This window comes from Streptomyces sp. NPDC090022, from assembly GCF_044748145.1.
In the GTDB taxonomy this organism is placed as follows: Bacteria; Actinomycetota; Actinomycetes; order Streptomycetales; family Streptomycetaceae; genus Streptomyces.
The window spans coordinates 166851-280075 of the sequence record NZ_JBIVFN010000002.1 but is presented as its reverse complement, the minus strand read 5'-3'; the positions used below and the strand labels follow the sequence as shown (position 1 = coordinate 280075).

General features: G+C 71.9%; 107 protein-coding genes, 3 tRNA genes and 1 pseudogene (1 of these 111 only partly in view). 51 read left to right on the top strand and 60 right to left on the bottom strand.

Going from position 1 to position 113225, the window contains the following annotated elements; genetic code table 11:
• Window positions 1-623: 623 nt before the first annotated feature.
• A complete protein-coding gene (locus tag ACIPXB_RS05775) occupies window positions 624-1403 on the top strand; it encodes a helix-turn-helix domain-containing protein (RefSeq protein ID WP_401444988.1) in 780 nt (259 codons plus the stop codon).
• A 313-nt stretch (window positions 1404-1716) separates the two neighbouring features.
• Here ACIPXB_RS05775 and ACIPXB_RS05770 read toward each other — a convergent pair whose 3' ends face one another.
• The 4 genes from ACIPXB_RS05770 to ACIPXB_RS05755 form a co-directional block, all read right to left on the bottom strand.
• Window positions 1717-3282 carry a recombinase family protein gene (locus tag ACIPXB_RS05770; RefSeq protein ID WP_401444985.1) on the bottom strand — a complete coding sequence of 522 codons (1566 nt, stop codon included), beginning with the start codon at window positions 3280-3282 and terminating at the stop codon, window positions 1717-1719.
• A 77-nt stretch (window positions 3283-3359) separates the two neighbouring features.
• Window positions 3360-4196, bottom strand: a complete 837-nt coding sequence (locus ACIPXB_RS05765) for a class II glutamine amidotransferase (protein WP_401444983.1) — start codon at window positions 4194-4196, stop codon at window positions 3360-3362.
• A gap of 66 nt (window positions 4197-4262) precedes the next feature.
• Window positions 4263-5084 carry a hypothetical protein gene (locus ACIPXB_RS05760; RefSeq protein ID WP_401444981.1) on the bottom strand — a complete coding sequence of 274 codons (822 nt, stop codon included), beginning with the start codon at window positions 5082-5084 and terminating at the stop codon, window positions 4263-4265.
• 73 nt (window positions 5085-5157) lie between these two features.
• On the bottom strand, window positions 5158-5946 hold the full coding sequence (locus ACIPXB_RS05755) for a carbon-nitrogen family hydrolase (protein ID WP_401444979.1): 789 nt from the start codon (window positions 5944-5946) through the stop codon (window positions 5158-5160).
• 139 nt (window positions 5947-6085) lie between these two features.
• Here ACIPXB_RS05755 and ACIPXB_RS05750 point away from each other — a divergent pair, with 139 nt between their 5' ends.
• Window positions 6086-6910: a maleylpyruvate isomerase family mycothiol-dependent enzyme gene (locus ACIPXB_RS05750; protein WP_401444977.1), complete on the top strand. Its 825-nt coding sequence runs from the start codon at window positions 6086-6088 to the stop codon at window positions 6908-6910.
• A gap of 124 nt (window positions 6911-7034) precedes the next feature.
• Here ACIPXB_RS05750 and ACIPXB_RS05745 read toward each other — a convergent pair whose 3' ends face one another.
• Together ACIPXB_RS05745 and ACIPXB_RS05740 are read right to left on the bottom strand one after the other, a co-directional pair.
• Window positions 7035-8393, bottom strand: a complete 1359-nt coding sequence (locus ACIPXB_RS05745; protein WP_401444975.1) for a nitrate/nitrite transporter — start codon at window positions 8391-8393, stop codon at window positions 7035-7037.
• Window positions 8390-9031: a GntR family transcriptional regulator gene (locus ACIPXB_RS05740; RefSeq protein ID WP_401444973.1), complete on the bottom strand. Its 642-nt coding sequence runs from the start codon at window positions 9029-9031 to the stop codon at window positions 8390-8392. The genes ACIPXB_RS05745 and ACIPXB_RS05740 overlap by 4 nt, the downstream gene beginning before the upstream one ends.
• 184 nt (window positions 9032-9215) lie before the next feature.
• Between ACIPXB_RS05740 and ACIPXB_RS05735 the strand changes: the two genes are divergently transcribed.
• Window positions 9216-10406 (top strand): DUF418 domain-containing protein, encoded by a 1191-nt coding sequence (locus tag ACIPXB_RS05735; RefSeq protein WP_401444970.1) that lies wholly within the window; start codon window positions 9216-9218, stop codon window positions 10404-10406.
• A gap of 22 nt (window positions 10407-10428) precedes the next feature.
• On the opposite strand, the gene ACIPXB_RS05730 is transcribed toward ACIPXB_RS05735, so the two are convergent.
• From ACIPXB_RS05730 to ACIPXB_RS05715, 4 genes are all read right to left on the bottom strand, one after another.
• Window positions 10429-10737: a hypothetical protein gene (locus ACIPXB_RS05730; RefSeq protein WP_401444968.1), complete on the bottom strand. Its 309-nt coding sequence runs from the start codon at window positions 10735-10737 to the stop codon at window positions 10429-10431.
• Window positions 10738-10756: 19 nt separating this feature from the next.
• The gene (locus ACIPXB_RS05725) at window positions 10757-12661 is read right to left on the bottom strand and encodes a C1 family peptidase (RefSeq protein ID WP_401444966.1); all 1905 of its coding nucleotides are present in this window, start codon (window positions 12659-12661) and stop codon (window positions 10757-10759) included.
• Between the two features lie 159 nt (window positions 12662-12820).
• Window positions 12821-13702, bottom strand: a complete 882-nt coding sequence (locus ACIPXB_RS05720; RefSeq protein WP_401444964.1) for a hypothetical protein — start codon at window positions 13700-13702, stop codon at window positions 12821-12823.
• A 199-nt stretch (window positions 13703-13901) separates the two neighbouring features.
• Window positions 13902-14804 (bottom strand): DUF5753 domain-containing protein, encoded by a 903-nt coding sequence (locus ACIPXB_RS05715; protein ID WP_401444962.1) that lies wholly within the window; start codon window positions 14802-14804, stop codon window positions 13902-13904.
• A gap of 162 nt (window positions 14805-14966) precedes the next feature.
• Between ACIPXB_RS05715 and ACIPXB_RS05710 the strand changes: the two genes are divergently transcribed.
• Window positions 14967-15419 (top strand): ATP-binding protein, encoded by a 453-nt coding sequence (locus ACIPXB_RS05710; protein WP_401444960.1) that lies wholly within the window; start codon window positions 14967-14969, stop codon window positions 15417-15419.
• Window positions 15420-15536: 117 nt separating this feature from the next.
• Here ACIPXB_RS05710 and ACIPXB_RS05705 read toward each other — a convergent pair whose 3' ends face one another.
• The 5 genes from ACIPXB_RS05705 to pdhA (ACIPXB_RS05685) form a co-directional block, all read right to left on the bottom strand.
• The gene (locus tag ACIPXB_RS05705) at window positions 15537-16310 is read right to left on the bottom strand and encodes a hypothetical protein (RefSeq protein WP_401444958.1); all 774 of its coding nucleotides are present in this window, start codon (window positions 16308-16310) and stop codon (window positions 15537-15539) included.
• Window positions 16311-16402: 92 nt separating this feature from the next.
• Complete coding sequence (locus tag ACIPXB_RS05700) at window positions 16403-17356, bottom strand: GNAT family N-acetyltransferase (protein WP_401444956.1); 954 nt, start codon at window positions 17354-17356, stop codon at window positions 16403-16405.
• A gap of 118 nt (window positions 17357-17474) precedes the next feature.
• Window positions 17475-18968: a dihydrolipoamide acetyltransferase family protein gene (locus ACIPXB_RS05695; RefSeq protein ID WP_401445823.1), complete on the bottom strand. Its 1494-nt coding sequence runs from the start codon at window positions 18966-18968 to the stop codon at window positions 17475-17477.
• A gap of 31 nt (window positions 18969-18999) precedes the next feature.
• Window positions 19000-19980 (bottom strand): alpha-ketoacid dehydrogenase subunit beta, encoded by a 981-nt coding sequence (locus ACIPXB_RS05690; protein ID WP_401444954.1) that lies wholly within the window; start codon window positions 19978-19980, stop codon window positions 19000-19002.
• Complete coding sequence (gene pdhA / locus ACIPXB_RS05685; RefSeq protein WP_401444952.1) at window positions 19980-21176, bottom strand: pyruvate dehydrogenase (acetyl-transferring) E1 component subunit alpha; 1197 nt, start codon at window positions 21174-21176, stop codon at window positions 19980-19982. Before pdhA (ACIPXB_RS05685) ends, ACIPXB_RS05690 begins: the two co-directional genes overlap by 1 nt.
• A gap of 335 nt (window positions 21177-21511) precedes the next feature.
• Between pdhA (ACIPXB_RS05685) and ACIPXB_RS05680 the strand changes: the two genes are divergently transcribed.
• Window positions 21512-22174: a response regulator gene (locus ACIPXB_RS05680; RefSeq protein ID WP_401444951.1), complete on the top strand. Its 663-nt coding sequence runs from the start codon at window positions 21512-21514 to the stop codon at window positions 22172-22174.
• Window positions 22175-22276: 102 nt separating this feature from the next.
• Window positions 22277-22705 carry a pyridoxamine 5'-phosphate oxidase family protein gene (locus tag ACIPXB_RS05675; RefSeq protein WP_401444949.1) on the top strand — a complete coding sequence of 143 codons (429 nt, stop codon included), beginning with the start codon at window positions 22277-22279 and terminating at the stop codon, window positions 22703-22705.
• 93 nt (window positions 22706-22798) lie between these two features.
• Here ACIPXB_RS05675 and ACIPXB_RS05670 read toward each other — a convergent pair whose 3' ends face one another.
• Window positions 22799-24370: a protein kinase gene (locus tag ACIPXB_RS05670; protein WP_401444946.1), complete on the bottom strand. Its 1572-nt coding sequence runs from the start codon at window positions 24368-24370 to the stop codon at window positions 22799-22801.
• A gap of 227 nt (window positions 24371-24597) precedes the next feature.
• Here ACIPXB_RS05670 and ACIPXB_RS05665 point away from each other — a divergent pair, with 227 nt between their 5' ends.
• The 10 genes from ACIPXB_RS05665 (at window position 24598) to ACIPXB_RS05620 (ending at window position 36510) form a co-directional block, all read left to right on the top strand.
• Entirely contained in the window at window positions 24598-26304 is a 1707-nt protein-coding gene (locus ACIPXB_RS05665) for a protein kinase (RefSeq protein WP_401444944.1), read from the top strand.
• A gap of 176 nt (window positions 26305-26480) precedes the next feature.
• Window positions 26481-27026, top strand: a complete 546-nt coding sequence (locus ACIPXB_RS05660; RefSeq protein WP_401444942.1) for a hypothetical protein — start codon at window positions 26481-26483, stop codon at window positions 27024-27026.
• Between the two features lie 144 nt (window positions 27027-27170).
• Window positions 27171-27842: a PadR family transcriptional regulator gene (locus tag ACIPXB_RS05655; protein WP_401444939.1), complete on the top strand. Its 672-nt coding sequence runs from the start codon at window positions 27171-27173 to the stop codon at window positions 27840-27842.
• A gap of 26 nt (window positions 27843-27868) precedes the next feature.
• The gene (locus ACIPXB_RS05650; protein WP_401444937.1) at window positions 27869-28612 is read left to right on the top strand and encodes an ABC transporter ATP-binding protein; all 744 of its coding nucleotides are present in this window, start codon (window positions 27869-27871) and stop codon (window positions 28610-28612) included.
• A complete protein-coding gene (locus ACIPXB_RS05645; RefSeq protein WP_401444934.1) occupies window positions 28609-31452 on the top strand; it encodes an FtsX-like permease family protein in 2844 nt (947 codons plus the stop codon). The genes ACIPXB_RS05650 and ACIPXB_RS05645 overlap by 4 nt, the downstream gene beginning before the upstream one ends.
• 85 nt (window positions 31453-31537) lie before the next feature.
• A complete protein-coding gene (locus ACIPXB_RS05640; protein WP_401444932.1) occupies window positions 31538-32074 on the top strand; it encodes a bacterial proteasome activator family protein in 537 nt (178 codons plus the stop codon).
• A gap of 152 nt (window positions 32075-32226) precedes the next feature.
• Window positions 32227-33147 carry an NTP transferase domain-containing protein gene (locus ACIPXB_RS05635; RefSeq protein ID WP_401444929.1) on the top strand — a complete coding sequence of 307 codons (921 nt, stop codon included), beginning with the start codon at window positions 32227-32229 and terminating at the stop codon, window positions 33145-33147.
• On the top strand, window positions 33144-34421 hold the full coding sequence (locus tag ACIPXB_RS05630; RefSeq protein WP_401444927.1) for a molybdopterin molybdotransferase MoeA: 1278 nt from the start codon (window positions 33144-33146) through the stop codon (window positions 34419-34421). The genes ACIPXB_RS05635 and ACIPXB_RS05630 overlap by 4 nt, the downstream gene beginning before the upstream one ends.
• Window positions 34409-35509: a potassium channel family protein gene (locus tag ACIPXB_RS05625; RefSeq protein WP_401444926.1), complete on the top strand. Its 1101-nt coding sequence runs from the start codon at window positions 34409-34411 to the stop codon at window positions 35507-35509. The genes ACIPXB_RS05630 and ACIPXB_RS05625 overlap by 13 nt, the downstream gene beginning before the upstream one ends.
• A 23-nt stretch (window positions 35510-35532) precedes the next feature.
• Window positions 35533-36510 (top strand): NAD(P)H-quinone oxidoreductase, encoded by a 978-nt coding sequence (locus ACIPXB_RS05620; RefSeq protein ID WP_401444923.1) that lies wholly within the window; start codon window positions 35533-35535, stop codon window positions 36508-36510.
• An 82-nt stretch (window positions 36511-36592) separates the two neighbouring features.
• Here the strand turns inward: ACIPXB_RS05620 and ACIPXB_RS05615 are convergent, their stop codons facing one another.
• Window positions 36593-37150, bottom strand: a complete 558-nt coding sequence (locus ACIPXB_RS05615) for a TetR/AcrR family transcriptional regulator (RefSeq protein WP_401444920.1) — start codon at window positions 37148-37150, stop codon at window positions 36593-36595.
• Window positions 37151-37229: 79 nt separating this feature from the next.
• Here ACIPXB_RS05615 and ACIPXB_RS05610 point away from each other — a divergent pair, with 79 nt between their 5' ends.
• Window positions 37230-38402 (top strand): FAD-dependent monooxygenase, encoded by a 1173-nt coding sequence (locus ACIPXB_RS05610; RefSeq protein ID WP_401444917.1) that lies wholly within the window; start codon window positions 37230-37232, stop codon window positions 38400-38402.
• Here ACIPXB_RS05610 and ACIPXB_RS05605 read toward each other — a convergent pair.
• From ACIPXB_RS05605 to pdhA (ACIPXB_RS05595), 3 genes are read right to left on the bottom strand one after another with little or no spacing between them, the layout of a single operon-like run.
• Entirely contained in the window at window positions 38351-39664 is a 1314-nt protein-coding gene (locus ACIPXB_RS05605; RefSeq protein ID WP_401444915.1) for a dihydrolipoamide acetyltransferase family protein, read from the bottom strand. The two genes, ACIPXB_RS05610 and ACIPXB_RS05605, sit on opposite strands and share 52 nt — an antisense overlap.
• On the bottom strand, window positions 39664-40662 hold the full coding sequence (locus ACIPXB_RS05600) for an alpha-ketoacid dehydrogenase subunit beta (protein ID WP_401444913.1): 999 nt from the start codon (window positions 40660-40662) through the stop codon (window positions 39664-39666). Before ACIPXB_RS05600 ends, ACIPXB_RS05605 begins: the two co-directional genes overlap by 1 nt.
• Window positions 40659-41807, bottom strand: coding sequence for a pyruvate dehydrogenase (acetyl-transferring) E1 component subunit alpha (gene pdhA / locus ACIPXB_RS05595; RefSeq protein WP_401444911.1), 1149 nt, complete (start codon window positions 41805-41807; stop codon window positions 40659-40661). The genes ACIPXB_RS05600 and pdhA (ACIPXB_RS05595) overlap by 4 nt, the downstream gene beginning before the upstream one ends.
• 208 nt (window positions 41808-42015) lie before the next feature.
• Here pdhA (ACIPXB_RS05595) and ACIPXB_RS05590 point away from each other — a divergent pair, with 208 nt between their 5' ends.
• On the top strand, window positions 42016-42603 hold the full coding sequence (locus ACIPXB_RS05590) for an Lrp/AsnC family transcriptional regulator (protein ID WP_401444909.1): 588 nt from the start codon (window positions 42016-42018) through the stop codon (window positions 42601-42603).
• 60 nt (window positions 42604-42663) lie between these two features.
• Here ACIPXB_RS05590 and ACIPXB_RS05585 read toward each other — a convergent pair whose 3' ends face one another.
• The gene (locus ACIPXB_RS05585) at window positions 42664-43254 is read right to left on the bottom strand and encodes a TetR/AcrR family transcriptional regulator (RefSeq protein ID WP_401444906.1); all 591 of its coding nucleotides are present in this window, start codon (window positions 43252-43254) and stop codon (window positions 42664-42666) included.
• Window positions 43251-44807: a 3-hydroxyacyl-CoA dehydrogenase gene (locus ACIPXB_RS05580; protein WP_401444904.1), complete on the bottom strand. Its 1557-nt coding sequence runs from the start codon at window positions 44805-44807 to the stop codon at window positions 43251-43253. Before ACIPXB_RS05580 ends, ACIPXB_RS05585 begins: the two co-directional genes overlap by 4 nt.
• A gap of 123 nt (window positions 44808-44930) precedes the next feature.
• Here ACIPXB_RS05580 and paaN point away from each other — a divergent pair, with 123 nt between their 5' ends.
• The gene (gene paaN, locus ACIPXB_RS05575; protein WP_401444901.1) at window positions 44931-46616 is read left to right on the top strand and encodes a phenylacetic acid degradation protein PaaN; all 1686 of its coding nucleotides are present in this window, start codon (window positions 44931-44933) and stop codon (window positions 46614-46616) included.
• Window positions 46617-46623: 7 nt separating this feature from the next.
• Here the strand turns inward: paaN and ACIPXB_RS05570 are convergent, their stop codons facing one another.
• Genes ACIPXB_RS05570 through ACIPXB_RS05560 form a run of 3 tightly spaced genes read right to left on the bottom strand, consistent with a single transcriptional unit; the run spans window position 46624 to window position 49227 of the window.
• The gene (locus ACIPXB_RS05570) at window positions 46624-47388 is read right to left on the bottom strand and encodes a TrmH family RNA methyltransferase (RefSeq protein WP_401444898.1); all 765 of its coding nucleotides are present in this window, start codon (window positions 47386-47388) and stop codon (window positions 46624-46626) included.
• Between the two features lie 10 nt (window positions 47389-47398).
• Window positions 47399-48592: an HTTM domain-containing protein gene (locus tag ACIPXB_RS05565; protein ID WP_401444896.1), complete on the bottom strand. Its 1194-nt coding sequence runs from the start codon at window positions 48590-48592 to the stop codon at window positions 47399-47401.
• The gene (locus ACIPXB_RS05560; protein WP_401444894.1) at window positions 48577-49227 is read right to left on the bottom strand and encodes a DUF5819 family protein; all 651 of its coding nucleotides are present in this window, start codon (window positions 49225-49227) and stop codon (window positions 48577-48579) included. The genes ACIPXB_RS05565 and ACIPXB_RS05560 overlap by 16 nt, the downstream gene beginning before the upstream one ends.
• A 130-nt stretch (window positions 49228-49357) precedes the next feature.
• On the opposite strand from ACIPXB_RS05560, the gene paaA reads away from it, so the two are divergent.
• From paaA to ACIPXB_RS05530, 6 genes are all read left to right on the top strand, one after another.
• Window positions 49358-50362, top strand: coding sequence for a 1,2-phenylacetyl-CoA epoxidase subunit PaaA (gene paaA / locus ACIPXB_RS05555; RefSeq protein ID WP_401444892.1), 1005 nt, complete (start codon window positions 49358-49360; stop codon window positions 50360-50362).
• Window positions 50359-50643, top strand: a complete 285-nt coding sequence (paaB, locus tag ACIPXB_RS05550) for a 1,2-phenylacetyl-CoA epoxidase subunit PaaB (protein WP_125813338.1) — start codon at window positions 50359-50361, stop codon at window positions 50641-50643. Before paaA ends, paaB begins: the two co-directional genes overlap by 4 nt.
• The gene (gene paaC, locus ACIPXB_RS05545; RefSeq protein WP_401444889.1) at window positions 50640-51359 is read left to right on the top strand and encodes a 1,2-phenylacetyl-CoA epoxidase subunit PaaC; all 720 of its coding nucleotides are present in this window, start codon (window positions 50640-50642) and stop codon (window positions 51357-51359) included. Before paaB ends, paaC begins: the two co-directional genes overlap by 4 nt.
• A complete protein-coding gene (gene paaD / locus ACIPXB_RS05540) occupies window positions 51353-51847 on the top strand; it encodes a 1,2-phenylacetyl-CoA epoxidase subunit PaaD (protein ID WP_401444886.1) in 495 nt (164 codons plus the stop codon). Before paaC ends, paaD begins: the two co-directional genes overlap by 7 nt.
• Window positions 51848-52948: a 2Fe-2S iron-sulfur cluster-binding protein gene (locus ACIPXB_RS05535; protein WP_401444883.1), complete on the top strand. Its 1101-nt coding sequence runs from the start codon at window positions 51848-51850 to the stop codon at window positions 52946-52948.
• 114 nt (window positions 52949-53062) lie between these two features.
• Window positions 53063-54277: an acyl-CoA dehydrogenase family protein gene (locus tag ACIPXB_RS05530; protein WP_401444881.1), complete on the top strand. Its 1215-nt coding sequence runs from the start codon at window positions 53063-53065 to the stop codon at window positions 54275-54277.
• Window positions 54278-54308: 31 nt separating this feature from the next.
• Here ACIPXB_RS05530 and ACIPXB_RS05525 read toward each other — a convergent pair whose 3' ends face one another.
• The 6 genes from ACIPXB_RS05525 to ACIPXB_RS05500 form a co-directional block, all read right to left on the bottom strand.
• Entirely contained in the window at window positions 54309-54653 is a 345-nt protein-coding gene (locus ACIPXB_RS05525) for a rhodanese-like domain-containing protein (RefSeq protein WP_401444879.1), read from the bottom strand.
• A gap of 40 nt (window positions 54654-54693) precedes the next feature.
• Window positions 54694-55572 carry a J domain-containing protein gene (locus ACIPXB_RS05520; RefSeq protein WP_401444876.1) on the bottom strand — a complete coding sequence of 293 codons (879 nt, stop codon included), beginning with the start codon at window positions 55570-55572 and terminating at the stop codon, window positions 54694-54696.
• Between the two features lie 51 nt (window positions 55573-55623).
• On the bottom strand, window positions 55624-57015 hold the full coding sequence (locus ACIPXB_RS05515) for a DUF2252 domain-containing protein (RefSeq protein ID WP_401444874.1): 1392 nt from the start codon (window positions 57013-57015) through the stop codon (window positions 55624-55626).
• Window positions 57016-57169: 154 nt separating this feature from the next.
• Window positions 57170-57829 carry a response regulator gene (locus ACIPXB_RS05510; protein ID WP_401444872.1) on the bottom strand — a complete coding sequence of 220 codons (660 nt, stop codon included), beginning with the start codon at window positions 57827-57829 and terminating at the stop codon, window positions 57170-57172.
• A 46-nt stretch (window positions 57830-57875) separates the two neighbouring features.
• Window positions 57876-59573 carry a sensor histidine kinase gene (locus tag ACIPXB_RS05505; protein WP_401444870.1) on the bottom strand — a complete coding sequence of 566 codons (1698 nt, stop codon included), beginning with the start codon at window positions 59571-59573 and terminating at the stop codon, window positions 57876-57878.
• 128 nt (window positions 59574-59701) lie between these two features.
• A tRNA-Leu gene (locus ACIPXB_RS05500) sits at window positions 59702-59784 on the bottom strand.
• Between the two features lie 291 nt (window positions 59785-60075).
• On the opposite strand from ACIPXB_RS05500, the gene ACIPXB_RS05495 reads away from it, so the two are divergent.
• The 6 genes from ACIPXB_RS05495 to pknB all read left to right on the top strand — a co-directional run bounded on the left by ACIPXB_RS05495 (window position 60076) and on the right by pknB (window position 68177).
• The gene (locus ACIPXB_RS05495; RefSeq protein ID WP_401444868.1) at window positions 60076-60900 is read left to right on the top strand and encodes an FhaA domain-containing protein; all 825 of its coding nucleotides are present in this window, start codon (window positions 60076-60078) and stop codon (window positions 60898-60900) included.
• A 10-nt stretch (window positions 60901-60910) separates the two neighbouring features.
• Window positions 60911-61414, top strand: coding sequence for an FHA domain-containing protein (locus tag ACIPXB_RS05490; RefSeq protein WP_401444866.1), 504 nt, complete (start codon window positions 60911-60913; stop codon window positions 61412-61414).
• A 144-nt stretch (window positions 61415-61558) separates the two neighbouring features.
• Window positions 61559-63034, top strand: coding sequence for a PP2C family protein-serine/threonine phosphatase (locus ACIPXB_RS05485; protein ID WP_401444864.1), 1476 nt, complete (start codon window positions 61559-61561; stop codon window positions 63032-63034).
• 43 nt (window positions 63035-63077) lie between these two features.
• On the top strand, window positions 63078-64502 hold the full coding sequence (locus ACIPXB_RS05480) for an FtsW/RodA/SpoVE family cell cycle protein (protein ID WP_401444861.1): 1425 nt from the start codon (window positions 63078-63080) through the stop codon (window positions 64500-64502).
• A complete protein-coding gene (locus tag ACIPXB_RS05475; protein WP_401444859.1) occupies window positions 64499-65968 on the top strand; it encodes a peptidoglycan D,D-transpeptidase FtsI family protein in 1470 nt (489 codons plus the stop codon). Before ACIPXB_RS05480 ends, ACIPXB_RS05475 begins: the two co-directional genes overlap by 4 nt.
• 160 nt (window positions 65969-66128) lie before the next feature.
• Window positions 66129-68177: a Stk1 family PASTA domain-containing Ser/Thr kinase gene (gene pknB, locus ACIPXB_RS05470; RefSeq protein ID WP_401444855.1), complete on the top strand. Its 2049-nt coding sequence runs from the start codon at window positions 66129-66131 to the stop codon at window positions 68175-68177.
• Between the two features lie 120 nt (window positions 68178-68297).
• Here the strand turns inward: pknB and ACIPXB_RS05465 are convergent, their stop codons facing one another.
• The 6 genes and pseudogenes from ACIPXB_RS05465 to ACIPXB_RS05440 all read right to left on the bottom strand — a co-directional run bounded on the left by ACIPXB_RS05465 (window position 68298) and on the right by ACIPXB_RS05440 (window position 72148).
• Window positions 68298-69011 (bottom strand): class E sortase, encoded by a 714-nt coding sequence (locus ACIPXB_RS05465; protein ID WP_401444853.1) that lies wholly within the window; start codon window positions 69009-69011, stop codon window positions 68298-68300.
• Between the two features lie 7 nt (window positions 69012-69018).
• Window positions 69019-69810 (bottom strand): annotated as a pseudogene (locus ACIPXB_RS05460) (class E sortase); the annotation flags it as partial.
• Entirely contained in the window at window positions 69792-70430 is a 639-nt protein-coding gene (locus ACIPXB_RS05455; RefSeq protein WP_401444851.1) for an aminodeoxychorismate/anthranilate synthase component II, read from the bottom strand. The gene ACIPXB_RS05455 and the pseudogene ACIPXB_RS05460, both read right to left, overlap by 19 nt.
• Window positions 70427-70603 carry a hypothetical protein gene (locus ACIPXB_RS05450; protein WP_401444849.1) on the bottom strand — a complete coding sequence of 59 codons (177 nt, stop codon included), beginning with the start codon at window positions 70601-70603 and terminating at the stop codon, window positions 70427-70429. The genes ACIPXB_RS05455 and ACIPXB_RS05450 overlap by 4 nt, the downstream gene beginning before the upstream one ends.
• 32 nt (window positions 70604-70635) lie before the next feature.
• A complete protein-coding gene (locus ACIPXB_RS05445) occupies window positions 70636-71403 on the bottom strand; it encodes a class E sortase (protein ID WP_401444847.1) in 768 nt (255 codons plus the stop codon).
• The gene (locus ACIPXB_RS05440) at window positions 71372-72148 is read right to left on the bottom strand and encodes a DUF881 domain-containing protein (RefSeq protein ID WP_401444845.1); all 777 of its coding nucleotides are present in this window, start codon (window positions 72146-72148) and stop codon (window positions 71372-71374) included. The genes ACIPXB_RS05445 and ACIPXB_RS05440 overlap by 32 nt, the downstream gene beginning before the upstream one ends.
• 91 nt (window positions 72149-72239) lie before the next feature.
• Here ACIPXB_RS05440 and crgA point away from each other — a divergent pair, with 91 nt between their 5' ends.
• Window positions 72240-72494, top strand: coding sequence for a cell division protein CrgA (gene crgA / locus ACIPXB_RS05435; RefSeq protein ID WP_401444843.1), 255 nt, complete (start codon window positions 72240-72242; stop codon window positions 72492-72494).
• A 103-nt stretch (window positions 72495-72597) separates the two neighbouring features.
• Here crgA and ACIPXB_RS05430 read toward each other — a convergent pair whose 3' ends face one another.
• Together ACIPXB_RS05430 and ACIPXB_RS05425 are read right to left on the bottom strand one after the other, a co-directional pair.
• Window positions 72598-73440, bottom strand: coding sequence for a rhomboid family intramembrane serine protease (locus ACIPXB_RS05430; RefSeq protein ID WP_401444841.1), 843 nt, complete (start codon window positions 73438-73440; stop codon window positions 72598-72600).
• A gap of 75 nt (window positions 73441-73515) precedes the next feature.
• Window positions 73516-74043 carry a peptidylprolyl isomerase gene (locus tag ACIPXB_RS05425; protein WP_401444840.1) on the bottom strand — a complete coding sequence of 176 codons (528 nt, stop codon included), beginning with the start codon at window positions 74041-74043 and terminating at the stop codon, window positions 73516-73518.
• 186 nt (window positions 74044-74229) lie between these two features.
• Here ACIPXB_RS05425 and ACIPXB_RS05420 point away from each other — a divergent pair, with 186 nt between their 5' ends.
• Window positions 74230-74925 carry a DUF5324 family protein gene (locus ACIPXB_RS05420; RefSeq protein WP_401444837.1) on the top strand — a complete coding sequence of 232 codons (696 nt, stop codon included), beginning with the start codon at window positions 74230-74232 and terminating at the stop codon, window positions 74923-74925.
• A gap of 80 nt (window positions 74926-75005) precedes the next feature.
• On the opposite strand, the gene ACIPXB_RS05415 is transcribed toward ACIPXB_RS05420, so the two are convergent.
• Window positions 75006-75575 carry a LysM peptidoglycan-binding domain-containing protein gene (locus tag ACIPXB_RS05415; protein ID WP_401444835.1) on the bottom strand — a complete coding sequence of 190 codons (570 nt, stop codon included), beginning with the start codon at window positions 75573-75575 and terminating at the stop codon, window positions 75006-75008.
• 151 nt (window positions 75576-75726) lie between these two features.
• On the opposite strand from ACIPXB_RS05415, the gene ACIPXB_RS05410 reads away from it, so the two are divergent.
• Window positions 75727-76203, top strand: a complete 477-nt coding sequence (locus ACIPXB_RS05410) for a DUF7008 domain-containing protein (protein ID WP_401444833.1) — start codon at window positions 75727-75729, stop codon at window positions 76201-76203.
• A gap of 74 nt (window positions 76204-76277) precedes the next feature.
• On the opposite strand, the gene ACIPXB_RS05405 is transcribed toward ACIPXB_RS05410, so the two are convergent.
• Complete coding sequence (locus ACIPXB_RS05405) at window positions 76278-76544, bottom strand: GntR family transcriptional regulator (RefSeq protein ID WP_401444831.1); 267 nt, start codon at window positions 76542-76544, stop codon at window positions 76278-76280.
• A gap of 177 nt (window positions 76545-76721) precedes the next feature.
• Between ACIPXB_RS05405 and ACIPXB_RS05400 the strand changes: the two genes are divergently transcribed.
• The 6 genes from ACIPXB_RS05400 (at window position 76722) to ACIPXB_RS05375 (ending at window position 80939) form a co-directional block, all read left to right on the top strand.
• Window positions 76722-77084, top strand: a complete 363-nt coding sequence (locus ACIPXB_RS05400) for a hypothetical protein (protein ID WP_401444829.1) — start codon at window positions 76722-76724, stop codon at window positions 77082-77084.
• Entirely contained in the window at window positions 77084-77479 is a 396-nt protein-coding gene (locus tag ACIPXB_RS05395) for a hypothetical protein (protein WP_401444827.1), read from the top strand. The genes ACIPXB_RS05400 and ACIPXB_RS05395 overlap by 1 nt, the downstream gene beginning before the upstream one ends.
• A gap of 47 nt (window positions 77480-77526) precedes the next feature.
• Complete coding sequence (locus ACIPXB_RS05390; protein ID WP_401444825.1) at window positions 77527-77874, top strand: hypothetical protein; 348 nt, start codon at window positions 77527-77529, stop codon at window positions 77872-77874.
• Window positions 77871-78197, top strand: coding sequence for a hypothetical protein (locus ACIPXB_RS05385; protein WP_345175309.1), 327 nt, complete (start codon window positions 77871-77873; stop codon window positions 78195-78197). The genes ACIPXB_RS05390 and ACIPXB_RS05385 overlap by 4 nt, the downstream gene beginning before the upstream one ends.
• Before the next feature lie 136 nt (window positions 78198-78333).
• Complete coding sequence (locus tag ACIPXB_RS05380; RefSeq protein ID WP_401444823.1) at window positions 78334-78486, top strand: hypothetical protein; 153 nt, start codon at window positions 78334-78336, stop codon at window positions 78484-78486.
• Window positions 78487-78539: 53 nt separating this feature from the next.
• A complete protein-coding gene (locus tag ACIPXB_RS05375; RefSeq protein WP_401444821.1) occupies window positions 78540-80939 on the top strand; it encodes a 2OG-Fe(II) oxygenase in 2400 nt (799 codons plus the stop codon).
• 154 nt (window positions 80940-81093) lie between these two features.
• On the opposite strand, the gene ACIPXB_RS05370 is transcribed toward ACIPXB_RS05375, so the two are convergent.
• A tRNA-Ala gene (locus ACIPXB_RS05370) sits at window positions 81094-81166 on the bottom strand.
• A 161-nt stretch (window positions 81167-81327) separates the two neighbouring features.
• On the opposite strand from ACIPXB_RS05370, the gene ACIPXB_RS05365 reads away from it, so the two are divergent.
• Window positions 81328-81876 (top strand): helix-turn-helix domain-containing protein, encoded by a 549-nt coding sequence (locus tag ACIPXB_RS05365; RefSeq protein WP_401444818.1) that lies wholly within the window; start codon window positions 81328-81330, stop codon window positions 81874-81876.
• Between the two features lie 39 nt (window positions 81877-81915).
• Window positions 81916-83256 (top strand): protein kinase, encoded by a 1341-nt coding sequence (locus ACIPXB_RS05360; protein ID WP_401444817.1) that lies wholly within the window; start codon window positions 81916-81918, stop codon window positions 83254-83256.
• Here the strand turns inward: ACIPXB_RS05360 and ACIPXB_RS05355 are convergent.
• The 11 genes from ACIPXB_RS05355 to dnaA form a co-directional block, all read right to left on the bottom strand.
• Window positions 83243-84520, bottom strand: a complete 1278-nt coding sequence (locus ACIPXB_RS05355; RefSeq protein WP_401444815.1) for a hypothetical protein — start codon at window positions 84518-84520, stop codon at window positions 83243-83245. The two genes, ACIPXB_RS05360 and ACIPXB_RS05355, sit on opposite strands and share 14 nt — an antisense overlap.
• Window positions 84521-84663: 143 nt before the next feature.
• Window positions 84664-84798: a DLW-39 family protein gene (locus ACIPXB_RS05350; RefSeq protein WP_208809277.1), complete on the bottom strand. Its 135-nt coding sequence runs from the start codon at window positions 84796-84798 to the stop codon at window positions 84664-84666.
• Window positions 84799-84955: 157 nt separating this feature from the next.
• A tRNA-Ile gene (locus ACIPXB_RS05345) sits at window positions 84956-85029 on the bottom strand.
• Window positions 85030-85121: 92 nt separating this feature from the next.
• Entirely contained in the window at window positions 85122-85736 is a 615-nt protein-coding gene (locus tag ACIPXB_RS05340) for a DUF3566 domain-containing protein (protein ID WP_401444813.1), read from the bottom strand.
• Window positions 85737-85738: 2 nt separating this feature from the next.
• Window positions 85739-88342, bottom strand: a complete 2604-nt coding sequence (gyrA, locus tag ACIPXB_RS05335) for a DNA gyrase subunit A (protein WP_401444810.1) — start codon at window positions 88340-88342, stop codon at window positions 85739-85741.
• Between the two features lie 41 nt (window positions 88343-88383).
• The gene (gene gyrB, locus ACIPXB_RS05330) at window positions 88384-90405 is read right to left on the bottom strand and encodes a DNA topoisomerase (ATP-hydrolyzing) subunit B (RefSeq protein ID WP_401445821.1); all 2022 of its coding nucleotides are present in this window, start codon (window positions 90403-90405) and stop codon (window positions 88384-88386) included.
• A gap of 448 nt (window positions 90406-90853) precedes the next feature.
• On the bottom strand, window positions 90854-91399 hold the full coding sequence (locus tag ACIPXB_RS05325) for a DUF721 domain-containing protein (protein WP_401444808.1): 546 nt from the start codon (window positions 91397-91399) through the stop codon (window positions 90854-90856).
• Complete coding sequence (gene recF / locus ACIPXB_RS05320; RefSeq protein ID WP_401444804.1) at window positions 91396-92532, bottom strand: DNA replication/repair protein RecF; 1137 nt, start codon at window positions 92530-92532, stop codon at window positions 91396-91398. Before recF ends, ACIPXB_RS05325 begins: the two co-directional genes overlap by 4 nt.
• 43 nt (window positions 92533-92575) lie before the next feature.
• Complete coding sequence (gene gnd / locus ACIPXB_RS05315; RefSeq protein WP_401445819.1) at window positions 92576-93481, bottom strand: phosphogluconate dehydrogenase (NAD(+)-dependent, decarboxylating); 906 nt, start codon at window positions 93479-93481, stop codon at window positions 92576-92578.
• A gap of 77 nt (window positions 93482-93558) precedes the next feature.
• A complete protein-coding gene (gene dnaN, locus ACIPXB_RS05310) occupies window positions 93559-94689 on the bottom strand; it encodes a DNA polymerase III subunit beta (protein WP_401445816.1) in 1131 nt (376 codons plus the stop codon).
• 874 nt (window positions 94690-95563) lie between these two features.
• Complete coding sequence (gene dnaA, locus ACIPXB_RS05305) at window positions 95564-97282, bottom strand: chromosomal replication initiator protein DnaA (RefSeq protein ID WP_401444801.1); 1719 nt, start codon at window positions 97280-97282, stop codon at window positions 95564-95566.
• 397 nt (window positions 97283-97679) lie between these two features.
• Between dnaA and rpmH the strand changes: the two genes are divergently transcribed.
• The 9 genes from rpmH to ACIPXB_RS05260 all read left to right on the top strand — a co-directional run bounded on the left by rpmH (window position 97680) and on the right by ACIPXB_RS05260 (window position 104043).
• On the top strand, window positions 97680-97817 hold the full coding sequence (gene rpmH, locus ACIPXB_RS05300) for a 50S ribosomal protein L34 (protein ID WP_125638610.1): 138 nt from the start codon (window positions 97680-97682) through the stop codon (window positions 97815-97817).
• Between the two features lie 19 nt (window positions 97818-97836).
• A complete protein-coding gene (gene rnpA / locus ACIPXB_RS05295; protein ID WP_401444798.1) occupies window positions 97837-98211 on the top strand; it encodes a ribonuclease P protein component in 375 nt (124 codons plus the stop codon).
• Window positions 98208-98489, top strand: a complete 282-nt coding sequence (gene yidD / locus ACIPXB_RS05290; RefSeq protein ID WP_076043740.1) for a membrane protein insertion efficiency factor YidD — start codon at window positions 98208-98210, stop codon at window positions 98487-98489. Before rnpA ends, yidD begins: the two co-directional genes overlap by 4 nt.
• Window positions 98490-98492: 3 nt before the next feature.
• Entirely contained in the window at window positions 98493-99596 is a 1104-nt protein-coding gene (gene yidC / locus ACIPXB_RS05285) for a membrane protein insertase YidC (protein WP_401444796.1), read from the top strand.
• Window positions 99597-99611: 15 nt separating this feature from the next.
• Window positions 99612-100124 (top strand): protein jag, encoded by a 513-nt coding sequence (locus ACIPXB_RS05280; RefSeq protein WP_401444794.1) that lies wholly within the window; start codon window positions 99612-99614, stop codon window positions 100122-100124.
• Between the two features lie 84 nt (window positions 100125-100208).
• Window positions 100209-100952, top strand: coding sequence for a 16S rRNA (guanine(527)-N(7))-methyltransferase RsmG (gene rsmG, locus ACIPXB_RS05275; RefSeq protein WP_401444791.1), 744 nt, complete (start codon window positions 100209-100211; stop codon window positions 100950-100952).
• A gap of 229 nt (window positions 100953-101181) precedes the next feature.
• Entirely contained in the window at window positions 101182-102264 is a 1083-nt protein-coding gene (locus ACIPXB_RS05270; protein ID WP_401444788.1) for an AAA family ATPase, read from the top strand.
• On the top strand, window positions 102261-103346 hold the full coding sequence (locus tag ACIPXB_RS05265; RefSeq protein ID WP_401444786.1) for a ParB/RepB/Spo0J family partition protein: 1086 nt from the start codon (window positions 102261-102263) through the stop codon (window positions 103344-103346). Before ACIPXB_RS05270 ends, ACIPXB_RS05265 begins: the two co-directional genes overlap by 4 nt.
• 79 nt (window positions 103347-103425) lie before the next feature.
• Entirely contained in the window at window positions 103426-104043 is a 618-nt protein-coding gene (locus ACIPXB_RS05260; protein ID WP_401444783.1) for a GNAT family N-acetyltransferase, read from the top strand.
• A gap of 115 nt (window positions 104044-104158) precedes the next feature.
• On the opposite strand, the gene trxA is transcribed toward ACIPXB_RS05260, so the two are convergent.
• From trxA to ACIPXB_RS05225, 7 genes are all read right to left on the bottom strand, one after another.
• A complete protein-coding gene (trxA, locus tag ACIPXB_RS05255) occupies window positions 104159-104500 on the bottom strand; it encodes a thioredoxin (RefSeq protein WP_401444780.1) in 342 nt (113 codons plus the stop codon).
• Window positions 104501-104558: 58 nt separating this feature from the next.
• Window positions 104559-105518 (bottom strand): thioredoxin-disulfide reductase, encoded by a 960-nt coding sequence (trxB, locus tag ACIPXB_RS05250; RefSeq protein ID WP_401444778.1) that lies wholly within the window; start codon window positions 105516-105518, stop codon window positions 104559-104561.
• 127 nt (window positions 105519-105645) lie between these two features.
• The gene (locus tag ACIPXB_RS05245) at window positions 105646-106551 is read right to left on the bottom strand and encodes a hypothetical protein (RefSeq protein ID WP_401444776.1); all 906 of its coding nucleotides are present in this window, start codon (window positions 106549-106551) and stop codon (window positions 105646-105648) included.
• Complete coding sequence (gene sigM, locus ACIPXB_RS05240) at window positions 106548-107237, bottom strand: RNA polymerase sigma factor SigM (protein WP_401444773.1); 690 nt, start codon at window positions 107235-107237, stop codon at window positions 106548-106550. The genes ACIPXB_RS05245 and sigM overlap by 4 nt, the downstream gene beginning before the upstream one ends.
• Before the next feature lie 21 nt (window positions 107238-107258).
• Window positions 107259-108986 carry a protein kinase family protein gene (locus ACIPXB_RS05235; protein WP_401444772.1) on the bottom strand — a complete coding sequence of 576 codons (1728 nt, stop codon included), beginning with the start codon at window positions 108984-108986 and terminating at the stop codon, window positions 107259-107261.
• 117 nt (window positions 108987-109103) lie between these two features.
• A complete protein-coding gene (gene murJ / locus ACIPXB_RS05230; protein WP_401444770.1) occupies window positions 109104-111275 on the bottom strand; it encodes a murein biosynthesis integral membrane protein MurJ in 2172 nt (723 codons plus the stop codon).
• A gap of 46 nt (window positions 111276-111321) precedes the next feature.
• Window positions 111322-113225: the 3' portion of a DUF6049 family protein gene (locus ACIPXB_RS05225; protein WP_401444768.1), read on the bottom strand. It continues 364 nt past the right edge of the window; the window shows 1904 of its 2268 coding nt (coding positions 365-2268); its start codon lies off the right edge, out of view — the gene reads right to left on this strand; it ends in the stop codon at window positions 111322-111324.

Here is a 113225-nt window from a genome sequence, read left to right as displayed (position 1 = left end):
CTGGGTCCCGTTGAACCATGTGGTCTCGCCCTTGGCGTTGGTCTTCCGCCGCTGGGGCTTGTTCTGCGAGTAGGTGTCCCACCAGGTCCACGCGAAGGCTGGGCGTGGCCCTCTCCGTGGTGTTCGCGGCGACGGCGAGGAAGGCCGCCACCTGGTTGACGCCGCGCTGGCCCTGGTCGTCGGTCATCTCCGGCCAGGAGTCCTCGCGGACCATGGTGATGAGGTCGGCCCTCAGCTCCGGGGTGATGAGGTCGTACACGGTCTTCGTCGTGTCGGTGATCGTCACGTCTGTGCCTTCCTGGTCTGTGAGGAACATCGGCGGCACTTGCAGGGGGGCCAGGCGGCGGAGGCCATGGGGGTCAACGGCTTCTCGGCGCTGCTGCTGGGGTAGATCACCTCAGAGCCGAATGTCTGGCCGGAGTCGCGAGACACCCGCACGATCATGGTCATCGTTGGCCTTCCGCTTGCCGGGTCCGGTTGGTGAAGCGATGTTCCCGCCGCCGGTCGGTCGGAACGACGACGCTTCGGGCGTCGCCTGGGCGTCACTCAGTGGGGTGTCAATGACGCCCTCCAGGGCGTCAAACCGGTGTCATTGCATGGCTGTTCGGTCTAGCTTTGACGTCATGACGACGACCGCCGTGGTGCCGAATGATGTGCTGCGGGCCGTGCGTATTGGCCTGCGCTTAAGCCAAGACGACTTTGCCAAGGCGCTCCGCCGGGCAGGTGCGGAACTGGGGGAGCCGAACGAGGCTTCCAAGCGGCTGGTGCAGCGCTGGGAGTCCGGCACGAGCAAGACGCCTCGGGGCGTGTACGCCAGGGCCTTAGAACGGGTCACTGGGCGTCCGGTCGAGGCACTGGGGTTCGCCCTGCCGGTGCCGATGGCACGAGTCCACTCAGACGGAAAGGGAGGGCATGACATGGAGACCGGCACAACCGGTGTCGCGTCTGCCTCTGTAGGCGCGCAGCCCACCGCGCAGACGGGTGAGGAGACGTTTTCGGGAGTGTGGCTCAGCCGCTATGAGTTCTTCTCTTCGAGCCGGGGCGACTCGTACGAGGGTAAGCACTACGTAGTGATCGTCCAGCGTGGGAACCGGCTGACCGTTCAGAGTCTGCCTGGGGCGAGCAGCAACCCGGACAGCCCGCTCACGCTGGATCTGACCGTTGATCGCAACGTGGTCACGGGTACGTGGGTCGAGCAGACTGCCGCAGACGGCTACTACAACGGGGCCCGCTACCACGGGGCCATCCAACTCCTGGTCGAGCCGACCGGGCGGCGTATGGCCGGGAAGTGGGTCGGCTTCGGCAAGGACTTCGACGTGAATACCGGCCCCTGGGAACTGCGGCTGGTGGACCGGTCCACGAGCAAGGCGACGCTGGAGAGGTACAGCCAGCCGCCGGAGTGACATCCGACGGGGCACCTGATGGGCCGAAGACCCCACGGGTGGGGCCTTCGGCGGGATTTGCAGGGCGTTAACTGTGCCGCTCTCGCGCCTTCGGCGATCGATATGCGCTGGTCAGAGCCACGGTGGGCCCGAAAAACGGAGTCACACCCAGCGTGCGCCTTCCGAGCTGGGGCCGGGGTCGGGATGGCGACCACGGCGCAACTTCGCACCGACGCTCGGGCCGCCCCAGTGACGAAGTGACGGAATGACGTTTAGTTCTATTCCATCCATAGAGACTCAGAACATCTCTTAAAGAGGTAATGGACTTCGACCGTCATTCCGTCACTTCGTCACCCGCCGACTCCTCCCCCGCACCGTCTCTCGTCGCCCAGACGATCCGGCAGCGCTCGTCACCGTCGAACCTCACGCCCACCCTGCCTCGCCGGACTTCCACTCGATCGATTGCGAGGCCAAGGCGTCCACGTCTTCCGGCCGCATCATCGGCTTCCCAAGCTTCACGAAGCAGACCCGCATCCAGGAGAGGAGAGAGGTCCACGGAAGGAGTCGGCATCCGCAGTAGATCTGCGCGCAGTCCCTCGATCCGGGTACGAAGTCGTCCGGCAAGCCGGTTGTACCGGTCGATCGCGTCTGCGCCGGTGAACTCGCCACGGACGTACCTGGCCTCCTCCAGGTCCGCCAGACGGGCTCCCTCCTCCGCGATCTCCGCCTCGATCGCGTCCCGCTTCGCGAAGACCTCCGGGTCCTCCCTCTGCACCCAGCGATCGGCGATCACGGCGAGCAGCGGGTCCCGGGGCTCCAGGGACGGCAGGCGTGACAGGAACGCCCGGGTCACGTAGTCGTCGATGCTCTCCACCCGAGCCGATACGCCGGAGCATCCTCGCCCCATCCGGTGGCTGGAGCACTGGTACGACGTGCCGGCCTTGCTCATCCGGGCCCCGCAGAGCCCACAACGCGCTATCCCGGTGAGCAGAGACTTCCCCTGCTTGTGACCGTGCCGCTTCCCCGCCAGGGGGAACGTGCGCGCTTCGAGCTGGCGGAGGATGAGTTCGCGCTCCCCGAGCGTGATGATGCCCTCGCCGATGCTCACGGTTTCGAGGGTCTCCGGGTCCTGGTAGGGGGAGACCCGGTTCATGTACTTGCGTGTCCCGTCTGGCTGCTCCTCGTACTCGGTCTGCGGCATGAGACCGGCGAAGGCCGGTGAGCGGAGGAGTTGCATGATGCTGGACGAGTTCCACTCGCCTCCACGGGCGGACTCCACCCCGTGCTCGTTCAGCAGCCGGGCGATGTGGACGAGGGCCTTCCCGGACAGTGCTTCGTCGGCGATCAGGCGGGCGTAGACGGCGGTCTCGGGGTCGTGGACGAGCTTCTTCGCCTCCGGGTCGACCAGCAGCCCGTAAGGCGGCTGTCCGCCGATCCACTGGCCGCGCTGGCGTAGGTACCGCTTCGCGTTGCCGACGCGCATCCCGAGGTTGCGGGACTCGTTACGCGCCAGTTCCGCCAGCATCGCGATGGTGACCCGGGCGCTGTCGTTCTTCGTGTCGAGGCCGTCCATGACGGAGACCAGCCGACCGCCGACCCGGCCTATGTCGTCCAGCGCCTTGCCGACCTCTCCGATGCCCTTGCGGGACAGACGGTCGAGCTTCCAGACGATCAGGACGCCCACGACGCCGGCCGTGGCTGCTGTGATCGCCGCGTCGAAACCCTTGCGGCTGACGTTCTTGTAGCCGGAACGTCCACGGTCGATGTGGACCTTGCGGACTGTCAGTCCGTTGCGCTCCGCCCAAGCCCGGCAGTCGGCTTCCTGGCGGTCGATCGCGGTCTTGCCCTCCCTGTCCAGGGACAGACGCAAGTACAGGTCAGCAGTGGTGTGTTGGTGCACGTCTCTACGCTAGCGAGGAGTGCGCACATTGGTTCAGGACATACAGAAGTCCGGGATCACAATGTGCCCGCGCAGCGTCACGCCGCCTGGGGGACGAAGGGGAGGAGTTCGTCGTGGCCCGGCTGGACGATGCCGTACGTGCTCTCCGGGACCTCGTTCCAGGCGCCCGGGAGGTCGCCCAGGGGTTCCGAGACCACCAGGCGGGTCTCGTCGGAGACCTCCTGGAGGAAGGCCACGTCGGGGTGGAGGTTGCGCAGGGTGTCGACGCGGCTGCTGTAGAACAGGGACCGCGACGTGCCCTGGCTGGAGTAGCGGAAGCCCCACAGGCGTACGCCGTCGCTGATCGCGAGCGTCATCTGGAGCGGGAACTCCACCCCGTGCGCCCGGCCCGCGGCCTCCACCACGCCCGCCATCCTCGCCACCGCCGCCGGCGGGTCGTCCTCCAGGCCGAAGGTGAGCGCGAGGTGGAACATCACCTCCGAGTCCGTCGTCCCCTCGACGTGCGGGTAGAGCTCGGGGTCGATGAGCAGGACCAGCTCGCGCCGGAAGAGGTGGAAGCCGGCGATGGCGCCGTTGTGCATGAACAGCCAGCGGCCGTACCGGAAGGGGTGACAGTTCGTCTGCTGCACCGCCGAACCGGTCGACGCCCGGATGTGGGCGAAGAACAGCGGGGAGCGCACGTGGTCGGCGATCTCCCGCAGGTTGCGGTTGTTCCAGGCGGGGCCGATCTCCTTGAGGATCGCCGGCGTGTCCGAGGGGTGCTCCGGATACCAGCCGATGCCGAATCCGTCACCGTTCGTCGTCTCCACACCCAGCTTGGAGTGCAGACTCTGGTCGATCAGCGAGTGGGCCGGTCTGTAGAGGATCGTCTCGAGCAGCAGCGGGGTTCCCGAGTAAGCGAGCCATCGGCACATGGGCGATCACCTCGAGGGGCGCGTCGCTCGGCCGCGACGCACGGGCACGGCCCTCCCAGTGTGACCCTACGGCGCCCCGCCCGCCACGTGGGACGGGAAGGCGCTCAGGGAGCGCTTGAAGGCCGCCACGAAGTCCTCCCGCAGGGCTTCCGGGAGCAGGTCCAGGGAGAGGTACGGGTTGAGGTCCTCCAGCTCGACCAGGAGCAGTTCCCCCGAGGGCGCCCGGCACGCGTCCACGCGCTGGATGCCGTACGGGAGGGTGTTCCAGTCGATGAAGGTCCGGGCGAAGGCGAGGTCGGCCGGGGTCGGGGTGTAGGGGGTGAGCTCCCAGCGGCGGGCCGGGTCCGGGGCGTACAGCGCGTACTGGAAGTCCCGGTCGACGAAGTAGAAGGAGACCTCGTACGCGAAGTCGACGCGCGGCTGGATCAGGATCTCGCCGGCGGGCCCCGTGGGGCGGTCGGTGAAGGTGAGGCCGATGGAGTCGGCGCCCTGCTTCGGCTTGACGACGTACGTCGCACTGGCCGGCAGGAGGTGCAGGCCGGCGGGGTCGTCGACGGTCGGTATGACGGGCAGCCCGGCGGCGGTGAGGTCCACCAGGTACTGCTTGCCCGCCATGTCCGCCCGGCCCGTGAGCGGGTTGTACACGGGGGTGCCGCGCTCCAGGGCGGCGGCGCGGAAGGCGTCATGGGCCCGCTGGTGGTGGAGCACGGGGCCGCTGTTGCGGACGACGACGGCGTCGAAGGCGTCCATCAGCGCGACCGTGTCCAGGGGGTGGCACAGGGCCAGGTCGAAGTCCTCGCGCAGCCGCGAGGTGAGGAATATGTCCTCGTCGCAGTACCGGCGGCCGCGGGCCGGGTACGCCAGGTCGGTCACGTAGAGCAGACGCATGCCCGCAACCTATCGCGGGCAGCGATCGGCGCCTGAAACACCTCGTACGGGACGAAAAGGGGCGAGCGGGCGGTCAGCCGTGGCGGAGGCCCAGCATGCGGTCCTTCAGGGCCGGGAACTGCTCGCGCGTCTCGGCCACCTTCGCCGGGTCGAGTTCCACCGTCAGGACCTCCTCGCCCACGCCCGCCTCGGCCAGGACCTCGCCCCAGGGGTCCACCACCAGGCTGTGGCCGGCCTGCTCCACGCCCGCGTGGGTGCCCGCCGTGCAGCAGGCCAGGACGTACGCCTGGTCCTCGACGGCGCGCGCCCGGCTGAGCAGGGTCCAGTGCTCGCGGCGGCGGGCGGGCCAGCCCGCCGCGATCACCAGGGTGGTGGCGCCGACGTCGACCAGACCGCGGAAGAGCTCCGGGAAGCGCAGGTCGTAGCAGGTGGCCAGGCCGAGCGTCTGCTCGGGCAGCTCGACCGTCGTCAGGGAGTCGCCCGCGGCCATCATCACCGCCTCGCCCTGGTCGAAGCCGAACCGGTGGACCTTGCGGTAGGTGGCCGCGAGCTCGCCCTCGGGGGAGAGCACCAGGGCGGTGTTGTAGAGCGAGCCGTCGCCCGCGCGCTCCACGATCGAGCCGGCGTGCAGCCAGACGCCCGCGTCGCGCGCCGCCTTGGCCATCACCTCGCGCGTGGGGCCGTCCAGCGGCTCGGCCTCGGTCTCGAACAGCTCGTACGCGAACGCGCCCACCGGCCACAGCTCGGGCAGCACGACGAGGTCGCTGCCGCGCTGCTCGCGGACGAGCTCCGCGACGCGCGAACGGCGGGAAACCACCGATTCGCCGTCGTGGACAGCGATTTGGATGAGGGAGGCGCGCACGGTACCACCGTCCTGGCGTTCAAGCCGTCAACTCGGGCCTACGATCGTCACACGAAAGCACTGCCGGGGTGCTCATCGGCAGCGTAGCTTTGGAAATCAAGTCCACAACGCGCCACTGAACTGCACGCGAGGGGTCCCGTTGACCGTCCATCCCAGCCTTCAGCCCTATGCCGATGCGTGGACCCACTCCATCGAGGCGATATCCGAACTGGTCCTGCCGCTGACGGAGGGCGAGTGGAACCGGGCGACGCCGTGCCCCGGCTGGTCGGTCCGTGACGTGGTGTCCCACATCATCGGCATCGAGTGCGAAATGCTGGGGGACCCGCGCCCGATCCACACCCTGCCCCGCGATCTGCGGCACGTGGTGGACGAGTTCACCCGGTACATGGAGGTGCAGGTCGACGTCCGCCGGCACCACACCGCCCCCGAGATGACCTCCGAGCTGGAGTACACCGTCATCCGCCGGGCGCGGCAGCTGCGCAACGAGAAGCGCGACCCGTCGACCACCGTACGGGGCCCGCTGGGGGACCAGGTCACGCTGGAACAGGCGCTGCGGCTGCGCGCGTTCGACGTCTGGATCCACGAGCAGGACCTGCGCACCGCGCTGGGCGCGCCGGGCAACCTGGACTCACCCGGCGCGCACGTGGCCCGCGACATCCTGCTGGCGGGGCTGCCGAAGGTGGTCGCCAAGAAGGCGGGGGCGCCGGCGAACTCGGCGATCGTGCTCGACGTCCACGGCCCGCTGGAGTTCATGCGGACGGTCCGGGTGGACGCCGAGGGCCGTGGCACCCTCGACTCGACTCCGTCCCTGGGCCCGGCGGTGACCCTGGTGATGGACTGGGAGACGTACGTCCGCCTGGCGGCCGGCCGGGTCCGCCCGCACGCGGTCGCCGACCGTGTCAAGACCGAGGGCGACCCGGAGCTCGCGGACGCCATCCTGGGTGCGTTCTCGGTCACCCCGTGAACCGGGGCGGGCGCGTGGTGCGCGGGATGCCGAGGGTTTCTGCACGCCCGGCACAGCCGGGGGCGGCGGGCCGTTCGTAGGCTCGTGCGTACCGCGGTACCGGCGCGGCGCGGCGCCGGTACGGTCACGTCCGCGCGGCACGGGAAGGGACGGGGGTCCGTCCCGTCCCGCGGACGGCCGCGCCGGCCCGTTCGCGTTCGCGTTCGCGGCGCAGCGCGCGGCCGCGCAGCCGCAGGATCTGGGTGACGCCGAGGACTTCGAGGACGAAGACCGACGAGAACGCGATCCGGTAGTCGTCGCCGGTGGCGTCGAGCAGGACGCCCACCGCCAGCAGCGTCGTCATCGAGGCGAGGAAGCCGCCCATGTTGGTGATCCCGGAGGCGGTGCCCTGCCGGGACGGCGGGTTCGCGGGGCGCGCGAAGTCGAAGCCGATCATCGAGGCGGGCCCGCAGGTGCCCAGGACCACGCACAGGGTGACGAGCAGCCACATCGGGGCGCGGGCGCCCGGGTGGGCCAGGACCGCCGCCCACAGCAGGGCGGTCGCGCCCACCGTGCCCAGCGCGAGCGGGATCCGCGCGGCGGCGTACCGGCCCACGATCTGGCCGTAGAGCAGCCCGAAGCCCATGTTCGCGGCGACCACCAGCGTCAGCAGCCCGCCGGCCGTGCTCCGCGCCAGCCCCTGGTCCTCGACCAGGAACGGCATGCCCCACAGCAGCAGGAAGACCATCGCGGGGAACTGCGTCGTGAAGTGCACCCACAGCCCGAGCCGGGTCCCCGGCTCCCGCCAGGACCGCGCGATCTGCGTACGGACGAAGGCGAGGCCCCCGCGCGCCGCGGGCGGCGGCGCCTGCCCCTCGGGGTGGTCGCGCAGGAACAGCGTCAGCGGGACCAGGACGACCAGGCCCGCCACCGCGCTGCCCGCGAACGCCGCGACCCAGCCGACCTCGTGCAGGACCGGCGCGAGGACCAGCGTGGAGACCAGGTTGCCCGCCATGCCCGCGAGCCCGGCCAGCTGCGCCATCAGGGGCTGGCGCCGGATCGGGAACCAGCGGGTGCCCAGCCGCAGCACCGAGATGAACGTCATCGCGTCGCCGCAGCCCAGCAGCGCCCGCGCGGCCAGTGCCATGCCGTACGAGGGGGACAGCGCGAAGCCGATCTGGCCGGCCGTGAAGAGGACCGCGCCGAGGGTCAGGACCTTCTTCGTGCCGAGCCGGTCGACCATCAGGCCCACCGGGACCTGCATGCCGGCGTAGACGAGCAGTTGCAGCAGCGAGAACGTGCTCAGGGCGGCCGCGTTGACGTGGAAGCGGTCGGCCGCGTCGAGGCCGGCCACGCCCAGGCTGGTGCGGAAGATGACGGCGACGAAGTACACGGCGACGCCGATGCCCCAGACGGCGATCGCCACGCGCCCGCCGGGCGGTTCGGGGGCCGCGGAGTCGGCAGGGGCAGTGGGGGCGGGAGGGCCGGCGGGGTCGCCGCTCACCGGGCGTCCCCGCGGACCAGGCTCTGGACCCGGCCCAGGTGCGCCCGGACCCGGGCGGCCGCCCCGTCGCCGTCGCCGGCCCGCAGCGCCGCCAGGATCTCGCGGTGCTCGACGAGGTTCTGCGCGAGCCGGTCCGGGTGGGCGTGCATGACCGCGACGCCCATCCGCAGCTGCCGGTCGCGCAGCTGGTCGTACAGGCGGGAGAGGATCTGGTTGCCGGCGTGCCGGACGATCTCGGCGTGGAAGCAGCGGTCCTCGGCGGCGAAGGCCGCCAGGTCGCCGCGGTCCGCGTAGCGCTCCTGCGCCCGCAGGCTCTCCTCCAGCCGCCCGATCAGCGCGGGCGGCGCCGGGACGGCCCGGCGCACGGTGAAGTCCTCGACCAGCAGCCGGGTCTCGACGACGTCCGCGATCTCCTGCGCCGAGACGGGCAGGACCAGCGCGCCCTTCTTGGGGTAGAGCCGGATCAGCCCCTCCGTCTCCAGGCGCAGCAGCGCCTCGCGCACGGGGGTCCGGGAGACGCCGACGGCCTCGGCGACCTCGCCCTCGGTCAGCAGCGTGCCGCCCTCGTAACGGCGGTCGAGGACGCCCTGCTTGATGTGCTGGTAGACGCGGTCGGCGGCGGGTGGGGTCGCTGGCATGGGCACAGCATAGATACAACAGGGGTGCAAGCCGGGCGGTGTCTCGCCATCCGAGATCACGGGGCGGGGGCAGCGGACGCGGGCGCCTCCTCCCTCCCGCGCCGGCAACTGCATCGAAGGGTGTACGCGGCGTTCGTCCACCGGCAGGACGCATCGGCCCCCGCCCGCCGCGACGCTGAAGAACATGGCTCACCACGGCACCGCACCCTCCGGCCGGCTCCCGCTCCTCGACGTCCTGCGCGGGGCGGCCGTCCTCGGCACCCTCATGACCAACGTCTGGATCTTCGCGGCACCGGGCTCGGAATGGGCCGTCCTCCAGGGCGACTTCGCGGTGGCGGACCCGCTGGCGGACCCGTCCGCCGCCCACGTCGCCGAGTTCCTCTTCCGCTTCCTCGCGGACGGCAAGTTCCTCGCCCTGCTGACCCTGCTGTTCGGGGTGGGGCTGGCCATCCAGTACGACTCCGCCGCCCGGCGCGGCGAGCCCTGGCCCGGCCGCTACCCGCGCCGGGCGGCCTTCCTCTTCCTCGAGGGCACCGTGCACTTCGTGCTGGTCTTCGCCTGGGACGTGCTGATGGGGTACGCCGTCACCGCACTGCTCGTGGCCTGGCTGCTCGCCCGCTCCGAGCGGGCGCGGCGCGTGGTGATGTGGACGGCGCTGGGCGTGCACCTGACGCTGATCACGCTGCTGACGGCGGTGCTCGCCGCATCCGGCGGCTCCGGCGGCTCCGGCGCATCCGGCGGCTCCGGTGCCGACGACTCCCCGGTCGCCGCCGACCTCTACGCCCGGGGCAGCTGGGCCGACCAGATCCTCTTCCGCCTCGAGAACGCCGTCGCGCTGCGCATCGAGCCGGTCTTCTCCTTCGGGCTGCTGCTCTTCCTCTTCCTGCTCGGCGTACGCCTGCACCGCGCCGGCGCCTTCACGGCGGGCGGCGCGGGGCCCGTGATCCGGCGGCGCCTCATGGTGTGGGGCCTGGGGCTGGGCCTGCCGCTGAACGCCGCCTGCTCGCTCGCCGGCGGGGACTTCTTCCTGCTGGGCCGGTACGCGGCCGCGCCGGTCGTCGCCCTCGGCTACATCGGTCTGATCGGTTTCGCGCTGGACCGCCTGCCCGTGCCCGCGCCGCTGGTGACCGGCCTGTCCTCGGTGGGCCGCACCGCGCTGTCCGCGTACGTCCTGCAGAACGTGCTGTGCGTGCTCGCCTGCTACGGCCTCGGGCTGGGCCTGGCCGAGCGGATGGCGGGCCAGGGGCCCTGGTGGGTGATGGGCCTGTGGGCGGCGGTCTCCCTGACCCTGGTGGCCGGCTCCCGGCTCTGGCTGCGCGGCTTCGCGCACGGCCCGCTGGAATCCGTCCAGCGGTGGGCGCTCAGCCGTACATGAGGGCCGGGCGGCCTCGGGGGCTTCAGGGCGTGACCTCCACGTCGAGCAGGAACTCGTCGTACGGCGCCTCCTGCGGGTAGGGCGGGCGGACCTGCGCGAAGCGGATCCGGGCCCGCCCGCCGGGACGGCGGCCGCGGACGACGTACGTCAGCTCGACGTCCGCCCCGGGCAGCGCGTCCGGCGCCGCCGGGGCGCCCGCGCCGGCCTCGACCGCGACCGCGTCCGCGTCGCCGCCGACCTGCCAGGTCCACACGTAGCCCCGCGCACCGCGCCCGGCGAGCCGCAGCGTGTACGGCTCACCGGCGCGCAGGGCGATCGCCCGTACTTCCACGCGCTGCCCCCGTCGGGGATCAGGAGGGGCCGAACACCGGTCCCTCGTGCCAGCCGGCGCCGTCCCGCCAGTAGTGCTGCAGCTGCCGGTCGGTGCGCAGGACGACGACCTCCAGATTGAACCCGAAACTGCCCTGGAGCATCCCGGTGACGGCCAGGGCGTCGTGCCCGAAGACCGCGCCGCGCCGCCAGGCCGCCCCGCGCGCGTTGCCGCGCCACCAGTGCTCGACGCGGCCGCCCGCCCCGACCGCGCACAGCTCGTAGTTCCCGGCGGTGTCCTCGTCCGCGGCCCCGTACTGGGCCTCGATCAGGCAGGGCGCGGAGGTGATGCCGGCCCCGAAGATCTCGCCCTCGCGCCAGACGAACCCGTTCGGGTCGTCGCGCCACCACAGCTGCATCCGGCCGTCGGTGCGCGTGGCGACGACGTCGAGGTGGCGGGCGCGGGTCTGGACGAGGGCGGGGCCGTAGTGGGCGATGCCGCAGGCGAAGCGGCCGCCGTCGTTCCAGGTCCAGGGGGAGCCGTTGATCCGCCACCAGTGGTTCAGGCGGCCGTCGGCGGTCCGGACCACCACCTCGAAGTTGCCGGGCTTGCCGTAGTCGCTCTGGATGAGCGCGGGGGTGGCGCCGACGGCCGCGTCGCCCGGGCCGAAGAGCCCGCCGTCGCGCCAGGTGCCGGCGGACTGCTCGTAGTACCAGTGGCGCATCCGGCCGGCCGGGGTGACGTGCAGGGACTCCATGTTGCGGTTGTAGGTGCTGCCCGTGAAGGCGGGGTGGCCGGAGGCGTCGGCCGCGAAGGCGGCGGCGCGGCTCCAGGCGAAGGGCGCGTCGCCCTCCCGCCACCAGTGTTCGAGCCGGCCGGAGGCGGTGGCGGCGAGCAGCTCGAAGTTGCGGTGCGCGCGGCCGTTGCCGCTCTCGTAGACGTTCCCGGCGTGCAGGCGGCGCTTGCTCCAGGGGTCGACGTCGGTGCCGCGCAGGCCGCACTTGGCCCAGTGGTCGATGCGGGCCTCGCCGTACCCGATCCGGCCGAAACCGCCGACGTGGTAGCCGGGCCCCCAGGAGTTCTTGAACAGCCAGCAGCCGGCGGCGTCGTCGTAGCCGGTGATCAGGACGCAGTGGCCGCCCGCGAGCCGGTCGCCGGTGCGGTGGTAGACGCCGGCGCCGAGGGCGAAGAAGTCGTCGTAGACGTCGAAGCAGGCGGTGAGCGGTCCGACCGTGTCCAGCCACACCTTCTGCTGCTCGACGTCGCCCAGCCGCACGTAGTCCCGGATCCGCACGGTGCGCCCGGAGCGGTCCCAGCTGGGGACGTACTCCGCCCGCCAGGCGTCACGGCGGTCGGCGGGCAGGCCGGGCGGCGGGGTCGTGTAGGGGTGGCAGTCCGGGTCGGCGAGCCCTCCGTTGTCGCGCACCCAGTCCAGCGCGGTCTCCGGGTTGCTGCCCTGGCCGCAGCTGAACCGCAGCCCGTCGTGGACGTCGCCCTCGGAACGCTCCGACCACACGCCGTGCTCGATCCGCGCCATCGACTCGACGAGTCCGGCGGCGCCGAACGCCCAGCAGGACCCGCACGGGTTCTGGTCCTTGACCTTGGTGATCCACGGCCGGCCCCACCGGCTGCGCCAGTCGACGGCGGCGGGCCGGGCGGTCCCGGCGGCGCGCGGCGCCCGCCCCGCGGTGAGCAGCCCGTGGGCGGCCCGCCGCCGGGTCAGGTGCGGGTTGCCGCTCGCGCGCCCGGCGAGGGCCCGCAGGTCCACGGTGCCGGCCTCGTGCGCGGTCGTCAGGTTCGCGCCGGGTTCCAGGCCGAGCGCGGCGCGGGGCACGGGGTCGGTGTCGGCGAGGTGCTCGCTCACCGACCACCGGGCGCCCCGCGCCGCCAGCAACGCCCGCAGCTCCCCCGCCGACTGGACAGGCTGATCAGACTCTTCCGGCATGCCATCCCCCCAGATGCCCCCGTATGTCTTCTCGAGGTCCGGGAGCGTGCCGCGCCCCGCGGGGGCCGTCAAGGGGGTCCGCACGGTCGCGCGAGGGCACGGGGGGAGCGCCGGGGCGGGGATCCGGCCGCCCCGGCGGCGGCCGGACGTCCGGCCGTGTCAGTGGACGGGCAGCGGGAGGGCCGGGAGCGGGGGCAGCGGCAGGCCCAGGCCGGTCAGGAGCGCGAGGACGAGGTTGACCAGGCCGGTCAGTACGCCGGTGGCCTGGGCCTTGGCGTCGGCGGTGCAGCCGCAGGGCCCGGCGGCCTTGGCCAGGCCGTCCAGGGCCTTCAGCAGGGCGGCGACCGCGTCCTCGACGGGCCCGGCGGCGGGCTTGTGCGGCACGGGGGCCGGGCGGGTGGCCGGGGCGCCGTGGGCGGCGGGCGGCTTGGGGGCCCCGGCCGCGGGCTTGGCCACGGCCCCGTCGGCGACGGGCTTGGCGGCGTCGGCGACCGGCTGGGCCGCATCCGTGGCGGGCTTCGCCACGTCGGCGACCGGCTGGGCCGCCGCGTCCGGCTTCGGCGCGTCCGCCGCCGGTGCCTGGACCGGGAGGGCCGGCGGCGTGACGGGCAGCGCGGGCGGGGTGACCGGGAGGGCCGGCGGATCCACCGGCAGGTCGACCGGCGGCACCCCCGGCACGGGCGGGACCGGGGCCGGGACGGCCGCCTTCACCTTGTCGACGGCCGCCTTGGCCGCGTCGAGCAGCCGGGTCAGGTCGGCCTCGGGGATCTTGCCGTCGGGCGAGTTCAGCACGGCGGTCAGCAGATCCGTGACGGGCGCCAGGACCGCGCCCAGTGCGCCCAGGTTCTGCACCTGCTTCAGCAGGTCCTCGACCCCGGGGATGGCCTTCCCGCCGCCCGGCCCGGCCAGGGCCGCGGGGGCTGCGGCGGGGGCGGCGGCCGGACGGGCCGGCGCGTCGGCGGCGCCCGCCAGGCCGGGGGACGCGGCCAGGAGGGTCAGGGTGAGGGCGGCGGGGACGGTGTAGCGGGTCAGGCGGCGCAACGGTCTCTCCGTTCCGGTAGCGGTGTGGCAGGGGACGTGCCGTCCACCACTCACGGACACCGCCCCACCCCGCGCAACCCGGGGCCGCCCGATCATGTCCCCGACACGCCGTCGCCCGGCGGTCACGCCCGGCCCTGACCTGGGCGGATCCCGTCACCCCCGGCGGCTGATCCGACAGACTGTCACCGGACCGCTCCGGTCACGGCACCAGGTCCTTCGCGAGGCCCTCGATCAGGTCCAGCGACTCGGCCGGCGTCGCGCTCAGGCGGGCGGCGCGCTCGAAGAGGCGGGCGCAGCGGGCGCGGTCGTCCTCGTGTTCCACCCACGCCGTGGCGGCGGCCGTCCCGGCGTGGACGACGTCCAGCGCGGCCGGCCGGGCGAAGGAGATGATGCTGAACGGGCCGCCGGCGCACGGGTGTCCGCCCGCGCGGAAGGGCAGGATCCGCAGGTGCACGTTCGGCAGCCGCGCCGTCCGCGCGAGGTGGTCGAGCTGCGCGGCCATCACCTCGCGGCCGCCGATCTCCTGGCGCAGCGCGCCCTCCCACAGCACCGCGTGGAGCTGGAGGGGGTCCTGCGCGCGCAGCCGCTCCTGCCGTTTGAGCCGTACGGCGACCCGCCGCTCGACGTCGTCCGGCTCGGGCTCGGCGCCCTGGCCCGCCCCGTCGCCGCGGGTCAGGGCGCGCGCGTACGCCGCGGTCTGGAGCAGGCCGGGGACGCGCGCGAGCTGCCAGATCCGTACGCGGGTGGCGACGTCCTCCAGCGCGATGTACTCCGCCGACGCGCCCGCGGCCGGCGCCTGCTGCCACCACCCCTTGGCCTTGCGGCGTTCGCGGTCGAGCGCGGCCAGCTCCAGCAGCGGCGCCACGGCGGCCCGGTCGTGCAGACCGTAGAACGTGCACAGCGCCACGATGTCCGGGTCGCGCATGGGGACCCAGCCGCGCTCCATCTTCACGACCTTCGTCGACGTGGCGCTCAGCACCTGGGACGCCTGCGCCTGCGTCCTGCCCGCCGCGTCGCGCAACTGGAGCAGCCTGCCGCCGAGGCGGCGGCCCAACACCGTTGAGGCCCGGTTGCCTTGACCCTCACGTGTACCGCGGTTCATCGGCTCAGTCTGGCGCCCGGCGCAAGCGGAAGTACACGCCGTCCCTCGTCTGGGGAATATCTTCCCCATCCGGCTTGCCTCAAGATCACGTGGACTCCTACGGTCGGCGGCGACGAACCGCTCACTCCCCAGCGCCCGTTGACGGCCCGGAGGTTGCCCACGATGCGACGCGACGTACGGACCTACCCACCCCGCCAGGACTCCGTCCCGGCCGCCCGGCGCCGCGCCGCCTGGCTGGCCGTGGCGTGGGGGCATCCCGGACTCGCCGCCGACGTCGCCCTGCTGACCAGCGAACTGACGACCAACGCCCTGCTGCACGGCTCGCTGCGCGACCGGCTGCTCCGGGTCGAGATCAGCGCCCGGGACGGCAGGTTCCGGATCGCCGTGATCGATCCGCGGGGCGAGCGCTGGCCGGAGATCCTGGACCCGGCCGAGGACGAGAGCTACGGGCGCGGCCTGCGGATCGTGAGCGCCGTCGCCAAGCAGTGGGGGGCGGAGCACCGCTGCGTGGGCAAGACGGTGTGGGCCGAACTCGCGCTGGACGACCGTCATGACGCCAAGTCCATCATGATCACGGACGCCGGGGCGGGAGATCCGCCCGAGATCACCCCCTGACCTCGGGAACGGTGCGGGCAGACCGCCACGGCAACCGTGGGCGAACCGTCACGGCAGCAGCGGGCGAACCGTCACAGCGACCGTGGGCGAACCGTCACGGCAGCAGCGGCGGGGCCGTCACGGCAGCAGCGGCCGGACCGCCGCCCACGCGTCCACGGCCGCGCCCAGCGGATCGTCCGCCGCCAGGTGGGGCCGCACCAGCACCAGCCACGGCACCAGGTTCTTGATCCGCCTCAGGTGCCGGATCCGGGCCTTGGGCAGCTCCCGCCAGCCGCGCGCCTCCCGCGCCGCCTCCTGCGGGCCCGGCTCCAGCAACGGCAGCATCCGGCGGCACAGAGCCGCCGGATCCCGGAGCGGATCGCCGGGGTCCGGGCCGAACCGGTCGATCAGGTAGCCGCGCACGTGGGCCTCGTCGGCGGCCGCGGCCAGCGGGTCCTCGCCCGTCCAGGCGGCCCTGCGCAGGCAGGCGGCGTACGCGACGCGGCCCCAGCGCAGCCGGACCGGGTCGGGCAGCAGGCCGTCCTGCATCCGGCCGCCGGCCAGCACCCGCAACGGCACCGGCCGCGGTTCGTCGGCGAGCGGGGGGTCCCCCGCCAGCCAGGCCTCCAGCTCCTCCAGCGCGTGCCCGTCCGCGGGTACGGAGGTCAGCACCTGGCCCCGGCTGAGCAGCGCGACCACCGAGCCGCTGAGGTGCACCGTGGCCGTGTGCCCGGCGCGGAAGGAGGCGACCGTCCGCCCGTACCGCTCGATCCGGCGCAGTCCCACCCTCAGCTCACCGGCCGCGTACACCTGTCCGGCCCGCGCGACGCCGCCCACGCAGCGCACGACGCAGACCCCTCCGGACACGTCCGCCTCCTCGACGGAGTAGACCTGCAACTCGGCGATGGACACCGCGCCCCCCTTCCACGGCGGGCACGCTACCGCGTCACCGGGACCCCGGCAGCTCCCCGCCGGACGGGGCCCGGCCGGGGCCCGGACGGGGCTCAGCGGGTCCCCGGCTCCTCCATGATCAGGCGGTGCGCGGTGACCGCGTACCCGGCGCGGTCGAAGGCGGCGGCCATGGGGAGGTTGACCGTGTCGGTGGTCGCGGTGATGCGGTCGGCGCCCTCGGCCGCGTGGAAGCGCGTGATGTGCGCGAGGATCTCGTCGATCAGGCCCCGGCCGCGCTGCTCGGGTACGACGCCGAGGTAGCCGACGTTGCGGTGGTACGGCGTCCGGGAGGGGATCGCCAGGCCCGCGAGGGTGCCGTCGGGCAGGTGCGCGAGCCGCCACCAGGAGCGCTCGCCGGGGCAGTCGTCGCGGTAGAACGCGAGGTCCTCGCGGGCCAGTTGCGCCGCGTCCATGGTCCGCAGTTCCGCCTGCGTGGCCTGGTCGAGACTGCCCGCGGAGAGCCGCTCGAAGGCGTCGAGGAACTCCTCGTCGGTGCCCTCGCGGAAGACCAGCCGCCCGCCGGGCTCCGCCGTCCCCTCGGTCCCCGCCGCCGGCGTCCACTCGTAGCGCAGCCGCTCGATCTCACGGCTGAGGCCGACGCGGGCGGCCGCGTCCCGGCGCCAGCGGACGGCGGCGGCCGTCTCCGGGTCCTCGCGCCAGCCGGCGGGGAGGGAGACGTTGTACAGCGGGCGGTTGCCGAAGGCCGCGTGGCCGGCGGCCAGCAGACCGGCGGCGAGCGCGGCCGGGTCGGACACGGTGGGACGTACCTGGAGACAGTCGAGCGCGACCGGCCGCTCGCTGTCGGCGCGCCCCCACCACAGGGCCCGGGCCAGTACCTCGCCGGTCTCCTCGTCCTCCGCGAACCAGATCCATTCGGGGCGGAAGCGGTGCGCGGCGAGCTCCTCGCGGAGCGTGTCGGCGGTCAGCGCCGGCACGGGGCCGTCGCCCGCGTAGCCGGCGGCAAGGTCGAGGTCATGGGGGTCCGCGGTGGCGGCACGAAAACGCATGCGCTGATCATCACGGCCCCCGCCCCCCGTGACCAGGGAATTTCCGTTCCCCGGGTACGCCGAAGGCCCCCGTGCGGGGGAGCCGCGCGGGGGCCTTCGGGGAGCTGCCGGGAGGTGCTTACGCCCAGGTGATCAGGCGGCGGGGCTGTTCCAGGACGGCGGCGATGTCCGCCAGGAACTTCGAGCCCAGTTCGCCGTCGATCAGGCGGTGGTCGAAGGACAGCGCCAGCGTGGTGACGTGGCGCGGCTTGACCTTGCCCTTGTGGACCCACGGCTGGAGCTTGATCGCGCCGACCGCGAGGATCGCGGACTCGCCGGGGTTCAGGATCGGCGTACCGGTGTCGACGCCGAAGACGCCGACGTTGGTGATGGTGATCGTGCCGTTCTGCATGTCCGCCGGGGAGGTCTTGCCCTCGCGGGCCGTGGCGACCAGCTCGGACAGGGCCGTCGACAGCTCGGGGAGCGTCTTGGCGTGCGCGTCCTTGATGTTCGGCACGATCAGCCCGCGCGGGGTCGCGGCCGCGATGCCCAGGTTGACGTAGTGCTTGAGCACGATCTCCTGGGCCGCCTCGTCCCAGGACGCGTTGACGTCCGGGTTGCGGCGGACGGCCACCAGGACCGCCTTGGCGATCAGCAGCAGCGGGTTGATCCGCAGACCGGCGAGGTCCGGGTCCTCCTTGAGCTCCTGGACCAGCTTCATCGTGCGCGTCACGTCGAACGTGATGAACTCGGTGACGTGCGGCGCGGTGAAGGCCGAGCCGACCATCGCCTGCGCGGTGACCTTGCGGACGCCCTTGACGGGGATCCGGGTCTCGCGGGCACCGGCCTCGGCGGCGGGCACCCCGGCCGCGGCCGCGGCCGGGACCGCGGCGGGCGCGGGGGCCTGGGGCTGCGCGGCGGGCGCCGCCACCGGGGCGGGAACGGCGGCGCCGGCCGCCGCGGCGGCCGCGGCGTGCACGTCCTCACGGGTCACGACACCGCCGTCGCCGGTGGGCACCACCGAGGCGAGGTCGATCCCGAGGTCCTTGGCCAGCTTGCGCACGGGCGGCTTGGCGAGCGGACGCCCGCCGTCGGACGCGGGCGCGTGCCCGTTGCCGTTCAGCACGCCGGGCGCGGCCGTACCGTTGCGGCCCGCCGGAACGGCCGGAACGACGGCGGGAACGCCCGGGACGACCGCCGGGGCGGCGGCCACCGCGCCGGCAGCCGCCGGGGCGGCCTTGCGCGGGCGGCGCTTGGTCGAGCCCTGCGAGACGCCGTAGCCGACGAGGACCGGCTGGCGGGCCGCGGCGGGCTCGTCGGCCACCGGAGCGGCCACGGGAGCGGCGGCCGGGGCCGGGGCGGCGGCGGGCGCCGCGGCAACAGCGGGCGCCGCGGCGTCACCGGCGGACGCGCCGCCGGTCTCCACCGAGATGATCACCTGGCCGACGTCGACCGTCGTGCCCTCGGCGAAGCGCAGCTCGTGCACCACGCCGTCGAACGGGATCGGCAGCTCCACGGCCGCCTTGGCCGTCTCGACCTCGCACACGACCTGGCCGTCCTCGACGGTGTCGCCCGGCTGGACGTACCACTTGAGGATCTCGGCCTCGGTGAGGCCCTCGCCCACATCGGGCATCTTGAATTCGCGGATGGTCACGGGGCTCTCCTCAGAACGCCAGCGAGCGGTCGACGGCGTCGAGCACCCGGTCCAGGCCGGGCAGGTACTCGTCCTCCAGGCGGGCCGGCGGGTACGGGGCGTGGAAGCCGCCCACGCGCAGCACCGGCGCCTCCAGGTGGTAGAAGCACCGCTCCGTGATGCGGGCGGCGATCTCCGAGCCGACGCCCAGGAACACCGGGGCCTCGTGCACGACGACCAGCCGGCGGGTCTTCTCGACCGACCGCTGCAGGCCGTCGAAGTCGATCGGGGACATCGAGCGCAGGTCCACGACCTCGACCGACTTGCCCTCCTCGGCGGCGGCCGCGGCCGCCTCCAGGCAGACCTTCACCATCGGGCCGTACGCCGCCAGGGTGAGGTCGGTGCCCTCACGGGCCACCCGCGAGGTGTGCAGGGCGTCCGGGATCGCCTCGACGTCCACCTCGCCCTTGTCCCAGTAGCGCCGCTTCGGCTCGAAGAAGATCACCGGGTCGTCGCTCTGGATCGCCTGCTGGAGCATCCAGTACGCGTCCGAGGCGTTCGACGGGGAGACCACCTTCAGGCCCGCCACGTGGGCGAACAGCGCCTCCGGGGACTCGCTGTGGTGCTCGACCGCGCCGATGCCGCCCGCGTACGGGATACGCACCACGACGGGCAGCTTGATCTTGCCCAGCGCCCGGGCGTGCATCTTCGCGAGCTGCGTGACGATCTGGTCGTAGGCGGGGAAGACGAACCCGTCGAACTGGATCTCCACGACCGGCCGGTACCCGCGCAGGGCCAGGCCGATCGCCGTACCGACGATGCCGGACTCGGCCAGCGGGGTGTCGATGACCCGCTCCTCGCCGAAGTCCTTCTGCAGGCCGTCGGTGATCCGGAAGACACCGCCCAGCTTGCCGACGTCCTCGCCCATGATCAGGACCTTGGGGTCGGTGTCCAGGGCCTTGCGCAGCGACTCGTTGAGCGCCTTCGCGATCGACATCTTCTCGATGGCCATCAGTGACCCTCCGCCTCGGACTCGAAGGACGCGAGGTAGGCCGCGAACTGCGCGCGCTCCTCGTCGACGAGCGCGTGCCCGTCCGCGTACACGTTCTCGAAGATCGCCATGGTGTCCGGGTCGGGCATGGCGCGCACGACCTCGCGCACGCTCTTGCCCAGCGCCTCGCTCTCGGCCTCCAGCTGCTCGAAGAAGGCCTCGTCGGCGTCGCCGCTGGCCAGCAGGTGGGCCTTCAGGCGCAGGATCGGGTCCTTGTCCTCCCAGGCCGCGCGCTCCTCGTCCCGCCGGTACTTCGTCGGGTCGTCGGAGGTGGTGTGCGCGCCCATGCGGTACGTGAAGGCCTCGACCAGGGTCGGGCCCTCGCCGCGACGGGCCCGCTCCAGGGCCCAGCGGGTCACGGCCAGGCAGGCCAGGACGTCGTTGCCGTCGACGCGGACGCCGGGGAAGCCGAAGCCCTGGGCGCGCTGGTAGAGCGGCACGCGCATCTGGCGCTCGGTGGGCTCGGAGATCGCCCACTGGTTGTTCTGGCAGAAGAACACCACGGGCGAGTTGTAGACGGCGGAGAAGTTGAAGGCCTCCATCACGTCGCCCTGGCTGGAGGCGCCGTCGCCGAAGTACGCGATGACCGCCGAGTCGGCGCCGTCCTTGGCCACACCCATGGCGTAGCCGGTCGCGTGCAGCGTCTGCGAACCGATGACGATCGTGTACAGGTGGAAGTTGTTGCTGGTGGGGTCCCAGCCACCGTGGTTCACACCGCGGAACATGCCCAGCAGATTGGTCGGGTCGACCCCGCGGCACCAGGCGACGCCGTGCTCGCGGTAGGTCGGGAAGACGTAGTCGTCGTCGCGCAGCGCCCGGCCGGAGCCGATCTGCGCCGCCTCCTGGCCCAGCAGCGAGGCCCACAGGCCCAGCTCGCCCTGGCGCTGGAGCGCCGTCGCCTCGCCGTCGAAGCGGCGGGTCATGACCATGTCGCGGTACAGCCCGCGCAGGTCCTCGGCGGTGATGTCCTCGACGTACGACCGGAACTCGGCGTTCTCCGCCGTCTCGACCCGGTCCCCCTCGGGGGTCAGCAGCTGTACGAGCTGGGGCTCGGCACTCTGCGCGGTGGCGGCGGCCTTGCGGGCGCTCGCCCCGGCCGCGCGCTTGGTGCCGCTACTGCGTCGCGGCTTGCGCGCGGCAGTGCTCTCCACGGTCACGTGTGCTCCTCCGTCGGTCCGGCACCCGGGTTCTCCGGGGACCAGTGCGGCTCGCCCGTATCCCTACGGGCGCACGGGGTGGGTGCGACTCGTTCGGGATTCAGGCGTGACATGCGCCCCGGCGAGTGCCCTGCGCAATGCACGTTACCCAGTGCTCCGCATAACTGCGAAACCCCGTTTGACCTGGGATTTTGCTTGGATTTCCAAGTAAATCCGCCACACCGGGAACAACCACTGGTCACAGCCTTGCAGGGGGCCGGAACAACGGCACGTTATCCCGGGTAACTGCGTCAGGGAAGAGGCGAGTGTGTGAACGAGTGTGTGAAGATGACTTCGTGCGCGAAGACGGAAAAATCAAGGTATTTCTCCTGGACGACCACGAAGTGGTGCGCCGAGGGGTCTACGAGCTCTTGTCGGTCGAAGAGGACATCGAGATCGTCGGCGAGGCCGGTACCGCCGCCGACGCCCTGGTCCGCATCCCGGCGACCCGTCCCGACGTCGCCGTCCTCGACGTACGGCTGCCGGACGGCAGCGGTGTCGAGGTCTGCCGCGAGGTCCGCTCGCAGGACGAGGACATCAAGTGCCTGATGCTCACCTCGTTCGCCGACGACGAGGCGCTGTTCGACGCGATCATGGCGGGGGCCTCCGGGTACGTGCTCAAGGCCATCCGGGGGAACGAGCTGCTCCAGGCCGTACGCGAGGTGGCGGACGGCAGGTCGCTGCTGGACCCCGTGGCCACGGCCCGGGTGCTGGAGCGGCTGCGCGACGGCAAGAACGGCAGGGGTGACGACCGGCTCGCCAACCTCACCGAGCAGGAGCGCAAGATCCTCGACCTGATCGGCGAGGGCCTGACCAACCGCGTGATCGGCGAGCGGCTGCACCTCGCCGAGAAGACGATCAAGAACTACGTCTCCAGCCTGCTGTCCAAGCTGGGCATGGAGCGACGCTCCCAGGCCGCGGCGTACGTCGCCCGCCTCCAGGCGGAGAAGCGCGGCTGACCGGGGCCGGCGGCCGACCCGGGTGATTCGGGACCAACGTCCTGAGGTCGGGGGGCGGGCTCCCCTTCCGGCGCACGGGGCCGGTCCCGGAGAGTGAGTTCCATGTCACCGGAGGAACTCCACGCCCTCGAACTGCTGCGCCAGGTGCCCTACGGCCGGGTGGCCACCAGCATGCGCGCGCTGCCCTTCCTGGCCGCGGCCCGGCACATCGTGGCGGACGGCCAGGTGGTGCTGCGCATGCACGCCGGCTTCGGCTACCACGACGCCTGCGACGGCAGCGTGGTCGCCTACGGGGCCGACAACCTCAACACCGGCGATCCGCACCTGTGGTCGGTGCAGCTCACCGGCACGGCCCGGACGGTGGAGCCGGCCACCGCCGAACTCGAACTTTTCGGCCCCGCTCCTCATTTCGTGGACGGGCAGGTTTTCGACCCGGTCCACATGCGGATCGAACCGCAGTTCGTCACCGTCCACGCCCTGCGGCCCGGTCCGGCGGAAATTCCCCGACGCCAGTTCCAACGCACGCTCTGAACTGCGCGGACAGACCATCTGACAGCGCGAGGGATACGGCGAAGGGCCCGGCGGAATTACTTCCTCCGGGCCCTTGCCGATGCCTGCGCGGCGTCAGCCCTCGCCGCCGCCCGCCGGGTTGGCGGCGGTGGTCGTCGGGCCCGGCTTCGTCGTCGGGGGCATGGTCTTCGTCGGCGTGCTGGTCGGCTTGGTCGCCGTCGGGTCGGGCGACGTCTGCGAATGCGTCTCCGTCGGCGTCGGCGACTGGCTGAAGCTCGGGGTGCTGCTGCGCGTCCGGCTCGGCGGCGGGGTGTTCTGGTCCCACGTACGGGTGTTGTCCGGCGACAGGGTGGGCTGCGGGGTGTCCTGCGACGGCGGGGCGCTCGTCTGGCCGGTGGCCGGGCTCTGCGAGCTGGCGGGGTTCTTGCCGGTGCCCCCGCCCTTGTTGCCCACGTTGTCCAGCGCGTAGACCACACCGGCCGCGATGGCCACGACGGCGAGCACCGCGAACAGCCACGCCTTCCAGCGGCCGCCGCCACGGCCGTCGTCACCGTGGCCCGGGCCGTCGTAGCGGTCGTAACCGCCGCTGCCACCGCCGGGGAAGGCGGAGCCGTCGTCCGGGTTGAGCGGCGGCACCATCGGCTGCTGGAACTGCGAGGTGGTGGCGTGCGCCGGGTACTGCTGGCCGGCGCCCGTCATGGCCGTCGTGGCCGCCGGGCCGCGGCCGTGGGGCAGCGCCATCGTCACCGGGCCGGTGTTCCACGTACCGGTGCCCGCGCCCTCCTCCTGGAGCATCTGCAGGCCGTACTGGACCAGCCCGCGCATCTCCTCGGCGCTCTGGAAGCGGTCGTCGGGGTCCTTGGCGAGCGCACGCATCACCAGCCCGTCGAGTTCCGGCGGCACGTCCTGGCCCAGCTGGGAGGGCGGCACCGGCGCGTCCTGGACGTGCTGGTAGACCACGGAGAGCGGGGTCTCGCCGGTGAAGGGCGGGCGCAGCGCGAGCAGCTCGTACAGCAGGCAGCCGGTCGCGTACAGGTCGGAGCGGTGGTCGACGGCCTTGCCGAGGGCCTGCTCCGGGGAGAGGTACTGCGGGGTGCCCATGACCATGCCGGTCTGCGTCATCGTGGCCTGCGCGCCGTGCAGGGCGCGGGCGATGCCGAAGTCCATCACCTTCACCGCGCCGGCGCTGGTGATGATGACGTTGGCGGGCTTGATGTCACGGTGCACGATGCCGTGCTGGTGCGAGTAGGCGAGCGCCTCCAGCACCCCGGAGACGATGATCAGCGCCTGGTCGGGGCCCGGGGCCTCGGCGCTGAGCAGCAGCTCGCGGATGGTGCGGCCCTCGACCAGCTCCATCACGATGTAGGGGACGGTGTTGGGCCCGACCCGGTCCTCGCCGGAGTCGTACACGGCGACGACGGCGTGGTGGTTGAGGCCGGCGACCGACTGCGCCTCACGGGTGAAGCGGGCCTTGGAGACGGGGTCCTCGGCGAGGTCGGCGCGCAGCAGCTTCACGGCGACGGTGCGGCCCAGGCGTACGTCCTCGGCGGCGAAGACCTCGGCCATGCCGCCGCGGCCGAGCCGGTGGGTAAGGCGGTAGCGCCCGTCGCCGACGAGACCGCCGGCTCCCCAGTGTTCGGGACCCTCGGCCATCCCGGCGCCGTTTCCCTCGGGTTCGGGTGCCATCAGTCCTCGCCGTCGTCTCTCTCGGCCGCAGAAGCGGTGGGTCTTGTGCAGGGTGCTCCGGTGAACGCTACAGCCTCGGAACAGGTGACCGTTCGGACCATGGCACCCCGTGGCCCCGTGGTCACGGAACGAGCACCTGGCTTGACGTGTGCTTGCCCTCCGGCAGACTGGGCGCGACATGCGCCCAGCCAGGCGCGGACGGAACTGGGCGAGGGGAAGCAACAGTCATGAGCCAGGACGGCAATCCGGGCCGGTACGCAGGCGGCTCGCTGGCCGGTGGCCGTTACCAGCTAAGGGATTTGCTCGGCGAGGGCGGCATGGCGTCCGTCTACCTCGCGTACGACTCGGCGCTCGACCGGCAGGTCGCCATCAAGACCCTGCACAGCGAACTGGGACGGGAACAGTCCTTCCGCGAGCGCTTCCGGCGCGAGGCCCAGGCTGTGGCGAAACTGTCGCACACGAACATCGTGTCCGTGTTCGACACGGGCGAGGGCGAGCTCGACGGCGCGCTGATGCCGTACATCGTGATGGAGTACGTCGAGGGCCAGCCCCTGGGCTCCGTGCTCCAGGCGGACGTCGCGCAGTACGGCGCCATGCCGGCCGACAAGGCGCTGAAGGTGACCGCCGACGTGCTGGCCGCGCTGGAGACCAGCCACGAGATGGGCCTGGTGCACCGCGACATCAAGCCCGGCAACGTGATGATGACCAAGCGTGGCGTGGTCAAGGTGATGGACTTCGGTATCGCCCGTGCGATGCAGTCCGGCGTCACCTCCATGACGCAGACCGGCATGGTCGTCGGCACCCCGCAGTACCTCTCCCCGGAGCAGGCGCTGGGGCGCGCCGTGGACGCCCGTTCCGACCTGTACTCGGTCGGCATCATGCTCTTCCAGCTGCTGACCGGGCGGCTGCCGTTCGACGCGGACTCGCCGCTGGCCATCGCGTACGCGCACGTGCAGGAGGAGCCGGTCGCCCCGTCGACCATCAACCGCTCGCTCACGCCGGCCATGGACGCGCTGGTCGCGCGGGCGCTGAAGAAGAACCCGAACGAGCGCTTCCCGACGGCCGCTGCGATGCGCGACGAGATCGCGCGGGTGCTGTCGGCCGGGCAGACGGGCGCTCCGGCGATCGTCGCCGGCGGGCCGGTGAGCAGCGGCGCGGGCGTGGGTTCGGCCGTGTTCCCGCCGGTGGACTCGGGCTTCCAGGCGCCGGGGCCGCAGTCGGTGCAGCAGCCGTACCCGTCCTCCCCGTACGCGCCGCAGGCCCCGCACACCCCGGCGCCGCACACCCCGGCCCCGCAGCCGTTCGCCCCGCACACCCCGCCGCCGGTCCCGCAGCAGGGGTACGCCTACCCGCACACCCCGGCGCCGCAGCCGTTCGCGTCGCAGACCCCGCCGCCGTTCACGATCTCGCCGACGGGCGGGGCGCCGACGCGGGCGGGCGGGCCCGGGGCGGGGGCGCCGCGCCGGAACATGCCGGTGGTCGTCGGGGCGATCGCGGTGGCGCTGCTGGCCGTCGGCGGTCTGGTCACGGCGATCTACCTGAACGGGAAGGACGAGGAGGGCGGGGGCGGCGGCACCACGGCCCCGGCCGGCTCCACCTCGGCGAAGCCCGCGAACCCGTCGGGCGCGGCGTCCACGAAGGGCGGGCACAAGGGTCCGGACCCGTCGCGCACGATCGAGCCGGCGAAGTGCAAGGAGGCCTACAAGTCCTACAAGGACCCGAACAAGGTCTCGGCCCCCGACTTCCGCTACAAGAACGTGAAGTCGGTGAAGGAGTGCATCCAGGCGGCGGGCTGGCGCTACAAGGTCCAGGAGCGTGACGAGGCGGTCTACGGCGAGGACACGGTGCTGGAGCAGATCCCGGCGCCGAGCACGGACGTGGACAAGGCCAACACCGAGTTCACCCTGGTCGTCTCGACGGGCAACCCGCAGTAGAACCGGGCGGCCCGTTCCGCTGCGGGCGGGTCGGCCCGTTCCGCTACGGGCGGGCGGCCCGTTCCGCTACGGGCCGGGAGGCGCGGGGCCGGGCTCGGTAGGCCGGGCGAGGCGCGCGGGGTTCTGAACGGCCCGTCCAGGATGCCGGTTTTGCTCCGGTATGTGAATCTGGGCGGGTGAACCAGGGCTCTCGTCCGCTGCGCGGACTGGCCGCCGCGGCCCTCGTGGCCGCCGTGCTCGTACCGCCGGCGCACGCGGTCCCGGGCGGGGACCCCCGGCTGGCCGGCAGCACCGCGGGCCAGGGGCGGGAGCGCCCCGGCCGTCCGGTGACGGAGCCCGCGAACCCCGACGCCGTCCTGGCGGCCCGGCCGCTCCCGGCCCGGCCGCTCCCGGACGGTCCCGCCCAGGTTCCCGCCCGCCCCGAGCACCCGGCGCACCCCGACCGCCCCGCACGTCCCGACCTCCCCGTTCCGGACCGGCCGGCCCTCCCCCCTCCGGGCCGGCCCGTTCCGGAACGCCCGCGGCCCGTTCCGGTGCTGCCGCCGCCGGAGATCGCCACGCCGTCCCGGCCGCCCGCCCCGTCGCCCCCGCCGGCGGCACTGGGCACCCCGATCAACGACCGCGCCGCCGATCTGGCCGCGCACATCCTGCCGCTCGGCGCCGGAATCGCCCTGATGGGACTGGGGCTGGGCTTCCTCGCCGTGCGCCTGCGCCGCGGCTGAGGCCGACGCTCTCCGCCCCGGTCCCACCCCCGTCCCACCCCGGTCCCGCCCGGAACATCCCGGGCCCTCCTCCCGGGCGTCCCCCTTGAGATGTACGTCCGAGGGCGGTTGCGACGATGGACATACTCGGTATACATACTGAGTATGTCCATCCGCCACGGCCTTCTCGCACTGCTGGACACGGGTCCTCGGTACGGCTCTCAGCTGCGTACCGAGTTCGAGTCCCGCACCGGCTCCACCTGGCCGCTCAACGTCGGGCAGGTCTACACGACCCTCGCCCGGCTGGAGCGTGACGGCCTCGTCGCCCCCGGCGGCGAGGACGACGCAGGCCACACCCTCTACACGATCACCGACGCCGGCCGCACCGAGCTCGCCGACTGGTACGAGCGGCCCGTCGACCGCACCAACCCGCCCCGCGACGAGCTGTCGATCAAGCTCGCCATGGCCGTGGGCTCACCCGGCGTGGACATCCGCGCCGTCATCCAGGCCCAGCGGCACGCCACGATCAAGGCCATGCAGGACTACACCCGGCTCAAGGCGCAGGCGCTCGCCGCGATCGAGACCGGGCAGTCGCACGAGCGCGACGACGTGGCCTGGCTGCTGGTCCTGGAACAGCTGATCTTCCAGACCGAGGCCGAGGCCCGCTGGCTGGACCACTCCGAAACCCGGCTGGTGCGGCTCTCCGTCCTGGCCGAACGGAGAGCCCCGCACGCAGCGCCCCAGGCCGACACCGGCTCGACCGACTCCGACTCCGACACCGCCGCCGCGGCCGCCGCCGCGGCCGCGCAGCCCCGCACCCGCGCGACACGGGGCTGAACCACCGCCCCGGGGGGAGACCCTTCATGCCCGACCAGCACCGACCCCAGCCCGTGCTGCAACTGCAGCAACTCACCCGTACGCACGGCAGCGGCGCCACCGAGGTGCACGCCCTGCGCGGGATCGACCTCGCCGTCCACCCCGGCGAGCTCGTCGCCGTCATGGGCCCCTCCGGCTCCGGCAAGTCCACGCTGCTGACCCTCGCGGGCGGCCTGGACTCACCCACCAGCGGCCGGGTGATCGTCGAGGGCACCGACATCACCGCCGCGAGCCGCAAGCAGCTGGCCGCCCTGCGCCGGCGCAGCATCGGCTACGTCTTCCAGGACTACAACCTCATACCGGCGCTCACCGCCGCCGAGAACGTGGCCCTGCCGCGCGAGCTGGACGGGGTCTCCGCCCGCAAGGCACGCGTCTCCGCCCTCGCGGCCCTGGAGGAGATGGGCCTGTCCCAGCTCGCCGACCGCTTCCCGGACGAGATGTCCGGCGGCCAGCAGCAGCGCGTGGCCATCGCCCGCGCCCTGGTCGGCGACCGCCGTCTGGTCCTGGCCGACGAGCCCACCGGCGCCCTCGACTCCGAGACCGGGGAATCCGTCCTCGCCCTGCTGCGCGCCCGCTGCGACGCGGGCGCCGCCGGCATCCTCGTCACCCACGAGCCGCGGTTCGCCGCCTGGGCCGACCGCGTGGTCTTCCTGCGCGACGGCGGCGTGGTCGACGAGACCCTGCGCAGCCACGCCGACTCCCTGCTGTCGGGGCGGGCGGCCCAGCGGTGAAGTCCTGGTACCACTCCTGGATCGCGGCCATCCGCATCGCCCGCCGCGACGCCTGGCGCGCCAAGGGCCGCAGCCTCCTGGTCCTCGCCATGATCGCCCTGCCGATCGTCGGCGTCAGCGGCGCCGATCTGGCGCTGCGCAGCGCCGAACTCTCCACCGAGCAGGCCATGCACCGCCTCATGGGCGCCGCCGACGCCGTCGTGAAGACCAGCAACCTGGGCACGGCCATCTACCAGACCCCCGACGGCGAGCACTACGAGCCGGTCGGCGGCTTCGACGCCCGCCCGCCGCGCCCGGACAAGCCCCCCACGGACCTCGCGGGGGCCACCAGGGCCGCGCTGCCGCCCGGTACCGAGCTGGTCAGGGACAGCAGCGGCCACGGCCGCGTACGGACCGCGTACGGCCTCCTGGACACCCAGCTGCGCGAGCTGGACCTCGCGCACCCGATGGTGCGCGGCCTGATCACGCTCGACCGCGGGCAGCTGCCGCGGGCGGCGGGCGAGGTCATCGCCTCCCAGGCGTTCCTGAAGGAGTCCGGCCTCTTCGTCGGCTCCGGCGTCACCCCGCGCGGCTCGAAGATCACGTACAAGATCGTCGGCGCGTACGAGGAGCCGTCGAACCTGTCGAACCTCCAGCTGATCGCCCCGCCCGGCACCCTGCTCGCCCCGCTCGACCAGGCCCTGCAGGCCGCCGGCATGACCGGCGTGACCCCCGACGACACCTTCCTCGCCAAGGCTCCCGGCGGCGCTGGTTTCACGTGGAACACGGTCAAGGAGGCCAACGCCAAGGGCGCCCAGCTGGTGTCCCGGGCCGTGGCGCTCGACCCGCCGGCCGACTCCGAGGTCCCGCTCTACCAGCAGACCCCCAAGGAGCGCCTGTACGGCAACGGCAGCCGGGCCACGGAGCTGGCGATCCTCGCCACGGTCGTGGGCCTGGCCATGCTGGAGGTCTGTCTGCTGGCAGGCCCCGCGTTCGCGGTCGGCGCCCGCCGCTCGCGCCGCCAGCTCGGTCTGGTCGGCGCCAACGGCGGCGACCGCCGGCACATCCGGGCCATCGTGCTCTCCGGGGGCCTCGTCATCGGTGTCGCGGCCGCCGTCGTCGGCATCGCGATCGGCATCGCCCTGACCCTCGGACTCCAGCCGTGGCTGGAGGAGCAGGTGAACCGGCGGTTCGGCAGCTTCGACATCCGGCCGCTGGAGCTGCTCGCCGTCGCGGCCCTGGCCGTCCTGATCGGTCTGCTCGCGGCGATCGCCCCGGCGGTCACCGCCTCCCGGCAGACCGTCCTTGCCTCCCTCACCGGCCGCCGGGGCATCCGCCGGTCCAGCCGGGTGCTGCCGGTCATCGGCCTGATCGCGATCGGCGCGGGCGCCTCCATCGCCCTGTACGGCACGGTGTCCGGCATGGGCTTCGTCGTCGTCGCCGGCGGCAGCGCCCTGGCCGAGCTCGGTCTCGTCGCCCTCACCCCGGTCCTGGTCGGCCTGTTCGGGCGGATGGGGCGCTGGCTGCCGCTGTCCCCGCGGCTCGCGCTGCGCGACGCGGTCCGCAACCGCGGGCGCACGGCGCCGGCGGTGGCCGCCGTACTGGCCGCCGTCGCCGGAACGGTCGCGGTGGCGACGTACCAGCACAGCCGCGAGGTCCAGGAACGGCAGAACTACGTCGCCGAACTCCCCGACGGGGTCGGCCGGCTGAACCTCAACGAGGCGGCCGGCTGGCGCGACGTACCCGCCGTCCGGGACGCGCTCAGCCGCGGCCTCCCGGTGGCGGTGCGGGCCGACATCGCCCGCGTCGCGGTCGGCAGGGCGGACTGCGAGTCGTACTCCCGGGCGCCGGGCTGCGGCCAGGCCGAGATCCTGGTGCCCAAGGAGCAGCGGTGCCCGCTCTACGCACGCGACGCCGACTTCTCGCCGGCGAAGGCACGCGAGCTGCGCAAGGACTGGCGCTGCAAGCAAAGTACGCACTTCGCGCCGGAGTCGACGGTCGTCGCCGACGAGAAGCTGCTGACCACCCTGGGCATCACCGACCCCGCGACCGTGAAGGCGCTGCGGGAGGGCACGGCCGTCTCGTTCGACAAGCGCCAGGTCAAGGACGGCAAGGTGACGATGCGTCTGGTCACCGATTTCGAGAAGGCCGAAGAGGCCTCCCTGCGTGACGAGGACCCGCCGGGCCAGGACAAGGTCTTCGCCGTCCACCAGGCGCCGGAGAGCGCCGAGGCCTACGGCATCAGGCTGATCCTGCCGGAGTCCGTCGCCAAGTCCGCCGGGCTCGTCGTCGCCCCGGTCGGCTCGTACTTCACCCTCGACGGGACGGCCACCAGCGAGCAGCGGCAGCGGCTGGAGGGCGAGTTCGACCGCATGGGGGTCGACGCCGCCTTCTACATCGAGCGCGGCCACCAGGGCGACGACGCGATGATGCTGCTGATCCTGTCCGTCTTCGCGGGCCTGGTCACCATCGGCGCGGCGGGGATCGCCACCGGGCTGGCCCAGGCCGACGCCGAGGGGGACCTCAAGACCCTGGCGGCGGTCGGCGCTCCCCCGCGGGTACGGCGGACGCTGAGCGGCTTCCAGTGCGGAGTCGTGGCCGCCATGGGCGTGGTGCTGGGCTCGGCGGCGGGTGTACTGCCCGCGATCGGGCTGCGGCTGACCGAACGGCGCGAACAGCAGCGGTTCTACGAGGAGGGCCTCAACTCGGGCTTCGGAGGCGACAGCATGCCGTTCGTCCCGATCGTCATCCCCTGGGAGACCTTCGCGCAGCTGCTGATCGTGGTCCCGCTGGGCGCGGCCCTGCTGGCCGCCCTCGTCACCCGCTCCAGCGGCGCACTGGCCCGGCGGGCCACGGGCTGACGGTGTCCGTGCCCCCGTACAGGGTGGATCACGCCGGTACGGGGGCACACCGTGTGAGAACGAAGGTGTGCGAGAGAATGGCGGCATGGAGATGCCGAGGAGTGAACGGTCGCAGGACAACCCCCCGCAGGTTCTGATCGTGGGCCAGGACGGGACGGCGGTCGGCGGCGCCGATGACGAGTCGCGCGAGGTCCCGGTGACGGAGATGGTCGAACAGCCCGCCAAGGTCATGCGCATCGGCAGCATGATCAAGCAACTTCTGGAAGAAGTCCGCGCCGCCCCTCTGGACGAGGCCAGCCGGGTCCGGCTCAAGGACATCCACGCGAGCTCCGTGAAGGAGCTCGAGGACGGTCTGGCACCGGAGCTGGTGGAGGAGCTGGAACGGCTCTCCCTGCCGTTCACGGACGAGGCGATCCCCTCGGAGGCGGAACTGCGCATCGCGCAGGCACAGTTGGTCGGCTGGCTGGAAGGCCTCTTCCACGGCATCCAGACCGCCCTGTTCGCGCAGCAGATGGCGGCGCGGGCCCAACTGGAGCAGATGCGCCGCGCCCTGCCGCCCGGGGCCCCGCACGACGACGAGGACGGCCCGCACGGCGCCATCCGCTCGGGCCCCTACCTCTGACCCCACCCGCCCCCGAACCCCCGTGCCCGGCGCACGGGGGTTTCCCGCGTCCGGGCATACAGGGGTGCGGCGGCGCGGATACGGGGTGCGGCGGCCCGGGTACGGGGTGGGGCGGTGGGCCGGCAGCGGGGCGGCGGACGCATACTCGGGGCATGGGTTACGACGCGATCGTGCTGGCCGGGGGAGCCGCGCAGCGGCTCGGCGGGGCGGACAAGCCCGCCCTCAGCGTCGGCGGGCGCGCCCTGCTGGACCGGGTGCTCGACGCCTGCGCCGGGGCCACGCGGACCGTGGTCGTCGGCGGCCGGCGGGCCACCGCGCGGCCCGTGACGTGGGCCCGCGAGGATCCGCCCGGCGGCGGCCCGCTGGCCGCGCTCGCCGCGGGGCTGCGCCGTACCAGCGCCGACCGCGTCCTCGTCCTCTCGGCCGACCTGCCGTTCCTGGACCGGCACACCGTCCAGGCCCTGCTCGACGGCGCCGCAGGCGCCCACGGGGCCGAGGGGACCCTCCTGCGCGACCCCGACGGCCGCGACCAGCCCCTCGTCGCCGCCTACCGCGCCGAACCCCTGCGCCGCGAACTCGCCCTCCTGGCCGCCGAACACGGCACGCTGCACGGCCTGCCCCTGCGGGCCCTGACCGCCGAGCTCGACCTCGCGCGCCTGACCGCGGCCGATCCCCTCGCCTCCTTCGACTGCGACACCTGGGACGATCTCGCCGCGGCCCGTGCCCGGATCAGAGAGCATGGGAACGTGCTGGATGAATGGATCACCGCCGTCAAGAACGAGCTGGGCATCGACGTCGACGTCGACACCAAGACCCTGCTCGACCTCGCCCGCGACGCCGCCCACGGCGTCGCCCGCCCCGCCGCGCCCCTGACCACCTTCCTGATCGGCTACGCGGCAGCCCGCGCCGAAGCCACCGGCGCCGAGCCCGCCCAGGCCGTCGCCGAGGCCGCCCGCAAGGCGTCCGAGCTGGCCCTGCGCTGGGCCGCCGAGAACAGCACGGACGGCACGGGCAGTACCGGCGGTACCGGCGGGACCGACACCGCTGCCGGCGACGGGAGCGGTTCCGGATGACCCCCTCCGACACCGAGCGGGCCCTGGACGAGGCCCTCGCCCTGGTCGCCCGCAACCCCGACGGCGGCGGCCACCGGGCCGCTCCCTGGCCCCGGGCCCGGGAGATCGCCGCCCGCACCGGCGCGGCCGTCCGCCCCCGCACCCACCGCGCGGCCCTCTCCGACGCACTCGGCGAGGTACTCGCCGCCCCCCTGGACGCACTGACCGACCTGCCGCCCTTCGACACGTCCGCCATGGACGGCTGGGCCGTCGCCGGACCCGGTCCCTGGGCGGTCCGCGAAGGCTCCGACGTGCTGGCCGGCTCCGCCCGCCCCGATCCCCTGGCCGACGGCGAGGCCGTCCGGATCGCCACCGGCGCCCGGATCCCCGCCGAGGCCACGGCCGTGATCCGCAGCGAGCACTGCCGCACCGCCGGCGGCCGGCTGCACGCCGAGCGCGACGTCCACGCCGGCCAGGACATCCGCCCGCGCGGCCAGGAGTGCCGCTCCGGCGACCAGCTGCTGCCCGCCGGGGCCATCGTCACCCCCGCCGTCCTGGGCCTGGCCGCGGCCGCGGGGTACGACGACCTGCTGACCCGCCCGCGCCCCCGCGTGGAGATCCTCGTCCTGGGCGACGAGCTGCTGACCGAGGGCCGCCCGCACGACGGCCTGATCCGGGACGCGCTCTCCCCCATGATCGGCCCCTGGCTGGCCGGGACCGGCGCCCGGATCATCGCGACCCACCGGCTCGGTGACGACGCCGAGAGTGCCGAGGCCCTCCTCGAGGCGGTCACCGGCTCCGAGGCCGACCTCGTCATCACCACCGGCGGCACCGCTGCCGGCCCCGTCGACCACGTCCACCCGGTGCTGTCCCGGGCCGGGGCCGAACTCCTCGTCGACGGGGTCGCCGTCCGGCCCGGCCACCCCATGCTGCTGGCCCGCCTCGACGGCGGTGCCCGCCACCTCGTGGGCCTGCCCGGCAACCCGCTCGCGGCCGTCTCCGGCCTGCTCACCCTCGCCGAACCCCTGCTGCGCGGCCTCGCCGGGCGCGCTCCGCGGCCCCGCTACGCCGTCCCGGTGCGCGACGCGGTCCCCGGGCACCCGTACGACACCCGGCTCGTGCCGGTGGTGCTCCGGTACGACCAGGCCGTACCGCTGCGCTACAACGGCCCGGCGATGCTGCGCGGCATCGCGGCCGCCGACGCGCTGGCCGTCGTACCGCCGAACGGGGCACGGGCCGGGCAGGAGCTGGAGATGCTGGATCTGGCGTGGGCCGGTGGAGGATGTTTCACGTGAAACTCCACGGACAGGACGCGATGGCCCGTGGCGCGGAGGAGAAGCTCGTCTCGCGGCGCGTCACACTCCCCCGTCGCATCGTGGAGAAGCCGATACGCCAGGTCACCAAGCGTCTGCTGATGGCCCTGTTCGTCCTCTGCCTGACCGTGCTGATCGTCTATCTCGACCGTGACGGCTACCACGACAACGCCAACGGCAGCGTCGACTTCCTCGACTCCGTCTACTACGCCACCGTCACGCTCTCGACGACCGGGTACGGCGACATCGTCCCGCACAGCGACAGCGCCCGCCTGGTCAACATCCTGCTGATCACACCCCTGCGTGTGCTGTTCCTGATCATCCTGGTCGGCACCACTCTCGAGGTCCTCACCGAGCGGACCCGGGAGGAGTGGCGGCTGAACCGCTGGAGGAAGAACTTGCGCGAGCACACGGTCGTCGTGGGCTTCGGCACCAAGGGCCGCTCGGCCCTGCAGACCCTGCTGGCCACCGGTCTCCGGAAGGAGCAGGTGGTCATCGTGGACCCGAGTTCCAAGGTGATCGACTCCGCCAACGCCGAGGGATTCACCGGGGTCGTGGGAGACGCGACCCGCTCGGAGGTGCTGCTGCGCGCCGAAGTGCACAAGGCCCGCCGGATCATCATCGCCACCCAGCGCGACGACACCGCCGTCCTGGTCACCCTGACGGCCCGCCAGCTCAATCGTGGCGCGAAGATCGTGGCCGCCGTGCGCGAGGAGGAGAACGCGCCGCTGCTGCGCCAGTCGGGCGCCGACGCGGTCATCACGAGCGCCAGTGCGGCCGGCCGGCTGCTGGGACTGTCGGTGCTCAGCCCGAGCGCCGGCACCGTGATGGAGGACCTGATCCAGCAGGGCACCGGCCTGGACCTCATCGAACGCCCCGTCAGCAAGGCGGAGGTGGGCAAGGGCGTGCGCGAGACCGAGGACCTGGTGGTCAGCGTGCTGCGCGGACACCGGCTGCTCGCCTACGACGACCCGCACGCCAGCCCGCTGCAACTGACGGACCGGCTGATCGTCATCGTCCGCGCGGCCCCTCTGGCCACCCCCGTGGCGGTCAAGGGCCCCGCCGAGTAGGCGCGCGTACTACTGTCCGGGCCATGCATGCCATCACCATCCCGCAGCCCGGCGGCCCCGAGGCCCTGGTCCTGGCCGACGTACCCGATCCGGCGCCCGGCGAGGGCGAGGTCCTCGTCGAGGTCGCGGCCACGGCCGTGAACCGCGCCGACGTGCTCCAGCGGCAGGGCTTCTACGACCCGCCGCCGGGCACCTCCCCGTATCCCGGCCTGGAGTGTTCCGGGCGGATCGCCGCGCTGGGCCCGGGCGTCTCGGGCTGGGCCGTCGGCGACGAGGTGTGCGCGCTGCTCACGGGCGGCGGGTACGCGCAGCGGGTCGTGGTCCCGGCGGGCCAGCTGCTGCCGGTGCCGGACGGCGTGGACCTGGTCACGGCCGCGGCGCTGCCGGAGGCCGCCTGCACGGTGTGGTCCAACGTCTTCATGATCGCCCATCTGCGGCCGGGCGAGACGGTGCTGGTGCACGGTGGCGCCAGCGGCATCGGGACCATGGCGATCCAGCTCGCGAAGGCCGTCGGGGCGCGGGTCGCCGTCACGGCGGGCGGGCCCGAGAAGCTGGCGCGCTGCGAGGAGCTGGGCGCGGACGTGCTGATCGACTACCGCGAGCAGGACTTCGTGGAGGAGCTGCGGGCCGCGACGGACGGAGCCGGGGCCGATGTGGTCCTGGACATCATCGGCGCGAAGTACCTGGCCCGGAACGTCTCCGCGCTCGCTCTCAACGGCCGTCTCGCCATCATCGGTATGCAGGGCGGCGTGAAGGCCGAGCTGAACATCGGCGCGCTGATGGCGAAGCGGGCGGCCGTGACCGCGACCACGCTGCGCGCCCGCCCGGTGCAGGAGAAGGCGGCCATCGTGGCGGCCGTCCGCGAACACGTCTGGCCGCTGATCCCGGCGGGCCGCGTCCGCCCGGTGGTCCACGCGACGTACCCCCTGGCCGAGGCCGCCGAGGCCCACCGCGTCATGGAGTCGAGCACGCACGTGGGCAAACTGCTGCTGACGCTCTGACGCTCTGACGCTCTGACGCTCTGGCGGTCTGGCGGTCTGGCGGTGTGGCGGTGTGGCGGACCGCCGCCCCCGGCCGGGCGGATCAGCGCAGGGCCGCCGCCACCAGGCCCTCCAGGGCCTCGCGGGGCACCGGGGTACCGGTCAGCAGGTGCTCCAGGACCAGACCCTCGACACAGGCCAGCAGGCTGTGGGTGCGGGTGTCGGGGTCGGCGACGCCGTGCGCGGCCAGGAAGGCGCGTACGGCGTCCCGCCCCGCGTTCGCGCGCGGGACGAGGATCTCGCGCAGCTCCGGGTCGCGCACGCTCTCCACCATGCAGGCGTAGCGGGCCAGGGAACGGCGCCGCCCCTCGCCGGTCAGCCGGAGCACCGTCAGGGTCTCGAAGGCGTCGGCGAGTTCGGCGGGTGTGCGGGGCGTCGGCAGGGCCTCGCCGGCGGCCTGGAGCTCGGCCTGGTCCCGGGCGACCAGGCGCAGCACCAGCCCGGTCAGCAGGGCGGCGCGGGTGCGGTAGTACGCGGACGTGGTGCCCGGTGGCATGTCCGCCGCCCGGTCCACGGCCCGGTGCGTCAGCCCGCGCATACCGGCCTCGGCCAGCACCTCGATGGCCGCGTCGGCCAGGACGGTTCGTCGTTCGTCGCTCACCCCCTCTTTCTACACCTGTAGAAGCACCCGGGTACGCTGCACCCCAGGTCTTCTACAGCTGTAGAAAAGGGGAGGCGTCATGGGTGAGCGGGCCGTGGTGGTCGGCGGGGGCATCGGCGGACTGGCGGCGGCGATCGGGCTGCACCGCACCGGCTGGGAGGTGACCGTCCTCGAACGCGCCGACGTTCTCGATGACGCGGGCGCCGGTATCTCGCTCGCCGCCAACGGGATCCGGGCCCTGGACGCCCTCGGTGTCGGCCCGGCGGTGCGGGCGGCGGGGCGCGGACAGTACACGGGCGGGACCCGCACTCCCCGGGGGAGCCGGCTGTCCCGGATGGACGGCGCGGCGCTGGAACGGGCCCTGGGCACCCCGGTGGTGGGCATCCCGCGCGCCGACCTGCACCGGATACTGCGGTCCGCGCTGCCGGCGTCCTGCCTGGCCCTCGGCACGGAGGTGACGTCCGTCGAGGACCTGGAGGCGGACCTGGTGGTGGCCGCCGACGGACTGCGCAGCCGGATCCGGGCCGCCCTCTTCCCGGGCCATCCCGGACCCGCGTACAGCGGATCGACCGTACTGCGCGCCATCACCGCCGAACCGGTGTCCCTGGACAGCGACTTCGAGCTGACGTGGGGCGCCGGCGAGGAGTTCGGGCACATCGCCTTCGCCGACGGGCGTGCCGAATGGCACGCCGTGCTGGGCTCACCGCCGGGTGTGCGCCACCGTGACCCGCTGGCCGTGCTGCACCGCCGGTTCGCCGACTGGCACCGCACGGTCCGGTACCTGCTGGACGCGACCCGGCCGGAGGACGTACTGCACCACGACATCCACGAACTGGCCGAGCCCCTGCCGTCGTTCGTGGCGGGCCGGGTGGCGCTGCTCGGCGACGCGGCCCACGCCATGCCCCCGCATCTCGGCCAGGGCGCCTGCCAGGCCCTGGAGGACGCGGTCACCCTGGCCGCCGAACTGGCCGCCGGCCCGGACCGGGCCGCCGCGCTGGCGCGCTACGACGCAGCCCGGCGCCCCCGTACGGGGGCGGTGGCCCGCGCGGCCCGTCGGGCGGGCCGGATGGGTCCGCAGCTGACCCACCCGCTCGCCCGGGCGGCGCGCGACACCGCCCTGCGCCTGGCCCCTTCGGGGGCCACCGTCCGCGCGATCCTCCGCCACGCGGACTGGACCCCGCCGAGCCTCGTGCCCCGGGGCTACAGCGACCGCAGCAGCACCGCCGGCGACTCCACGCAGTCCGCCACGTAGCGCAGGAACCCGCCCGCCGCGCCACCGTCGCAGACCCGGTGGTCGAAGGTCAGCGAGAGCTGGACCACCTGGCGGACCGCCAGTTCGCCCTGGTGGACCCACGGCTTGGGGATGATGCGGCCGACGCCGAGCATGGCGGCCTCGGGGTGGTTGATGATCGGCGTGGACCCGTCCACCCCGAACACCCCGTAGTTGTTCAGCGTGAACGTCCCGCCCGTCAGGTCGGACGGCGCCAGCTTCCCCGTCCTCGCCCGTTCGGTCAGGCGGGCGAACTCGGCGGACAGCGCCTCCGGGTTCATCGTGTGCGCGTCGCGGACCACCGGCACCATCAGGCCCCGCTCGGTCTGGGCGGCGAAGCCCAGGTGGACGCCGGGCAGCCGGACGATCTCGTTCGCCGCGAGGTCCACCGTGGAGTTGAGCTCCGGGAAGCGGGCCAGCGCGGCGGTGCAGATCCGGGCCAGCAGCGCCAGCACGGATATCTTCGGCCCGCCCGCCGCGTTCATCGCGGCCCGCGTCGCCATCAGCTCGGTGGCATCGGCGTCCACCCAGCACGTGGCGTCGGGGATCTCACGCCGGCTGCGCGAGAGCTTCTCGGCGACGGCGCCGCGCAGCCCCTTGAGCGGGATCCGGTCCCCGGCCGCCGTGACCGGCACGGGAGCCGCCGCCACCGCCGAGGCGGCCGCGGGCACCCGCAGCGCGGCCTCGACGTCGGCCCGCAGGATCAGGCCGTCGGGTCCGCTGCCGGTCAGGGCCCGCAGGTCGACCCCGTTGTCCCGGGCGAGCTTGCGCACCAGCGGGGAGATGACCGGCACCGGCCCACCCGCCGCCACCACGGCCACCGGCGACGGCGCGACCACCGGCGCGGCCACCGGGGCGGCGGCCGCGGCCGGCGCTCCCGGGCGGACGCGTCGGCGGCGTGCCGGGCGGGAGTGGTCCGTGCCGTACCCGACCAGGACGTTGCCCGATCCGGCCGTCTCCGTCTCGGTCTCCGCCGCCGCGGGCACCGCGTCCGTGGCCGACCCGACCGCCACCATGATCAACGGCGCTCCGACGGGCAGCTCGGTGCCCTCCTCGCCGAAGCGGGCCGTGACCACGCCGCCGTACGGGCAGGGGACCTCGACCATCGCCTTGGCCGTCTCCACCTCCACCACCGGCTGGTCGACGGCCACCACGTCGCCGACCGCCACCAGCCAGCGCACGATCTCGGCCTCGGTCAGGCCTTCGCCGAGGTCGGGGAGCTTGAACTCCAGTACCTGAGGCATCAGTTCTCCCACTGCAGGCGTGCCACGGTGTCCAGGATCCGGTCCACGCCGGGCAGGTGGTGCTTCTCCAGCATCGGCGGCGGGTACGGGATGTCGAAGCCCGTGACGCGCAGCACCGGAGCCTCCAGGTGGTGGAAGCACCGCTCCGTCACGCGGGCGACGATCTCACCGCCGGGGCCGCCGAAGCCGTTGGCCTCGTGGACCACCACCGCGCGCCCGGTCCGCCGTACCGAGGCGACCACCGTCTCCTCGTCGAAGGGCACCAGCGAGCGCAGGTCCACGACCTCCAGGTCCCAGCCCTCGGCCTTGGCCGCCTCCGCCGCCTCCAGGCACACCGGCAGCGACGGGCCGTAGGTGATCAGCGTCGCGCTCGTGCCCGCACGCCGGACCACTGCCTTCCCGATGCCCGGGACCGGCGCCGGGGCGTCCGGGTTCCACTCGGCCTTCGACCAGTACAGCCGCTTCGGCTCCAGGAGGACCACCGGATCGTCCGAGGCGATCGCGGCACGCATCAGCCCGTACGCGTCCGCCACGGTCGCCGGGGTCACCACGTGCAGCCCCGGGGTGGCCATGTAGTACGCCTCGGAGGAGTCGCAGTGGTGCTCCACGCCGCCGATCCCGCCGCCGTACGGCACCCGGATGGTGATCGGCAGCGGCATCGCGCCCCGCGTGCGGTTGCGCATCCGCGCCACGTGCGAGATCAGCTGCTCGAACGCCGGGTAGGCGAAGGCGTCGAACTGCATCTCGACGACCGGCCGCAGCCCGTACATCGCCATGCCGACCGCCGTGCCGAGGATGCCGGCCTCCGCGAGCGGGGTGTCCGTGCACCGGTCCTCGCCGAACTCCTTCGTGAGCCCGTCCGTGATCCGGAAGACCCCGCCCAGGGCGCCGACGTCCTCGCCCATGACGTGGACCGTCGGGTCCTCGCGCATCGCGTCGCGCATCGCCCGGCCCAGCGCCTGGGCCATGGTCGCCGGCTTCACCGCCACCGTCGTCACGACCGGTCCTCCGCTTCCGCTTCCGCCTCGAGCTCCGCACGGAGCATGTCCGCCTGCTCCCGCAGCCGGTCCGTGCGCTCCGCGTAGACATGGCTGAACAGGTCCATCGGGTTGAGCACCGGGTCGGCGTTCATCCGTTCGCGCAAGGCCGCCGCCATCGTCTCGGCCGCCTGCTTCGCCGCCTCGATGCCCGCCTCGTCGAGGAGGCCGCGCGAGGTCAGCTCGCGCTCCAGCAGCTCCACCGGGTCGTGCGCCTTCCAGGCCGCCACCTCGTCGTCCTCCCGGTAGCGCGTGGCGTCGTCGGCGTTGGTGTGGGCGTCGATCCGGTACGTGATCGCCTCGACCAGGGTCGGTCCGCCGCCCGAACGGGCCCGGTGCACGGCCTCGGCCAGCACCTCGTGGACGGCCGCCACGTCGTTGCCGTCGACCAGCCGGCCCGGCATCCCGTACCCCACGGCCTTGTGCGCCAGCGTCGGCGCGGCCGTCTGCTTGGCCAGCGGCACGGAGATCGCGAAGCCGTTGTTCTGCACGAGGAAGACCACCGGGGCCTGCCACACCGCCGCGAAGTTCAGCGCCTCGTGGAAGTCGCCCTCACTGGTGCCGCCGTCGCCGACCATCGCCAGGGCCACCACGTCGTCGCCCTTGAGGCGGGCGGCGTGCGCCAGGCCCACCGCGTGCGGCAGCTGGGTGGCGAGCGGGGTGCACAGCGGGGCTATCCGGTACTCGCGCGGGTCGTACCCGGTGTGCCAGTCGCCTCTCAGCAGGGTCAGCGCCTGCACCGGGTCCAGGCCGCGGGCGACGGCGGCGAGGGTGTCGCGGTAGCTGGGGAAGAGCCAGTCCCGCTCCTCCAGCACCAGCGCGGCCGCGATCTCGCAGGCCTCCTGGCCCACGGTGGACGGGTAGACCGCCAGTCGGCCCTGCCGGGTCAGCGCGGTGGCCTGGGCGTTGTAGCGACGCCCGCGCACCAGTTCGGCGTAGCACCGCCGCATCAGCTCGGGATCCAGCTTGTCCGCCGCCGGAGTGCCCAGCACCCGGTACGGCTCGGGGTCCGGAAGCAGCGGAGCGGCATCCGTACGGGGCCTCCAGGCGGGCGGCGGGGTGGGTCGGTAGGACGCACCGGCACCGGGCAGCTCTTGGACCGTCATGGCGGCGTACACCTCCTCGTGGGAAGCGGGCTGAGGGCACGGCCCAGCGGTGGGCTGGGCGGGCGGACGCCTCGGGTGTGAGGCGCCTCACCTACCGATTGTTCGGTCGTCCGCGCATTTTGGCTACAGGCACCCGCAGGCTGTGGACAAAGTGGCGCCGGGGCCCTGGGATGGATGCAGGACGTCCAGGAGAGGGAGGCCGGGGGCAATGGCGGATGAACAAATGGCCGGAGCGGGTTCCGCGCCGGTCACACCGGGTGCGGCCGTCGGCGCGCCCGCCGCACCCGCCGGGGTGCCGGAGCCGGTCTCGGCCCCGCCGCGGCCGCTCGACCCGATCGACCGCTCGATCCTGCGGCTGCTCCAATCGGACGGCCGGGCGTCCATACGCTCGGTCGCCGAGCAGGTGCACGTCAGCCGGGCCAACGCCTACGCGCGCATCAACCGGCTCATCGACGACGGGGTGATCCGCGGCTTCACGGCCCGCGTCGACCACGAACGCGCGGGCCAGGGCGCGTCCGCGTACATCACCTTGAAGATCGTCCAGAATTCCTGGCGGACGGTGCGCGAACAGCTGCGCGAGCTGCCGGGCGCCGCCCACATCGCCCTGGTCAGCGGCGATTTCGATGTCCTGCTGCTGGTCCACACCCCCGACAACCGCACGCTGCGCGAGCTGGTCCTCACCCGTCTCCAGGCCATCCCCGAGGTGCTCTCCACCCACACCCTGCTGGTCTTCGAGGAAACGGATCTCCTGGACCCGGCCGCACCGCGCGCCCACGCGGCCCTCACGGAGGAGTGACGCCGCCGGGGCGGCCCTACGGGCGGCTGCCGGACCGCCGTGCGTGCGGCCGCCGGGCCCTTACGGGCGTATCGTCCGCAGGCCGTCGAAGGACATCCGCACGACCGTCTCCGCCAGCTGGTCGTGGCCCGTGTCCGGGTGCGGCCGGTACCACTCCACCAGCGAGTTCACCATGCCGAACAGCAGCCGGGTGGCGAGCCGGGTGTCCACGTCGGCGCGCAGGTCGCCCTCGGCGACGGCCGCGCCGAGCAGCTCGGCGACCCGGTGGTCGAACTCCCGGCGGCGCTCCAGCGCCCACCGCTCCGTACGGGTGTTGCCGCGGACCCGGAGCAGCAGCGTGACGTACGGCAGCTCGGTGACCAGCACCTCCACCGTGCGCCGCGTGACGTACTCGACGCGGTCGACGGCCGGGCCGTGCGTGGCGCCCGGCTCCTCCAGGATGCCGAACAGGCCGTCCAGGGCCCGGCTGACGGCCCGCTGGAGCAGTTCTTCCTTGCCCGCGACGTGGTGGTAGATCGAGGACTTGGAGATGCCGGCCGCCTTGGAGAGGTGCTCCATGGAGGTGCCGTCGTAACCGCGCTCGTTGAAGACCTGGACGGCCACCGACAGCAGCGTCTCGGGGGTGTACGTGTCCCGCCGGACGGTGGTCATGAGGTCTCCTCCGCGTCCATGTCGGCGTCCGGACCGGCATCGGCGTCGCCGCCGACGTCCTCGCCCGCCTGGTAGCCCAGCCGGAAGAGCGCCAGCGACGGCGCGTAGCGGCCGCCGGGGCACCGCTCGTCGAGGTGGTGCAGCAGGTCGTACGCCCAGTCGGGGCCGAGCCGGTCGTGCCACTCGGCGGGCCCGAGGGGGTAGTTCACGCCGAGCTTCATCGCGGTGTCGATGTCCGCGGCGCTCGCCACCCCGCGCGCGACCGCGTCGGCGGTCAGGTCGATCAGCATCGCCACGGTCCGCGCGACGATCATGCCGGGGACGTCGCCGATGACGCTGACCTGCTTGCCGAGCTTCTGGAACAGGCCCACGGCCTCGGCGAGGGTGCGCGCGGAGGTGTCCTCGCTCGCGGAGAGCGCGATCCGGGTGGCGCCCCGGTAGTCCAGTGCGAGGTCGAAGTAGACGACGTCGGCGAACTCGACCGAGGTCTTGCCGTCCGCGAGGACCAGCTGGCCCTCGCCGGGCAGCTGGATGTACGGGCCGCCGGTCCCGGCGGTGGCCACCGCGATCCCGGCCTCCTCCAGCAGGTCCACCAGATCGGCGGCCGGGCCCAGGTCGCCGACCACGGTGACCTTGTCGGGGGCGGCCTCGGGCGCGGCGGTGTGCGGGGCGGGCACCTCGGCGTCCGGTCCGTACGGGAACCAGCCCCGCCCCGACTTGCGGCCCAGCCGGCCCGACTGGACCAGGCGGCGCTGCGCGAGCGAGGGGGTGAACTTGGGGCTGCGGAAGAAGGACTCCCACACTGAGCGGGTCACGGCCTCGTTGACGTCCTGCCCGATCAGGTCGGTCAGCTCGAAGGGGCCCATCCGGAAGCCGCCGCTCTCGCGCAGCACGGCGTCGACGGTCGCCGGGTCCGCGCCGCGCTCCTCGTACACCGCGAAGGCCTCGGCGTAGAAGGGGCGGGCGATCCGGTTGACGATGAAACCGGGGGTGTCGGCGCAGCGCACGGGCGTCTTGCCCCAGCCGGACACCGTCGCGTACGCGCGCTCGGCGGCCGCCGGGTCGGTCGCGAAGCCGCTGACCACCTCGACGAGCGGCAGCAGCGGCGCCGGGTTGAAGAAGTGCAGGCCGAGGAAGCGGCCGGGGTGCGCGAGCGGGCCGGCGAGCTCGGTGACGGAGAGCGAGGAGGTGTTGGTGGCCAGCAGCGCGTCGGCGGCGACCACACCTTCGAGTGCCGTGAACAGCTCGCGCTTGACGCCCGCGTCCTCGACGATCGCCTCGACGACGAGCGCGGCGTCGGCCAGCTCGGCCAGCGCCGTCGCGGCCCCGAGGCGTCCGGTGGCGGCGTCCGCCTCCGCCCGGTCCAGCCGTCCCTTGGCCACGAGCCGCTCGATCCGGCCGGTCACGGCGGTCACGGCCTCGTCGGCCCGCCCGGGCAGGGCGTCGTGGAGCAGGACGCGGTGGCCGGCGAGCAGGGCGACCTGGGCGATGCCCTGGCCCATGGTTCCGGCGCCGACGACCGCCACGGTGCGGGAGCGCTCGATAGCTGTCATGTCCCCGATCCTCCCGCATGAGTTGTCCACAGGCTCGATCGGCCCTCTTGTCCCGACCGATCGTTCGGTTACTCTAACTCCAGTCTGCTCCGCTACGCCCGGCTCAACGAGGAGTTGGTCTTGATGGCCGCCGCCGACCTGTCCGCCGCTCAGCTCTCCGAGAAGCACCGGCACACTCTCGACCAGGCGCTGGATGCCATCCGCAGCCGCGCCTACTGGTCCCCGCACCCCGAACACCCCAAGGCGTACGGCGAGACCGCCGGCGCCGACGGGCTCGCCGCCTTCGAGGCCGTCCGCGGCACCCGGCTGGACCTCGGCCAGCCCGGTACGGACGGCTGGACGCCGGGCGAGACCTCTCCGTACGGCGTGCCGCTCGGCGTCGAGTACCCGCACGTCGACGCGGACGTCCTGCTGCCCGCGATGAAGGCGGGCATGGCCGCCTGGCGCGATGCCGGCCCCGAGACCCGCGCCCTGGTCTGCATCGAGATCCTGGCCCGCATCAGCGCGCGCACGCACGAGTTCGCGCACGCGGTCATGCACACCAGCGGCCAGGCGTTCATGATGGCCTTCCAGGCCGGCGGCCCGCACGCGCAGGACCGCGGCCTGGAGGCCGTGGCCTACGCCTACGAGGAGCAGACCCGCGTCCCGGGCCAGGCCGCCTGGTCCAAGCCGCAGGGCAAGAAGGACCCGCTGAACCTGGGCAAGACCTTCACGGCCGTCCCGCGCGGCGTCGCCCTGCTGATCGGCTGCAACACCTTCCCCACCTGGAACGGCTACCCGGGCCTGTTCGCCTCCCTGGCCACCGGCAACCCGGTGCTGGTCAAGCCGCACCCGCGCGCGGTGCTGCCGCTGGCGCTGACGGTGCAGGTGGCGCGCGAGGTGCTGGCCGAGACGGGCTTCGACCCCAACCTGGTGGCGCTGGCGACGGAGCAGCCGGGCGAGGGCATCGCCAAGGAGCTGGCCGTGCGCCCCGAGATCAAGGTGATCGACTACACCGGCTCCACCGAGTTCGGCGACTGGCTGGAGACCAACGCCCGCCAGGCGCAGGTGTACACGGAGAAGGCCGGCGTCAACACGGTCGTGGTCGACTCCACCGACAACTACAAGGGCATGCTCGCCAACCTTGCCTTCTCGCTGTCCCTGTACAGCGGCCAGATGTGCACGACCCCGCAGAACCTGCTGATCCCGCGCGACGGCATCGACACCGACGCCGGTCACAAGTCGTACGACGAGGTGGTCGCCGACCTCGCGGCGGCCGTGGACGGTCTGCTGGGCGACGACGCCCGGGCCAACGCGCTGCTGGGCGCCCTGGTCAACCCGGACGTGAAGGCCCGCCTGGAGGCCGCGGCGGGGCTGGGCGAGGTCGCGCTGGCCTCGCGCACGGTCACCAACCCCGACTTCCCGGACGCCGTGGTCCGCACCCCGGTGGTGGTCAAGCTGGACGGCGCCAAGCCGGACGACTCGGCCGCCTACCTCTCGGAGTGCTTCGGCCCGGTCTCCTTCGCGGTGGCCGTCGACTCCACCTCGGACGCGCTGGAACTGCTGCGCCGCACCGTGCGGGACAAGGGCGCGATGACCGTCGGCGCGTACACGACGTCCTCGGACACCGAGCGGGCGGTCGAGGAGGTGTGCCTGGAGGAGTCCGCGCAGCTCTCCCTCAACCTCACCGGCGGGGTGTACGTCAACCAGACGGCCGCCTTCTCCGACTTCCACGGCTCGGGCGGCAACCCGTCGGCGAACGCGGCCCTGTGCGACGGCGCGTTCGTCTCCAACCGGTTCCGCGTGGTGGAGGTCCGCCGCCAGGCCTAAGCGTCGCCTAGGCCGGGTCCACGGGGCCGCCCCAGTGGAAGAGGGTCATCGCGACGCTGGTGGCCAGGTTGTAGCTGGACACCTGCGGCCGCATGGGCAGGGACACCAGGTGATCGGCGCGGGCGCGCAGCTCGGGCGAGATGCCGTGGCGTTCCGAGCCGAAGGCGAGCAGGGCGTCGTCCGGGAGGGTGAGGGCACGGATGTCCTCGCCCTCCGGGTCGAGCGCGTACAGCGGGCCGGGCGGCAGCGTGTCCAGGGTGACCCGGTCCACGGTGGTGGCGTAGTGCAGCCCGGCGCCGGCGCGGACCACGTTGGGGTGCCAGGGGTCGAGGTCGCCCCGGGTCACCACGCCGGTCGCGCCGAAGCCGGCGGCGAGACGGACGACGGCGCCGACATTGCCGAGGTTGCGCGGGTTGTCGAGCACCACGACCGGCGAGGTGCGGGGCATCCGCTCCAGCGCCGCCCGCGCGGCGTCCGGGTCGGGGCGTACGGCGAGGGCCGCGACCCCGGTGGGGTGCACCCGGGGCAGCAGCACCTTCAGGTCGCCCGGGAGGAGCAGCCGGGCGAGGGCCTCCTCGACGTCCGGGGCCAGCTCGGCGGCGAGCGCGCGTACGCGCGCGGGGTCGTCGGCGGCCACGATCGTCACGTCCGCGCCGAACCGCAGTGCGTGCTTGATCGTGTGGAAGCCGTCCAGCAGCACCAGGCCGCCCTGTTCGGCGCTCTCGCGCCAGCGCCGTACTGTCTCGGCCACCGCCCGGTCCGCATCGCTCATGCGGACGACCCTATGCCGTCTCCGCGGCCGGCTCCTTGGGGGAGCCCACGGCGGGGGACACCGGGCCGGGCCGGGTCCGGGGGCGGGGGATGCCCGGCAGGGCGCGCCGCGGGGCCGCCGCCCGCGCGCCCAGCCACAGCAGGAACGCCGTGGGCAGGAACACCGCGTCGGCCACGATCATCGCCAGCGAGAAGAACGGCAGCCCGAGCAGGACCGCGATGCCCGCGTGCTCCAGCATCATCACGGCGAGCAGGACGTTCTTCACGCGCCGGTTCAGCAGCGTGAACGGGAACGCGACCTGGACCGCCACCGTGCCGTACGAGAGCAGCATCACCAGCGTCCCGCTGCCCGCCAGCAGCGCCGACAGCCCGGGCCACGGCGTGAAGTAGTCCAGGCCCAGCGGGTAGTACAGCGCGGTGCCGTCCTGCCAGCGCGAGCCCTGGATCTTGTACCAGCCCGCCGTCGCGTAGATCAGGCAGACCTCCGCCATGATCACCAGCAGTCCGGCGTTGTGGACCACGTTCGCCAGCACGTCCAAGGCTGCCCGGCCCTCGCCGTCCGGGTCCTGGCGCTCCACCGCCCACCACAGCCCCTGCACCACCCACAGCGCGGCGAGGAAGGCCAGCCAGCCCGCGCTCAGCAGCCCCGCCACACCCGCGTAGGACAGGACGAGCCCCAGGACGGCCCACAGCACCGGCCCGGCGGCCCCGGTGGCCGCGGAGCCGGTCCGGGCGGCCCGCCGCGCGTCGAGCGACCACACCCGTGCGCACCGGGTGAGGACCAGGTAGAGCGCCATCAGGTGGATGACGTTGTCCCCGCCGTCGCCCATGAAGACGCTGCGGTTCTGCAGGGCCAGCACGCCCACCATGAACAGCACGGACGCCGCCCGGGTCCGCCACCCCAGCAGGAGCAGGACCGCGGCGATGACCGCGAGCCCGTAGACGATCTCGAACCACAGCGTCGAGTCCGACCACATCAGGACGGTGAAGGCGTTGTTCGTCGCGATGAGCCGCTCGGCCAGGTCGAAGCCCCAGGGGCTGTCCGGCCCGTACAGCTCGTGGCGGTGCGGGAACTCGCGCAGCAGGAAGAACAGCCAGGTCGCGGCGATGCCGATGCGGACCACGGCGCTCTGGTACGGGCCCAGCACCTGCCCGGTGACGCGCGCCAGGCCGCGTGCGGCCGCGGCCCTCACACCGTCCACCACGGAAGCTCCCGGTAGTAGGTCTGGGTGTCGGTCTCCTCGGTGCTCCAGGCGGGCGCCGGCACCGCCGTCGTCGCCGAGCGCAGCTGGACGCGCACCAGGACGTCGCCCGGGTGGCCGGGCGCGAGCCGGCGTACCGCGATCCGCTGGAGGTAGGCCTCCGACAGCGCGCCGCGCTCGCCGTCGGCCTTGTTGTCCTCGTCGTGGGAGCCGGTGAAGAAGTCCCAGGCGCGGCGCAGCTCGTTCTGCTGGGTGTGGCTGGGCAGCGGGTTGTGGCGGATGGCGGCGGCGTCCTCGGCGGACAGGTCGCGCCAGCCGGTCGTGACCAGATCGCCGCCCGCGGTGCGCACCTGGGCGCGTGCCTGGACGGCGATGTTCTGCTGGAGCGGGTTGGGGGCGAAGAGCTTCCAGTTCTGTTCGAACTCGGGGTAGATCCAGTCGTCCACAGCCTGTGCGTGCCGCTTGCCGATCGTGTTGGACGGCGCGACGTGCAGGAACACCATGCCCAGGTGCCAGCAGGCGGCGACCGCCACGGCACCCAGCGCCAGGGCCGCGACCACGCGGTACGGGGTGGACAGACCGGCGATCCCGGGGGTCCGGGGGCCCGGGACCGCCCCCTCGTGCTCGTTCGAATCCATCGCGCCCCGCTCATCGGCGATCCACAGAGGTTGACACCCTACGGGCCGCCGTCTCACCATTGAAGAGCATGAACCGAACGATCGGTCGGTCGGTCGGATTCGGAACCTCGTCATCGGCAAGGGGGCCGGGATGGTGGCAGTGACCCCGGAAGCGGGGCAGGACAGGGCCCTGGCGGCCGCCTTCGAGGCCGCCGTGGCGGCCGACGAGCGCGTGGAGCCACGGGACTGGATGCCCGAGGAGTACCGGGCCTCGCTGGTCCGCCAGATGGCACAGCACGCCCACTCCGAGATCATCGGCATGCAGCCCGAGGCGAACTGGATCACGCGTGCGCCCAGCCTGCGCCGCAAGGCGATCCTGATGGCCAAGGTGCAGGACGAGGCCGGCCACGGCCTGTACCTGTACAGCGCGGCCGAGACCCTCGGCACCAGCCGGGACGAGCTGCTCGACAAGCTCCACTCCGGCAAGCAGAAGTACTCCTCGATCTTCAACTACCCCACGCTGACCTGGGCCGACGTCGGCGCGATCGGCTGGCTCGTGGACGGCGCGGCGATCACCAACCAGGTGCCGATCTGCCGCTGCTCCTACGGCCCCTACGCCCGCGCCATGGTCCGGATCTGCAAGGAGGAGTCCTTCCACCAGCGCCAGGGCTTCGAGCTGCTGATGGCCCTGTCCAAGGGCACCGAGGCCCAGCACGCGATGGCGCAGGACGCCGTGGACCGCTGGTGGTGGCCCTCGCTGATGATGTTCGGCCCGCCGGACGACGAGTCGGCGCACTCGGCGCAGTCGATGGCCTGGCGGATCAAGCGGCACTCCAACGACGAGCTGCGCCAGCGGTTCGTGGACATCGCCGTCCCGCAGGCCGAGGCACTGGGTCTGACCCTGCCCGACCCGGACATCCGGTGGAACGAGGAGCGCGGGCACCACGACTTCGGCGCCATCGACTGGACCGAGTTCTGGGACGTCCTCAAGGGCAACGGGCCCTGCAACGAACAGCGGATCACCCAGCGCCGCCGGGCCCACGAGGACGGTGCCTGGGTGCGCGACGCGGCCGCGGCCTACGCGGACAAGCACAGCGCGGACAGGCACAGCGCGGACAAGCACAGCAGCACCACCGGCGAGGAGGCACGGGGATGACGCAGAACTGGCCACTGTGGGAGGTCTTCGTGCGCTCGCGCCGCGGCCTCTCGCACACCCACGCGGGCAGCCTGCACGCCCCCGACGCCGAGATGGCCCTGCGCAACGCCCGCGACCTCTACACGCGGCGCAACGAGGGCGTGTCCATCTGGGTGGTGCCCTCCACCGAGATCACCGCGTCCTCCCCGGACGAGCGGGACCCGTTCTTCGCCCCGTCCGCCGACAAGCCCTACCGGCACCCGACGTTCTACGAGATCCCCGAGGGGGTGCGGCACCTGTGACCGCCACGGTTCCCACCGCCGCCGCCCTCGCCCTCGGCGACGACGCGCTGATCCTCTCCCACCGCCTCGGCGAATGGGCCGGCCACGCCCCGGTCCTGGAGGAGGAGGTGGCGCTGGCCAACATCGCCCTGGACCTGCTGGGCCAGGCCCGCCTGCTGCTGTCCATGGCCGGCGACGAGGACGAGCTCGCGTTCCTGCGCGAGGAGCGCGCCTTCCGCAACCTCCAGCTGGTCGAGCAGCCGAACGGCGACTTCGCCCACACCATCGCCCGCCAGCTCTACTTCTCCCTCCACCAGCACCGGCTGTGGACGGAGCTGGCCGCCGGCGACGGCCCGTTCGCGCCCCTGGCGGCCAAGGCCGTCAAGGAGACCGACTACCACCGCGACCACGCCGTCCAGTGGACGCTGCGCCTGGGCGACGGCACCGAGGAGAGCACCCGGCGGATGCGGGCCGCGCTGGACGCCCTGTGGAAGTTCACCGGCGAGATGTTCCAGCCGGTCGAGGGCGTCGACGTGGACTGGGCGGGGCTGGAGAAGACCTGGCTCGCCGACCTGACCGGCGTCCTGGAGCGCGCGGGCATGGAGCTGCCCCAGGGGCCGCGCACCGGCGCCTGGGCGGCCGGAGCCGGCCGGCAGGGCCTGCACACCGAACCGTTCGGGCGGATGCTCGCCGAGATGCAGCACCTGCACCGCAGCCACCCGGGGGCGTCATGGTGACCGCCACCCGCCTGGAGGAGGAGCTGGCCGCGCTCGCGGGCTCGGTTCCCGACCCGGAGCTGCCCGTGCTCAGCCTGACCGAGCTCGGCGTGCTGCGCGGCGTACGGATGGGAGACGACGGCGGGGTCGACGTCGACCTCACCCCCACCTACACCGGCTGCCCGGCCATCGAGGCCATGTCCGCCGACATCGAGCGGATCCTGACCGACCACGGCATACCCCGGGTGACCGTGCACACCGTGCTGGCCCCGGCCTGGTCCACCGACGACATCACGGCCGAGGGCCGCCGCAAGCTGGCCGAGTTCGGCATCGCCCCGCCGCGTCCGCACGCGGCCGGCGGACCGGTCCCGCTCACCCTGTCGGTGCGCTGCCCGCACTGCGGTTCCACCGACACCGAGCTGCTGAGCCGCTTCTCCTCCACCGCGTGCAAGGCACTGCGCCGCTGCGTGGCCTGCCGCGAACCGTTCGACCACTTCAAGGAGCTGTAGATGGCCGCAGCCCGCCACGGCGCCTTCCACCCGCTGACGGTGGCTGCCGTCGACCGGCTCACCGACGACTCCGTCGCGCTGACCCTGGCCGTGCCGCCGGAGCTGCGCGAGGAGTACCGGCACGCCGCCGGCCAGCACCTGACCCTGCGCCGGATCACCCCCGAGGGCGCCGAGATCCGCCGCACCTACTCGATCTGCTCGCCCGCGCCGGACGCCGGCGGCCCCGGACCCGCGCACCTGCGGGTCGGCGTGCGGATGGTGGAGGGCGGGGAGTTCTCCACCTTCGCGCACAAGGAGGTCGCGGCCGGGGACGTCCTGGACGTGATGGTCCCGGCCGGCCGTTTCGTCCTGGAGCCGACCGCCGCGGCGCCCGGCGCGCACTACGCGGCGATCGTGGGCGGCAGTGGCATCACCCCGCTGCTGTCCATCGCCGCGACCCTGCTCGCCGCCCGCGCGGACGCCCGGTTCTGCCTGGTGCGCAGCGACCGCAGCGCGGCCTCGACGATGTTCCTGGACGAGGTCGCCGACCTCAAGGACCGCTATCCCGACCGGTTCCAGCTGGTCACGGTGCTCTCCCGGGAGGAGCAGGAGGCCGGGCTGCCGACGGGGCGCCTGGACCAGGAGCGGCTGACGGCACTGCTGCCCTCGCTGCTGCCGGTGACGGACGTGGCGGGCTGGTTCCTGTGCGGGCCCCACGGGCTGGTGCAGGGCGCCGAGCGGGCGCTGCGCGGCATGGACGTGCCGCGCACGCGGATCCACGAGGAGATCTTCCACGTCGAGGACACCCCGCGGCCGGCGCCCGGCCCCGGTGCGGCCGTCGCCGCGCACGGCCGGGTCACCGCACGCCTGGACGGCCGTTCGGGCACCTGGCCGGTGCAGGACGGGGAGTCGCTGCTCGACGCGGTGCTGCGGGGCCGCGCGGACGCGCCGTACGCCTGCAAGGGCGGCGTCTGCGGCACCTGCCGGGCCTTCGTGGTGTCGGGCGAGGTCCGGATGGACCGCAACTTCGCGCTGGAGGCGGAGGAGACCGAGGCCGGGTTCGTCCTGGCCTGCCAGTCGCACCCGGTGACGGAGGAGGTCGAGCTGGACTTCGACCGGTAGCCGGCCCGTCCGGCTCCGTGCCGGCGCCCGGCCCCTGTCAAATTTCCAGAACCTGTTCTATCTTGACGCACCGTCAGACCACGGACGTGGCCGGTGCGCGCGGAAGGACAGGCAGTGGACTTCACCTTCACCGAGGAGCAGCAGGCCGCCGTCGAGGCGGCCAGGGCGGTCTTCGCCGGCGTCGCGCCCGACGGCGTGCCCAGTCCCGCGCTCACGCCGGGAGCCGTCGCCGATGACTTCGACCGCCCGCTGTGGGCCAGGCTCGCCGCCGGCGACCTGCTGAGCCTGGTGCTGGCCCCCGAGCACGGCGGCGCGGGCCTGGACGCCATCGCCCTGTGCCTGGTGCTGCGCGAGTCGGCCAAGGTGCTGGCCCGGGTGCCGCTGCTGGAGCACTGCGCCACCGCCATGGCCGTCCAGGCGCACGGCGCAGACGCACTGGCCGCCGAACTGCTGCCGGACGCCGGCCGCGGCGCCCTCGTGCTGACGGCGGCCGCCCACGGCCGCACCGGCCACGACCCGGCCGAACTGGCCGTCACCGCCCGCCCCGACCCCGGCACGAGCACGAGCACGAGCACGAGCGCCGGCACGGCCGCCGGTACGACCCCCGGCACCGGCACCGGCACCGGCGGCTGGGTCCTGGACGGGGTGCAGACCGCCGTTCCCGGGGCCCACAGCGCCGACTGGATCGCCGTACCCGCGCACACCGGCGAGGACGGTTCCGGCGCCGTCCTGGCCCTGGTCCCCCGCACCGCCGAAGGGCTCACGCTCGCCGAGCAGTACTCCACCAGCGGCGAGCGGCTCGCCGAACTGACCCTGGACGCCGTACGCGTGCCCGCGCACCGGCTGATCGAGACCCCCGGCGCCTGGGAGGACCTGCGCCGTCTCCTCGCGACCGGCACCTGCGCGCTCGCGCTGGGCCTGGGCGAGGGCGTGCTCACCATGACCAGCCAGTACACGTCCAAGCGCGAGCAGTTCGGCTTCCCCGTCGCCACCTTCCAGGCGGTCGCCGTCCAGGCCGCCGACCGCTATATCGACCTGCGCGCCATGGAGGTCACCCTCTGGCAGGCCGCCTGGCGCCTGGAGCACCCCGGCTCCGGCGGACCGCTGCCGGCCGCCGGTGACGTCGCGGTGGCCAAGATCTGGGCCGCCGAGGGGGTGCGCCGGGTCGTCCAGACCGCGCAGCACCTGCACGGCGGCTTCGGTGCCGACACCGACTACCCGCTGCACCGCTACCACGCCTGGGCCAAGCAGCTCGAACTCCAGCTCGGCCCGGCCGCGGCCCACGAGGAGGCCCTGGGCGACCTGCTGGCCGCCCACCCCCTCGCCTAGGTGCCCGGGGAACCCGGACGGACCCCAGCGGTCACAGCACGAGGGCCGGGTTCCCGCTGTCCGTCACCATCGGGCGCCCGGCGCCGTCCCAGGCCTGCATCCCGCCGTCGACGTTCACCGCGTCGATGCCGTTGCGCACCAGGTACTGGGTGACCTGCGCCGACCGGCCGCCGACCCGGCACATCACGTGCACGCGGCGGCCGTCCTCGACCGCCTCCGTCAGCTCGCCGAAGCGCGCCACGAAATCGCTCATCGGAATGTGCAGCGCACCCTCGACATGCCCGGCCGCCCATTCGTCGTCCTCACGGACGTCCAGGACGAAGCCTTCGGAGGGCACTGCGGCGGCGGCCACCGAGGGCAGCGGTCCGAAGTTCATACGTGTCGCCTTCTCTCGTACGTAACAGGTGCGACCGAACCTATCCGACCGGCCCGCCCGTGTACGCCGCCAGCTCCGACTCGCGCTCCGCGACCTGCGCCAGCAGCTGCTCGGCGATCTCCTCCAGCAGCCGGTCCGGGTCGTCCGGAGCCATCCGCAGCATCGACCCGATCGCCGATTCCTCCAGCTCACGGGCGACCACAGAGAGCAGCTCCTTGCGCCGCGACAGCCACTCCAGGCGGGCGTAGAGCTCCTCGCTCTCGCTGGGCCGGGCCTGCGGCGGTACGGGCCCCGCGGCCCACTCCTGTCCCAGCTCGCGCAGCAGCGCCTCGTCGCCGCGTCCGTAGGCCGCGTTCACCTTCGCGATGAAGTCGTCGCGGCGGGCGCGCTCGGCCTCGTCCTGCGCGAGGTCGGGGTGGGCCCGGCGGACCAGCTCGCGGTAGAGCCGGCGGACCTCCTCGCTGGGGCGCACACGCTCCGGCGGCCGCACCGGACGCTCGGTGAGCATCGCCCCGGCGTCGTCGGAGATGCCGTCCGAATCCAGCCAGTCGTGGAACAGCTCGTCCACCCCGGGCATCGGCATGACCAGCGCCCGGGCGTCCTGGGCCCGCCGCAGGTCCTCGGGGTCGCCGGTACGCGCGGCCCGCGCCTCCGCGATCAGCGCGTCCAGCTCGTCCAGGCGCGAGTACATCGGCCCGAGCTTCTGGTGGTGCAGCCGGGAGAAGTTCTCGACCTCGACCCGGAAGGTCTCCACCGCGATCTCGAACTCGATCAGCGCCTGCTCGGCCGCCCGCACGGCCCGCTCCAGCCGCGCGACACCCTCGTCGGCGACGCCCGTGGCGCCCGCGTCAGCGGCGTCGGCGGCGCCCGTGGCCTGGTCGGTGGGGGCCGAGGCGTCCCCGGCAGTCTGCTCGCTCACCCGTCCACCCTACGGCGCCACCGGTCCCCCGCCTACACGCCTTCCTCCGCCCTACACGCCTTCCTCCGCCGCGATCCGACCCGCCCGCACCGCCGCCACCAGGTCCGCGTGATCGGCCTCGGTACGGTCCGCGTAGGCCACGGCGAACGCCGCCACCGCCTCGTCCAGCTCCTCGTTCTTGCCGCAGTAGCCGGCCAGCAGCCGCGGATCGGCGCTGTGCGCGTGCGCCCGCGCCAGCAGCGCGCCCGTCATCCGCCCGTAGTCGTCCAGCTGGTCGGCGGTCAGCGCCGCCGGGTCCACGCTGCCCTTGCGGTTGCGGAACTGCCGTACCTGGAACGGCCGGCCCTGCACCGTCGTCCAGCCCAGCAGGATGTCCGAGACGACCTGCATCCGCTTCTGCCCGGCCACCACCCGGCGCCCCTCGTGCTCCTCCTCCGGCGGCTGGAAGCCCACCGCCGGCAGGTGCGGGATCAGCACCGAGGGACGGGCCTCCTTCACCTGGAGCACCAGCGCCTCGCCCCGGTGGTCCAGCAGCAGCACCACGTACGAGCGGGTGCCGACGCTTCCCGTGCCGACCACGCGGAACGCCACGTCGTGGATCGCGTACCGGCCCAGCAGCGGCAGCCGGTCGCCCTGCAGCGTCCCGAGATACGGGCCGAGCGAGGCCGCCACGGCCGCCGCCTCCTCGTCCCCGACCCTGCGCAGCACGGGCAGCGCGTCGACGAAGCACCGCCCGCCCTCGCCGTCGGCCACGGTGGACTTCGCCGCGAACCGGGCGCTGGTGTTGTTGCGGGCCTTCTCCGAGACCCGCTCCAGCGTGCCCAGCAGGTCACGGGCGTCGGTGTGGGAGACCAGCTCCTCGTCGGCGATCGCGTTCCACGCGTCCAGCGCGGGCAGCTTCGCCAGCAGCCGCACGGTACGCCGGTAGGCGCCGACCGCGTCCCGCGCCGCCGCCCGGCAGGTGTCCTCGTCCGCGCCCGCGACCCGGCCGGCCAGCACCAGCGAGGTCGCCAGCCGCTTGACGTCCCACTCCCAGGGGCCGAAGACGGTCTCGTCGAAGTCGTTGAGGTCGATCACCAGACCGCCGCGCGCGTCCCCGTACAGGCCGAAGTTGGCCGCGTGCGCGTCACCGCAGATCTGCGCGCCCACGCCGGTCACCGGAGTGCCCGCCAGGTCGTACGCCATCAGCCCGGCCGCCCCGCGCAGGAACGCGAACGGGTTGGCGGCCATCCGCCCCACCCGTATCGGTGTCAGCTCCGCGACCCGCCCCGCGTTGGACTCCTCCACCGCGCGCACCGCGTCCGGCCGCCCCGGCAGGTACGTCAGGAGCGCGTGCGAGGACCGCGGCACGAACGTGCGCAGTGCCTTGCCCTCGTCCTTCGGCGACCCCTGGCTCCCGCGCGGCGCGAAGCCCGCGACCGCCGGTATCCGCTCCGCTGCCATGCGCCCGCCCCCGTATCGATCTTTGTTCGGAGGGACGACCGTACCGACCGGACACCGCCCCCGTCACCCCGCCCCCGCCGGGGCCGCGTCGGCGGCCCGCGCCAGGCCCTGTCGTCGAAGTCCCGCCTGGCCCGCGCTCCTTTGACCACAGGACCTACAGCCCCGCGTCCCTGGCCAGCAGCGCCGCCTGCACCCGGTTGTCGCACTCCAGCTTCGCCAGGATCCGGCTCACGTACGTCTTCACGGTCGCCTCGCTCATGTGCAGCCGGCGGCCCGCCTCCGCGTTCGACAGGCCCTCCCCGAGCAGCGCCAGCACGCCCCGCTCGCGCTCGCTCAGCGCGTCCACCCGCCGGCGCGCGTCCTCGCCGCGCGCCACCGCCTGCCCCGAGGTCAGCTGGTCCACCACGTGCCGGGTCGCGCCGGGCGACAGGTACGCGTCACCCGCCGCGGCCGCCCGGACCGCCCCGATCAGCTCGCCCGGCGCGGTGTCCTTGAGCAGGAAGCCCGCCCCGCCCTCCGCCAGCGCCCGCATGACGTTCTCCCGCTCCCCGAACGTCGTCAGGATCAGCGCCCGCGCCTGCGGCACCGCCCGGCGCAGCTCCGCCAGCGCGCTCAGCCCGTCCAGCACCGGCATCTGGATGTCCAGCAGCACCACGTCCGGGTGGTGGGCGCGCGCCAGCTCGACCGCCTGCCGCCCGTCGGGCGCCTCCGCGACCACCTCGATCCCCGGATCGGAGGTCAGGATCATCCGGATCCCGGCACGGATCAGCGGCTCGTCGTCGGCGATCACCACCTTGATGACCTTGCTCGTCACGCGACCGGCTCCCACTTCACTCTGATCGGCCCTCAGCTCTGACCTGCTAGTCCTGATCGACCTGGTACGCCTGCTTCTCGACGAGCTTGCCGTCCCGGAAGCAGAACCGGAAAACCCGGTCCGAGGTCAGATTCTCCGGCTGATCGGTGTCCAGGAGCACCAGGCACTGCGCGCCGGGCGGCTTCGCGGGCCCCTTGCGGTCCAGCCCGCCGGTCATCACCGAGTCCCCGCTGGGCAGCGCCTGGCGCACCTCCGCCTCGGACTGCCCCACGCTCACGCGGTCGTACTCCGCCTGGCTCAGGAACGCGTTGTCCGCCGAGCTCGCCACCAGCGCCACGATCGCCACCACCACGATCAGCAGCAGCACGACCGCCGCGAACGCGATCCCGCAGCCCAGCGCCACGCCGCCGGCCGGCCCCGACCGCCGCACGCCGGCGGCCAGCTCCCGGTCCACCGCCGCCCAGTCCATCGGCGCCGTCGCGCCCGACGGCGCCGCGGCCAGCTGCCCGAAGTCGTCGCCCGGCCCGCGCCCCGGTGCCCCGGCCGGCTCCGCGTCGTACGGGAGCACGCCCGCCACCCGGAACCCGCCGCCCTCGGCCGGTCCCGCGTGCACCATCCCGCCGACCAGCCGGGCCCGCTCGCGCAGCCCCGTCAGGCCCTGCCCGCCGGAGACCACGTCGCCGCGCCCGGGGCCCGCCGCGGGCCCGTTGGCGATCTCCACGACCAGCGAATCGTCCTCGTAGCGCAGCTCCACGGTGATCGCCGCGCCCGGCGCGTGCTTGTACGCGTTCGTCAGCGCCTCCTGCACGATCCGGTACGCCGCGTGGTCGCAGGCCGGGGCCAGCGGCCGCGGCTGCCCCGCCGCCGTCAGCGCCACCCGCGTCCCGGCCGCCCGCGCCGCGTCCACCACCGCGCCGATCCCGGCCACCCCGCGCGCCGACGGCTGCGTGGACTCCTCCACCACGACGGGCGCCTCCACCCCGTCGCGCAGGATCCCGACGACCTCGCGCAGCTCGTGCATCGCGCCCACGGACGCCTGCCGCAGCACGCCGACCACCTCGCGCTGACGGTCCGTCAGGGCGGGGTCGACCTCCAGCGCCCCGGTGTGCACCGAGATCAGCGCCAGCTGGTGGCCGAGGCTGTCGTGCATGTCCTGCGCGATCCGCTGGCGCTCGCGCAGCCGCGCCTGACCGGCGATCATCACCCGTTCCCGCAGCAGCTGCGCGTTGCGCTCCTGGAGGGCGTGCAGCAGCGTCCGGCGCTGGTACCAGTACCGGCTGGCCAGGCCGGGCATCAGCGTCGTGGCCAGGAACACCAGCGTGACGATGACCGCCACCCACAGCGGCCGTGTGGTCGACCACTCGCTGGCCACCCCGACCCCGACCTCCAGGGCGAACGCCAGCGTGAACGCGACCACGGCCCGGGTCACCCCGACGATCCGCCGGCCCGCCGACCACGCCAGCAGGAGCGTCACGAGGAAGGCGCCCGCCAGCACTCCGGTGATCGCGGCTCCCACGACCAGCGTCGTCGCCGGCAGCCGCCGCCGCAGGAGTGTGAGCAGCACCACGGCCGTGACGGACAGCACGTGCATCCACCACGCGCCGTTCTCCAGCTCCTGCAGGGGCGTGCCCAGCAGCGCGAGCACGGCGGCCATGGCGCAGTCCTTGACCAGGGCGGCGCGGGTCCACCGCTCCGGCCCCTTCAGCCACTCCCAGCCCGCACGCACCCGCGAAGTCACATCCACGGTCCGACCCTAGACACCGCCGCGCCCCTGTGGCTGCCCTCTTTCGTCGCACCCCGCCCGACGAAAGTCGCCCCGCGCCGCACACGAAAGAAGCCCCGCAGATCATTGATCTGCGAGGCTTCTCACTGTGGGCGAGGGGGGATTTGAACCCCCACGTCCCGAAGGACACTGGCACCTGAAGCCAGCGCGTCTGCCGTTCCGCCACTCGCCCGAGCGGCGCCCCAGTGGTCTTCCCTTTCGGGCCGTTCCCCTGGCGACACCGGAACATTAGCACGTCAGACGGGGCGGGTTGAAATCGCTTTTCCCCACCCACCGATCTCCGTCCCGACTGCCCCTCCCGCAGTGCCCGCCCGGTGCGGGACACTGTCCCTCGGCCACCCCTACGATCCCTTGTGAGGACCAACACTCCTCACCACCGGGACGTAGGGGAACCAGCCGAATCCCCCACGCGTGGATACGATCAGTAAGCAGTACAGGGCGACAACGACGGAGGAGGTGCCCCATGGGAGTCCTGAAGCGTTTCGAGCAGCGACTCGAAGGTCTGGTGAACGGCACCTTCGCCAAGGTGTTCAAGTCCGAGGTGCAGCCGGTCGAGATCGCGGGCGCGCTGCAGCGCGAGTGCGACAACAACGCGACCATCTGGAACCGCGAGCGCACCGTCGTCCCCAACGACTTCATCGTCGAGCTCTCCGCCGGCGACTACGAGCGTCTGAGCCCGTACTCCGGCCAGCTCGGCGACGAGCTCGCGGGCCTGGTCCGCGACTACGCCAAGCAGCAGCGGTACACCTTCATGGGGCCGATCAAGGTCCACCTGGAGAAGGCCGACGACCTCGACACCGGCCTGTACCGGGTGCGCAGCCGCACCCTGGCCTCCAGCACGTCCCAGCCGCAGGCGGGGCCGGGCCAGCAGGGCCAGCAGCGCCAGGGCGGGTACGGCTACCCGCCGGTCGCCGCCCCGCCCATGCCCAGCGGCCCGCCGCCCGGCGGCCAGCGCCAGCCGGCACCCGGCGGCCACGTGGCCCCCGTACCCGGCCGCGGCGGCTCCGCCACGCGCCACTGGATCGAGATCAACGGCACCCGCCACCAGATCTCGCGCCCCACCCTCGTCCTCGGCCGCAGCACCGAGGCCGACGTAAGGATCGACGACCCCGGCGTCTCGCGCCGGCACTGTGAGATCCGGACCGGAACGCCCTCGACGATCCAGGATCTCGGGTCCACCAACGGCATCGTGGTGGACGGGCAGCACACCACCCGCGCTACGCTCCGCGACGGCTCGCGGATCGTCGTGGGCAGCACCACCATCATTTACCGGCAAGCCGAAGGGTGAAGCGGGGGCAATGTCAGAGCTGACCCTGACGGTCATGCGGCTGGGTTTCCTGGCCGTTCTGTGGCTGTTCGTCATCGTGGCCGTCCAGGTCATCCGCAGCGACCTGTTCGGCACGAGAGTCACCCAGCGCGGCTCGCGCCGGGGCGGGAACTCCGGCCAGCCGGCGCAGGGCGGCGGCGGGCGCCAGGCCGCGCCCCCACAGCAGCGCCAGCGCCGCGGTGCGCCCACCAAGCTGGTGGTCTCCGAGGGCACCCTCACCGGCACGACGGTCGCCCTCCAGGGCCAGACCATCACGCTCGGCCGTGCCCACGACTCCACGATCGTGCTGGACGACGACTACGCCTCCAGCCGGCATGCCAGGATCTATCCCGACCGGGACGGCCAGTGGATCGTCGAGGATCTCGGGTCCACCAACGGCACGTATCTGGACCGGACCCGGCTGACCACCCCGACGCCCATTCCGCCGGGCGCCCCGATCCGCATCGGCAAGACCGTCATCGAGCTGCGGAAGTAGTACGAGAATGAGCGAGCGGAGCGAGCGAGCCGTGTCGGCCCGTCCCATCCAGGGCACGGACCCGAGCGCGCTCCCGACCGGAGGGTGGGCAGTGTGGCTCGAGACCGGTTGTACCCGGAAGGCTTGTCGACAGGGCAGGTGCGCATGAGTCTGTCCCTGCGGTTCGCCGCCGGATCGCACAAGGGCATGATCCGCGAGGGCAACGAGGATTCCGGTTACGCCGGTCCCCGCCTCCTCGCCGTCGCGGACGGCATGGGCGGCCAGGCCGCCGGCGAGGTCGCCAGCTCCGAGGTCATCTCCTCCCTCGTCCAGCTCGACGACGACGTCCCCGGCTCCGACATCCTCACCGCGCTCGGCATCGCCGTGCAGCGGGCCAACGACCAGCTGCGCGTCATGGTCGAGGAGGACGCCCAGCTCGAAGGCATGGGCACCACCCTCACCGCGCTGCTGTGGACCGGCCAGCGCCTGGGCCTGGTGCACGTCGGCGACAGCCGCGCGTACCTGCTGCGCGACGGCGTCCTGACGCAGATCACCCAGGACCACACCTGGGTGCAGCGCCTCGTCGACGAGGGCCGGATCACCGAGGAGGAGGCCACCACCCACCCGCAGCGCTCCCTGCTCATGCGCGCGCTGGGCAGTGGCGAGCACGTCGACCCCGACCTCTCCATCCGCGAGGTCCGGGCCGGCGACCGCTACCTCATCTGCTCCGACGGGCTCTCCGGCGTCGTCTCCCACCAGACTCTGGAGGAGACCCTCGCCGACTACCACGGCCCGCACGAGACGGTCCAGGCGCTCATCCAGCTCGCGCTGCGCGGCGGCGGCCCGGACAACATCACCTGCATCGTCGCCGACGTCCTCGACACCGACAGCGGCGACACCCTCGCCGCCCAGGTCAACGACTCCCCGGTCGTGGTCGGCGCCGTCGCCGAGAACCCGCACCAGCTCTTCGACCCCAGCGGCGCCATGCAGACCCCGGCCGGCCGGGCCTCGGGCCTGGGCCGCCAGGCCCCGCCCCCGCACGGCGCCTTCGGCCCCCCCGGCAGCGGTGAGGCCCCGGGCTACGGCGCGGCCCCCGACGGCGGCTACGGCGGCGGTGGCTACGGCACCTTCGGCGAGCCCGAGGCGTACGACGGCGCTCACCCGGGCGACACGTACGACTCGTACGACCACCCCCGCAGGCGCCGTGGCAAAGGGCGCAAGTGGATCGGACGTACGCTGACCCTGCTCGTCGTCGCCGGTGTCATCGGCGGCGGCCTCTACGCCGGCCACCGGTGGACGCAGACGCAGTACTTCGTCGGGGTCAAGGACCAGCACATCGCCCTCTACCGGGGGATCAGCCAGGACCTGGGCCCGATCAAGCTCTCCACGGTCGAGACGGACTTCCCCGACTTCGAACTGAAGTACCTGCCGCCCTTCAAGCGCAAGCAGGTCGAGGGCAGTATCAGCGAAGGCAGCCTCGCCGGCGCCAAGGAGAAGATCGACGAGCTCGGCCTTCAGGTCACCGCCTGCAAGAAGGACGAAGCCCGCCGCAGTGCCGAGGCCAACAACCAGACGCCGCCCGCCGACACCGCGCTGACCGCCGAGGAGCAGAGGCTCGTCGGCCTGTGCGGGAAGCAGTAGCAGTACACGCAGTAGCACGCGGGCACAGGGGGCCTGCCACACCATGAGCGTTGTCACCAACACGACCACCATCGGCGCCATCGAGCTGCCGAGCCGGCGCAACACCGAGCTGATGCTGCTCGGTTTCGCCGTGGTCATCCCGATCTTCGCCTACGCCAACGTCGGGCTCGCCATCCACGGCAAGCTGCCCCCGGGCATGGTCGTCTACGGCCTCGGTCTGGCCGTCATGGCCGGCGTGGCCCACCTCGTCGTACGCCGCTTCGCCAAGTACGCCGACCCGCTGCTGCTGCCCCTGGGCACCCTCCTGAACGGCCTCGGGCTCGTCCTCATCTGGCGTCTGGACCAGTCCGAGCGGCTGCAGAACCTGGCCAAGCGCGCCTACGGCCAGTTCTCGGAGTCCACGCCCAACCAGATGCTCTACACGGCGATGGGCATCGCTCTGTTCTGCGGCGTGCTGCTGGTCCTCAAGGACCACCGCACGCTCCAGCGCTTCACGTACATCTCGATGGCCGCCGCGCTGATCCTGCTGATCCTGCCGATGATCCCGGGCCTGGGGGCCGACGTCTTCGGCGCCAAGATCTGGATCAGCGTCGCCGGATTCTCGATCCAGCCCGGTGAGTTCGCCAAGATCGTCATCGCGGTCTTCTTCGCCGGCTACCTCATGGTCAAGCGCGACGCGCTGGCCCTGGCCAGCCGCCGCTTCATGGGCCTGTACCTGCCGCGCGGCCGCGACCTCGGCCCGATCCTGATGATCTGGGCGATGAGCCTGCTCGTCCTGATCTTCGAGAACGACCTGGGCACCTCGCTGCTCTTCTTCGGCATGTTCGTGATCATGCTGTACGTCGCCACCGAGCGGACCAGCTGGATCGTGATCGGCCTGCTGATGTCCACGGCGGGCGCCGTGGTCGTCGGCACCACCGCCAGCCACGTCGAGGCCCGTGTCAACGCCTGGCTCGACCCCTTCGGCTGCTACGCCACCTCCGGCGCCTGCGAGCAGGTCGGCCAGTCGATCATGAGCTTCGGTTCCGGCGGGGTCCTCGGCACCGGCTGGGGCCAGGGCAACTCCGACCTCATCGGCTTCGCCGCCAACTCCGACTTCATCTTCTCCACCGTCGGCGAGGAGCTCGGGCTCGCCGGGGTGATGGCCTTCCTCCTGCTCTACGGCCTGATCATCGAGCGCGGCGCGCGCACCGCCCTCGCCGCCCGCGACCCCTTCGGCAAGCTCTTCGCCATCGGTCTCTCCGGCGCCTTCGCCCTGCAGATCTTCGTCGTCGCCGGCGGTGTCATGGGGCTCATCCCGCTCACCGGCATGACCATGCCCTTCCTCGCCTCCGGCGGCTCCTCCGTCCTGGCGAACTGGGCCCTCATCGGCATCCTCATCCGGATCAGCGACACCGCACGCCGCCCGGCTCCGGCCCCCGCCCCGTCCCCCGACTCCGAGATGACCCAGGTGGTCCGCCCGTCATGAACAAGCCCCTGCGCCGGATCGCCATCTTCTGCGGGCTCCTCGTTCTCGCCCTGCTGGTCCGCACCAACTGGCTGCAGTACGTGCAGGCCCAGGAGCTGAGCACCCGCAAGGAGAACCGCCGGGTCCAGATCGCCGCGTACGCCACCGAGCGCGGCAACATCATCATCGCGGGCGGGCAGCCGATCACCGGCTCCACGGTGACCAACGGCAGCGACTTCAAGTTCAAGCGCACCTACACCGAGGGCCCCCTGTGGGCCCCGGTCACCGGCTTCGCCTCCCAGGCCTTCGGCTCCACCCAGCTGGAGTCCCTGGAGGACGGCATCCTCACCGGCAACGACGACCGGCTCTTCTTCGACCGGACCATCGGCATGTTCACCGGGGAGAAGAAGCAGGGCGGCAACGTCATCACCACCCTGAACGGCGACGCGCAGCGGGCCGCCTTCAAGGCGCTCGACAACCGCAAGGGCGCGGTCGCCGCGATCGACCCGCGCACCGGCGCCATCCTGGCCCTGGTCAGCACCCCCTCGTACGACCCGTCCAGCTTCGCCGGCAACTCCAAGGACGACGAGAAGGCCTGGGTCGCCCTCAAGGACAGCCCGGACAAGAACCTGGTCAACCGCGCCCTGCGCGAGACCTACCCGCCCGGCTCGACCTTCAAGGTGGTCACCGCGGCCGCGGCCCTGGAACACGGCGTCGTCAAGAACATCGACGACCCCACGGACACCACCGAGCCGTACTTCCTGCCGACCACCAGGACGCCGATGGTCAACCACGCCAAGGGCTGCGAGAAGGCGCCCTTGAACTTCGCCCTCCAGGTCTCCTGCAACTCCGTCTTCGCCAACCTCGCCGACAAGGTGACCCGCGACAAGATGGTGGAGACGGCCCAGAAGTTCGGCTTCAACAACGAGAAGATCGACACCCCGGTCCGCGCGTTCGCGAGCGTCTACGACAAGACCATGGACCGGCCGAGCAACTCCCTCTCGGCGATCGGCCAGTACAACACCGCCGCCACCCCGCTCCAGATGGCCATGGTCGCCGCCGCGATCGCCAACGACGGCAAGCTGATGAAGCCGTACATGGTCGACCAGCTCACGGCCCCCAACCTCGACGTGATCGAGAAGCACGAGCCGCAGGAGATGAGCCGGCCGCTGAGCGCCGCCAACGCGCAGAAGGTCCAGCAGATGATGGTCAACGTCGTCGAGAGCCCCCACGGCACCGGCGGCAAGGCCAAGATCCCGGGCGTCCAGGTCGGCGGCAAGACCGGTACCGCCCAGCACGGAGAGAAGAACGCCAAGCGCCCGTACGCCTGGTTCATCTCCTACGCCAAGACCGACAAGGGCTCGCCCGTCGCCGTCGCCGTCGTGATCGAGGACAGCGAGGCCGAGCGGGAGGACATCAGCGGTGGCGGGCTGGCCGCTCCGGTCGCCAAGGCGGTCATGGAGGCCGTACTCAAGAGCAAGGGCTGACCGGGAGATGGTCCGGTCCTCGGCGGCGCACGGTACCGGTCCTGTATCAGCCTGTGGTCGCCACCCGATCACCGACGATCGGCCGGTAGCCTTTGCGCGAGCACCACACCGCCGGACCACACACGGGTGCGGTCGGGACTGACGGAGAGGGCTGGAAGACATGGAAGAGCCGCGTCGCCTCGGCGGCCGGTACGAGCTGAGCCACGTGCTCGGCCGCGGTGGCATGGCCGAGGTCTACCTCGCCCACGACACCCGGCTCGGCCGTACCGTCGCCGTCAAGACCCTGCGCGCCGATCTAGCCCGCGACCCGTCCTTCCAGGCACGGTTCCGGCGCGAGGCGCAGTCGGCGGCCTCGCTCAACCACCCCGCGATCGTCGCCGTCTACGACACCGGCGAGGACTACGTCGACAACATCTCCATCCCCTACATCGTGATGGAGTACGTCGACGGCTCGACCCTGCGCGAGCTGCTGCACTCCGGCCGCAAGCTGCTGCCCGAGCGCACGCTGGAGATGACCATCGGCATCCTCCAGGCCCTGGAGTACTCGCACCGCGCCGGCATCGTCCACCGCGACATCAAGCCGGCCAACGTCATGCTGACGCGCACCGGCCAGGTCAAGGTCATGGACTTCGGCATCGCCCGCGCCATGGGCGACTCCGGCATGACCATGACGCAGACCGCCGCGGTCATCGGCACCGCCCAGTACCTCTCCCCGGAGCAGGCCAAGGGCGAGCAGGTCGACGCCCGTTCCGACCTGTACTCCACCGGCTGCCTGCTCTACGAGCTGCTCACGGTCCGGCCCCCCTTCATCGGCGACTCCCCCGTGGCAGTCGCCTACCAGCACGTACGGGAAGAGCCGCAGCCGCCGAGCAACTTCGACGGCGAGATCACGCCCGAGATGGACGCGATCGTCCTGAAGGCCCTGGTCAAGGACCCCGACTACCGCTACCAGAGCGCCGACGAGATGCGCGCCGACATCGAGGCCTGCCTCGACGGCCAGCCGGTCGCCGCCGCGGCCGCGCTGGGCGGGGGCGGCTACGGCTACCCCGACCAGGGCGGCTACGGACACCAGGGCTACGACCAGCCCACCACCGCGCTGCGCGCCGCCGACGGGGGCGGCCAGACGGCGATGATGCCGCCCATGCCGCCCGGCGACGGCGGGTACTACCCCGACCAGGGTCACGGCGGCTACGACCAGGGTCCCCGGCGCCGCCAGCAGAAGAAGAGCCGCGCCTCCACGTACCTGCTGGTCGCGGCCGGTGTGCTGGTCCTGGTCGGCGCGATCCTGATCGGCCGCGCCCTCTTCGGCCCCCAGGCCGACAACCGGCCCGCCGTGCCCACGCTCACCGGCGCCACGCTGGAGGACGCGACGAGGAGCGCCCAGAACGTCGGCCTGAAGGTCGAGAAGACGGGCGACGAGGCCTGCGAGAACCAGCCCAAGGGCATGGTCTGCAAGCAGGATCCGGCGGCCGGGCTCAAGGTCGAGAAGGACTCGATCGTCAAGGTCACGATCTCCACGGGCGCGCCCAAGATCACCATGCCGAACCTCGCCGACCTGGAGTTCGCGGCCGCCGAGAAGAAGCTGCGCGACCTCGGCTTCGACCGCATCGACCGCAAGGACGTCGAGTCCGAGCGCAAGGCCGGGGTGGTCATCCGCCAGACGCCCAAGGCCGACGAGCAGGTCGAGAAGGGCACCGCGATCACGCTGGAGGTGGCCAAGGCGGTCACCAAGTCGGTGGTTCCGGAGCTGCGCGGCAAGAGCAAGGACGACGCGGTCAAGGCCCTCACCGAGGCCAAGCTGAAGCTCGGCAGCGTCACCGAGGCCGACGGCGCGGGCGTCGCGCCGAAGACGGTCATCAACCAGCAGTACCCCGCGGGGGAGCAGCTGGCGCCGAACACGGCCGTCAACATCACCATCGCCAAGGACGCGGCCACCGTACCGACGCAGGTGCCGGTGCTGGCGGGCAGGACGGTCGCCCAGGCCAAGGCCGACCTCGCCGCTCGCAACCTGGTCTTCGGCAAGGTGGCCAACGGTCCCACGGACGACAACGCCCTCGTGGTGGGGTCCACCCCGCCGGCGGGAAGCCAGGTCCAGTCCGGCCAGGTGGTCGACGTGGTGACGTTCGGCGGCCAGCAGCCGAACGGCGGCCGCGACGGCAACAACAACGGCGGCGGCGAGCGCGGCGGCTGGTTCGGCCTGGGCGGCTAGCCGCCCACCCACCCGCTCGCCCTGTACGCCACGCGTGACGCATGAAGGCCGGGTCCCCCTCATCGGGGGCCCGGCCTTCGGTGTTCGGGGCGACAGGGCCCCTTCCAGGGCCTTCTCGGATCAGCGCAGCTCGGCGGGCGGGGTCCGCTTCGCGTCCACCTTCTCCGTACGCACCAGCTCGCCCCACACCACGTAGCGGTACTTCGAGGTGTAGACCGGGGTGCAGGTCGTCAGCGTGATGTAGCGGCCGGCCGCGGTCCTGCCCGATTCCTTGGGGACTGACGTGATCACGTCCACGTTGTACTTCGAGGTCTGCCGCAGCTCCGCGAAGACCTTGTAGACGTACCAGGTGTCACGGGTCTCGAAGACGATCGCGTCGCCGCCGCGCAGCTTGTCGATGTTGTGGAACTTCGCGCCGTGCCCGTCGCGGTGGGCGGCCAGCGTGAAGTTGCCCGACGCGTCCCACGGCAGGGCCGACTTCACCGGCTCCGTGTAGTAGCCGGCCACTCCGTCGTTGAGGACCCCCGGGGTGGTGCCCTTCTTGACCAGCACCTCGCCGTTCTTCATCGCCGGCACGTGCAGGAAGCCGATCCCGCCCTGGGTGTCCAGCGCTCCCGGATCGGCCGGCTGCGCGGGGGTCGCCTGCCACTGCTGGCGGACGGCGTCACCGCGGCGGTCGGCCTGCCGGTCGGCGAGCACGTTCGTCCACCACAGCGAGTACGCGACGAACAGGCCCAGCACCAGGCCGACGGTGATCAGCAGCTCACCGAGCAGGCTCAGGAACGCGGCGACCCCATTGCGGCCGGGCGGGGCCGCGCGACGGTCACGAGACACGGGTATTTCATCCTCTGAGAGCGGGGGGCGCACCCTGGCTGCGGGGGCGTTCGTCGACCATCCTGCCCCATACGATCATCCGATAGGTGCTCGTGAACTCCGGAGTGCACGTGGTGAGCGTGATGTAGCGGCCGGGGGCGGTGAATCCCGAACCCACCGGCACCGGTTTGATCACGGAGACGTTCGTCGGCGGCGTCTGCGGCAGCAGGCTCGTCATCTCGTACGTGTAGTACGCGTCCCGGGTCTCGACCACGATCGGGTCGCCCGGCTGCAGCCGGTTGATGAAGCGGAACGGTTCGCCGTGGGTGTTGCGGTGACCGGCCACCGCGAAGTTGCCCTGCTTGTCGGCAGGCATCGCCGTCTTCAGCGCACCCTCCGCGTAGTGCCCGACCATGCCCCGGTCCAGCACCTTCGGCTTGCTGATCCCCTCCGCCACCGGCACCTTCACGTCCAGCTTCGGGATGTACATGATCGCGAAGCCCTGGCCGGGCTCGAACGCGGCCACCGGCGGGGCGCCGGCGCCCCCGGCGTCCCAGTCCTGGCGCAGCGAGCCGGCCGCCCCGTTCGCCTCCCGCTCCGCCAGCACGTTCGTGTACCAGAGCTGGTAGGTCACGAACAGCAGCATCACCAGCCCGACCGTGATGAACAGCTCCCCGGCCGCACGGCTGGCGATCACCAGCGGACCGCCCCTGCGCCGCCGCCGGGCCCGCTTCGCGGCCTCCTGGGCGGCCCTGCGCCGCGCGGCCCGGCCCCCGGTGGGCGCGGACGGCGCGAGCGCGGTCACGCGACGGCCTTGCCCACCACCGGCGCCAGCCCCGCCGAGCGCTCGACCGCGCCGCTGTCACCGCAGCGCACCAGCCAGTTCGCCAGCATCCGGTGGCCCCACTCGGTCAGCACCGACTCGGGGTGGAACTGCACGCCCTCGACGTCGTGCTCGCGGTGGCGCAGGCCCATGATGATCCCGTCCTCGGTGCGCGCGGTGACCTCCAGCGCGTCGGGGAGGGTCTGCGGCTCGGCGGCCAGCGAGTGGTAGCGGGTCGCGGTGAAGGGGGAGGGCAGACCGGCGAAGACGCCCTGCCCCTCGTGGACCACGGGCGAGGTCTTGCCGTGCAGCAGCTCGGGCGCCCGGCCGACGACACCGCCGTACGCCACCGCCATCGACTGCATGCCGAGACACACCCCGAACACCGGCACGCCGGTCGCGGCGCAGTGGCGGACCATGTCCACGCAGACGCCGGCCTCCTCCGGGGTGCCGGGGCCGGGGGAGAGCAGGACGCCGTCGAAGCCGTCCTGCGCGTGGGCGAGCTCGACCTCGTCGTTGCGCAGCACCTCGCATTCGGCGCCGAGCTGGTACAGGTACTGGACCAGGTTGAAGACAAAGCTGTCGTAGTTGTCCACAACCAGAATGCGCGCGCTCACCGGGTGGCTCCCGATCCCTCGTCGACGGTCACATCGTTGAACGGAAGCAGCGGCTCGGCCCACGGGAAGACGTACTGGAACAGCACGAACACCACCGCGAGCACCAGCACGAGAGAGATCAGCGCGCGCACAAACGCGTTGCCGGGCAGGTGCCGCCAGATCCAGCCGTACATGCCGTCCCTTCCGTTACGTGTTCCGCAACAGACTACGGGCTGCCCCGCTTCACGGGCCGGGTCTCGGTCAGTTCCGCCCAGACGATGAGACGGTGGCTGTGTCCCCACTCCGGATCGCAGGTCGTGAGCGTCAGATAGCGGCCGGGCGCGGTGAACGGGGACCGCGCGGGGACCGGGTCCACGACGCCCACCTCGGTCGGCAGGGTCCGCAGCGGGCGGGCCCGGACCGTGTACGTGTACCAGGTGCTCGCGTCCTTCACGACGACCGTGTCCCCGGGCCGCAGCAGCGGCATGTCCTTGAAGGGGTCGCCGTACGTGCGCCGGTGGCCGGCGACCGCGAAGTTGCCGGTGCCGCCCGGGGCGGCGGTGCCGCGGTAGTGCCCCAGGCCCTTCTTCAGCAGCTCGGTGCCGGTGCCCTCCAGGACGGGCTTGACCCAGTCCGCTCCGAAGCGGGGGATGTACATCTCGGCGAAGGCCGCGCCGGGGGCGGGGGCCGGGTCCGACGCCGCGTCCGGGGCCGGGTCGGGAGCGGGGGACGCGCCCGGGGCCGGTGCCGGGGACGCAGGTTCCTGCCCGGGCGGGGGCGCGGGGGTGCTCGCGGCGGCGGCCGCCGACCAGCTCGCGCGCAGCCGGTCGCGTTCGCCCGCCATGGCCGCGTCCGCCTTCACGCCCGTCCACAGCAGCACGTAGACGACGAACAGCACGATCACCGTGCCGGCCGTCAGGCACACCTCGCTGAGGGTGCGCGCCACCAGGCGCAGGGCCGCCTCAGGGCGTACCGCTCTCCACGGGCTTCGCATAGTGGAGGTCCACTGTGCCCGAGTACCCGGGAAGTGTCACCGCCTTGTGCTCGTCGACTTTCCAGCCCAGTCCGTAGGCGTTGACGTACAGCTGGTAGTTCTGGATCGCCGGGGAGGCGGCCAGGGCCTTGCGCAGCGTCGCCGGGTCGCCGACCGCCGTCACCTTGTACGGGGGCGAGTAGACGCGGCCCTGGAGGATCAGCGTGTTGCCGACGCAGCGCACGGCGCTGGTGGAGATCAGCCGCTGGTCCATGACCTGGATGCCCTGGGCGCCGCCCTGCCACAGGGCGTTCACCACGGCCTGGAGGTCCTGCTGGTGAATCACCAGGTCGTTGGGCTGCGGCTCGGGCACGTTGGGGATACGGGCGGTGGCACCGGGCGGGGCGTCGTTGAGCGTGACCGTGAGCCCCTTGCCGGAGAGCTCCTCGGTGCCGGCGGCGGAGCGCAACACGGCGAGCTCGGCGTCCTCGGCCCGGCTGCGGCCGTCGTCACGGTCGGCGAGGGTGTCGACCTGGCGGCGCAGCGCGGCGGTGCCCGTCTCCAGCTCGGCATTGTTCTGGCTGCGCTCGTGGATGAGGTCGGACAGCTTCAGGAGTGAAGTGTCGGTCCGGATGTTCGTACCCTTGGAGGTGTTGAAGCTGGTGACGAAGATGAGGCCGGCGAGAGCGAATACGGCGGCCGTCAGCAGCCGGACCACTCGGGTCCGGCGACGGGGACCCGCGGAGGAGTCGTCGGAATTGCTCAACGTACCCTTCTCCTTCGACGCCACAGAACCACTACGCTAACGGACGCCCGGGGGAGGCAAGGTCCCCAGCGCATCGACAGGAGAGACCCTCGTGCCGAAGTCACGCATCCGCAAGAAGGATGACTACACGCCGCCGCCGGCCAAGCAGGCGCAGACGATCAGGCTGACGAACCGCAGCTGGGTCGCCCCGGTGATGCTGGCGTTGTTCTTCATCGGTCTGGCCTGGATCGTCGTCTTTTACGTGACCGACACCCAGATGCCGATCGAATCCCTGGGCAATTGGAACATTGTAGTCGGTTTCGGCTTCATTGCCGCCGGCTTCGGTGTCTCCACGCAGTGGAAGTAGCCATTCCCGTAAAAGTTATCCACAGGTCCGTCCACAGCTGAGGACAAAACTGTGAAGATCTGTGGATAAGTATGAGGGTGGCGCCCCGTTGACGCCGATGTGATCAGGTGAGCGCGGCCGTACGCAGCACGATGAGGGCGGCGGCCGCCAGGAAGACCAGGACGCAGGTCCCCCACTGGATCAGGGACCGGTGACGGGTGGAAGCGGGCAGCATCATGCCGGCGCCGATCACGGCGCCGGCGATCAGCCCGCCCAGGTGGGCCTGCCAGGACACGCCCTGGAAGGCGAAGGTCGTCACCAGCATCAGTACGACCATCACGATCACCGGTCGCATGTCGTACCGCATCCGCCGGAACTGCACGGCGGTGGCCCCGAGCAGGCCGATCACGGCGCCGGAGGCCCCGAGCGTGGCCAGGTTCGGCGGCGTCAGCCAGTACACGACGGCGCTGCCCGCGAAGCCGGACAGCAGGTAGAGCGTCAGATAGCGGGCCCGGCCCAGCGCCGCCTCCAGCGGGCCGCCCAGCACCCACAGGCCCAGCATGTTGCTGGCGATGTGCCACCACTCCCCGTGAAGGAACACCGAGGTCAGCAGCCGGTAGTACTGGCCGGTGGACACCCCTTCGAGCGGTGCGCCGATGTACTCCACGTACCGGCCGAGCAGCTCCATCGGGACCAGGATCGCCGGGACGAGCAGGCCGGCGAAGAACACGGCCACGTTGATCCCGATCAGGACCTTGGTGACCAGATGCGGGTCCCCGGCCGTCATCACGCCGCCGGCGATGTTCCGCGTGGGCACCGAGGCCCCGCGCACACACTGCGGGCACTGGAACCCGACCGCCGCGTCGATCATGCAGTCGGTGCAGATCGGGCGCTCGCAGCGGGTACAGCGCAGGGGCCCCTCGCGGTCGGGGTGGCGGTAGCAGCCCGGCTGGCGGTCGGTGTCCATCGGTCCCCATCGGTCGGCGGCGACGTACCCAGAACGGACAGCCGGGCCCGAGGGGTTCCCGGGCCGGGACTTCGGTCAGCGCTTCTCGACGACGACGGAGCGGATGATCACGTCGTCGAGCGGACGCTCGGTGCGCGGGTTGGTGGGCAGCGCCGCGATGGCGTCGACGACCTGCCGGCTCGCCTTGTCGGTGACTTCGCCGAAAATGGTGTGCTTGCGGGTCAGCCAGGCGGTCGGCGCGACGGTGATGAAGAACTGCGAGCCGTTGGTGCCCGGACCCGCGTTCGCCATGGCCACCAGGTACGGCTTGGTGAAGGCCAGGTCGGGGTGGAACTCGTCGGCGAACTGGTAGCCGGGGCCGCCCATGCCGTTGCCGAGCGGGTCGCCGCCCTGGATCATGAAGCCGCTGATGATCCGGTGGAAGACGGTCCCGTCGTACAGCGGGTCGGTCGTCTTCTGGCCGTCCGTGGGCCGCGTCCATTCCCGCTCGCCCTGGGCGAGTTCCACGAAGTTGCGCACCGTCTTGGGGGCGTGGAACGGCAGCAGCTCGATCTCGATGTCGCCGTGGCTGGTCTTCAGGGTGGCGCAGAGCTTCTCGGCCACGAATCTGCCTTCCCTCGTCGTCACTGTCGGTTCCCGATCCTCGCACGGAGTGCTGCACCCCGGAGAAATCCCGGAGAAATCGGCCACCCATATGCCCTGTCACGCATGCCACCCGCCGGTATGGCAGGCATGATCCGACAAAGGGTGGAAAGGTGAACTGTGTCCGCCACCGAGAAGGAGGATCCTGTGACCCGCAACGACAGCGTGCGCGCCACGGCGGAAAGCGCGAAGGACACCGTGCGGCACGCAGCGGAAGTGGTGGCGCCGTACGCAGGAACCGCCAAGGAAGCCGCCGTGCATTACGCGCAGGAGGCGAATGAGCGGCTGGCGCCGATGGTCGCGCACGCGGCCGGTGAGGCGTCGCGGCACGCGCGCAATGCGTACGAGTGCCATGTGCACCCCCGGATGCGGGCGGCGCGCTCCCATGTCCCGCCGAACGTGGACCGCGCGGCCACGCAGGCGGTGAAGCAGACCCGCCAGGCGGTGCGGCATGCCGCCGACTACACGACGCCGAAACTGGAGAGCGCCCTGGCGGCGGCCCAGCCGGTGGCGGAGGAGGCCGCCTCCCGGTCGGTGGCGGCGCTGGCGGCACTGCGCGGCCAGGTCTCGGCCGACGAGGTCCGCAAGCTGGTACGGCGTCACGAACGCCGGGCGCGGACCGGACGGCTGCTCAAGGGCGTCGCGGTGATCGGCCTCGTGGCCGCCGCCGGGTACGTGCTGTGGCGGTGGTGGGACCAGCAGTCCAACCCGGACTGGCTGGTGGAACCGCCCGCGGCGACGGAGCTCTCGGCGGCCGACAGCGCGCCGGCGAGCTTCGACGACGAGCTGGCCGCCAAGGAGCGGGAGTCGTCCTCGGCCGCCGACGACCAGCAGCAGAAGTAGCGCGAGCGCGTACGAGGGCCCGCGACCGCCACCGCGGTCGCGGGCCCTCGTACGCGTGCCGGGTCCCTGGTCCTGCGTCCCTACTGGGGCAGGGTGAGCACCTGGCCCGGGTGGAGCACGTCGGGGTTGGCGCCGATCACGCCCCGGTTCACGGCGTACAGCTCGCGCCAGCGGGCCTCGTTGCCGAGCTCGCGGCGGGCGATGTCGGGCAGCGAGTCACCGGCGCGCACGGTGTAGTCGCGCTTCCCCGCCGTCGGGTGGGGCTTGGGCGCGGAGCGCTTGGCCGTGCCCGGCGGCAGCTCGTCGTGCATCACGGGCCTGGGTGCGCCGCCACCCGGCAGCGGGGTGTGCAGGGGCGGGGCGGACCGCTTGGCCGCTTCCGGAGGGGTGTGCGTGGTGGGCCCCGGCGGGCCGGCCGGCCGGGGCGGCGCGGCCGACGCGGCGGCGCGGGCCCGGGCGGCCGGCCGGTTGGGGTGCTCCTGGAACTTGGCGTGGGTCTCGATCGCTCCGGTCGCCGACCGCGGCCCGGCCGCCGCCGGGGGCGCCTGCTCGACCTGCTCCTCCGCCTTCTCGGCGGCTCCGTGCGCCGTGTTCCGGCCGGACTTCCGTTCCGGGTTCCGGTCGGATTTCAGGAAGTCGAAGATTCCCATGATGTGACGCCTCCGGCGTGATTGCCCCCTGGCCCGGCCCCGAGGGCCTCCCTCCACTCTCGGCCACGACGGCGCGGGCGGCCTCGCGGGAACGCCGTACGGGGGACGGCGGTCGGCCTCGGGCCTGTTCACCACCACCCAGCAGACCGGCATGGCGCTCGGCGCACCGCGGCCGAACCGGGCAGCGAAGCGGACTCCCCCGGGTGTTCAAGGTCGCGCTGGACCACGACAAGGACGCCCGCCTCTACGCGGAGGCCCGAAGGAGCGGTTCGTCTCCTATCCCGGAGCGTCCCCGGACGGCGACCCGTCCCTTCTCCTCGGCTGGGCCGGCTGGAACCACCGCGACCAGGCCGAGGCGCTGGTCAACCTCGTCAACGACCGCTCCGAGGTGGACGGCTGGGACACCGCGGACCCGCGTTGCGTGCCGCTGCTGGCCGGACTGCTGGAGATCATGCCGTGGGTCCACCAGTGGCACGACGAGTACGACGAGGAGTGGGGCGACAACCCCGCCCAGGAGTTCCAGACCGGCCTGCACCGCGCCTGCGCCGAGCGCCGCCTCTCGGAGTCCGACCTCCGCGACTGGCGCCCCGAGAAGAAGCGGGGTGGCCGCAAGGCGGCGTTGGAGTAGTCACCGCGGGCCTGCCTCATGGGCCGCTGCCCACCTGCCGACACTGGTCGGAGGCTGGCAGCGGCCCATTTTTGTCATTGGGTAGGCGGCTGCTCTGCCCGCACAAAAGTGCCCTTGATGGGCACGGTGATCACGAGCTCCTGATCGCGAAGCTCACGGACAGCACGGCGGATGGTGTTGACGGCCACCCCGTACTGCTCGGCGAGGTCACGCTCGGCGGGAAGCCGCGCCCCAGCGGGGAGGTATCCCGTGCGGATCTGCTCGGCAAGGTGGTGAACGACCTGGAGGTACACGTAGACGTGGCTCGCAGGGTCGGGCCTCCAGTCACGGTCATCTGCCATGACTGAACGCTAAAGCGACCCTTAGCACCTCACCACATGCGGGATCATCCGCATGCAACCGCATGCTCCCTATTGCTACCTAACGCATCAGGATGCAACGCTGGCCGAGACAGCAAAGACCCCGGCGGCCTGGCAGGGCCCCGGGGCACGGCCGGACGCTACGAAGGAGCGTCCGACATGCACGACCTTATCCGCCGCATCGCCCATTGGCTGGGCCTCGTACTCGCATCCAGGCGCGGAGCCGACCGGACCGGCGCCCGCCAGGCGCCCACGACGCGCAGCCCCCACACCACCCCGACCACCCCCGCCCCGGCCGGACCCGCACCGCTGCCCGTCCACCGTTCCCCGTACGGGATCGAGCCGCCGCCCGTCCCGCTCGACGGGCAGTCGGCCAGGCTCGTACGCCCCTATCTCCTCGCGCACGAGAATGAGCGTGAGCAGGCACGCCGGCGGTACCGCCGCCTCGCGCTCGTCCTCGCCGCCGACTTCGGCATCGACCTCGACCCGCACGTGATCGGCGCCCGGACGGTGGCCGCCTGATGGACAGTCCCACCACGCTCCGCCTGCTGCCCTGGCCCTCTCCGGAGGGAAAGCCGTGCTACCTCGCCACCGACGCGAACGGCGGCTACCTCTCCCGACTGGCCGACGAGACCGAGGCCGAGCAGATCGCCACCGGGACCGAGGTCCTCACCCACGCGCACGAGGTGCTGAGGGACCCCCTGGCCCCGCGCTCGGAGGTGCACTACGCCGCGATCCGGCTCGCGGAATGCCTGACCGACGCCCTGCGGGTCGCCGAGTCCCGCGGCCTGCGCCTGCCCCTGCCCGACGACGACGCCGCCGCCGAAGGGACCGAAGAGGCCGTGGACGACGTGGACGGCGCACAGGTCACCGGGGAGTGGGAACCCGGCCGCGAACAGCCCTCGCGGGGCCGGTGATGCGGGCTATGGTCGTAAGCACGACGCGCCGAAGGAGTATCCAGGTCATGACTGCCCACGCCACGGAACCCTCACCGCTCGTCCCGCCCATGCCCGAGCGGAACCCGAAGGCACTGCGCGAGGCGATCGCCCAGCACGCTCCCCAGCTCCTGCCCGACTTCGAGGAGCACTGGAAGTGGGCCGTCGCCGACACGTTCAACATCAGCGCCGTGCCCGCGTTCGTGGCGCGCTGGTGGGGTCAGTACGCGATCGCCCGAGATCCGCAGCTCGACGCCCACCTCACGGATCTCGAACAGCGCGCCTCGGAGTGCACCGACATCACCGAGGCCAAGGCGCTGCTCGAAGAGGCATCCAACATCCGCTACCAGGTGCGGCGGCTGGAGCCCGGCCAGTGACCGACGAAGGTTTCATGGGGCCGCCGTGGCAGATGGACTGGACGCTCAACGCCCAGGCCGCCCGCGACACACTGCCGGAGAACGTGCGGAAGATGGTCGATGCCGCACGTGCCGAGCTGGTCACAGCGGCGGACCCCTACTTTCGGGGCATCGAAGCCGACGCAGACCTTCCCGACGGTATGAGGGTCCGACCGGTTGAGTCCAGTCGGCCGAGAGGGTCGCGCATCTTCCTCTTCGACGGCGGAAACGGCTGGATGATCTACTCCTTCATCCGGCGCGTGGAGGATCCACAGATCATCGTGGAAGAGGTCTTCTGGCAGTGACCGGCCTCTCTGCCGGCTGCCGGTCACACCACAGCGCCGATTCGCCGGCCACTGGATCCGGCTCCGCGACGACCTGAGCCCTGCTCTCTGGAAATCCGCTGTCGCGGTTACGGCAAGCGGACTGAGCCTTCCTGACGTGGACGGACGGGCGGTACGCGCTCTCAAGTTCAGCGAGGCACTCCCCGTCCGCCTGGCCGAGGCCACGCTCGCCGAGCGCACGGCGGATACGGCCGGCGCTCAGGCAGTGCTGACCGAGCCTGTCCGCTGGACCTTCCGTCACCGCGAGTAGAGCGTCCCGGCGCGTCAGGGCTCGCGGACAGAGCACGAGGAGAACGAACCACCATGGGACACGGAGCACGAAAGCGCCTGGCGGAGCTGCTGGCAGACGCGGAGCCAGAAGGGGACTTCAGCACCCGCACAGAGCTGCCCGCCCGCGCCCTGCGCATCGAGGTCGACGGTGTCGGGGAACTGCCGCTGCCGTTGCGCGCCCCGGTCACCAAGAAGCTGATCGCACAGGCCAGGCAGGCCCGTTTCGGCCGTGGCGAGCAGACGCTGTCCGACACCAGCGTCCGCGACACCTGGGAGATCACCCCGGACCGGATCACGCTCGGCGGCCCCGACTGGGACCGCACCCTGAGCGAAGTCCTCGACGGCGTCCGCCACGGCCTCGGCCTGCCACCCACCACCGCACTGCGGGCCGAACCGCACGCGCTCCTCGTCTACGGCAAGGGCCAGTTCTTCCTCCCGCACCAGGACTCCGAGAAGGACGACTCCATGGTGGGCACCTTGGTCGTCTCGCTGCCCTCCCACCACTCCGGCGGCGAACTCGTCGTCGAACACGCAGGCCACAGCGTCACCCACCGGGCGTCCCAGGAGCAGCTCACGTTCGTCGCCTTCTACGCGGACTGCCGCCACGAGGTCAAACCCGTCACCACCGGGTACCGCGTCACCCTCACCATGAACCTGCTGGCCGAACGAATCCGGCCGGCCGACGGGAACGACGGCAGCCCCGCCGCCGACCTGGCCCACTGCCTGACCGAGCACTTCACCGACCCGGCCGAGCAGCGCTACTCCTACGGCCGCCCGGAGACCACGCCGCCCAACCGGCTCGTCTACCTCCTCGACCACGAGTACACCCAGCGCGGCCTGGACTGGGACCGTCTCAAGGGCGCCGACGCCACCCGCGCCGCCCGGCTCCGCCAGGCCGCCGGGCAGGCCGGTTGCGAAGCGGTGCTGGCCCTGGCCGAGGTGAAGGAGACCTGGGACGCCGTCCCGCCCTACGACCGCTACGACTACTACGGGGATGTCGAGCATTTCGACGACTGCGAGGACGAGGAATGCGAGGGTGAGTGCCTCCTCGACCCCGACGGGGAGCCCGGGGCCGAGCGCCGCCGCAGCGGTGACTTCTCCGACTACGAGCTGGGCGACCTGGTCGACGACGAGATCACCCTCGGCTGGTGGACCCGCCCGGACGGCACCGGCGGTGAACAGATCTCCCTGCCCGTCGCGTACGCCGAGGTGTGCGCCACCACCGAGAACAAGGACCTGACGCCCTACCAGTCCGAGTACGAGGGCTACATGGGCAACTACGGCAACACCCTGGACCGCTGGTACCGGCGGGCCGCGGTGGTGCTCTGGCCACGGCAACGCTCGTTCGCGGCCCGCGCCGAGGCGGGCTCCGCAAGTGCCCTGCGCGAACTCCAGGGCCACCTCGACGCCGGTGAACTCGACCGGGCGCGCACGCTCGCCCAGTCACTCGCCCCTTTCTGGAAGCACCACGGATCGGGCGAGGCGGCCGCGCCGCTCTTCGCCGCCGCCCTGCACGTCGCGGTGGGACTGCGGGAGGCGGACACCGCCGCGATGCTGCTGGCCCCCTTCAGGGTGGAGACCCTGGCCGAGGAACACGCCGCCGACCTCGCGGCAGCGGCCGCGCAGTACGGCCGGACGTGGGCGCACCACACCGTCAGCACCTGGTTCGGCCCCGTCGGCGCGTACACCGGGGCCGACCGCACGGCGTGGCTCGCATCGCTGCCCGGCCTCTGCACCGCGCTGCGGACCTCCAACGGTGACGGAGACGCGGTGGCGGCCCCGCTGACCGAGGGCGCCTGGCGGGCCATCCAACACCAGCTCACCGGCTGGCTCGACGTGGGCCGCGAGGCGGAGCGCCGCGCGGGCATGGAACGACTGGGCGCTCCCTTGGCCCACGTCCTTCGGGCGTGCGACCCGAAAACCGCCAAAACGATCGCCGCCACGCTACGCAGCCGGCCGGACACCATCCTGGAGTGCCTGCTCCCCGCCCTGCGCTCCGTAGGACGCCGGCCGACGACCCCCTCCGACCGAGCCCCCGCGACCCACGCCTTCTCAGCACTCGCCGACCACTGCGAGACCGTACTCGCCACGAGTGTTGCCCGCCCTGTGCGTCCGGCGGACGACTGGTCGCTCCCGCCGGCCGAAACCTGCCGGTCCCTCTGCGACCTCTGCCCCGACCTCGACGCCTTCCTCACGTCCCGCTCCCGACGGATCATGGAGTGGCCGCTCGCCCAGGCAGGGCGCCAGCACATCCACAGCCGTATCGACCTGGCCGGCCTGCCCGTGTCCCACACCACCCGGCGGCAGGGACGCCCTTACACCCTGGTCCTGACCAAGACGGACGCGGTCTTCACCCGCGAGCAGGCGGCCCGCGCCCGCGCCGGGGCCGACCTGGTGTGGCTGCGGAAGAACTGGCCCCGGACACCTCGCTGAGGGGCCGAAACGCAGCCGGCAGCGTGACGTGACCCCGCATGCTCCGTCGCAGGAAGGCTCGATCAGCACCACCGTGCTGACACGGCAGCACGGCAAGCCGGGACAAGAACACCCCTCTGACTGCATTTTCGCAGGTCAAAGGGGTGTATATGAGTGGAGCTTAGGGGAGTCGAACCCCTGACATCTGCCATGCAAAGACAGCGCTCTACCAACTGAGCTAAAGCCCCGAGAAACGGATGCGACCCGCCTCCACGAGGCAGCGGCCACTTCCGCAGACCAGAGTACCGGGTGTACCCCCTCATCCCGCAAAATGATAGGGACTCCCTTCACGCGACCACTCTCCGTAAGATGCTCGCGAGGTTCGCACCAGCGAAGGGGAGTAGGACGAGTGGACGCAGTACAGCAAGAGGCTACCGCCAGAGCCAGAGAGCTTCAGCGCAGCTGGTACGGGGAGCCGCTCGGGGCCCTTTTCCGCCGGCTCATAGATGACCTCGGCCTGAACCAGGCCCGCCTGGCCGCCGTCCTCGGGCTGTCGGCGCCCATGCTGTCCCAGCTGATGAGCGGCCAGCGCGCGAAGATCGGCAACCCGGCCGTGGTCCAGCGGGTCCAGGCCCTCCAGGAACTCGCCGGACTGGTCGCCGACGGCAGTGTCAGCGCCGTCGAGGCCACGGGCCGGATGGACGAGATCAAGAAGACCCAGGGCGGTTCCGTCCTCAGCAACAGCGGTCAGACCACGACCAGTTCCGGTGCCCCCACCGTCAAGCGGGTGGTCCGCGAGATCCAGTCGCTGCTGCGTTCCGTCTCGGCCGCCGGCGACATCATCGACGCGGCGGAGACGCTCGCCCCCACGCATCCGGAACTGGCAGAGTTCCTCCGGGTGTACGGCGCGGGCCGCACCGCCGACGCGGTGGCGCACTACGAGGCGCACCAGAACTGATCAGCGCACCACAGCGGACAACGGGGGACGGGCGCAGCGATGGGTGAGATCTTCGCCGGGCGGTACGAGCTGATCGATCCGATCGGCCGGGGCGGAGTCGGAGCGGTCTGGCGGGCATGGGACCACCGGCGGCGCCGGTACGTGGCCGCCAAGGTGCTCCAGCAGAGCGATGCCCACACCCTGCTGCGCTTCGTGCGCGAGCAGGCCCTGCGCATCGACCATCCGCACGTGCTGGCCCCGGCCAGCTGGGCGGCGGACGACGACAAGGTCCTGTTCACGATGGACCTGGTCAGCGGCGGCTCCCTGGGCCATGTCATCGGCGACTACGGGCCCCTGCCGCCGCGTTTCGTGTGCACACTGCTCGACCAGCTGCTGTCGGGGCTGGCGGCCGTCCATGCCGAGGGCGTCGTCCACCGCGACATCAAACCGGCCAACATCCTGATGGAGGCCACCGGAACCGGACAGCCGCACCTGCGGCTGTCCGACTTCGGGATCTCCATGCGCAAGGGCGAGCCCCGGCTGACCGAGACCAACTACGTCGTGGGCACCCCCGGGTACTTCGCCCCGGAGCAACTCATGGGGGAGGAGCCCGACTTCCCCGCCGACCTCTTCGCCGTCGGCCTCGTCGCCCTGTACCTGCTCCAGGGCCGCAAGCCCGACTCCCAGGCCCTGGTGGAGCATTTCCGGGCCCACGGCACCCCCGGCGCCCCGCAGGGCGTCCCCGCGCCGCTGTGGCACGTCATCGCGAACCTCCTGCAGCCCGACCCCGCCGCCCGCTTCAAGACCGCCACAGGGGCGCGCAAGGCCCTTGCCGAGGTCCTGGAGCTGCTGCCGCCGGCCACCGAGGGCGAGGACCCGGTCGAGGTCTTCGACCAACTGGGCCCGCTTCCGGCAGGGTTCGGCCCCCAGGGGCCCCAGAGCACCGCCGCCGTCACCCCGGACTCCCCGACGGCCGCCGGCGCGCCGGCGGCGCCTCCCGTACCCGCCCAGCCGGTACGGGAGGCCACCGTGCTCTCCTCGGCCGCGCCGGTGGCGGCCGAACCCACCCGTACCGATCCGCGCGGCACGGCGGGCACGGTGGCGTACAACGCCTCGGAGACGGGGAGTTTCCACCTGCCGCCACCGGCGGGCACCCCCACCGCGCAGAGCGAGCGGCCGGCCGCCGGTCCCGTGCCGCAGCCGTACCAGCCGGCCTACCAATCGGCCTACCAGGCGCCGCCGCAGGCCGGAGCGTACGTCGCGGCGCAGCCGCAGGCCGCGGCACAACCGGCGGCCCGCCGGGGCGGAATCGCCGCGCCGAGCCGCGCGGTCACCGCCGCGGTGCTGATCGCCGCCGTGCTGTGCTTCGCCGTCGGCGTCTGGGCCCTCACCCAGATGTAGCCCCGCGCCGGGCCAGCCAGATCCACCCGCCGAGCCCCAGCAGCAGCACGGCGCCGGTACCGAAGCCGCCCGCCGCGACGAGCCGCATCAGGGAACGGGTGTCGGCGGCCTCGGCCGCCTCGGGGGCCGTCAGACCGTCCTTCGCGGCGGCCAGGTCCGCCCCGCCCACGCCGAACCCCGCCGCCGTCAGGCTCTCGGCGTACGGCGGCGCGGCCGCCGCCTGCCCCTGCACGCTCACCCGCAGCGTCAGCGGCACCGGCGACGCGTTCTCGGTGAACTCGCCGACCTTCGGGCCCATGGTGACGGCGACGTAGTACCAGCCGGCCACCCCCACCGACCGCGTCCAGGCGTCGGTGGAGAAGCGGTTCTCGTACGCCACCGGCGGCGTCAGCCCCAGGCCGACGCTCGCCTGCTTGCCGTCGTACGTGGTGTCCTTGTCGCCCACCTGACCCCGGTACGGGCTGTACAGCGTGAGCGCCAGCCCGTCGGAGGCGTACCCGGAACTCCTGGTCATCTTCGCGCCGGCCAGCTCCGCGGTGACGGCCAGCTGCCGGCCCCAGTCCAGCGGGACCCGGTAGAAGCGGGTCTGCCCGGGGCGGAGTTCGTCGCGCCACACGCCGGCGCCCAGCGCCCGCGCGTCGTTGAACCCGGTGCCGCCCGAGCGGGCCACGGCCTGGTCGGCCGGGGCCGCCGGCGTCGCGGAGGGCCACCCGCTCGGCGCGACCGCCGGGGCGCTGCCGCTCTTGAGGCCCGGCTCGCGGTGCACCACGAGCTCCACCGGCCACGGCGACTGGTCGCTGTCCTTGAGGGCGTCCCGCGTCACCTTCACGTAGTAGACGCCCGCCTCCTGGCAGTCGGCGTCCTCCTGGAGCCGGCGCATGCCGACGACGCTGACGGTCTGCGGCCGCCCCTGGAAGGAGCCCTGGCCCGGACTGCCGGGGCAGGACTTCCCGCCCGTGGTCATCACGTCGACCTCGACGTCGTCGCTGTAGCCGATCTTCGCGTCCGCGCCCGGCCGTACGACGGCGGAGACGTACACGCTCGACCTGGCGTCCAGGTTCAGCTTGTAGAAGCGCTCCCCAGGGGAGACGGTGTCCAGGTATGCCCCGCCGGGCTCGATCAGCGGGGCGTCCGCCGTGCTGGCGGCCCCCGCGACCTTCTTCGCCCCGTCGGCCTCACGGTACGCCGGCACCGGCTCCGGGGCGGCGTACGCGGCCCCCGGCGCGGCACCCGCCACGCACAGGACCGCCGCCCCAGCCAGCACCGTTCTCCGTACCTGACCCATCACGCCCACCCCGAATTTGCTAGCGCAAGCCAAAATTTTGCAAAACGTAATTTATTGCCACAGAACAGCACGAAGCCCCGGCAGCAGCGGCAGCCGGGGCTTCATGATCAGCCGTTTCGGTCTCACACACCGGAACCCGAGGGCACGGAGTCGGTGGCCTCCGTCCACAGGTCCTGCTCGGCGCGGTCCGCCTGGATCTGGCGGTACACGAGGAGCCCGCCGATGGCGGCCAGTGCGACCAGGAGAAGCTTCTTCACCGCGCGACCTCGTCCTTCGTTGACGTTGGGGACTTCTGGCGCCCAAGAATACACACCGATCGATACCGTTCGGTTATCTGGGACAACCTGGGTGGTCCATCCACCCGGACACGAAGCAGAAAGACCCCGGCCGTCCCGGCCGGGGTCTTTCTCACTGTGGGGCTAACAGGATTTGAACCTGTGGCCTCATCCTTATCAGGGATGCGCTCTAACCAACTGAGCTATAGCCCCTCCGCGCTGCGCGCTGACCTCTGAAGATTAGCGCACAGACCCGGGAGTTCCCAAATCGCAGGTCACGGCGTTGCTGCCGGCCCCGGAGAGGGCTACTCGTCCTCCGCGAGCGTCAGCTCCACACCGCCGACGAAGCCCGCCGACAGGTTGTAGATGAACGCCCCCAGCGTCGCCAGAGCGGTCGCCAGCACCACGTCGATGACCGCGATCACCGACGTGAAGATCAGCACGCGCGGCAGCGAGAGGAAGGACTGGAGGTCGAAACCGTTGGACTCGTTCGAGCCCGTCGCCTCGCTGATGGTCCCGCCGACGGTCGAGAAGACACCCATGGCGTCCATGACCATCCACAGCACCGCCGCCGCCACGATCGTGCAGATGCCCAGCGCGATCGACAGCAGGAAGCTGACCTTCATCACCGACCAGGGGTCGGCCTTCGCCACCCGCAGCCGCGCCTTGCGCGTCCTGGGTGTCGTCCTGACCACCGGCCGCTGCCCCCGCTGGGCCGCCGGCACCGCCGGGGCCTGGTAGGCCTGCGGCGGGTGGTACGGCTCCGCCTGCGCGGCCGGCTTCTTGCCCTCGGCCTTCGACTTCGCCGGCTTCGGTTCTCGGGTGTCCGTCACGGTTGTCGCCCCCTGCGAGGAGTCCGCGGCGGGGCCACGGGCACCGTCGTCCCCGGTTGCCGCTCCGGCGCCCGTGGCTCCACTCACGCTTACTCCTCGTGCTCCCCGGCCGAGGGCTCCGTGCCCTCGGCGGCCTCGGTGACCAGTCCTTCGGCCGTCTCGGGCTCGTCGCCCTCCTCGGCTTCCTGACCGGCCTCGGCGTTGCGCGCGATACCCACGACGGCATCCCGCTTGCCCAGGTTGATCAGCTGGACGCCCATGGTGTCACGGCCGGTCTCCCTGACTTCGTTGACGCGCGTGCGGATCACACCACCGCCGAGGGTGATGGCGAGGATCTCGTCGCTCTCGTCGACCACCAGCGCACCGACGAGGGACCCGCGGTCCTCGACGATCTTGGCGGCCTTGATGCCCAGACCACCGCGGCCCTGGACGCGGTACTCGTCCACCGGCGTGCGCTTGGCGTAGCCGCCGTCGGTCGCGGTGAAGACGAACGTACCGGGCCGGACCACGCTCATCGACAGCAGCTCGTCGCCCTCGCGGAAGCTCATGCCCTTCACGCCCGACGTCGCACGGCCCATCGGGCGCAGCGCGTCGTCGGTCGCGGTGAACCGGATGGACTGCGCCTTCTTGCTGATGAGCAGCAGGTCGTCCTCGGCCGACACCAGCTCCGCGCCGATCAGTTCGTCGTCGCCGCCGTCTGCGGTCTCCCGCAGGTTGATCGCGATGACGCCACCCGATCGGGGCGAGTCGTAGTCCTTGAGCGCGGTCTTCTTCACCAGACCGGCCTTGGTGGCCAGGATCAGGTACGGGGCCGCCTCGTAGTCGCGGATCGCCAGGATCTGCGCGATCTGCTCGTCCGGCTGGAAGGCCAGCAGGTTGGCCACGTGCTGGCCGCGCGCGTCCCGGCCGGCGTCGGGCAGCTCGTACGCCTTCGCCCGGTAGACGCGGCCCTTGTTCGTGAAGAACAGCAGCCAGTGGTGGGTGGTCGAGACGAAGAAGTGGTCGACGATGTCGTCCTGCTTCAGCTTCGTCCCGCGGACGCCCTTGCCACCGCGCTTCTGCGAGCGGTAGTCCTCGGTCTTGGTGCGCTTGACGTAGCCGCCGTTGGTGATCGTGACGACGATGTCCTCTTCGGCGATCAGGTCCTCGATGGACATGTCACCGTCGAACGGCACCAGCTTCGAGCGCCGGTCGTCGCCGAACTTCTCGACGATCGCCGCCAGTTCCTCACTGACGATCGAGCGCTGCTTCTCCGGCGAGGCCAGGATCGCGTTGTACTCGTTGATCTTCGCCTGGAGCTCGTCGTGCTCGGCGACGATCTTCTGCCGCTCCAGGGCCGCCAGGCGGCGGAGCTGCATCTCCAGGATCGCGTTGGCCTGGATCTCGTCGATCTCCAGGAGGCCCATCAGGCCCTCACGGGCGATCTCGACCGTCTGGCTGCGCCGGATGAGGGCGATGACCTCGTCGATCGCGTCCAGCGCCTTGAGCAGGCCGCGCAGGATGTGCGCGCGCTCCTCGGCCTTGCGCAGCCGGAACCTCGTCCGCCGGACGATGACCTCGATCTGGTGGTGCACCCAGTGGCGGATGAACGCGTCCAGCGACAGCGTGCGCGGCACGCCGTCCACCAGCGCGAGCATGTTCGCGCCGAAGTTGGTCTGGAGGTCGGTGTGCTTGTACAGGTTGTTGAGCACGACCTTGGCGACGGCGTCGCGCTTGAGCACGATCACCAGGCGCTGGCCGGTGCGCGAGGACGTCTCGTCGCGGACGTCGGCGATGCCGCCGATCCTGCCGTCCTTGACCAGGTCGGCGATCTTCTGCGCGAGGTTGTCCGGGTTCACCTGGTACGGAAGCTCCGTGACCACCAGGCACTGGCGGTTCTGGATCTCCTCGACCTCGACCACCGCGCGCATCGTGATGGAGCCGCGGCCGGTCCGGTACGCCTCCTCGATGCCCTTGCGGCCCACGACGAGCGCGCCGGTCGGGAAGTCCGGGCCCTTGATGCGCTCGATCAGCGCGTCCAGCAGCTCGTCGTGCGAGGCCTCGGGGTTGGCCAGGTACCACTGCGCGCCCTCCGCGACCTCGCGGAGGTTGTGCGGCGGGATGTTGGTGGCCATACCGACGGCGATACCGGCGGAACCGTTGATGAGCAGGTTCGGGAACCGGGCCGGCAGGACCGTCGGCTCCTGGTTGCGCCCGTCGTAGTTGTCCTGGAAGTCGACGGTCTCCTCGTCGATGTCCCGGAGCATCTCCATGGCCAGCGGCATCAGCTTGCACTCGGTGTAGCGCATCGCGGCCGCCGGGTCGTTGCCCGGGGAGCCGAAGTTGCCGTTGGAGTCCACCAACGGCATGCGCATCGACCACGGCTGGGCCAGGCGGACCAGGGCGTCGTAGATCGAGGAGTCGCCGTGCGGGTGGTACGTACCCATGACGTCACCGACGACGCGGGCGCACTTGTAGAAGCCCTTCTCGGGCCGGTAGCCGCCGTCGTACATCGCGTACAGCACGCGGCGGTGCACCGGCTTGAGACCGTCGCGCACGTCCGGCAGGGCGCGCGAGACGATGACGGACATCGCGTAGTCGAGGTAGGAGCGCTGCATCTCCGTCTCGAGCCCGACGGGCTCGATGCGCAGCTGCGCCTGCTCCTCCGCGGCGTTCTCCGCGTTCTCGGCAGTGGGGGTGGTTTCGTCGGCCATTGCTGGTCAGAAATCCTTTCGGGCGGCCGTGAAGAGCCGACTCAGATGTCGAGGAAGCGGACGTCCTTGGCGTTGCGCTGGATGAAGGAGCGCCGGGCCTCGACGTCCTCACCCATCAGCACCGAGAACAGGTCGTCGGCCTGCGCCGCGTCGTCGAGCGTGACCTGGCCGAGCACGCGGTGGTCCACGTCCATGGTGGTCACGCGCAGCTCCTCGGCGTTCATCTCGCCCAGACCCTTGAAGCGCTGGATCGAGTCTTCCTTGATCCGCTTGCCGTTCTGCTTGCCCATCTCCACCAGCGCGTCGCGCTCGCGGTCCGAGTACGCGTACTCGAAGTCGTCCCGGCCCCACTTGATCTTGTAGAGCGGCGGGCGGGAGAGGTAGACGTGACCGGCCTCGACCAGCGGACGCATGAAGCGGAAGAGGAAGGTCAGCAGCAGGGTGTTGATGTGCTGGCCGTCGACGTCGGCGTCCGCCATCAGGATGATCTTGTGATAGCGGAGCTTCTCGATGTCGAAGTCCTCGTGCACACCCGTGCCGAAGGCGCTGATCAGCGCCTGGACCTCGGTGTTCTGGAGGATCTTGTCGATGCGCGCCTTCTCGACGTTCAGGATCTTGCCGCGGATCGGCAGGATGGCCTGGTACATCGGGTTGCGGCCGGACTTGGCCGAGCCGCCGGCGGAGTCGCCCTCGACGATGAAGATCTCGCACTTGGTGGGGTCGTTCGACTGGCAGTCGGACAGCTTGCCCGGCAGCGAGGCGCTCTCCAGCAGGCCCTTGCGGCGGGTCAGGTCACGGGCCTTGCGGGCCGCGACACGGGCCGTGGCCGCCTGGATCGCCTTGCGGACGATGTCCGCCGCCTCGTTGGGGTTGCGGTCGAGCCAGTCGGACAGGTGCTCGTGGACGACCTTCTGCACGAAGGTCTTGGCCTCGGTGTTGCCCAGCTTGGTCTTCGTCTGGCCCTCGAACTGGGGCTCGCCCAGCTTGACCGAGATGATCGCCGTCAGACCCTCGCGGATGTCCTCGCCCGCGAGGTTGTCGTCCTTCTCGCGCAGCAGCTTCTTGTCCCGCGCGTAACGGTTCACCAGACCCGTCAGCGCCGCACGGAAGCCCTCCTCGTGCGTACCGCCCTCGTGAGTGTGGATCGTGTTGGCGAAGGAGTACACACCCTCGCTGTACTGCGAGTTCCACTGCATCGCGATCTCGACCGAGAGCATGCGCTCCTTGTCCTCGGCCTCGACGTCGATGACGGTCGGGTGGATCAGCTCGCCCTTGCGCGAGTTGAGGTACTTCACGAAGTCGACGATGCCGCCCTCGTAGTAGTACTTCACCGTACGCGCCTGGGGCTCGGCCGTGTCCGCCTCCGGGTCGTCGGCGCCCGCCGTCGCCTTCGCCGACTCGCGCTCGTCCGTCAGCGTCAGGGTCAGGCCCTTGTTCAGGAAGGCCATCTCCTGGAAGCGCCGCGACAGCGTCTCGAAGGAGTACTCGGTCGTCTCGAAGATGTCGCCGTCGGCCCAGAAGGTGACCGAGGTGCCGGTCTCCGCGGTCTCCTCGTTCTTGGCCAGCGGAGCCGTCGGCACGCCCAGCTTGTAGTCCTGGGTCCAGCGGTGCCCGTCCGTCTTGACCTCGACCGCGACCTTGGTCGACAGCGCGTTCACGACGGAGACGCCGACGCCGTGCAGACCACCGGAGACGGCGTAGCCGCCGCCACCGAACTTGCCGCCCGCGTGCAGGACCGTCAGGACGACCTCGAGGGCCGGCTTCCCCTCGGACGGAACGATGCCGACCGGGATACCACGGCCGTTGTCGACCACCCGCACCCCGCCGTCGGCGAGGATCGTCACGTCGATGGTGTCCGCGTGCCCGGCCAGCGCCTCGTCGACCGAGTTGTCGACGACCTCGTAGACGAGGTGGTGCAGACCACGCTCGCCCGTCGAGCCGATGTACATACCCGGCCGCTTGCGGACCGCGTCCAGGCCCTCGAGGACCTGAATCGCACTGGCGTCGTAATTCTTCTCGTTGGAGTCGCCGGAATCGGCCACGAAGCGCCCTTTCTGGCACAGCGCAGCCCGTGTCCCGGACCAGCGAGTGCGCCGGCGGGAGCGGCCGCGTCGATCTGCGTTGTCTGTGTTGCTCGGCGGATCCCGCAAGCGGGCGGGACTTACCACCAGTCTACCGGTAGCGCTGACATGAATGGGGGTTTGCCGGTGCCTGAGTCCGCATGTGCCGCCCTGAACCTCCCTCGCCCGACTCCCCATATTCAGGCCGGGGCTCAAAGTGGCTCACACGGGCACCCAGCGCTTCGGCCTGTCAACCGCCCGCAACCGTGAGGGACACCACTGACGAACCCGCGTCCGGGCCCGGGAACGCGGGGTCCGGCGGGGCTGAAAGGGGCCCTGCGAGGGGCGTACGTAAGGACCGCCGGGGCCCCGCGGCTTACCGGCGGCGGCCAGGACCCGTACACCGCGGATCCGGGGCCTGGCGGGCCCGGGGGCCCCGGCCCGACGGCGCCTAGCCCCAGATGTCGCCCGGGCCCGTGCTGCCCGGAGCGCGCAGGGGGCCGTACGACCGCGGCCGGCCGCCGGGGCCCTGCACCTTGATCAGCCGGACCGTGCCCTGGCCCAGCTCCTTGTTCAGCCGCGCCACCAGCTGCGGCGCCAGCAGCTTCAGCTGCGCCGCCCACGCCGAGGAGTCGCAGCGCACGGCCAGCTCCCGGTCCTCGTACCGCTCCGGCACGCAGTGCGCGGCGATCTCCGGGCCCACGATGTCCGGCCAGCGCTCCATCACGCCCGCCACCGCCATCGGCATCTCCCAGCCGCGCTCCGTGCGCAGCCGGTCCAGCGCCGCCATCAGCGGCATCGGGTCCCGGCCGTCAGCCCGCGCGCCCGAGCGCAGGCCCTGCTGCGGCTGCCGCTTCTTCCCGCCCACGGCGGTGCCCCGCGCCCGCGCCTGCTCGCGCGCCGCGGCCAGCGCCTGCCGCGCCAGGTCCACGCCCGAGGGCTCGGGTGCCCTGCGCGGTTCCGGGCCGCCGCCCTTGTCGTGGTCGCCGTCGTTCACAGCCGGGTCACCTCACCGCCGGACACCCCGAAGCGCGCCCCCGCCAACACGTCCGGAACGTCATCATCCACCGCCGCCGTCACCAGCACCTGCTCGCCCGGAGCCACCAGCTCCGCCAGCCGCTCGCGGCGTCGGGCGTCCAGTTCCGCGAACACGTCGTCGAGGATCAGCACCGGCTCGCTGCCCTCCGAGCGCAGCAGCTCGTACGAGGCCAGCCGCAGCGCCAGCGCGTACGACCAGGACTCGCCGTGGCTCGCGTACCCCTTCGCCGGCAGCTCCCCCAGCCGCAGCACGAGATCGTCGCGGTGCGGGCCCACCAGGGTCACGCCCCGCTCGATCTCCTGCTTGCGGGCCTCCGCGAGCGCCGCCAGCAGCACGTCGTAGAGCGCCTCGCGCGTCTGCGCGGCCCCGGAGTCCACGGGCTCGCCCGCCGAGCTGCGGTACGCCAGGCCCAGCGGACCGCCGCCGGGCGCCAGCTGCTCGTACGCCTTGTCCGCCAGCGGCAGCAGCGTGGCGATCAGGTCCAGCCGCCGCGCCAGCAGCTCCGCGCCCGCCCGCGCCAGGTGCTGGTCCCACACGTCGAGCGTCGACATGTCCATGGACCGCCCGCCGTGCCGGCGGGCCATGGCGGCGGACTTCAGCAGCGTGTTGCGCTGCTTGAGCACGCGCTCGTAGTCGGAGCGCACCGCGGCCATCCGCGGCGAGCGCGCCGTGATCAGCTCGTCCAGGAACCGCCGCCGCTCGCCGGGGTCGCCCTTCACCAGGGCCAGGTCCTCGGGGGCGAACAGCACCGTCCGTACGATCCCCAGGACGTCACGGGGCCTGACCTGCGACGACCTGTTGATGCGGGCCCGGTTCGCCCGGCCCGGGTTCAGCTCCAGCTCCACCAGCTGCTGGCGCTCGCCCTGGGTCACCGCCGCCCGGACGATGGCGCGGTCCGCCCCCATCCGGACCAGCGGGGCGTCCGAGGAGACCCGGTGGCTGCCCAGCGTCGCCAGATAGCCGACGGCCTCCACGAGGTTCGTCTTGCCCTGGCCGTTGGGGCCCACGAAAGCCGTGACGCCCGGGTCGAGGGGAACCTCGGCCCGGGCGTACGAGCGGAAGTCGGCCAGCGACAGATGCGAAACGTGCATGACGGCGCCGACCTCCCCCGGCTGCTCTTCCTTCGTCCTACTACTACTTGTTCGTCTCGACCGCGTGGCCACCGAACTGGTTGCGCAGCGCGGCGATCATCTTCATCTGCGGCGAGTCGTCCTGGCGCGAGGCGAAGCGCGCGAACAGCGACGCGGTGATCGCCGGCAGCGGCACGGCGTGGTCGATCGCGGCCTCCACCGTCCAGCGGCCCTCGCCCGAGTCCTGGGCGAAGCCCTTGAGCTTCTCGAGGTGCTCGTCCTCGTCCAGCGCGTTGACGGCCAGGTCCAGCAGCCAGGAACGGATGACCGTCCCCTCCTGCCAGGACCGGAACACCTCGCGCACGTCGGTGACCGAGTCCACCTTCTCCAGCAGCTCCCAGCCCTCGGCGTAGGCCTGCATCATGGCGTACTCGATGCCGTTGTGGACCATCTTCGCGAAGTGGCCCGCGCCGACCTTGCCGGCGTGTACGGCGCCGAACTCGCCCTCGGGCTTGAGCGCGTCGAAGATCGGCTGGACCCGGGACACGTGGTCCTTCGCGCCGCCGTACATCAGCGCGTAGCCGTTCTCCAGGCCCCAGACGCCGCCGGAGACTCCGCAGTCGACGAAGCCGATGCCCTTGGCCGCCAGCTCCTCGGCGTGCTTCTCGTCGTCCGTCCAGCGGGAGTTGCCGCCGTCGACGACGATGTCGCCGATCGAGAGCAGTTCACCGAGCTCGTCGATGGTGGACTGGGTGGCCTCGCCCGCGGGGACCATGACCCACACGACCCGGGGCCCCTTCAGGTTCTCCACAAGCTCATGCAGGCTGTGGACATCGGCGACGTCCGGATTGCGGTCGTATCCGACGACGGTGTGGCCTGCGCGGCGGATGCGCTCGCGCATGTTGCCGCCCATCTTGCCGAGACCGACGAGACCGAGCTCCATCTGGTGGTTCCTTAGGTGTGTGACCAGTTTCGTACCCGCGTCCGAGCCTACGCCCGGACGCGGGTGCACACCCTTCCCCGTGCTCCGCACGGGGGCGCCCGCCGTCAGCCGGACAGGCGAACCGGCATGATCAGGTACTTGTAGGCCTCGTCCGCCTCCGCGTCGACCGCGGGGCGCCCGCTCAGCAGCGCCGGCTTGGTCGAGGTGGTGAAGGACAGCTGCGCGGCCGGGGAGTCGATCGCGCTCAGGCCGTCCAGCAGGAAGGTCGGGTTGAAGGCGATCGAGATGTCGTCGCCCTCCAGGACCGCGTCGACCCTTTCCACAGCCTGTGCGTCGTCGGAGGAACCGGCCTCCAGGATCAGCACGCCCTGCTCGAAGCTCAGGCGCACCGGCGTGTTCCGCTCGGCGACCAGGGCCACGCGCTTGACGGCCTCGACGAAGGGGGCGGTCTCGATCACGGCGACGGAGTTGAACTCGGTCGGGAAGAGCGTGCGGTACTTCGGCAGGTCGCCCTCGAGGAGACGGGTGGTCGTCCGGCGTCCGGCGCCCTCGAAACCGATCAGGCCCTCGCCCGCGCCGGAGCCCGACAGCGCCAGGGTGACGGTGTCACCGCTGGTCAGCGACTTGGCGGTGTCCAGGAGCGTCTTCGCCGGCACCAGGGCCACGGCGGAGGCCTCCGGGTTCTCCGGCTTCCACAGGAACTCGCGGACCGCGAAGCGGTAGCGGTCGGTGGAGGCCAGGGTGACGCGGTCGCCCTCGATCTCGATGCGGACACCGGTCAGCACGGGCAGCGTGTCGTCACGGCCGGCGGCGATGGCGACCTGGGCGGCGGCGGAGGCGAAGACCTCGCCGGGCACGGTGCCGGTCGCGGTCGGCATCTGCGGCAGTGCCGGGTACTCCTCCACAGGCAGGGTGTGGAGTGTGAATCGCGAGGAGCCGCAGACCACGGTCGCCCGTACACCGTCTGTGGAAATCTCCACCGGGCGGTTGGGGAGGGCGCGGCAGATGTCGGCGAGCAGCCGGCCGGAGACGAGGACGGTGCCGTCCTCCTCCACGTCCGCCTCGACCGAGACGCGGGCCGAGACCTCGTAGTCGAAGCCGGAGAGGCTCAGCGTGCCCTCCTCGGCCTTCAGGAGCAGGCCCGCGAGGACGGGCACCGGCGGCCGGGCCGGGAGGCTACGGGCCGCCCACGCCACCGCCTCCGCGAGTACATCGCGCTCCACCCGGATCTTCACCGGAACCGCCTCCTGCTGATTGCTGGCCTTCGTCGTCGGCTCAATGCCGGAGACCAGTCTGACGTACGGCACCGACACTCGGTGCGGCTGGCCGTCAAGTCGGGAGCGAGGTGTCGGGGAGCGTGCCGACGGACTTGTGCACAGGGCCCGCTTGAAAACGAAGACCGAGCTCACTGTCTATGGGAGTAGTAGTAGGGCCTGTGGAAACGGTGGATAACCTCGTTTTCGCAGGTCAGGCCCAGTTTTTTGTCCACTGCCCCTGTGGGTGACACCGGTGGACAACAGGGCTGTGCTGTGGAGAACAGAAACTTCTGCACAGGCCGTCCCCAGGACACCCCTGATCCTCCACAGCTGCATCCCCAGCTTTCCCCCGGTACTCCACAGCCCAAACGTTCACAGTCGTGTGACGCCTTTCACTCCGGGCGGTGAGAGGGGTCGCGTCGTTGCCGAACAGTGGACAAGGCTGTGGAGGACAGCACGGATCCTGTGCACAGAGTCGGGCAACCTGTGGGGAGCCGGTGGACAGAGGCGTGGACAGACCTGTGGACGAAATATTTGTCCACAGCCTGTGGATCATTCTTACCAACAGTTCCACAACCCCGTGAGCTGGGCTGATGATCCCTCAACAGGCTTGCCTGTGGACAAATTGTGGGTGAGATCCGCAGTCCCCACCCTGTGGACGGAAGAAAGTCGGGGAATCTGTGGATGAGTTGGCTCCGAAGGGGCGTATTCGAACAGGTCAGGGGCGCGCGGGCGAATGAATGCGCCCCCGGTGGACGGCGTATGACGGTCCCGGATACGCGGAAGGGCGCTCCCGAAAACGTCCGGGAGCGCCCTTCGACGCTGCTGCGCGCGCGTGCCCTGGGGCCGGCGGCTAGCCGTTCTTGATGCGGTTGGTGAGCTCGGTGACCTGGTTGTAGATGGAGCGGCGTTCGGCCATCAGCGCACGGATCTTGCGGTCCGCGTGCATGACCGTGGTGTGGTCGCGGCCGCCGAACTGCGCGCCGATCTTCGGCAGCGACAGGTCGGTCAGCTCCCGGCACAGGTACATGGCGATCTGGCGGGCCGTGACCAGGACCCGGCTGCGCGAGGAGCCGCACAGGTCGTCCACGGTCAGCCCGAAGTAGTCCGCCGTGGCCGCCATGATGTCCGTCGCCGTGATCTCGGGAGCGCTGTCCTCGCCGCCCGGGATCAGGTTCCTCAGGACGTCCTCGGTCAGTCCCAGGTCCACCGGCTGCCGGTTGAGACTGGCGAAGGCGGTGACCCGGATGAGCGCGCCCTCCAGCTCGCGGATGTTGCGCGAGATGCGGGAGGCGATGAACTCCAGGACCTCCGGCGGGGCGTTGAGCTGCTCCTGGACGGCCTTCTTGCGCAGGATCGCGATACGGGTCTCCAGCTCGGGCGGCTGGACGTCGGTGATCAGGCCCCACTCGAAGCGGTTGCGCAGCCGGTCCTCGAGGGTGACCAGCTGCTTGGGCGGCCGGTCGGAGGACAGCACGATCTGCTTGTTCGCGTTGTGGAGCGTATTGAAGGTGTGGAAGAACTCCTCCTGCGTCGACTCCTTGCTCGCGAGGAACTGGATGTCGTCGACCAACAGGATGTCCATCTCGCGGTAGCGCTTGCGGAACGCGTCGCCCTTGCCGTCGCGGATGGAGTTGATGAACTCGTTGGTGAACTCCTCGGAGCTCACGTAGCGCACGCGGGTGCCCGGGTAGAGGCTGCGGGCGTAGTGCCCGATGGCGTGCAGCAGGTGGGTCTTGCCGAGGCCGGACTCGCCGTAGATGAAGAGCGGGTTGTACGCCTTGGCCGGGGCTTCGGCGACGGCGACCGCGGCGGCGTGCGCGAAGCGGTTGGAGGCGCCGATGACGAAGGTGTCGAAGAGGTACTTGGGGTTCAGCCGTGCCGTCGGCTCCAGCGGACCGGAGGTGGAGCCGCCCGAGGACGACGGGGGCGGCGCCGAGGGACGGCCGGGGGCGGTCGGCGCGGAGTCGTAGGCCGACGGCTTGTCGTACGACGGCTTGGCGTACGCGGACTGGTCGTACCCGCCCTGCGGCTCGTACGGCTGGTCGTAGCCGGAAGGTTCCGGCTGCTGGAGGTAACCGGGCTGCGGGGAGGCGTACGGGTCGCGCTCGGGGAAGCCGCCGAGCCGGGGCTGCTGCCAGCCGTAGTCGTCCTGCTGGCCGCCGCGCGGCCAGGCGCCGGGCTCCGGGCGCGGCTGCTGGTAGTCCGGGTAGGCGGGACGGGCGGTCGGCAGCTGGTCGTCGCCGGGGCCGTTGTGACCGGTGTGGCCGCGCTGGCCGCCGTACGGCTCGTAGGCGTCGCGCTGCGGGGCCGAGGGCGGTGCGGGGGGCGCGGGCTCGCCGGCGGAGTCGTCGACGGTGATCGCGATCCGGATGGGGCGTCCGCACTCCCGGCTGAGGGCGTCGCTGATCAGCGGTGCCAGCCGGCCCTCGAGGACGCGCTTGCCCCATTCGTTGGGGACCGCGAGCAGGGCGGTGTCGGCGACGAGGGCCAGGGGCTGACAGCGCTCGATCCACTGCTTGTCCTTGGGCTCGATGCCCTGCTGACCTTCCCCGAGGAGCTTCTCGAGCACGCGTGGCCACACTGCGGCAAGATCGGCAGGTACGTCAGCCACAGAGCACGCTCTCTCACAGGGGTCCCACGAATGTGTGGTTCTTTGGGACGGTCGGGACAAAAAATCCGGGGTCGAGCAACGGTAGTCAGCCCGACGGGTGCGGTTCAAGTCGTTGTCCACAGCCTGTGCACAGTGTGGGGCACGGTCGGCTCGGTTTGACCGGATGGCGTAGTCCCGCGTACCGTAACGAGGTCGAGTTGTCGATGGCTGCTGCCGCCTGCCTACCGATGGGCGAAGATCACTGAACGTGATCGTTTAGCGGTGTCCACTCGGGCGATCACGCGAGTTCCTCGTGGGCGCACGGTGACAGCCAGGCGACGTACCGCCACAACGATTCAGTCTCTGGAGCCCCCGAGTGAGCAAGCGCACCTTCCAGCCGAACAACCGTCGTCGCGCCAAGACGCACGGCTTCCGCCTGCGTATGCGTACCCGTGCCGGCCGTGCGATTCTCGCCGCCCGCCGTGGCAAGGGTCGCGCCCGCCTGTCCGCCTGATCAGACAGGTCATGACGTCGTGCTGTCTCCCGAGAATCGGCTGAGGCGGCGCGAGGACTTCGCGAACGCGGTACGCCGAGGCCGCCGGGCCGGTCGCCCGCTCCTCGTCGTCCACCTACGTACCAGCGGTGCAACGGACCCGCACGAGCCGGGGGGCATGGTTCCCTCGACGCGTGCGGGTTTCGTCGTCAGCAAGGCCGTAGGTGTTGCGGTCGTCCGTAACCGGGTGAAGCGCCGGTTGCGCCACCTGGTGCGGGAGCGGCTCTCCCAGCTGCCCGCCGGTAGCCTGGTGGTGGTGCGTGCGTTGCCCGGTGCGGGCGATGCCGGCCATGACGACCTGGCCCGGGACCTGGATGCCGCCCTGACGCGGCTGCTGGGAGGCGTGGCTCGATGAAGTACCCGCTGCTCGCTTTGATCAAGCTGTACCAGTGGACGATCAGTCCGCTGCTCGGGCCGGTGTGCCGCTACTACCCCTCGTGTTCGCACTACGGGTACACGGCCATCGACCGGCATGGTGCGGTGAAAGGGACGGCGCTGACCGCCTGGCGGATCCTGCGGTGCAATCCGTGGTCGCCGGGTGGTGTGGATCATGTCCCACCCCGTAAACGCCCGCGTTGGCACGAGCAGCTGCGCAGTGCGTTGCGTAGATCTCGCAATGCTCAAGGAGCCTGATTAGTGGACACGATTGCCAGTCTGTTCAGCTTTATCACCACACCCGTCTCGTGGATCATCGTCCAGTTCCACAAGCTGTACGGAGCGATCTTCGGAGCGGACAGTGGGTGGGCCTGGGGCCTGTCCATCGTGTCCCTGGTGGTCCTGATCCGCATCTGTCTGATCCCGCTCTTCGTGAAGCAGATCAAGGCGACGCGTGGCATGCAGGCGCTCCAGCCGAAGATGAAGGCGATCCAGGAGCGCTACAAGAACGACAAGCAGCGTCAGTCCGAAGAGATGATGAAGCTGTACAAGGAGACGGGTACCAACCCGCTCTCCTCGTGCCTTCCCATCCTGGCGCAGTCGCCGTTCTTCTTCGCGCTGTACCACGTGCTCGCGAACATCGCCAACGGCGAGACCATCGGTGTGCTGAACCAGCAGCTGGTCGACAGTGCCCGTGAGGCCAAGATCTTCGGCGCGCCGATCGCCGCCAAGTTCACGGACAGCCCGGAGAAGGTCGAGGCGCTGGGCGCCACGCTGACCGACGTCCGGATCGTGACCGCGGTCATGATCGTCCTGATGTCGCTGTCGCAGTTCTACACCCAGCGTCAGCTGATGCAGAAGAACGTCGACCTGTCGGTCAAGACGCCGTTCATGCAGCAGCAGAAGATGCTGATGTACATCTTCCCCGTGATCTTCGCGGTCATGGGCATCAACTTCCCCGTCGGTGTCCTCGTGTACTGGCTGACCACCAACGTCTGGACCATGGGTCAGCAGATGTACGTGATCAACCAGAACCCGACGCCGGGCAGCAAGGCGCAGGACCAGTACCTGACGCGTCTGCTCAAGCACGTCACCTCGCACGGTGAGGTCAAGAGCCGGGGCAAGAAGAAGGTCGTCGCCGCGATCGTGGCCAAGGGCCCGGACCGCAACGACAACGAGCGCAAGTTCATCACGGCGCTGACCAAGCAGGGCCTGGCCGCGCAGGCGGACGGTTCTGTGATCAAGAGTGCCGAGGCCACGGCGGATTCGGATGCGGCGAGTGGCGGTGCCGCCAAGCGGCAGCAGCCGAAGCGGCAGTCGAAGTCGCAGCGCCAGACTCCCACCAAGCCCTCGTCCAAGAAGTAAGAAGGAGTCCATCCCGTGACGGAAGGCACCACCTCCGCCGCTGCTGAGGGTGGCGACACCCTGACCCGCCTGGAGCAGGAGGGCGAGATCGCGGCCGACTACCTCGAGGGTCTGCTGGACATCGCCGATCTGGACGGCGACATCGACATGGATGTCGAAGCCGACCGGGCCGCGGTGTCGATCATCAGTGACTCGTCGAGCCGCGAGCTGCAGAAGCTCGTGGGCCGTGACGGCGAGGTCCTGGAGGCTCTGCAGGAGCTGACGCGGCTGGCCGTCCACCGGGAGACCGGGGACCGCAGCCGGCTGATGCTGGACATCGCCGGGTTCCGTGCCAAGAAGCGTGAGGAGCTGGCGGCCGTGGGTGCCAAGGCCGCGGCCGACGTCAAGGCCTCGGGCGAGCCGCTGAAGCTGGCGCCGATGACCCCGTTCGAGCGCAAGGTCGTCCACGACGCCGTGGCCGCCGCCGGTCTGCGCAGCGAGTCGGAGGGCGAGGAGCCGCAGCGCTTCGTCGTCGTGCTCCCGGCCTGACCGGGAAAACGTGTGGTCGGCCCCGCCTGTGTCGCAGGCGGGGCCGAAGTTTGTCAGCCTGGCCCTAGCAACTGAGTCGTTACAGTGCGGTACGGAAGGACGGTCCCCGTGACGGAGGCAGCAGCAGAGCTTCCCCCGGCGCCCGAGGAGGCGCGGGCGGTATTCGGTGAGCATTTCCCGGAAGCTGTCCGGTACGCGGAGCTGCTGGCGGACGCCGGGGTCAAGCGCGGCCTGATCGGCCCGCGCGAGGTGCCCCGGCTGTGGGAGCGGCACCTGCTGAACTGTGCGGTGCTGGCGGAGGCGGTCCCCGAGGGGGTCACCGTGTGCGACGTCGGCTCCGGCGCCGGCCTGCCGGGTATCCCGCTGGCCCTGGTGCGCCCGGACCTGAAGATCACGCTCTTGGAACCGCTGCTGCGGCGTACCACCTTCCTCCAGGAAGCGGTCGAGCTGCTGGGCCTGGACCACGTGACCGTGGTGCGCGGCAGGGCCGAGGAGATGCTGGGCAAGCTCCAGCCCGTTCACGTGGTGACCGCACGTGCGGTGGCTCCGCTGGACCGGCTGGCAGGCTGGGGTGTGCCGCTGCTGCGTCCCTACGGCGAGATGCTGGCGCTGAAGGGGGACACTGCCGAGGAGGAGCTGGTCGCGGCGAAGGTCGCGCTGGCGAAGCTCGGTGTGGTGAAGACCTCGGTGCTCCAGGTCGGTGAGGGTGTGGTGGACCCGCTGTCGACGCTGGTGCGGGTCGAGGTCGGGGAGAGCCCCGGTGGGGTGAGGTTCGCCGCCAAGCGGGCTAAGGCGGCCCGGGTGGGACGTTCGCGCCGTCGCCGTTGATCCGATGCGCCCCTATAGGTATGGATTTCGGAGTGTCGTAGCGGGCTGAAGACGGTGCCCGTGCATCGTGTTTCACGTGAAACATCGCTCCCTGCTGCATGGAATCATCAGCCGCGGTCGTGCGGCTGCGTCCCCGCGCCACCGCAAGGAAGCGGGGGGCACAGAGTTGTCCACATCGGTGGATTCATCCACAGGAGTACGGGCCCCGCTGGTTCGCGACCCCAAAGGCATGGCAGGCTCTGTTCAGCGCGAGCCCGATGTCGAGGAGAGTGAATCCGTGCGGTCCGACGCCAACCTTGCGGGGCCCGTGGCCGATCCGGTCCCCGGCCCCCGCTCCGAGCCGACGGGCGAGGATGTTTCACGTGAAACACCGCCCCCGGTGGACAACGACACCCCTATCGGCCGGGCTGCCCAGCTGGCGGTAGAGGCGCTGGGCCGTGCGGGTGAGGGCCTGCCGCGCCCCGCCCAGACCCGGATCATGGTCGTGGCCAACCAGAAGGGCGGCGTCGGCAAGACGACGACGACCGTGAACGTGGCGGCCTCGCTGGCTCTGCACGGCGCACGTGTGCTGGTGATCGACCTCGATCCGCAGGGCAACGCCTCTACAGCACTGGGCATCGACCATCACGCCGAGGTCCCGTCGATCTATGACGTGCTCGTGGAGAGCCGGCCGCTGCTGGAGGTCGTCCAGCCGGTGCCGGACGTCGAGGGTCTCTTCTGTGCGCCGGCCACCATCGATCTGGCCGGTGCGGAGATCGAGCTCGTCTCCCTGGTGGCGCGCGAGAGCCGGCTCCAGCGGGCGATCCAGGCCTATGAGCAGCCGCTCGACTACATCCTGATCGACTGCCCGCCGTCCCTCGGCCTGCTGACGGTCAACGCTCTGGTGGCGGGCGCGGAGGTGCTGATCCCGATCCAGTGCGAGTACTACGCGCTGGAGGGTCTGGGCCAGCTGCTGCGCAACGTGGATCTGGTGCGGGCCCATCTGAACCCCGCTCTGCATGTGTCGACGATTCTGCTGACCATGTACGACGGCCGGACCCGGCTGGCCTCGCAGGTCGCCGAGGAGGTGCGCAGCCACTTCGGGGACGAGGTGCTGCGGACGAGCATCCCGCGCTCGGTGCGTATCTCGGAGGCTCCGAGCTACGGGCAGACGGTGCTCACCTATGACCCGGGCTCCAGTGGCTCCCTCTCCTACCTGGAGGCGGCGCGTGAGATCGCACTGCGCGGGGCCGGAATCCAGTACGACGCTCGGAACGCCCATCAGGGCGCGGGCATGAACAGCACGCAGAGCATGGCGGAGGGGATCCAGTGAGTGAGCGACGTAGGGGTCTGGGGCGGGGGCTCGGCGCGCTGATCCCCGCTGCTCCCCAGGAACAGACACCTCCGGTGGTGGGAGCGGGTTCGACGTCTCCGTCGGCGGTACCGGTACTGACCTCGGAGCGTGGGATCGCGGCGGCGAAGCTGGCTTCGCTGGCGCAGGCCGATGTTTCACGTGAAACGGAGTACGCGGCGGTCGTCGCGGAGCCCGAGGCCGCGGCGGAGACGAACACGGTGGCGGGGGCGACCTTTGCCGAACTGCCGATGGACGCGATCACGCCGAACCCGCGGCAGCCGCGTGAGGTGTTCGACGAGGACGCGCTCGCGGAGCTCGTCACCTCCATCCAGGAGGTGGGTCTGCTGCAACCGGTGGTGGTGCGGCAGACGAGCGCCGACCGCTACGAGCTCATCATGGGCGAGCGTCGGTGGCGGGCGTGCCGGGAGGCCGGCCTGGAGCGGATTCCAGCGATCATCCGGGCGACGGACGACGAGAAGCTGCTGCTGGATGCACTCCTGGAGAACCTGCACCGGGCTCAGCTGAACCCGCTGGAGGAAGCCGCGGCGTACGACCAGCTGCTGCAGGACTTCAACTGTACGCACGATCAGCTGGCGGACCGGATCGGCCGGTCGCGTCCGCAGGTGTCGAACACCCTGCGGTTGCTGAACCTGTCGGCGCCGGTCCAGCGCCGCGTTGCCGCGGGTGTGCTGTCGGCGGGTCATGCGCGGGCACTGCTGTCGGTGAAGGACACCGAGGAGCAGGACCGGCTGGCGCACCGGATCGTGGCCGAGGGGCTGTCGGTGCGGGCGGTCGAGGAGATCGTCACGCTGATGGCGGCCGAGACGGGCAGCACGGTGAAGCCGAAGGGTCCGCGGGCGGGTGCCCGGGTGTCCCCGGCGCTGAGCGAGCTGGCCACACGGCTGTCGGACCGGTTCGAGACGCGGGTGAAGGTGGATCTGGGTCAGAAGAAGGGCAAGATCACCGTCGAGTTCGCGTCGATGGAGGATCTGGAGCGCATCCTGGGCACGCTGGCGCCGGGCGAGGGCCGGGTGCTGGAGCAGGGACTCGCCGGAGAGTGAGTCCAGGGTCGTCCCGCGGGGCGGGTCGTGCCGGTGGTTGACCGGTGCGGCCCGCCCCTTGCCCTTATACGATGCGTTCATGGGTCGTCGGCTGGTACCACTCACGCTGGACAACCTCCGGGATCTGCCGAGCCGTTGCCGGTCCTGCGTCTTCTGGGAGCTTGACCCGGTCAGTGGCGAGGCCGCCGTGAAGGCGGGCCGGGCCGAGCTGGAGAAGGAGGCGTGGATCTCCGCGGTGCTGCTGGAGTGGGGATCCTGCGGCCGGGTGGTCTATGTCGACGATGTCGCCGTGGGGTTCGTGCTGTACGCACCGCCGGCGTACGTGCCGCGGTCCACGGCATTCCCGACGAGTCCGGTGTCACCGGACGCCGTTCAGCTGATCACCGCTCTGATCGTGCCGGGGTATCAGGGACAGGGGCTGGGCCGGGTCATGGTGCAGACGGTCGCCAAGGATCTGTTGCGCCGGGGGTTCCGGGCGATCGAGGCGTTCGGAGACGCCCGCTGGGACGGTCCGCGCTGCCTGCTGCCGGCGGACCACCTCTTGGCGGTGGGGTTCAAGACGGTGCGTCCGCATCCCACGCATCCGCGGCTGAGGCTGGAACTGCGCTCGACCTTGTCCTGGAAGGAGGACGTCGAGCTGGCGCTGGACCGGCTGCTGGGCGCGGCCCGCAAGGAGCCGGTGCTGCGTCCTCTGTGAGGGCGTCCTCTCTGAGGGCGTCCGCGAGTGCGCCCGGCGATCGGTCTCCGCGCATGCGAACGGGGCCGCTCCCCTCTCGGGGAGCGGCCCCGTTTCACGTGAAACGGTGTGGCGGTCAGGCCTGCTTGAGGGTCACGAAACCGTCGAGGTCACGGAGGATCGCAGCCTTCGGCTTGGCGCCGACGATGGTCTTGACGACCTCGCCGCCCTGGTAGACGTTCAGCGTCGGGATGGACATGACGCCGTACTTGGCGGCCGTGTCCGGGTTCTGGTCGATGTTGAGCTTGACGATCTCGATCTCGTCGCCGTAGTCGGCCGCGATGGCCTCCAGGGACGGGGCGATCTGACGGCACGGGCCGCACCACTCCGCCCAGAAGTCCACCAGGACGGGCTTGTCGCTCTTCAGGACGTCCTCGTCGAACGTCGCATCGGTCACGTTCTTCAGGGTGCCGGCCACAGCGGCCTCCTTCTTCTTACTGCGGGGTGTGGGGTGTGGGGATGGGACGACGGTGCGATCAGACCGTGGCCGTGGCGTGCTCGGCGTCCGTGAGGGCGGCGAGGAAACGCTCGGCGTCGAGGGCGGCGGAGCAGCCGGTACCGGCGGCGGTGATGGCCTGACGGTAGGTGTGGTCGACGACGTCGCCCGCACCGAACACGCCGGTCACGTTGGTACGGGTGGAGGGCGCGTCGACCTTGAGGTAGCCCTCCTCGTCCAGCTCGAGCTGACCCTTGAAGAGCTCGGTGCGCGGGTCGTGGCCGACGGCGATGAACAGGCCGGTCACGGCGAGCGAGGAGGTCTCACCGGTCTTCGTGTTGCGCAGGGTCAGGTGGGAGAGCTTCTGGTCGCCGTGGATCTCGGCAACCTCGCTGTCCCAGGCGAACTTGATCTTCGGGTCGGCGAAGGCGCGGTCCTGCATGGCCTTGGAGGCGCGCAGGCTGTCGCGGCGGTGCACGATGGTGACGGACTTGGCGAACCGCGAGAGGAAGGTGGCCTCCTCCATCGCGGTGTCACCGCCGCCGATGACAGCGATGTCCTGGTCCTTGAAGAAGAAGCCGTCGCAGGTCGCGCACCACGAGACGCCACGGCCGGAGAGCGCGTCCTCGTTGGGAAGGCCGAGCTTGCGGTGCTGCGAGCCGGTCGTCACGATGACGGCCTTGGCGCGGTGGACGGTACCGGCGGTGTCGGTGACGGTCTTGATCTCGCCCGTGAGGTCGACCGAGACGACGTCGTCGGGGACCAGCTCGGCGCCGAAGCGCTCGGCCTGGGCGCGCATGTTGTCCATGAGGTCGGGGCCCATGATGCCGTCGCGGAAGCCGGGGAAGTTCTCGACGTCGGTGGTGTTCATCAGCGCGCCACCGGCGGTGACGGCGCCCTCGAAGACCAGGGGCTTGAGCGAAGCGCGTGCGGTGTACAGGGCGGCGGTGTAGCCGGCCGGCCCGGAGCCGATGATGATCACGTTTCGGACGTCGCTCACGGGTTTCTTCCTCGTCTCTGCGGACTGTCTGCTGCCTACCGGAGGGGGCCGGTGCGGACTCTCACCCCACCCAACCGATCCTATGGCGTGCGCATTCCCCAGTTGCCCGTGTGATCGCCCGCAGCCCTCAGAGCCGGTTGTAGGTGCGCGTCAGGACGAGCTTCCCGGCGGCGGCCGCAGGGGCGTTTTCGCAGGCGGAGTCCACGAGATAGGCGTCGACGCGGGTGGGGTCGCCCGGGTGCGGGAGAACGACGAGGTAGACGTTCACGCCCTTGTACGTCCCTCGTTCGGAGGCCAGCGGTGCCTCCGTACGCCCGGTGCCCTGCTGGACACACCCCGGGATGCCGCTCCCCTGCCGTTCGGTTTCGCTCGGACCGGATTCGGTGGCGCTGAGGCCGTTCTGGGAGTCCGGAGTGCTCTTGCGGGTCTGGGCGGGAGGGCCGAGCAGTTCGCGTACCTGGGCCTCGAGGCCGCCTTCGGAGAACGCCGCGGAGTCCGAGGGGCTGGTGAGGACGGAGGCTGCGGCGTCCTTCGAGCCGCTCTGCTGCTCCTGGCCCCAGGGGAGCTGGAGGAGGAAGACCCCGAGGCTGAGGGCGGCAGCCGCCGTGAGGCCGGCCAGGACGGCTTGGCGCCGCTTCCGGCCGGGCCCCGTGGCAGCACGGGGACGTCCGGCGGGACGGACGGGCGCCGACGTTTCACGTGAAACATGGCGAGCGGGCGCAGGAGCGGGCGCGGTGCCGGTCGCGCCCTCGTCGGTCCGGGGGGACGTGGCGTCCAGGAGGGCTTCGGCGGCCAGGGCGGCATCGATGCGGCCGGCGATGTCGGAGGGCATGCGGGCAGGCCCCGGGAGGGTGCCGAGCAGGGACCGGATCTCCTCCAGCGAGGTCCGGACGTCCGCGCACAGCACGCAGTCGGTGAGGTGGCTGCGTACCTCCGCGGAACGGGTCGGGGAGAGCAGGCCTTCGGCGAGGTCGGAGATCTCCGAGACGTCCGGGTGCCGGACCGTGCCGGGCGCGCCAGGAGTGGGGCTCACGTTCGTCCACCTCCGCCCTTCACAGCATCTGGGTCCCTGGGTTCTGCCGCTGGTGGGACGGGATTGTCCTGCGACCGGTTCCTTCCCCGCTCCGACATGGACTTATCCCCGGCATTCGTGCGCAGATGAGTGAGCATCGGGACGAGTTTCGCCCGGCCGCGGGCGCATCGGCTCTTGACGGTTCCGGTGGGGACGCCGAGGATCCGCGCGGCTTCGGCGACGGGGTATCCCTGCATGTCGACCAGGACCAGAGCGGCCCGCTGGTCGGCGGGAAGGGTGCTCAGGGCGGCCAGGAGCTGCCGGTGGAGGTCGTGGCGCTCGACGGGAGCCTCGGCGGACTCATGGGGCTCCAGCAGGCTCTCCAGCCGCTCGGTGTCGTCGAGGGGAGAGGTTCTGCGGGAGGCCGCCTTGCGGGCCCGGTCGAGGCAGGCGTTGACGGTGATGCGGTGCAGCCAGGTGGTGACGGCCGATTCGCCGCGGAAGGTGTGAGCGGCCCGGTAGGCGGAGACCAGGGCGTCCTGGACGGCGTCGGCGGCCTCCTCGGGGTCGCCCAGTGTGCGCAGGGCGACGGCCCACAGCCGGTCGCGGTGCCGGCGTACGAGTTCCCCGAAGGCGTCGGTGTCCCCGGCCACGTGCCGGGCGAGCAGATCCCGGTCGCTGTCCTCACCGGTCGTCGCGTCGTGCATCACACCTCCCCCTGACCGAAGTCAGCCGGCTTTGCCGAGGACCTTGATCTCCTTGATGCCGCCGCGGTAGTTGCCCCCTTCAGCAGGGGCCAGTGAGGTGATGTGGACCAGCACGTACCGGGTCCTGATCGGGTTGTCCACGGTGGCGTGCAGCTTCTTCTCCTTGGTCCCCAGCTTCACGAGCTCCTGCGGGAACTCGCTGAGGGAATGCGGTGACGAAGCCTCCGGTGCGGCGGCGCGAACCTGGATCTTCTGCCCGGCGGCGGTCAGCTCCACGTCAAGGCCCATGACCTCCTGGACGCTGCCGAGATCGACGACGATGCCGGTGCCGTCGTCGTAGCCTTCCAGACGGCCGAAGTCGGGATCGGTGAGGAACGTCTTGGTGGTCCACGACGTGTCGCTCTTGCCGTCGACGGTGTTCCCGGCCTTCGCGGCGTTCATGGCATCCAGGCCGAAGACCGAGGCGTCCTTGATCTTGATGGCCCCGCCCACTTCCGGCTTCTTCTGGGCCTCGCCGCCGGGCTTGGGGGTCTGCGACGTGCTGTTGCCGCTGTCCCCGTTGGCGTGGTCCAGGAGGGCGTCGGCGAGCTGCCAGCTGCCCAGGCCGAGCGCGGCGATGAGGAGGGCTGCGACGCCCCACTTCAGGACACGCCCCGTACGGCTCTGCAGCGGGGCCGGAGGGGGCTGCACGGGCATCGTCGCGGTGACGGGAACGCCGGGACGCGGCGCGGGGCGGCCGTAGCTGCCCTGCTGGTAGGTGGTGTGCTGGTACTCCGGCGGGGCGGTGAACGCCGGCTCAGGGGGCCGGATGCGGGGCATCGCGGCAACGGCCTTGGCCAGCTCCTCGGGGGTGGTGCAGGCCGGTTCCTGGCGGGAGGCGGTGGCGCCGTCATTGGCGAGGGCGCGCATCGCGAGCTCGCCCAGGCCACGGTGGACACCGGCGCGGACCTGGTCCGGGGGGAGCAGCCCGACGCCCTTGGGCAGGCCGCTCAGGCCGTACGCGTCGCTCTCGTAGGGCCAGCGCTGGGTGAGGGAGGCGTACAGCAGGGCGCCGATCGCCTCGGTGTCCGCGCGCTGCGGGGTGTCGCTGGTGATGCCGCGCAGGGCCGCGTTCACCGCGAGGCCGCGGATGCGGTACTGGCCGGTGGAGGTGCGCAGTATCGCGCTGGGCGTGAGCCGCAGGTGGGCCAGGCCCTCGCGGTGGGCGGCCGTCATGGCCTGGGAGACCTGGCTGACGAGCTGGTACGCCTCGTGGGGCTCCAGCGGGCCGGCGGCGAGGATCGTGGTCAGCTCGGTGGCGTCGGGCAGCCACTCGTGGACGACGTAGACGAGGTCGTTCTCCTCCACCGCGTCGAGCACCTGCACGAACCGGGGGTCGCCGAGGAGGGCGGAGGAGCGGGCCGCGGCCAGCACGCTGCGGGCGCGGGGGTGGTCGGCGGGGAGCAGGTGGACGCCGACGGCACGCCGCAGCTTCTCGTCCATCGCACGCCAGCTGCTGAATCCGTCCAGACGGGTGACGCACTCCTCGAGCCGGTAGCGTCTGGCGAGCTTGTGGCCGCTGTGGAGTTCGGGCGCGGCGGTCGGTGCCGTCGCCCTCCGTTCACCGTCCGATTCGGGCATGGGTCCGTCCGCGGCTCGTCCGTTCTGGGCTTCCACCCCGTCGGCCGTGGCCTTGGCCGCCTGTGCGGCCAGCGGCTCGTCGCCGCTGTTGTCGGCCACGTCGACGGCAGCCGTGCTACGTTCCGCCACCGTCGTTCCTGCCTCCCCATCCGTTGCGCGCTGTCGGCCAGTCTGCGAAGCCATGCCAATTGTGCCCACAGTCAGCCGCTATGCACGACACACGAAGGGGCGTGATGGTTGTGCGCATCAGCGCCCCAGACGCCCGCGCACCATCCCGACCATCGCGTTGAGCTCCTCGATGCGCATGCGCTTGGCGGCGGCGAGGAAGACGGCCGCCAGCAGCACGATTCCGGCCGCCAGAGAGGCCGCGGACGCGAGAGCTCCGCTTCCCAGCGCGCGGGTGATGGCGTACGCGGCGGCACCGGCGACGAGGGCGGCGGGGAGGCAGGCCCCGGCCAGGCGGGCGTAGGTGCGGATCACGCGTGCGCCGTCGAGGTCTCCGCCCAGGCGCTTGCGCAGCCGGCGCCAGGCGACGGTGACACCGACCGCGAAGCCGAGACCGTAGGCGGCGGCCATGCCGACCACGGCCCAGCGGGCCGGCAGCACGAAGAAGGCCAGCGCGGAGACCGCCGCGTTGACGCCCGCGACGATCACCGTGTTGTAGAAGGGGGTGCGGGTGTCCTCGTAGGCGTAGAACCCGCGCAGGACGACGTACTGGACCGAGTACGGGATCAGTCCGAGGCCGAAGGCCATCAGGACGTAGCCGATGTTCTGGGCGCCCGAACCGGAGCCCGCGTAGAGCAGGGTGGCCATCGGCACGCCGAGGGCCAGGAACGCGAAGGCGCAGGGCACGATCGCGACGGCCGAGGTGCGCAGGCCGTAGGAGATGTCGTCGCGGACGGCGGCGGCGTCCCCGTCGTGCGCGGAGCGCGAGATACGGGGCAGGACGGCCGTCATGACGGAGACCGTGATGATGGCCTGCGGCATCTGCCACAGCAGCAGCGCGTAGTTGTAGGCGGTGATGCCGGTGCCGGGGTGGCCCTGCTTCTCGGCGACGGAGCCGGCCCAGGTGGCGAGCTGGGTGACGACGACCAGGCCGATCTGGTTGGCGAGGACGAAGAAGAAGGTCCACTTGGCCAGGCGCGCGGCCTTGCCCAGACCGTGGCCCCGCCAGTCGAAGCGCAGGCGCGGCTTGAAGCCGGCGTCGCGCAGGTAGGGCAGCATCGCCAGGGCCTGGACGACCAGACCGAGCAGGGTGCCCAGACCCAGCAGACGCACGCCCTCGGGGGTGACGGTGGCGCTGCTGACGCCGGAGGTGGTGAAGCCGCCGAAGGCCCAGATGAAGGCGCCGAAGGTGGCGATGACGACGATGTTGTTCAGGACCGGGGTCCACATCATCGCGCCGAAGCGGCCCCGGGCGTTGAGGATCTGACCGAGGACCACGTGGATGCCCATGAAGAACATCGTCGGCAGGCAGTAGCGGGCGAACGCCGTCGCCACTTCCATCTGCTTCGGGTCGGAAGCGATCTTCGGCGACATCATCGTGATGAACACCGGCGCCGCGAGCACACAGATGGTGGTGACCGCCGCGAGCAGCACGACGACCAGGGTCAGCAGCCGGTTGGCGTAGGCCTCTCCCCCGTCGTCGTCGTTCTTCATCGCCCGCACGAGCTGCGGGATGAAGACGGCGTTGAGGGCGCCGCCGCCGACGAGGACGTAGATCATCGTGGGCAGGGTGTTGGCGACCTGGTAGGTGTCGTTGAACGTGCCGACGCCGATCGCGGCGGCGATGGCGAGGGTCTTCAGGAAGCCGGTCAGGCGGGAGACGATCGTGCCGGCGGCCATCAGGGCGCTGGACTTGAGCAGCCCGGCGGCGCGTCCGGCGGGCTTGCTGGGTGCGGGCGCCGCGACCGGAGCCTCCTCGACGGGGGCACCGGGGGCGGCCTGCTGGTCCTTGTACAGGTGCGCGAACGCGTCCGGCTCGCGCTCCTCCTCCGCCGAGTGCGTCACCAGGGAGTCCACCCCGACGAACTGCGTGGTGGTCGTCCGGTCGCCGTACGGCAGGTGGCGGGAGGGGCCGTCCGGCTCGGGCGGCGGCGTCTGGGCCCATACCTGTGGGTCCGGGGCGTAGGCAGGGGCCGGCGGGGCCGCGTAGAGCGGGTTCGGCTCCTGGTAGGTGCCCGGGGGCGGCGGGGGGTGCGCGGCCCGGTCGTAGAGGGCCTCGCCGACGGGGTCCTGTGCCGACAGGTCCTGTGCCCGGTACGGATCGAAGGCGTAGGCGTCCTGGACGTAGGGGTCACGGTCCGGCGCGTGGGCCGGCGGCGGCACCTGCCCCGGCACGGGCGTGCCGGGAGCCGTGCCCTGGGAGGGCGCGGGCACGCCTGCGCCCTGCGCGCGGTCGTCGTACGGCGCGTTCATCGAAACCCCACCTCATCGTCCCCAGGCCGACCGGCCACGGCATCGCTCAACGGTCCACTGTCTCACCCGGGCCGGACGTGCCGGTGCTTTGCGCTCCGGTGTCCGGTGACTCGTCACTCTGCTGCGTGTTCTCCTCGGCGGCAGCACGCGCGGCGACACGTTTGCGGCTGGCGTACATCTTGATGCCCGCGAGTACGAGGAGAAGCATGCCGCCTGCGATGACGAACATGACGGTCGGGGTGATCTCCGTGGCCTCGACGATGAACTTGCGTTCCTTGCCGTAGGGCACGCCGTCCTTGGTGTAGAGCTGCGCGGTGACCTCTACGGGACCGCTGGCGGTGGCGTTGGCGGTGAACTTCAGGGTCTGGCTGTGTTCGGCCTGGACCGTGACGTCCTGCTGGCCGCCGTCGCCGAACATCAGGCGGGTGGGGTTGGCGGACTTCACCCGCAGCACGAGCCCCTGCACATCCTGCACGAGCTGGTTCTGGACGGTGACGGGGATGGTGGCGCTGTGCCCGGAAAGGGTCGCGTCCGTCTTGGGGATCAGCTGCACCTTCTCGGTGAGCCCGATCAGGTACTGCTGGACGCCCTCGCGGTAGATCCGGGCCTCCTGCGGCCTGCCGCGCCAGGAGGTGGACATCTCCCGGTTCGTGGTGTTGCCGAAGGGGATCTCGACGCGGTCGGGAGCGGAGAGGATCACCTTGAAGTGGTCCAGGGTGTTCTGGGTGGTGCGGATCTGCTCGAAGGCGCTCTGCGGGAGCTCCTGCTTGCTCAGGGCCTCCGGGTACTGGCCCGCGCCGGGCACCTGGGTGGTGGCACCCGGATCGGGCTTGGCGGCCGCGGCGGCCTCCAGGTCCTGGGGCTGGGTCCAGCGGCCGGCCTGGAGCGCGCGCAGGGCGGACGCCATCGACTGGACCTGGCTGGAGGAGGGCATGCGCTGCGGGGCGACGACGAAGCTGCGCTGCTGGTCGGTGTTCTGCAGGTTCAGCGCCAGGGACTGGGCGAGGAACCGCTGCACGGCCAGGACGGAGTTCTCGACGGCCAGCATGTCGCCCTCGAAGGCGGTGGACAGGCGGGCGTCGGCGACGACGGCGGTGACGCCCGCCCCGATCGGCCGGGGCGCGGACGGGGTGTAGCCGAGACCGCCGCCCTCCTGGAGGCTGTCGCTGCGGGTGAGCACGTTGTGGGCGCCGGCGGAGGTGGCGACGTTGACGATCGCCGGGTCGATGGCGCCGTTCACCGGCCAGGAGAAGTCCGTGGACGGGGTGACGTGCAGGACGGTCTCGACGGCCTTCCTGGCCTTGTCGGTGGCCGGCCGGAGCTGGCCCAGGGTGCCGGAGACGTCCTTGCCGTGGTGGGCGAGGGAGGCGAGATCGGGGTCGGCGAAGGGCAGCGCGACGACCTTCTTGCCCTGGACCGCCGCCTCCAGGGAGCTCAGCCACCGCTCGGCGACCGCCTTCTTGCGACCCGGGACGCTCTTGCCGTCCGGTGTGCGCACCCGGTAGCCCTCGGCCATCGCGTCGACCGTGTTGAGCAGGTCGGGATCGATGACCCAGGTGACGGGCAGCTCCTTGCCGAGACTGACCATCTGGTCCAGACGGCCACCGGGTTCCAGCTCGGCGGCGAGGTCGTCGTTGAGGAAGACGGGCGTCTGGCTCCGGTCGGAGCCGGTCTCCGCCGTCAGGTGGGTGGTGGAGATCAGTGGCCACACGTACGAGATCTGGGAGCGCTTGGCCGCCGCTTCGGGCTGCCAGGGCAGGAAGGTCCGCTCGACACCGAGGACCTGCTCGGAAGGCCGTCCACTGGTTTCCCCGGACACGGAGACGCCCAGCTGGTAGACGCCGTCCTTGGGCAGGTCCAGCTTGTTGACCGGGACCTTGAGCGTGAACTCCTGGTCGGCCTTCGCCGGCAGCGCGGGGAGCTTCACCGAGTAGGCCTGGTCGATCTCGG

What these genes read in the sequence shown, in the direction of transcription:
- ACIPXB_RS05640 (WP_401444932.1), top strand. Translation starts at nt 31,538, where the DNA reads ATGGAGATGCCGAGGAGTGAACGGTCGCAGGACAACCCCCCGCAGGTT.
- ACIPXB_RS05695 (WP_401445823.1), bottom strand. Translation starts at nt 18,968, where the DNA reads ATGCCCGATGTGGGCGAGGGCCTCACCGAGGCCGAGATCCTCAAGTGG.
- ACIPXB_RS05690 (WP_401444954.1), bottom strand. Translation starts at nt 19,980, where the DNA reads ATGGCCATCGAGAAGATGTCGATCGCGAAGGCGCTCAACGAGTCGCTG.
- ACIPXB_RS05665 (WP_401444944.1), top strand. Translation starts at nt 24,598, where the DNA reads ATGAGCCAGGACGGCAATCCGGGCCGGTACGCAGGCGGCTCGCTGGCC.
- paaD (WP_401444886.1), top strand. Translation starts at nt 51,353, where the DNA reads ATGGTGACCGCCACCCGCCTGGAGGAGGAGCTGGCCGCGCTCGCGGGC.
- ACIPXB_RS05480 (WP_401444861.1), top strand. Translation starts at nt 63,078, where the DNA reads ATGAGCGTTGTCACCAACACGACCACCATCGGCGCCATCGAGCTGCCG.
- ACIPXB_RS05570 (WP_401444898.1), bottom strand. Translation starts at nt 47,388, where the DNA reads ATGAGCGATGCGGACCGGGCGGTGGCCGAGACAGTACGGCGCTGGCGC.
- ACIPXB_RS05490 (WP_401444866.1), top strand. Translation starts at nt 60,911, where the DNA reads ATGTCAGAGCTGACCCTGACGGTCATGCGGCTGGGTTTCCTGGCCGTT.
- ACIPXB_RS05375 (WP_401444821.1), top strand. Translation starts at nt 78,540, where the DNA reads ATGGGACACGGAGCACGAAAGCGCCTGGCGGAGCTGCTGGCAGACGCG.
- ACIPXB_RS05390 (WP_401444825.1), top strand. Translation starts at nt 77,527, where the DNA reads ATGACTGCCCACGCCACGGAACCCTCACCGCTCGTCCCGCCCATGCCC.
- ACIPXB_RS05775 (WP_401444988.1), top strand. Translation starts at nt 624, where the DNA reads ATGACGACGACCGCCGTGGTGCCGAATGATGTGCTGCGGGCCGTGCGT.
- ACIPXB_RS05535 (WP_401444883.1), top strand. Translation starts at nt 51,848, where the DNA reads ATGGCCGCAGCCCGCCACGGCGCCTTCCACCCGCTGACGGTGGCTGCC.
- ACIPXB_RS05515 (WP_401444874.1), bottom strand. Translation starts at nt 57,015, where the DNA reads ATGGCAGCGGAGCGGATACCGGCGGTCGCGGGCTTCGCGCCGCGCGGG.
- ACIPXB_RS05580 (WP_401444904.1), bottom strand. Translation starts at nt 44,807, where the DNA reads ATGACAGCTATCGAGCGCTCCCGCACCGTGGCGGTCGTCGGCGCCGGA.
- ACIPXB_RS05395 (WP_401444827.1), top strand. Translation starts at nt 77,084, where the DNA reads ATGGACAGTCCCACCACGCTCCGCCTGCTGCCCTGGCCCTCTCCGGAG.
- yidD (WP_076043740.1), top strand. Translation starts at nt 98,208, where the DNA reads ATGAAGTACCCGCTGCTCGCTTTGATCAAGCTGTACCAGTGGACGATC.
- ACIPXB_RS05740 (WP_401444973.1), bottom strand. Translation starts at nt 9,031, where the DNA reads ATGCCAGCGACCCCACCCGCCGCCGACCGCGTCTACCAGCACATCAAG.
- ACIPXB_RS05630 (WP_401444927.1), top strand. Translation starts at nt 33,144, where the DNA reads ATGACCCCCTCCGACACCGAGCGGGCCCTGGACGAGGCCCTCGCCCTG.
- ACIPXB_RS05625 (WP_401444926.1), top strand. Translation starts at nt 34,409, where the DNA reads ATGTTTCACGTGAAACTCCACGGACAGGACGCGATGGCCCGTGGCGCG.
- ACIPXB_RS05430 (WP_401444841.1), bottom strand. Translation starts at nt 73,440, where the DNA reads ATGGACACCGACCGCCAGCCGGGCTGCTACCGCCACCCCGACCGCGAG.
- pdhA (WP_401444911.1), bottom strand. Translation starts at nt 41,807, where the DNA reads ATGACGGTCCAAGAGCTGCCCGGTGCCGGTGCGTCCTACCGACCCACC.
- ACIPXB_RS05620 (WP_401444923.1), top strand. Translation starts at nt 35,533, where the DNA reads ATGCATGCCATCACCATCCCGCAGCCCGGCGGCCCCGAGGCCCTGGTC.
- murJ (WP_401444770.1), bottom strand. Translation starts at nt 111,275, where the DNA reads ATGAACGCGCCGTACGACGACCGCGCGCAGGGCGCAGGCGTGCCCGCG.
- ACIPXB_RS05670 (WP_401444946.1), bottom strand. Translation starts at nt 24,370, where the DNA reads ATGGCACCCGAACCCGAGGGAAACGGCGCCGGGATGGCCGAGGGTCCC.
- ACIPXB_RS05765 (WP_401444983.1), bottom strand. Translation starts at nt 4,196, where the DNA reads ATGTGCCGATGGCTCGCTTACTCGGGAACCCCGCTGCTGCTCGAGACG.
- ACIPXB_RS05675 (WP_401444949.1), top strand. Translation starts at nt 22,277, where the DNA reads ATGTCACCGGAGGAACTCCACGCCCTCGAACTGCTGCGCCAGGTGCCC.
- ACIPXB_RS05360 (WP_401444817.1), top strand. Translation starts at nt 81,916, where the DNA reads ATGGGTGAGATCTTCGCCGGGCGGTACGAGCTGATCGATCCGATCGGC.
- ACIPXB_RS05650 (WP_401444937.1), top strand. Translation starts at nt 27,869, where the DNA reads ATGCCCGACCAGCACCGACCCCAGCCCGTGCTGCAACTGCAGCAACTC.
- ACIPXB_RS05415 (WP_401444835.1), bottom strand. Translation starts at nt 75,575, where the DNA reads ATGGGAATCTTCGACTTCCTGAAATCCGACCGGAACCCGGAACGGAAG.
- ACIPXB_RS05495 (WP_401444868.1), top strand. Translation starts at nt 60,076, where the DNA reads ATGGGAGTCCTGAAGCGTTTCGAGCAGCGACTCGAAGGTCTGGTGAAC.
- ACIPXB_RS05735 (WP_401444970.1), top strand. Translation starts at nt 9,216, where the DNA reads ATGGCTCACCACGGCACCGCACCCTCCGGCCGGCTCCCGCTCCTCGAC.
- ACIPXB_RS05445 (WP_401444847.1), bottom strand. Translation starts at nt 71,403, where the DNA reads ATGCGAAGCCCGTGGAGAGCGGTACGCCCTGAGGCGGCCCTGCGCCTG.
- paaA (WP_401444892.1), top strand. Translation starts at nt 49,358, where the DNA reads ATGGTGGCAGTGACCCCGGAAGCGGGGCAGGACAGGGCCCTGGCGGCC.
- pknB (WP_401444855.1), top strand. Translation starts at nt 66,129, where the DNA reads ATGGAAGAGCCGCGTCGCCTCGGCGGCCGGTACGAGCTGAGCCACGTG.
- ACIPXB_RS05475 (WP_401444859.1), top strand. Translation starts at nt 64,499, where the DNA reads ATGAACAAGCCCCTGCGCCGGATCGCCATCTTCTGCGGGCTCCTCGTT.
- ACIPXB_RS05725 (WP_401444966.1), bottom strand. Translation starts at nt 12,661, where the DNA reads ATGCCGGAAGAGTCTGATCAGCCTGTCCAGTCGGCGGGGGAGCTGCGG.
- ACIPXB_RS05655 (WP_401444939.1), top strand. Translation starts at nt 27,171, where the DNA reads ATGTCCATCCGCCACGGCCTTCTCGCACTGCTGGACACGGGTCCTCGG.
- ACIPXB_RS05400 (WP_401444829.1), top strand. Translation starts at nt 76,722, where the DNA reads ATGCACGACCTTATCCGCCGCATCGCCCATTGGCTGGGCCTCGTACTC.
- ACIPXB_RS05610 (WP_401444917.1), top strand. Translation starts at nt 37,230, where the DNA reads ATGGGTGAGCGGGCCGTGGTGGTCGGCGGGGGCATCGGCGGACTGGCG.
- recF (WP_401444804.1), bottom strand. Translation starts at nt 92,532, where the DNA reads ATGCACGTTTCGCATCTGTCGCTGGCCGACTTCCGCTCGTACGCCCGG.
- ACIPXB_RS05715 (WP_401444962.1), bottom strand. Translation starts at nt 14,804, where the DNA reads ATGAACCGCGGTACACGTGAGGGTCAAGGCAACCGGGCCTCAACGGTG.
- ACIPXB_RS05405 (WP_401444831.1), bottom strand. Translation starts at nt 76,544, where the DNA reads ATGGCAGATGACCGTGACTGGAGGCCCGACCCTGCGAGCCACGTCTAC.
- ACIPXB_RS05760 (WP_401444981.1), bottom strand. Translation starts at nt 5,084, where the DNA reads ATGCGTCTGCTCTACGTGACCGACCTGGCGTACCCGGCCCGCGGCCGC.
- ACIPXB_RS05525 (WP_401444879.1), bottom strand. Translation starts at nt 54,653, where the DNA reads ATGAACTTCGGACCGCTGCCCTCGGTGGCCGCCGCCGCAGTGCCCTCC.
- gyrA (WP_401444810.1), bottom strand. Translation starts at nt 88,342, where the DNA reads ATGGCCGACGAAACCACCCCCACTGCCGAGAACGCGGAGAACGCCGCG.
- ACIPXB_RS05700 (WP_401444956.1), bottom strand. Translation starts at nt 17,356, where the DNA reads ATGCGTTTTCGTGCCGCCACCGCGGACCCCCATGACCTCGACCTTGCC.
- ACIPXB_RS05485 (WP_401444864.1), top strand. Translation starts at nt 61,559, where the DNA reads ATGAGTCTGTCCCTGCGGTTCGCCGCCGGATCGCACAAGGGCATGATC.
- ACIPXB_RS05270 (WP_401444788.1), top strand. Translation starts at nt 101,182, where the DNA reads ATGGCAGGCTCTGTTCAGCGCGAGCCCGATGTCGAGGAGAGTGAATCC.
- ACIPXB_RS05710 (WP_401444960.1), top strand. Translation starts at nt 14,967, where the DNA reads ATGCGACGCGACGTACGGACCTACCCACCCCGCCAGGACTCCGTCCCG.
- ACIPXB_RS05605 (WP_401444915.1), bottom strand. Translation starts at nt 39,664, where the DNA reads ATGCCTCAGGTACTGGAGTTCAAGCTCCCCGACCTCGGCGAAGGCCTG.
- ACIPXB_RS05585 (WP_401444906.1), bottom strand. Translation starts at nt 43,254, where the DNA reads ATGACCACCGTCCGGCGGGACACGTACACCCCCGAGACGCTGCTGTCG.
- paaB (WP_125813338.1), top strand. Translation starts at nt 50,359, where the DNA reads ATGACGCAGAACTGGCCACTGTGGGAGGTCTTCGTGCGCTCGCGCCGC.
- sigM (WP_401444773.1), bottom strand. Translation starts at nt 107,237, where the DNA reads ATGCACGACGCGACGACCGGTGAGGACAGCGACCGGGATCTGCTCGCC.
- ACIPXB_RS05635 (WP_401444929.1), top strand. Translation starts at nt 32,227, where the DNA reads ATGGGTTACGACGCGATCGTGCTGGCCGGGGGAGCCGCGCAGCGGCTC.
- ACIPXB_RS05450 (WP_401444849.1), bottom strand. Translation starts at nt 70,603, where the DNA reads ATGTACGGCTGGATCTGGCGGCACCTGCCCGGCAACGCGTTTGTGCGC.
- ACIPXB_RS05260 (WP_401444783.1), top strand. Translation starts at nt 103,426, where the DNA reads ATGGGTCGTCGGCTGGTACCACTCACGCTGGACAACCTCCGGGATCTG.
- ACIPXB_RS05590 (WP_401444909.1), top strand. Translation starts at nt 42,016, where the DNA reads ATGGCGGATGAACAAATGGCCGGAGCGGGTTCCGCGCCGGTCACACCG.
- ACIPXB_RS05560 (WP_401444894.1), bottom strand. Translation starts at nt 49,227, where the DNA reads ATGGATTCGAACGAGCACGAGGGGGCGGTCCCGGGCCCCCGGACCCCC.
- paaN (WP_401444901.1), top strand. Translation starts at nt 44,931, where the DNA reads ATGGCCGCCGCCGACCTGTCCGCCGCTCAGCTCTCCGAGAAGCACCGG.
- ACIPXB_RS05410 (WP_401444833.1), top strand. Translation starts at nt 75,727, where the DNA reads ATGGCGCTCGGCGCACCGCGGCCGAACCGGGCAGCGAAGCGGACTCCC.